We start from the raw sequence: 115343 nt of genomic DNA, 5'->3' as shown, positions 1-115343 counted from the left end.
CAGCATCCGGAGTCAGTGGTCGACGAAGTCGCCGAGCGCCTCGGCGTGGGCGTGGCGGAGGTTGCGAGGAGCGACTTCGAGCGCATCTTCGAGACACCCTATGGGATTGCCGCGGGTCACACGCTGCGACGGCAATATCGTATGCTCCCCCCGATCGGTGAGATTGTCTCGCGGTCATTCTATGGCAAGCGCCTTGAGCATGGTCGCGTGACGCCGATCATCGACGCAGAAGCGCTACCTGCCGACCTCAGCGCGCCTGTCACGTGGTTCGACACGGCGCCGTTTGGCGAGCGCGCCAAGCAAGCCGATCCCAATCATCGCAAGAGCCTGACCAATACGGTTGAGGCAGACGTGATCGTAAGCCTTCTTAAGCGATGGAGCGAATGCCAGCTGTTCCTCGACTGGCTTGCCCAACAAGCAACGCATGCCCATGGCATCGGGATCATTTGCGCCTATTCGGCCCAACGTGACCTCGTGAGGCGCAAAATCGCCTTGGCACCGATCCATCCCTCGCTGCGAGCCGCGATGAAGGTGGACACGATCGACAGCTACCAGGGCAAGGAAAACCCCATCGTGATCGTGTCGCTTGTTCGCAATAATTGGGACGGGCCCGTGCAGGGCGGCTTCAAGACAATTCGGCCTGGATTCCTCGCTAGGCCCAACCGCATCAACGTCGCGATCAGCCGGGCGATGGACCGCCTCGTTATCGTGGGTAGCTTGAAGCGATGGGAGGAGGCCGGGCCGATGGACCGGATCGCGCGGGCCTTTGCCAGTAACGTTGAATACGGGCACGCAAGGGAAGTAGATGCAATGGCTTTACTGGAGAATCGGCTCAACGCCGCGCCCATCGATGGCGCCTTGGAGAAGGCACAATGACCGTCCAGCCCCGCAGTAAGGTGACGCTTGGCCCCGTGCGCGAGGGGCTCGTCGAAGAATCGGAGGACGGCCCGCTCCAGTTGGCGACGATCGACCTAACGCTGCCCTGTCGTCGGTTCGTCGTCGAGCACAAAGTCGCTGATGTTGGCAAGGTCTCCGTGACAGCCGAGTTTCTAATTCGCTTCGTCCGCGCAATGGGAAGCTGCACAGAGGAAGCGGTCCAGTCCTTCTTCGGATATAGCCGGCGCGAGATGGCCTACGTTTTCCACGAGGTCGAGGACGCCGACTACATCCGTCGGAGCGAGGGACGCATCACGCTGACACAGACGGGGCTTTCGCTCTTCCGCCCTGGTGTCGAAGAACCACTTATCTACGAGGTCGAGCGCAAGATCGCACGCGTCGGCTTCGACCTCATCTCGCTGGCGCCCGCCGAAAAGAAATTTCTGAGCTACTTCGAGCGGAACCTTCCCGAGCTGCCGCTGGCCGACGTTGAGCAAGTCAGCTCGGCAACGGAAAGGGTGCCGTCGTCGTTCCGTCGTTTCTTTCGCGAGTTCGCGCTGAAGATCGATCCAATCTCGACCCCGCGACGCACGCTCTATTCCATCGACGGGGTGGCGGCTGAGGAGCGCTTTTCGACGCTCGTGCGCGTCCGGTTGGTGTCATCGGGGCTCAAGCCAACCTTACCCGACATCGACCTTTCCGAGTGGAAGTCAGACTACGAGTTGTCAGATCGTGAGGCAGTGGGGCTTGCGGTCGCCGAGATGGTCGAGCGCATGGCTGTTGCGCGGCGGGAAGACGATGGCGAGGCATACCAGCTCCTGATCCAACTTGCCCAAGACTATCTTAAGGAATGGACGCGCCGCGATGGGTTAAGCGTGCAGCGGTTCTATCGACACGCCTTCACGAGCCACGGCGACGTCCGTGCTGACCGCCCGACCGTGCCGATCATCGGCAGCCTATTCACCAAGGAAAATGCGCGTAGGCTGTTCGATGTCGCAAGCTACGGCCTGCGCAAAACGCGCCACGCCGCAGCTGCGATCTATTGGGTGGTGCCCCAGGCCCCACTTTGGGGAAGCACCTCGATCATGGCCGAAATCCTCGAACAGTTCCGCGAACGGATCAATCGCTTGAACGAGGATCTCGGTGTGCGGCAGAACGTAGAGTCGATTTCGTTGACCGCACAGCGCGCCGAGCGCTGGGTGAAGGAAGCCTTCACCCGCGGGTACGAGTCGAACGCCCGTGTATTTCCCGGCGGGTTCGAAATGCTGCTCGTCCCGGGTGCCTTCGTCGCCGCGACGGTCCACGCGCCGATCGGCCAACAATCGGGCTTGCCGGTCCCTTTGGGCTTTGCGAGTTTCGACTCGCACGTGTTGGCGCGTGCGGGCGAGTTGCTCGACGCGAACGCCGAAGCGTTCAAACTCGGTGACGTGCTCAGACGAAACCTTATCGCGCCGCCCGCAACGGAAAAGACGGAGGACAGTGCAGGACGGGCCGTGCCCGCCTCAAAATAGCCGCCGCACCCCTCGAACGGCGAACATGATCCAGAAAAGTTGCGGTTCGCGACCTCGGAGACAGCAGCAGCTTCGCGTCGCACGTTGTTGACAACTCGCGGCGTCGAAAGGGGTCAATGCGCAAGGTGATCGAACCAAGCATAATTTTGAGCGTCGTCGAAACGGCATCTATCCCCAAAAATTCTATTAGAAGCGGTCATACCGCATGCGGCCCCAAGGCTGCCGGACCGCAATGCGCCTCATGTCCGCCGTTGATGTCTACTTGGTCGTTCCCCGAAAGCAGACGCTCGGGTCAGGCGGCATGATGTCCGGGTTTGACCCGTAACTGCCGTTCCCTGTTCCCGAGGGTATGACGACTCCCCTTCCAATTTGCGATATGGTTCCAGACAGCACCCTTAGGGGAGAAGGACGTGGACATCCCGGGATGGCTAAGTAGCCTTGGACTGGAGCGATACGCTCCGGCCTTTCGCGACAATGACATTGAACCCGAGATGCTTCCTCAGCTAACGGCGGAGGATCTGATAGCACTCGGGGTCACATCGGTCGGTCATCGGCGCCGGTTGCTTACCGCTGTGGCTTCCTTCGGAGACACGTCCAGCCCTTTGCCGATCAAAGCATCCTCGCGTGACCGCGGAAGCTCGCCGGCAAGGCCGCCCGAGCAGGGTGACGCACGGCCACCGCACGCCGAACGGCGCCAGTTAACAGTCATGTTCGTGGACCTCGTCGGCTCGACCGAGTTGTCGCAGCGCCTCGACCCTGAGGACATGCGGGAGGTCATTCGCGCTTATCAGATCGCAGTGTCAGGAGAGATCACCCACTACGAAGGGCGAGTCGCCAAGCTCATGGGTGATGGGGTGCTGGCTTATTTCGGTTGGCCGCAGGCGCACGAAGACGATGCCGAACGAGCGGTTCGCTCGGGCATGGCCGCCGCTGCAGCAACAGCCCGACTTACAGCGCCGGGAGGCCAACCGCTGGCTGCCCGCATTGGCATCGCGACGGGACTGGTCGTTGTCGGTGATCTCGTTGGCGAAGGATCAGCACAGGAAGAGGCCGTTGTAGGCGACACGCCTAACCTGGCTGCGAGGCTGCAAGCGCTCGCCGAGCAGGGCAGCGTTGTTGTAGCTGACGGCACGCAACGACTGGTGGCCGGTCTATTCGATATGGTCGATCTCGGCCACCGGGAGCTCAAGGGTTTCGCAAAGCCGTTCCGCAGCTGGCGCATTGTCGGCGAGACGGCGGCAGAGAGTCGTTTCGAGGCGCGGCAGGACATTGTGACGCCGATTGTTGGGCGGGACCAGGAACTCGAGTTTTTGGTTGACCAGTGGCACCGGGCCTGTGCCGGGGATGGCCGAGTGGTGCTGCTGTCTGGAGAGCCGGGTATTGGCAAGTCCCGGATTATCGCGGCGATGGTCGATCGATTGAGCGCCGGGCCCCCTGCGCGACTACGCTATTTTTGCTCGCCCTATCATATCAACAGCGCGCTTCACCCCGTGGCCGCGCAGGTCGAGCGGGCGGCTGGACTGGATCGCAACGACAGCACCGACACCAAGCTCGACAAGCTGGAGGCCCTGCTCCGCGGGATCGTTCCGGACGTGGTGGAAGCAATTCCGCTGTTGGCGACACTGCTGTCGATCGACACGACCGGCCGATACTCGTCGACCAGGCTGCCACCGTCAGCCCAAAAGGCCCGTACTTTGGCCGCCCTCGTCCAACAAATTGAATCGCTGGCCGCGCGCGAGCCCATCATCGTCCTTGTCGAGGATGCGCACTGGATCGATCCGACAACCGGCGAGTGGCTGGATATGCTGATTGAACGCCTGCGGAACATGCGGGCACTCCTGATTGTAACCTTTCGACCTGAGTTTCAGCCGCGTTGGATTCAGTTTTCGCATGTAACCGCGCTCTCGCTCGATCGCCTCGGACTCGGTCAAGGAGCAGCGATCATGGATCGCGTGGCGGGTGGAAAGACGTTGCCGCCGGAGGTAGCCAGCCAGATCTTGGCCAAAACCGAAGGCGTTCCGTTGTTCGTTGAAGAGCTGACCAAGACCGTGCTCGAATCCGGTCTCCTTATCGACGCGGGCGACCACTACGTGCTCTCAGGTCCTCTGCTTCCTTTTGCCATTCCGTCGACCCTTCAGGATTCTTTGATGTCTCGCCTCGACCGACTGGGTGCGGTCAAGGAGGTAGCTCAAATCGGCGCTTGCATTGGCCGCGTCTTCCATCATCGGTTGCTGGCAGCCGTGATGGGTGCCAACGAAGTCCATTTACAAGAGGTGATGCCGCAGTTGGAAGAATCCGAGCTCGTTTTTCGGCGAGGCGTTCCTCCAGAGTCGACCTATACGTTCAAGCATGCGCTCGTGCGGGATGCAGCCTATCAGAGCCTGCTGAAAAGCCGTCGGCAACAAATCCATGCCAAGATCGCCTCGACGCTGGAGGCGCAATTCCAGAATATTGTCGGGGCAGAGCCCGAGACACTGGCCCACCATTATACGGTGGCCGGCGTAAATGATCTGGCTGTCGCCTATTGGCTGAAGGCAGGGCAACTCGCGCTGAAGCGATCTGCCAATCTCGAGGCAGCGTCCCACCTCCGGAAAGGGCTAGAGCTGGTTGGATCATTGCCCGGATCTGAGGAGCGCCTTAGGCGGGAGCTTTCCCTGGAGAGCGCGACCGGCACCGCAATGATTGCGGCCAAGGGCTGGGGGGCTCCAGAAGTCCTTCAAGCCTTTTCGAATGCGCGAAGGCTCGCCGACACGCTGAACGACAAGCCTCAAATATTCGCTGCGATGCGCGGGGAGAGCTCGTATCAGACCATTTCAGGCAACCTACGAGCGGCCGAGGCCCTGGGCCACCAATGCCAAACTCTAGGTTTGGAGCTTGCGCAAGCTTCCGATGATTCAGGGTACATCCTCGAAGCACATCACCAACTTTGGGGGATCTACTATTACCTCGGCGACTACGGCGCGAGCGAACGTCATGCAAGCCATGGCCTGGCCACTTATGATTATGAGGACATCATCACCTTGCCTGGGGCTATGCCGGACACGACCCGGGCGTATGCTGTAGGGCGTTTTCTGCACAGATGCTCTTCATGCGCGGCCATTCGGTCCAGGCTCTCGCACGCTCACGCGATGCAATAGCGCTAGCCGAGCGAGACTTGCATCCGGTCAGCACAGCACAAGCGCAGCTAAGTTTCTGCTTGGTCCACCTGATGCGGCGCGAGCCTGCCGAAGCCCTTCAATGGGCGAAGAAAGCTGTCACTTTATGTGATGAATTCGTCATGCCATTGCTGCTTGGCCAGTCTCGTGTGTATTTCGGCTGGGCGCTCGCCGGTCTGGGGCAGTTGGAGGAAGGCATTCGCCAAATGCGCCTGGGAATTGCGGGTATCGCCGCAACTGGCGCGGATATGGGCATGGCCTACTACCTTTGCATTCTCGCGCGCAACTGCGGCGAGCGCGGCGATGCAAGCGAAGGCCTTGCCCTCCTGGCGCAGGCTTTCGACACTCTGGGCAAATCGACCTCGAAGTATCAGCTACCAGAGTTATTGTGCACAAGGGGTGAGTTGGTTTCAGCGCTGGACCCGACCGATGAAGCCGCCGAAAGCTGGTTCCAGCAATCGCTCTCGGCGGCCCGCGATCAAGGCGCGAAATCCTCTGAACTGAGGGCCGCGCTTCGGCTCACCCGCCTCTATGCCGGCCAAGGCCGCAACGATAAGGCGCGGCATATTCTTGCGCCAGTCCACGCCAGCTTCACCGAGGGGTTTGACACACCTGATCTCCTAGAGGCCAAAGGGCTGCTCCAAATGCTTTCGCATTAGACGGAACGTGGGTGAAGCACTGCATCCAATACGCAAATTCCTAGTTGGACGACGCTGCTGTGGAAGGAGAAGCGATATGCAAACGTGGGCTGGTCTGTTGCTAGGCGCCGCCATGACATTTGCGAGTGGACCTGTTTCGGCCAAGGAACTCACTATCCTTTGGGCGGAGTGGGATCCGGCGAATTACCTTCAGGAACTCGGCAACGAGTACGAGAAGGAAACCGGCGTCAAGGTAACTGTTGAAACGACTGCCTGGCCGGGATTCGAAACCAAGGCCTTCGCCGAGTTCAACGCCAGCGGCGACGCCTATGATATGGTCGTCGGCGACTCGCAGTGGCTCGGCGCGGGCTCGACCGGCGGCCACTATGTCGACCTGACCGACTTCTTCGCCAAGAACGACGTGGCCAAGCTCATGGCCCCTGCCACGGTAAAATTCTACGCCGAATATCCTGGCAACAGCGGCAAATACTGGGCGATCCCGCTCGAAGGCGACGCCGTCGGCTGGTCCTATCGCAAGGACTGGTTCGAAGACCCCAAGGAGATGGAAGCCTTCAAGGCGAAGTATGGCTACGACCTCGGCGTGCCGAAGGATTTGAAGGCGCTGCGCGACATCGCCGAGTTCTTCTACCGTCCGGACCAGAAGAAGTACGGCGTCGCGATCTATACCGACAATACCCACGACGGGCTGGCAGCGGGCTTCGAAAGCATGCTGTTCTCGTACGGCGGCGAGCTTGGCGACTACTCGACCTACAAGGTCGACGGCTTCATCAACTCCGACAAGGCGATTGCCGCGCTCGATGCCTACAAGGAGCTGTACGAATTCACGCCTCCGGGGTGGGCCAACGCCATTTTCACCGAGGACAACCAGGCGATCACTGAAAACCTGGCGGCGATGAGCATGAACTTCTTCGCGTTCTTCCCGTCGCTGATCAACGAGGCGAGCAATCCCAACGCCAAGAACACCGGCTTCTTCGCCAACCCTGCAGGACCGAACGGCGACCAGTTCGCCGCGCTTGGCGGTCAGGGCATCTCGATCGTCTCCTACTCCTCGAAGCAGGCCGAATCCCTGAAGTTCCTGGAATGGTTCATCAAGGACGAGACCCAGAAGAAGTGGGCGGCGCTCGGCGGCTACACCTGCAGCGCAGCCATACTGAAGTCGGACGAGTTCCAGAACGCCACGCCCTACAACAAGGCCTTCCACGAGACCATGTTCAAGGTGAAGGATTTCTGGGCGGTTCCGGAGAATGCCGAACTGCTGCTACAATTCAACCAGCGCGTATATCCTTATGTAACCGGCGATTCCGGCACGGCCAAGGAAACGCTTGACGCGCTGGCAGCCGACTGGAATGCGACTTTCAAGAAATACGGCCGCCGCCAGTAGGCCGTCTATTCTGGTGACCTCAATCGCCGCTTCTGGCGCAAGGCGGTAGCCACTTTGCCGGACGCAAGCGTCGGTTTTCTCGATCAATTGTCGCGAAGGGGACGGTCCGCTCCCGGCCAAAGGCTGCCGGTCCACATTACGCCTCGTTGTCGTCGTTCTGGCGTGGCTTTGCCTAGCCCGAAGCGGTCGTACGCTCATGTCGAGGGTCGATCGCTCCTTACGAAGGAGGACACTGCGCTTCCGCCGCGGCAACGATCGAATTGCAGCGCCCGGCCCGCGAGGCCGCGCTGGCACTGGAAGAGATGCTAAAGGACCTACTGCCTACCCCCGCTGAGGCGCCTGAGCCCACCAACGCGCACCAGCCGCTTCCCAGTGCCCGATACACTCGCGACGCACCTGACGAGGCCGCCCGCCGCCGGGCCCGCGCCGAGCTGCTCGTGGCCAGATGTCTGAACCCGAAGAGCCGCAAGAGTGGCCGGTCGTGACGGACGGCGAGCCGATCCCCTTCGACGACCCCCTCGCCGATTGGTGACTTTGTGTCCGAAGCCCAGTGATACGCCCCTACAAGGCGCAAATCACACGGCGTCCCAGCATAAAAAATCTAACAAAAACAGCAATTCCATACCTGGTGCGTGATACGCTGTCCAATGGTTGTACCATCGGAGGGTCCAACCTGCCGCAACTAACCCCGGCAACTAGCACCAACCGACAGTTTACCGAACCCGGCGCTCAATCTCGCGTCACCAAGCGCTCGGCGCTTCCTTGGACGGGTCGGTGGGGGAGCGAGTCTCCGCCATTGCGGCTTAGCTTACCTGCGCAAACCAAGGGCTGTCACTTGCTACGTACAAATCAGCCTACATAGTGGAATCGAATTCTGGAGCTAGAACATGCCCGCCCGCTCGACAATTCGCACGGCCGCACCATCCAAGGGTACCTGTAAGGCACCATGCGTGGCGTCGAAACTTGGTGGTGCCTGCTAGTGCACCATAGCGGTCGAGGTCGGGTTGTGACTCGATTTCAATAAAAACAAGGAGATCTTAAATCGGCGGACGGGTGACAGGGATCGGGGGAGACCTCCAGCGTTCGGCCGCAACGAGGTCGAAGACTGGCGCTCGAACAATGTAAGCGTTGGCCTAGGTCGTGCTCCTACACGAGGGCAAGGTTATCATGGCGTGGGAAAGTTGATATGCTGCAGCAACGCCATCGGAGCACTTAACATGAAACTGCCGCTCGACGTGAACAAGATTCGGGACGACGGACCTCGTGAAGCCTTAGGCAACTCATTTGGTTTGGTCAGAAAGGACAAAAAGAACAAGGCGAAATGGCATAGAGGATGGGATTTGTCTGCCCGACCTGGCTCGGCGGTCTACGCGATAGCAGACGGACGAATAATACACAGATTTCATAACGTTAAGGGGTACGGAGAGGCCATTGTCCTAGAATTCGATAATCCCAAGTTCGATCCGTGGAGCAGAACGTGTGGAGGGCTGCAGACCTATCGCAAGCTTTATGCCGTTTACGCTCATCTCAGCAAGATGTTGAACTTGAACTCAGTACACAAAGGCCAAGTGATTGGATACACGGGCACCGGAGGTAATGCCGTAGGCGAACCTCCCCATCTGCATTTTGAAATCATGCTCGAAGAACCGCTTAACCCTCACTCGCCGCGGATCGATCCTGGCGAGTTGTTTGGCTACTCGTTCTATGTCTGCGAAGGCCGGATAGGGCGATAGCGCTCGTGACAGGAAACATGGGGTGAGGCCGCCAACGGCACTAAGGGAAACAAAGTCGATCCGTGTTCGGCAGTACAATTTACCTCTTGTCTGGAGGGAACGCTAACGGGCATCTACGAACCAGCGATGCGTGATAGACTGTCGCCCAGCTCGAACTGTGGAGAAGTGAACTCACTTTCCCATTTGGAGCCAACAACACGGGCGATAAACTGTTGTCAATCTCCGGTATAGTTGGCGAGCCGCCGGTCGACTGACAGAAGATTTTGGAACTGCCCCTGATCGTGGCGGGCGCTTTCAAATTCTCCGATGACCTTGGCGTCGTAAGCGCTACGTTTGGGGGGTGCGGCGGCTCCAAGCTTCTCCCTCGTCAACGCAAGTTCGAGTGTCGAGTACACCGTGTCGAAGAGACTGTCCCGATCGTGAGCGTCGATCCAAATCATCCATCTTCTGCACCAATCCGCCCTGACTTGTTGCGGAAGGAATTCGACCGCCATATAGCGGTTGATGTCGCGCGGCACCATCAACTTGGCTGTTACGTGTATTTTGCGCTTGAGAGCGAATTGCAACAAATCACCCAGATGAAGCAGGCCGACTGATGTTAAAGTCAAATCGAGCGCCGCACTTATGCACGCATGCCTACGCGTCATATCAAGGAGAATATCCAAATTTCGGGCAAATATGTCAGTCTTGAAGCCGGTCCTTATATACTCGCCAGCCTGCCCCACGCCGTCGATAGATGCTTGCACATACACACTATTGAAGCAGGGCCACAAATCTTCGACGCTTCGGCCCCGATACGAAAACACTGTGAGATTGGTGTTATATGCCACATCGACATTTGCGGCTTCGCCGGACGATGCGAGTTCGCTCATGACATCCCAATGGGTGGAATCCATCAGGGGCTCTCCGCCAGCCCAATACAGATGTCCTACACGGCGCTGTTTGGCCGCCGTCATCAGTTCTTCACGAGCTCTGCCCAAGGCGGCAGCCCTGAGATCGACATACGCGGGGTCCCAATTGTGAACGTGCTCGCCGAGTTCTTGAAGGCCGATGTTACGGCGCGCCTCGACCTCCGCTGAGGATGAGGAATGCGGACCGCAAGTCCGACAGCGCAAATTGCAGGTCGACGTTCGATAGTCGAATGTTACAGGTTGCAGGGTTGTGGAACCATCGTCGGCGGTCGATGCTATCGCTTTGTCGATCATCTCGGGCCAGCGGCTTAACACTTCGTCCTTGTAAGAAAGAGTCCGATTGCCCGTATTCGAGCAATGGCCGCACCGCTTCGGCAATGTGCCGCTCAGCATTTGTCGACGAACGCCTTTGACTTCTTCCGAATTCCAATAATCCTCCAGTGAAGCCGAGGGGCCGCCTTCGGGATACTTTTCCAAAGAGACATCGATGCAGCAAAGCTTTCTACGGCCCTGCGCGCTTACGTGCGCGTGGATCCAGGGGAGCAGGCAAAAGCTGTCAATGGGTGACGCGGCCACGGACAATCCAATATGGCTTGTTCCTAAAATCTAATCAAAATCGATCGGATACGCAAAGATTTTCCATTCCTACGTCTCGCAAGCGCGAACAATGCCGGATTATGCAGGAATGAGCCCAAGTTGCAGCCCGCGAATTTGAAGAAGGCAAGCGCGAGCGGCCATAGTGGCTAAATTCCCGCAGTTACTTTGTCGACCGCCCTTCTTTTGAGGTGTTCCGACTTGTGATCCAAGCCAATGTCGCCGTATGCTCATGATGATTTTTGTTCGAGTTGGCTTCTAGGGGTCGGCTAATGGTCAATCGCCGCCTGGTACTTAGCGCCTGCCTTTTTGTCCCACTGGCGTTGTGGGACACCGTAAAGCCGGCGGCGGCCGAAACTCGGCTCGCACTTGTTATCGGAAACTCAGACTATTCGAACGTTACGAAGCTTCCCAATCCGACGAATGACGCTCGGCTGATCGCATCTTCGTTGGAGTTGGTCGGCTTCACCACGATAACGGCAGTAAATGCCAAACGCCGTGACTTCCTCGAGGCGATTAAAAGTTTCGTCGGGAAAATCGATTCAGACACCGTCGTGGTCTTTTACTATGCCGGGCACGGCATCCAATACCACGATGAGAATTTCCTTCTGCCGATCGACACCGAAGTCAGGCAACCTGGGGATCTGCCTTTCGAAGGTGTCAGCCTGAAAGCAATCACTGACGAACTGATGGAGGCCAAGCCGCATGTAGCCATCCTTATTCTGGATGCGTGTCGTGACAATCCACTGAAAGGTGGCGCCAAGAACTCGAAGGCGGATTTCGATGACGGTCTCGCGAAAATGCCAGGTGCTGTCGGTACGTTTATCGCATTCGCGACAGCTCCGGGTGCGGCTGCAATGGATGGTGCGGACGCTGACAGTCCTTTTAGCAAGGCACTCGCGTCCTACATCTCGAAGCCTGGTCTGCCGATTGAACAGGTATTTAAGCGTGTTCGCGAAACCGTAGTCGACAAGACAGACGGATTGCAGGTGCCTTGGGACAACACTTCGTTGATCACCGATTTTTTCTTCGTTAGCGCCATGGGCGACGAGCCCGAAGTGGTGCGAATGTCCGAGGCAGATGCAACCGCTTGGCGGGATGCTTCGACGGCCGACACGCTCAAGGCGTACAAGGGTTACATTTCCAAATATCCGGATGGCTTGTTCTCCGACCTCGCTACCGCACATGTCCGTGCTATCGAAGAGCCTCCCAAGTCCGAAACGCCGAAGAGCGGAAATGAAAAGCGAGGGCTCTCCTCAGTGGCGGATCTTTCAGACTGGAACAAGGCGAACAAAGTCGGGAGTTCAGCTGCATACAAAGACTATCTCGTAGCGCATCCGGATGGATTCTTCGCCAAACTCGCCCGTCTGCGCATAGAAGATACGTCGACCGCCGACCTAGCAAACATGACTCCCATTACCACAGTGCAGACACCGAATTTTCAGGAGTTCGTTGAAAACCCGCTTTACCCGGAAGTCACTGATTGCGATCGGTTGGCCGGGCACGTCCAAGAGGCCGCCGATCCGGCGGTAGGGGTCTTTTTTGGCCAGATCGAGCCTGCCAAGGCGGTTCCAGTCTGCCAGCACGCGCTTGAACAATATCCCGACAGCTTGAGGATTCTGACCAATTATGCGCGAGCCATCGACGCGGCCGGACGTCACGAGGAGGCCCGCGCGCTCTATCAAGCCGGCGCCGAAGCCGGCTTCCCAATTGCGTACCGTTCGTTGGGTGACGTTTACCGTGACGGTCGCGGCGTCGAGAAGGACTTGAAGGAGGCCCGGTACTGGTATGCGCTCGGTGCCGAAAAGTACAATGTCTTTGCGGAGCTCAATCTCGCGCTGATTTACGAGGGCGGGCTCGGTGTGCCGGTTAACAAGAGCAAAGCTGTTCAATGGCTATGGCGCTCGGCAAGCCAGGGATTTGCTCCTTCCATGGAAAAGCTGGCCGGCTATTACCTCAACGGCGACGTCGTGCCGAAAGATGAGCGACAAGCGGCGATCCTTTTGCAAGGCGCAGCCGAAATGGGGCATATTTGGGCAGAGCAACGTCTCGGTGAACTTTACATTTCCGGTACCGGCGTAAAAGCCGACCCATTGTTGGGAAGGGAATGGATCGAACGGTCGGCAACGCAAGGAAACGCTTACGCGCAAGTCGAAGTCGCAAAATTGTACCGTGATGGGGTCGGAGGGAAATCCGATGCCGTCGTCGCTTTGAAATGGCTTTATCTTGCAAAGAAGGGCGGTGCCGTTTCGGCTGATGAAGCCCTGTCTGAGCTGGAGGCAAAAGTTTCGAAGAAACAGTTGAAGCAGGCTAAGCTGCTTGCCAGCCGTTTCGCGGCGAAGCCCATTAAATGACTTTGCTAGCGATTGGCGATAAAAAGAGCGGGGCCTAACAAAGCCGGAATTGCTGGCGAAACATTTTTGACGCGTAGTTTCGCGATATTGGTTGGAAGAGGCTTGTGCTCACAGTGCCCTTTCAGCTACCCTATGTCCTGCTGAAGGTTGTGTTGGGGAAACATAGCAACCCATGACCAAGTTTTTGCTGGCAAAGATTTCGTCATTGGCGTTTGCAATCTCCTCGGCAGCGCTTCTGAGCGGGTGTGAGACCAGCGGCGGAAAGCCCGAACTCTGCGACCCCGGCGTTCAAGGCGCCAGGTGCGCGAAGATACCCAAGGCAAATGCGGTAAGGAGCGCCAGCCCGCGCCAATCGTCCCACTACTAACCTTTGAGTGATCTTCCGCGAGATGGCGCCTCCCAAACCCGTCGATCGGGAACGCAATTTTCGACCTTCGAACCACTGAGGTTGTTTGCTTCGAATTGAGGCAAAATGAATGCGCCGCTTTTTGTCACACGACATGGTGTTGCAAGGATTAGAAGATCAGTCGATTCGGACCCCTTCGCGCGGAGGGTTGCGGATAGTGTCCTTTCTGATGCCGACTGCTTGATGGACTTGCCGCCCCTTCTGTTGGAACGCGAGCCGGGGCGGAGCGTAATTCTGCCGACGGCGCGTAGGTTGTACGATCGGGTCGCCGTCTTGGGAATGGCGTCGATATTGACGGGAAACAATCGCTATCGCCGTCGAGGCGTTTCTGAACTTGAGAACGCTACAGCTTTCGATAGCTGGAATCCGTCCCATTTTCTCGACGTTGCCGAAATGGCATGCGGATTTGCCCTTGGCTTGGAATGGTTCGGTCCGGCGACGTCACATACGGAACGCGTGTTTTTAGAAGACTCTCTCGCCGAGAGAGCTTTGCGGCCGGGCCTCGATCAGTTGCGCGCCGCAGCGCACTGGACGACAGCGGCACACAATTGGAATGTCGTTTGCTGTAGCGGCCTTATCGTTGCAGCATTGGCAGTTGGTGCGCGTCATGCAGAACTAGCGGGGGAAGTCATTGCGCGCGCGACAGCCGCACTCGCCCATGGCCTGTCCTCTTTTGAGTTCGATGGTGGTTATGCCGAAGGCCCGGGTTACTGGGAGCATTCTGCACGATACGCCGTCGTGGCACTGGCCGCGCTTAGTGAAAGGGGCTTTATAATCCCCGACCCTGCGGGCCTTGCTGCGAGTTGGCTCTTCAACCGGGAAACCACTGCCCCCTCAGGTGCATGCTTCGATTTCGGCGATACGGTCCCGCATCCCGGCCGTTCGCCGATCCTTGGTTGGCTTGCCAGTCATAGCGGCCAGCCGGAGGCGGCTCTATGGCAACGGACTTCGCCTGGCAATCTTCATCCGTTCGACCTCTTGTGGCTCTCCGAAGAACAGGAGTCGAGTTTATTCGTTCAGAAACCGGTCACCGCCTTTCAGGGGGCGGGAATCTGTATCTTGCGGAAGTCCATCGGAACCTCTGAGGCCTATATCGGGTTCAAAGGCGGGCGCAACGATATCAACCACGCACATCTTGATTTGGGATCGTTCGTCTTTGAGGTTGGCAAAATCCGTTTCATAAGCGAACTTGGACGTGACGACTACGCGCTTCCCGGGTATTTCGACCTTGACGCCCGGTTCAGTTATTTTCGACTTGGGACGGCTGGCCATAGCACGATCACGTTCAATGGTAGATCTCAGTCGCTGGGGGCGCATGCGCGATGGTTGGGGACCTCCGATCAAGTGGACTTCGTTGCGGCCGCCTTTGAGATTGAAGACGAAAGTTCCCCAGTGCGTCACCGTCGCGGCATTGTGATCGATGGCGAATACGTCTGGATAGTTGATGAGATCACGCGCAAGCACGACACGCTGGAACCCATCCGGATCAACTGGCGCGCCTTCACCCAAGCAGAAATTTTCTGGCGGCAAAGGGCGGCAACGCTCACCATCGGAGGGCAAACTCTTGCTGCAGAGATCGTCGATAGCGGCGACGTTGCCTGGATTGTCGATCCGGTGGCATCGCCGCCGGGGGAGGGTGACAATTCGGGATTTACATGCCTGCGACTCGAGACCGAGATGACAGGGTCAGCGCAACGTTTGTGTGTAGCGGTCTCGGCTCCGACAACCCAAGGCAGCATTGCAGACAGAATGCCACCGCCCAGTATTGATTTGTGGCCATTGACCTTGCCGAGGAACGCCGGCTGAATAAAAGTCCATGAATCGGCCTTTTCACTGAAACGCGTAGAGAGGCAGGTGAAATATGAGGCTTCGATCGCTTATACCGTTCGCTAAGCGCCGCAACGATAAGCAGATTCCTTCCGACGAAGACGATATGCACATCTACCGGAGCGTAGCTGCCAAACCACTCGTAATGGTGACGGTTCTTGGAGTGAAATCGGATCTTCTCGATGAGATTATCCAGACTACCTCGCGCAAGTTCGAACCCAAGCATCGCCTGGTCTTTCTTACCGACTCGTCGGAATTCGGCATCTTTCGAAGCAATGGGGCAATCTTCGAATATTTTCCGCCGCTGCTGGAGCAGCGTCTCCATGCTGCGGTAATGCCTTGGCCGGAGTACCTCACCGAACGCTGGGCGCTGCTGGTAGCCAAATGGCGACCTATCCACATTATCGCCTACGGACAGAACATCGACGGATTTTTGGCCGCGGCATTGTCATCCGTTGATCAAACGCCGGTGCGGGGGACGTGACACACTTCGACATTGTTTTCGTTGCTGACGTTCGTTTCGAGGGAGGAACCTCGACGGCAATCGCGCTTGAAATGAAGTGTGCGGCACGCATGGGCCTTCGTATTGGGCTTTTGATGGTGAAGGGGCCGCTTCTGGGGCTTCCCTTTCCTGTTCACCCGCATATCCGCGCCATCCTCGACAGCGGGCTTGCCGAAAGGCTCGACCCCGACGTGAGAATCTCAGCAACCCTTGTTATAATTCATCACCCCACGATCATGGAGAATAGGCCGACACGCCCCATCCGAATCCGGTCGGACCGTGTCGTGGTGGTATTGCACCATCCTTGCTATGATCGGAAATATGCCGTCCAGTACGATCTTCCCCGGATTGTCAGGAATTGCTTCGATGCATTTGGGTCGGAAATCCACCTGGCGCCGGTCAGTTCCGTCGTCCGGAACAGCCTGCCACGAACTCTGCCGCCGCACGCCAACGCTACCGAAGCCGATTGGGAGAATCTCCTCGACCTGGACGACTGGCAACAACGCCCCCCTCGGAACGTTTCGACCCCGGTCGTGATCGGTCGGCATTCGCGCCCCGATGCGCTCAAATGGCCTAACACAAGGCAGACCGCCTTGTTGGCCTATCCGTCTGACGGGTCGAAGTACCGTGTCCGGGTATTGGGCGCGGGCGACTATTTGCAGAAGCTATATGGCGACCTACCTTCGAATTGGGAGCTCTTGCCATTTTCGTGGGATGGCACCTCAGATTTCCTTCGCTCACTCGATTTTTATGTCTACTACCATAGTGACGACTGGTCAGAGGCATTCGGGCGCACCGTTCTGGAAGCAATGGCGATCGGTCTTGTTGTTATACTGCCTCCCCATTTCGAAGATCTATTCGCCGGTGCGGCGGTTTACTCCGCGCCGGCACAAGTGGAACGCGTGATCAAGCGTTTCGTCGACGACCCTGTCGCCTATGCAGAGCAGGGAGCCCGTGCTCGCGCGCATGTAGAAATGCGCCACATGGCCGAGCGCTACGTCGAGCGACTGCGGTCGTTTAGGGTGACGCCTAGCGTTGCTGCTGCGTGCTCGGTATTCTCGTCGTTGCAACCCTTGCCTGATCGCAATGTGCTGTTTATGTCCTCAAATGGCATTGGCATCGGGCATCTGGCACAGCAACTCGCTATAGCGCGCCACTTACCACCTACCCTGCAGGCGCACTTCGCGACAATGTCCTATTCCATAAGGGCGGTGATTGAGGAAGGTTATCCTGCACACTTCTTCCCATATCATCGGCATATCGGTGCCGACGTCGGTGACTGGAACCGCGTTCTTTCGGAAGAGCTATTCGACCTAATCTCTCATTTAAAGCCTGCCATATTCGCTTACGACGCGACCGCGGTGTTCGACGGAGTGGTGCGCGCCGTAGCCACTCATCGAAATATGTTTTCGATCTGGGTCAGGCGCCCGATGTGGCGGGAAGTCCATCGGCCGTTTCTTGAGCTGGCATCGAAATTCGATGCCGTTATCGAGCCCGGTGAACTAGCCGAGGACTTTGACACCGGCCCGACCGCAGCGTGTCGTGGAGAAGTGTTCCTAGTTCCGCCGGTTCTGCACGTCGCGCCTTCGGAACGCCTGCCGCGCGAGGTGGCCCGAAAAGCGCTCGATCTGGCCGACAGCCTAAAGGTGGTTGCCATCCAACTTGGCTCTGGTGCCAATTACGACATGTCCAGTGTGCATAGGACCGTCGTCGACGCGCTGCTCCGGCGGACAGACACCATGGTGCTCGACATCCGCTCTCCACTAGACATTGTCGATCCTCGGGGCGTGCCTGACCATCCACGGTTGAAGCGCCTGTCGCTGTTTCCAAGCTTTCGATACAGTTTGGCTTTCGACGCAGCCGTGAGTGCTGCGGGCTACAACGCGTTTCATGAGCAAGTGCTGGGAGCGATACCAACACTGTTCGTGCCGAACGAAGCGGAGGAGATGGACCGCCAACTCGCTCGCGCCCGTTGGGCCGAACTGACTGGACGAGGGTTGGTTTTGAGACGGAATTTCGACTTGGCTCACAGCAAGGCGCTTGTCGACCGCCTGCTCGATCCCGCCGAGCAAGCAAACATCATTGACCGCTGCACGGCGATCGAATGGACGAATGGCTCCGAGGACATCGCGAGTTATATCGAAGACCACGCCAGGCTGGTTCGCACCGACTGGGATATTACGAAAGAGGATTGAGTATCGATGTCACCGCGACCCGATGCTGGAAGCTGGAGGGGCGGGCGGGTACCGACTTGCAACATTTGCGGATGCTCCCGATTTGTCGACATGGCACCGAACCCGGCGAGCATTTTCGTGCGACCGAGAGCCCAATGCGACGGTTGCCATTCCCTTGAACGCCACCGGCTCCTCTATGAGTTGCTCCGATCCCGGTCGTATCTGAACGGAGCCCGCCGTGTTCTCCATATCGCGCCAGAGCTTGGGCTGGCGCGCGCTCTGTGCGCGCGCTTTGGCGATGGCTACTTCGCCTGCGATATTGATCCGGCCAAATATCCCGGCCTTTCCGTAGCGCGAGTTGATCTATGCGACGGGCTTGCTGAGTTTTCGGAGCAATCGTTCGACATCGTGATACATAATCATGTGTTGGAGCACATTGCATGTGACTACAAGACCATATTGCGGCAACTCGACCTGCTCGTGGCGCAGGGGGGTGTGCACGCCTTCACTGTCCCGTTTATGAGCGGCGGCTTCAGAGAATCGTTCTCCGACAGTGAGAGCGACCGTCTGAAGAACTTCGGCCAGACCGATCACTACCGCGTTTTCGGAACCGAGGACCTGAGTTCAACGATTGCGGCAGTCGTGAAAGTGCCGGAAGCGTATGATGCCAGTTTGATGGTTCCGCCAGAACGACTACGCGAAATAGCAGTGCCGGAAAACCAATGGCGCGGCTACAACAACAATGCGGTCTTCTTCATAGAGAAGAGCGGAGTGAGAGCGCCAAGGACTGTTGCCCCGGTTGGCGGCATTTCAGAACGGCCGCAGCTTCCGTCACGTGATCGTCGACCCGCTGCACTCTTTGTCTCTGCGAACGGCGTTGGCCGCGGCCATATTAGCCGCCAATTGGCCATCGCCTCCCGCCTCTCTCAGCGTAGCGCCTTCTTCCTGACTATGTCCTATGCGGCACGGATGATTGCTGCAAACGGCTTTCCGTTCCAGTTTGTCCCGCATCATGACGCCACCGGTGAGCCGGAGCCGGAATGGCACGCAAATCTAGCGCGCGAGATCGAGCTTGCTTTGAACATGAGTGGTGCCGACACCCTTGTCTATGACGTCAACTTCGTCTTCGACGGGGTTATCGATGTATTGCGCGCACGAAAGCCATTGAAATCCTTATGGATTCGGCGTGCAATGTGGCCTGAGATACATCGCTCCTATATTGGCGCCGGCATTCATTTCAGCACCATCATCGAGCCGGGCGATCTGGCCGAAGCGCTCGATGAGGGACCGACCGTGAGCGACCGGGCCTCCGTTGAGCGGGTGCCGCCCGTATTAGTGATCAACCCTAATGAGAGACTCTCGCGAGAACAAGCCCGCGATGCGCTTGCCTTGCCTCGTGACCGGACGCTCATCATGGTCGATCTAGTGTCGACCAGAATCGATACCTACGTCAGGATGCGCGAGCGCGTTCTGCAAGATCTGCTGGGCAGGCCAAACACTTGTGTGGTCGAGTTGGAGCCGATGCAGAAGACCATCGGCACCGTAACGTCTAGTGACCGTCATCGGATAATCCGCGTCGACGGCGCCTTCCGCTACAGCGCCGCTTGGGACGCAGCCGTGACGCGTTGCGGTTATAACATCTTCCACGAACATATCCTTGGCACGGTTCCGAGCATCTTTGTTCCCAATGATGCTCCGGATATGGACCGGCAGTCGGTTCGTAGCAGATGGGCTGAGGAAAACGGTTGCGGAGCAAGCCTCGCAGTCGAGCCCGACGCCTCGCAGTTGCGGAGCAAACTCAATCTGATCTTCGATAAGGCATGGCGCGAGCGTGTTGTCAGCGCGTGCGCCCGGCTACGATCGGATGGGTGGCAGAACGGCGCCGAAGCGATCGCTCGGATAATCGATGCGGCATGATGGCCACGGCGGTGCGCTTTTACAGCCCGAGATAAAATCGACGGGGAGGTTCTCATTAAGAATCGAGAAGGCGTGGCTAAGGATGCTCTGCGGATCCGACCGCGAAATATTGGCGCGTCATCGAGCCAAAAAGACGTTTGTGATGGGACGTTTGTTAGCGTTCGGCACCTTCACACTATTGGACGTCGTTGTCTCCGTCGCTTTCCGTCGTCATCTCCGGGAGTGCTCATCCTCGCTCCGGGATTATACTGAACATGAATATGTGGAAACATAGGCCCTAGGTCGTTCACCAGAACTAAATACTTTGCGCTTCCAAAGTTAGAGTCAAGTTCCTTCTGCAAAAAGTATCCCATGAGAGTTGAAAACATGCCGACCCCAAGATCAGACAGTTTTTTCGTCCTGATATCAACTGCGTTACCGGAATGATGCAGGGACCAACGAGAGTGATTATACCACTCTTGTCCTGCAGTGAATTCAAGCTCGACGCGCCTCGGCGCATATTGCTTGAAAACGCGTCGAATTATCGGAATAGCCTGCCGCATTGGCGGACTGAGGCGGCTTTCGATCTGTCTCATCGGAATCTCCGTGAAAAAGAAAGTGTCATTCCTATACCACAAGTACCAGGTGCAGCGTAGAGGGCTCCGCACAAACCCGACACGGTATTCTGTTTGTGCCGCGGCATTGACGCAGCAGGACTGCTCAGGGGCGTGGCGAGTTGCGTTATCCGCACAATAGAAATCCTCACAGCTTTCCGAACAGAACAGGCATCCTGACCTGGCTGGCCCCGGATCTGTATGGCGGATGTGGACATGTGGATGTCATGGACCAGAAATCGAAAGTTCGCTTTTGGGAGTGCTAGCGGCAGCAGTGCGCCCATTGTCGGCCATTCAGCATTCCGCGGTCACTGCCTGAAAGCAGACATCGTCTACACCGCTGTGCGGCGGTCCGGCCATGGCTGGAGGCCGGTCCGGGCAGGAATTGGCAGAGCGCCCCCACGTCGGCAGAGGCTGCCTCATCGAGCCATTTCGCCGGACCACCAACTGTTGCGGAAATAGCCGAGATGGACGACTGGTGCCCGCCTGGTCTTTGGACATCATATTGATCGCGGCACTCGTCGGAGATCAGTGCCGATGTTGATGATGAAGGTCTGGATAGTGCACATGAGAATGCCTCATAGGCTTATGGCGGTGCCAATGCGAATGCGGCTCCGTCACCGGCCCGTCATGGGTATGTTGATGATGTTCGTCATGAACATGGCTGTGCTCGTGCTCCAGCGCTTCGTGGTCATGCTCGTGCGCGTGTCTTTCAGCGAGATGAAGATAAAGGCCGTAAGCCATCAGGGCACCCGCTACAAGCAGCCGCAAGGTTAGGGGCTCACCGACCAGCACAATGGCCAGGAAGGCCCCTATAAAGGGCGCCAGCGAGTAGTACGCCCCCGTGCGTGCCGTACCGAGATGGCGCAAGGCCAGGATGAACATCACCAGGCTGATGCCGACGCCAAGAAAGCCCACGACGGCCGCCGCTCCCAAGGACGCGGCATGCGGAAACACGGCGCCGGACACCACTGCCAAGCCAATGTTGACAGTGCCGGCCACCAAGCCCTTGAGCATGGCGATGGTCACCGGGTCGGCCGCCGAGATTTTGCGGGTCAGGTTGTTGTCTATACCCCAAGCGAGGCAGGCGCCGACGACCAGGAGTGCACCCGCATTGACCGCAATCCCTTGCCCCGCCCACGACAGCACAATGGCACCGGCGAGGATGGCGCCCGCGCCGAGCAGCAGCCGACGATCGACATTCTCATGAAAGACTAGCCAAGCAATCGCCATGGTGGCCAAGCCTTCAACATTCAGCAGCAATGCTGCGCTCGACGCCGTGGTCAGAGCTAACCCGGACATAAGCAGGACCGGTCCAACGATGCCGCCCATGGCTATCGCTGCTGCCAGCCACGAAATATCGGCCCTGTGCAGCGAAGCTTCTGTTTGATCCCCGCCGGTCGAACGGCGGTACAGCCAGAACAACGCCAGCCCTAGTCCGGCGCCGAGGTAGAGCAAGCCCGCGAGCATCAGCGGGCTCACTGAGTCAAGGATAAGCTTGGAGAATGGCGAAACCGCTCCGAACAGGGCGGCGGAGCCTAGCGCCAGGGGGACACCGGGCCAGAGATGCGAATGGGAGTGCGATTCAGCCATGCTTCAAGTCTAGCACAAAGGACCGCTTGTTCGTCACGCCGCCCCTTTCCAGCGCAGGAGGTGCATGGCATTGGCGGTCACCAGAACGGTCGCGCCGGTATCGGCCATGATCGCCGGCCACAAGGCCGATAACTGTGGTGACCAGGAACACCGCCTTCCAAGGGCCATGGTGATGTTCTGTTTGATGTTGGCCGTGGTGGCCTTCGACAGCGCAATCATGGCGGCGACGTCGCGGACACGGCCATGCAGCACAGCCGCATCAGCGGTTTCGAGAGCCACGTCAGTGCCGCCGCCCATAGCAATACCCACGTCGGCCGCCGCAAAGCGCTGGCGCGTCGTTGATGCCATCTCCGACCTTTGTCACGATGAGCCCCTGTCCCTTCAGCTCTCCAAGAATACGCTGCTTGTCTTCTGGCAGCAGCTCGGCGCGGAACTCGATGCCGAGCTGTTTGCCGATCGCGGCAGCCGTGCGCTTGTTGTCGCCGGTCAGCATGACGGTCTTGATGCCGGAGTTCATCAGCGCCTTGAGACCAGCCAAGGCGTCCGGGCGCGGTTCATCACGCATCGAAATGGCGCCCGTCACCTTGTTGTCGACGAGGACGACCGAAATGGTTTTGCCTTCGTCATTGAGCGCGGCGATTTGAGACTTTTGCTATGCCTAACGCGTCAACGGATGAGCTACGAGAATATTGAGCGAGAGGTTCAATCTTCGACCCTGCCCTCGCTCTTTAGCCGTTGGCTGGCTGCGAGACTACCGCATCGATCGACACCTGCGATCGATCCTCTGACAGCATAAATGTTTTTGGACTGTGCAATCTCTGTTACAAAACCACACTTTTGGTGGAACATTGCAGATACAAATGTGGCGCATTTAACAGACCGTCGAGCGGGTGCATTGGCATAGCGGGACACCGAAAGCTCTACAGGAGAAGAAAATGTCAGTGTTTGAAACGATCGCGCGCTACGGGGCGGCCATCAAAAACGCCCGTGAAGCACGAAAGTCCGAACGCGTTCTGAACAGGCTGCCGATGGAAATTCAAAAGGACATTGGCTGGCCCGTTACGCCGCGCCTGAAAAGGCTCTCATCCAACAACTGAGGCCAGGTTCTCTGAGCGAAGCCAGACGATCCCACGCCCACTCCCATGCTGCGTACAACACGTCCGTGGAAAGACAATGCGTCCGCTGAAAAGTTGGACCCTCAATCATCAACAGGAGTAAGACCTATGACCAAACATACCGAAATCGCCACCAATGGTGTCAACGTCGCGGCCTTGCTTGGCGCCCGTGACGCGCTGAAGGATGCCCCCGAAGCCGCCCGCTTCAAATGGCGCGCGACGAGTGAGTGGGTCAAGGGGACCCACAACCGAGCTACAGTCGACGGCTTCTTCGGCCTGGGCGCAGAACAGAAGCATCGCCAGACCTACAAGTTCGAGTCCGATCACCCGGAAATCTTCGCATCCGAGGACAAGGGTGCGACACCGGTCGAGTTTGTGCTGGTCGGGCTGGCAGGCTGCCTGACCGCAGGCATCGCGGCTGTCGCGCAAAACCGCAACATCCAGCTCCACTCCGTCAAGGCAACGCTCGAAGCCGGCATGAATATCCAGGGCATCCTCGGCATCGATCCGGACGTGCGCAACGGCTTCGACGGCATCAAGGTGCACTACGACATCGACGCGGACGCCAGCGCGGACGATATAGCCGCCCTTGTCGCGCAGTCGCAGAAGCGCTCAGCCGTCTTTGACGTGATCGCCAACCCGACCGATGTAACGGTCACCTCGAGCAAGTCCTGATGAGCGAAAGCGCATCACGCGGGATCGCCGGCGCCGTTGACGTCGTCGTCATCGGCGCCGGTCACTCGGGCCTCGCGATGAGCTATCTGCTGGGCCAGCACTCGCTCACGCATGTGGTTCTCGAGCGAGGCGAGGTGGCGAATAGCTGGCGCACGGAGCGCTGGGATTCGCTGCGCCTGTTCACGCCCAACTGGATGGCGCGGCTCCCTGACTACCCATACCGGGGCGACGACTCGGATGGCTATATGAGCGCCGACCAGATCGCCGATTTCATTTCCGATTACGCCACATACACCTCAGCACCGGTTCTGACGCACACCACAGTCAACAGAGTTGCGCAGATTAGCCACGGCTTTCGGGTGGAAACCCAAAATGGGGACTGGCTGTGCCGAGCCGTGGTGCTCGCCACTGGTGCCTTCAACAAGCCGGTCATACCGCGACTGGCCGATTCCATGCCGGCAACCGTGGAACAGATATCGGCTCACTCCTATCGCAATCCGGGGCAACTTGCCCCTGGCGGCGTGCTGGTTGTAGGAGCATCCGCGACAGGCCTGCAATTGGCGCAGGAGATCCAGCTCAGTGGCCGGCCCGTCACACTCGCTGTGGGCGAACACGTTCGGCTGCCGCGCGTATATCGAGGTCGCGATATCCAATGGTGGATGCTTGCGACGGGCGTGCTCGACCAGCGCATCGAAGACGCTGACGACCCCGACCGCGCCCGACGAGTCCCGTCGCCGCAGCTTGTCGGCACGTCAGACCGCGCCACGCTCGACCTCAATGTCCTGCGGGGGCAAGGCGTTAAGATCGTCGGACGCCTGATGGGCATTCGCGACGCAACAGCCCAGTTTTCCGGATCGCTTCGCAACGTCTGCGCGCTTGCCGACCTGAAGATGAACCGGCTGCTCGCATCGATTGACGAATGGGCAGAGGCGAATGCACCGTCCGGCGTCGGTCCCGCCGAACGCTTCGTTCCTACCCGAGTCGGCGAGACATCACAGCTGGAACTCAAGCTCGGGGAAGACATTCGCACGGTGCTATGGGCTACCGGTTTTCGGCCGGATTTTTCATGGCTGGACTTACCGATCTTAGATCGCAAGGGCGACCTCAAGCATAGTCGCGGTGTTGCTGACGTTCCCGGTGTGTATGTGTTGGGGCTGCCTTACTTGCGTCGCCGGAAATCGAGCTTCATCCACGGCGCTGAAGACGATGTGCGCGAGCTCAGCACCCATATCGCTGATTACCTCGACAGGCCAACGAGCCAAATAAAGTCGCGTCTCCGCTCAGTGGCGATCTAGAGCAGCGACGGAGGATGCCTCAAACATTCCTTAGCCGAATGCCGTGCTGCGCGGACGTCATCCCATCACATCGGCGGCGTCGCGGACGAGCGAGCGATAGGCACCGAAACTCTCACCGCGTAAGGACATCAAATGCGCACCAAACCAGGCTGTTCCCATTACGACGCCATCATCGTCGGCGCTCGCTGTGCGGGTGCCTCGACTGCCATGCTGCTTGCGCGAGCCGGGATGCGAGTCCTTGCAGTCGACAGGAGGGCCTATGGATCGGACACGCTTTCGACGCATGCGCTGATGCGCCCGGCGGTTCTCCAGCTGTCGCGCTGGGGCCTGCTGAAGAGGCTGCTCGACGCCGGCACGCCCCTCATAACGGCGACCGCGTTCCACTATGGCGATCAGGAAATCACCATACCTCTGCGCGCCAGCCCGCAACTGCCCGGCCTGATTGCCCCCAGGCGCACGCTGTTGGACAGGACGCTGGTCGATGCAGCCCGCGAGGCCGGCGCCGAGGTGTTGCATGACACGGTCGTTGGAGATCTTGTCAGTGGAGCCGATGCCAGGGTGCGTGGCGTCAAGATGCTCACTTCGGACGGAACGCATCTTACCGTCACAGCCGACATAGTCATTGGGGCGGATGGGATTGGATCGCTTGTGGCGAAACGCTGTGGAGCGCAGACACTGCGGCGTGGCCAAGTTTCGGCCGCCCACCTCTACGCCTACGTCCCTATCGAGCCGGAGAGCAGCTACCGCTGGTATTTTCGCGAGGGCGTAAGCGGCTCGTTCATCCCGACAAATGACGGCCTTGCCTGTATTGTGGCCTCCGTACCGACAGAACATTTCGACGAACGCTTCCGGGGCAGCCACGAAGACGCGCGCCTGGCTGTCCTGCGCTCGCTTTCTCCTGACTTGGGCGCGCAGGCCGAGAGGGCTCATGTCGACGGTGCGATCGACGGCGGTATACGTGTGTTCCGCGGTGTGCCGGGATTTCTACGCCAAGCGTATGGTCCGGGCTGGGCACTTGTCGGTGATGCCGGGTTCTTCCGAGACCCAATCACCTCGCATGGCATTTCCGATGCCCTGCGTGACAGCGAAAGTCTGGCGCGGACGATCCTCGATGGATCGGCTCAAGCTTTCGCATCCTATCAACGCGAACGGGATTTCATCGCTGAGCAAATACTCGACGCCACCGACACGATAGCCTCGTTCGACTGGACGCTCGGCGACATCGAGACCAGGCACCGGCAGTTCAGCAGCGTCATGAAAGCCGAATTTGAGGGCATCGTAGAACGGGACATGCAAGCCCGCCGTTTCCCACGGCCTTGGTGGCAGCAGCGCGCCGAAGCCCTTCGTTCTGCTTAGGTGAACCATGCCTGGATGTCTGACGCAGCCGGGCTGATCCACGAAAATCAATCGGATTGGAGATACATCGATGAGTGCACAGACGAAGGACGGATGGATTGGCATCGTCAAGGGTCGGCCACAAGTGGGCGATTTTGCCGAACGCTCGCGACGCACACGCCTGGAAGACATCCATGCTTTCACCGAAATGACGGGCGACCGTAACCCGCTGCACTACGACAAGGCGCTCGCCGAGGCATCTGTCTTCGGCAAGCTGATCGTCCAGGGCGGCGTCACCTCCGGCATCCTCAATGCAGTTGTGGCCGAGGACCTTCCTGGCCCTGGTACCGTCTTCCTCGAGGTCGCCTGGAAATTCGTGAAGGCGGTCGGCATCGACGAGATGATCACCGGCCGCGTCGAGATCAAGGAGGTGCGTCCCGACAAGCCGATCTGCAAGATCGAGACCTCAGTACGCAATGAGGCTGGTGAAGTCTGCCTGACGGGCACTGCGACGGTGTTCACCGTGCCGCTGGCACGCGGCTGAGTGGTTGCCATGGTGTGCCAGCTGGGTCCAGATAGCGCGCCCAAGGCCATCATTGTCGAGGATATCCATCGCTGGAGGGTTCTTGGCCTACTTTGCCTCGCAGTGGTCCTGTCGCTGACCACCTGGTTTTCAGCGGCCGCGATTACGCCCGAGCTGAGGGCGGCGTGGCATCTCTCGGGCGCCATCGAAGCCTGGCTGACCAATGGCGTGCAGATCGGTTTCGTTGCAGGCGCGCTTATCTCGAGCCTCGTCAATCTGCCTGATGTCGTCAGACTGAACCGCCTGATGGCGGTTTCTTCACTGCTTGCCGCTGCCGCCAATGCTTGTCTGCTTCTGCAGCCCGGCCCTGTAGGCATCGTCGCTGCCCGGATCGTCACTGGCGTTGCGTTGGCCGGTGTCTATCCTCCGGCGCTGAAGCTGGTCTCGACCTGGTTCATACGAGAAAGGGGCATCGCACTCGGCGCCACGATCGGTGCGCTGACACTGGGCTCGGCACTGCCACATCTGTTTCGGGCACTCACCGGTTCGTTCGACTGGCGATCAGTGGTGCTTGCCGCAAGCGCCGCGACACTCATCGGATCTGCGCTTTTCTGGTTCTTCGCCAGCGAAGGACCGCATGCATTCGGCAAGGCGATGTTCGATCCGCGCCAGATCGGCGCAATCTTCAGGGACAGGCCCTTGCTCCTGGTCAATATCGGCTATCTCGGCCACATGTGGGAACTCTATGCCATGTGGACATGGCTGCTCACCTATGCCAGGGCCGCGCTCGAAGAGCAGGGTCAACCGTCGCCGGCTTTTGCGTCACTGCTGACGTTCTGCGCGATCGCTGCGGGAGTCGCCGGCTGCCTGCTTGGCGGCGTGTTGTCTGACCGCTTCGATCGCAGCCTGACCACGGCAGGAATGATGATTGTGTCTGCTCTCTGCGCGCTGGCTATCGGCTTTGTCTTCCACGGTCCGCTCTGGCTGTTCGTCTTGATCGCCGTCGTCTGGGGCATCTCAGTCATCGGTGATTCTGCGCAGTTCTCCGCGGCGGTGACGGAGCTTGGCGACAGGCGCTTTGTCGGCACAGCGCTGTCAGTCCAACTCGGGCTCGGCTTTGCGCTTACAGTGCTGGTCATCGGATTGATCCCTCACGTGGCGGCCTTGCTTGGCGGCTGGCGTTGGGCATTCCTGCTTTCGGTTCCGGGACCGTTGATCGGTGCCGCGGCGATGCTCAGCCTGCGGCGATTAACTTCCTCCACGAAGATGGCCGGCGGAAAGCGGTAAACTTCAACCCCAAATCCGTAAGGAGAGGATGCTGCATGAGGCATTTTCCGCGCGGCGAGATGAGACCGGTCGTTTCGCTTCGTCGATTGATGGCTCTGCTATGACGCGTTGGTGGGGAGGACTGCTTATTTGCGATTTCGCCCCATAAGCAGACAGTCCCCTTCCGGCCTAAGAGCTGACGACGAGATGAGATATGCCTGGCGGCGCGATCAGTCTCTAAATTCGCGATCTCTTGCCCATCGTTGCATCTCTCGTACTGTAAGCCTTCGGGTGAAGTGGCATCGGGCCGTTGGTTGGGACCCGCGTTGACAAGTCGGTCCGTGTTGCCAACTGCCGAAACGCTGACCTACGTAGAAATTGCTGCACAGTACTCTCAAATTCGCAAGCCGCAGCGCAGAACGAAACGCCACTGGTTGCGCCTACCTTATCTCCCTGCTGCTCGGATGAGTTGCGCCCTACTTCAATCACTATCTTCGATCGCAAGCCCGAGCATGTGAAAAGGGCGCCTTCAGTGCCCCTTTCCGTTTCGTAAATCGTCGGAAGCTTGCGCTCGGCTCAGAGTAGACAGTATCAGGTTTTTAATTCACCGCTTAGCCTCTCTAGGGAACCGTTGCGGCGGATTGCTCTATTCCTATATTCAGTTATATTTACATCTACATTTGACTTTGCCGTTTGTTCATGTTATGTTCTATCGTGACTAAATAAACAGCAATGGAGATTGAGATGGAGAAATTTGCCGTTATTCTTGACGGTAGCGTTGAAGGCAGACCGCGTGCGTGCACGTTCGCGGGGGATGCGATTGGCGCAGCTCTTACTGTCGCACACGCGCAGCGTGTCGCCGTAGTGGTCCCGTCGACCGACGAGCTTGCCGTCCTGGCAAAAGAGATACCGGTCGGTCGAGTGTCGCCGGCCGGCAAGGTCGTCTGTGCGTTTGTAAAACACGATGTCTACGAAAAGTTCGCGGCTTTGATCGGCACCGAGCACGAGCTGCGACCAGCCGATGCCGGCAGCGTCGCCGACCAGCCTCCCGTCACGGCACCGGCGCAACAGCTGGATCTTTGGTCTAGTATTGTCGTTGGCTCGACTGTGCTTGCCACGGTCGGCCGCGAGGACGGCTGGTGGGAGGCCGTTGTCCTTGCCGCCGATCCCTCCAGCGACCGCTTAACGTTGTCGTGGCGTGATTGGCCGAACCTGCCGTCGTTTAGTACATCGCGGCGCCGCGTAGCGCTTGCTGCACCGAGCGCTTGAACCTCGGTTGCCTTCGGCGGGAACGCGCCCGCCGAAGGCACATTTATTCCGCCAAAAGGTGATTGTGCAATCTCAAGTTGCATTTAACTCGTAAATGTGTCATTGTGATTGTGTCAACTGGTTGAGCTTTGTCGAAGATAGCCGGCCGTTTTAACCGCCACCAAACACACAAGGAATTCAACATGCGAGGTCAGCCAGCAAAGTTGCTGCGGCCGTCGGAACTGCGCGCGCTTCTGACTTGGAGCAAGCGAAGCCGACTGCCGCTGAGAAATCGTGTAATCGTACTTTTGAGTTTTCGTGCTGGCCTTCGAGCCTGCGAAATCGCTGCCCTCGATTGGTCGATGGTATCGACAGCGAATGGCAAAATCGCGCCATTGATCGAGTTGCCTGGGTGGGCGGCGAAGAAAGGAAGCGGTCGACGCATTCCGATGCATCCTGAGATCAGCCAGGCGCTCAAGCAACTCGTTCGCGGTGCCGACCTGACCGGGCCAGTCATCGTGTCGGAACGCAGAGACCGAATGAGCGCAAAAACCATCGTCAACTGGTTTGCTCGCGTCTACGGCAACTTGAACCTCGAAGGCTGCTCATCACATTCGGGCCGCCGAACCTTCATCACCCACGCCGCTCGCATGATCCACAAAGCCGGTGGTTCGCTGCGCGACGTTCAGCAGCTGGCCGGGCACAAGTCGCTGAATACCACCCAATCCTACATCGACGGCGACGCTACCGCCCAACGCAAGCTGATGCGTCTCCTCTAACCCCCACTGACCATCCAATCACCTTCGCCTCGGCAGCAATCGCTGCCGTGCCGCCTTCGCTCGTGCTCAAGAAAGGAAAAACTCATGACCAAGAAAGACAACGGAATGTCACCGGCTGATATCGAAATGATCCGGGGAATGCTCGATGAAAACCTAGTCAAAATCCGTCAACTCAACGACGACCTTAGGATCCGACGCCTTGGTGGAACAATTGTCATTACCGCTGGTATCGCCGGCCTTGGCGCATCGGCCGTAACGAAGACCATCGCCGCAATCGCCGCCTTCGATGCTTTCACACCGGAGAACGACCCCAACGGCGAGCATGACTGTGCTGTCATGACCGTCGACGGCGTCAAAATCATTTGGAAAATCGACTATTATGACCTCAAACGGCAGTTTCTTTCACCCGATGCCTCCGACCGAAACGTCACCTCTCGCGTCATGACCGTCATGCGCGCCGATGAATATTGAGAGGCACATGACGATGGTGAAAACAATTGATGACGCCCGAGCGATGATGGCAGCGCTGGTCACTCTGCCAGCCCAGTCAGAACATCATGGCATTGATCCATTGGCGCTCGGCCAATCCTCAGATGCGTCAGAGGCAATTGCCAATTCCGATACTTCCTGGCTGTACCGATCACTGATTGACGGTTTTAGCTACCAGGGGATTCGTGACTCACACGCCCGCGCTTATATCGAAAAGCACGGCAACGCCGAATGGTACGGCGTCACCAATGCGCTCAGCAGAGAATGGCTTTCCAGCGAGCAGGAACTCTGCCCGAAACTGGCTGACTTTGATAGCTATCGCGGTTGCCGTTATCGCAAGGCAATTCAGACCTGCGCTAATCCCGACAGCCTGGCCACGTGCCCTGTGCCGAAGCTTGCATTGAGGAAGGGTGTTCTTAACGAGCAAGCTTTCTCACTCTATCTGTTCATCCGCGACGTCTGCCGTGGCGATCTGGTTGCCTTCATCGACCGATTGCTTGATGTGACCAGCACCAGCGAAGACCCGGTCTCCGCCGGACGCGAAGAGCTTCTGGCGGCTTTCACGCAAGTCGTTGGCGTCTCACGCAAGCTTGCCGGCATGATGCTCTCGCAAATCCTCCTCAACGCTGGTCCCGATCGCCAACGATGGCACGCCGTCGGCGCATCAGTCGTCGTCGTCGACTCGCTGGTGCATAACTTTCTTCACCGGACTGGCATCCATGCTGCCTATCAAGCTGACCATCTCTATGGGCAACTCTGCTACAGCGCTGTCGGCTGTGAGTTTATCTTGCGCGACCTCGCAGCAAAAATGGCTGGCAAGCCGACCCTCTCCATCTCGCCACGAGCGCTGCAGCATGCGGTCTGGCGTTTCTGCGCCGCGGACGAACTGTCCGTCTGCAATGGGAACAACATTCGTGACACTCTCCCCTGCGAAATCCATTGGTGCCCGCTCGGACACCACTGTAGTCGACTTCCCCTCCGACCCGCGAAGCCTGGGAGGGAGGAGGCCTGATGTCACATCACGCACCGCTGCCCTTTCGCCAGGGCGAGCTCGATGGCCTCTGTGGGGTTTACGCTGTCGTAAACGCGGTTCGACTGGCGCTTGGCGTTCAAGCGAATCTTCTGCGCCAACGCGACTGGCAAGATCTTTTTGTCGCACTGCTGGAATCGGTTGATCGGTCTGTAGGGGCGGCTCACGCCGCTTCGAACGGTATCGATACACGGCCTCTAAAATATTTGCTGAAGGTCGCGATCTCGCATATGGCGACCGAACACGACTTGACCATCCGAGCAAAACCTATGCTGGCTCGAGACGAACGGCCATGTTTTGAAAAGCTCTTGCGTCGTATCGGCGATTGGGTTGGACAACCGGGTCAGGCCGTAGTGTTGTCAGTCTTCGGCTCGCTCAACCACTGGACGGTCGTCCGCCGTGTCAGCCATCGCTCTCTCATCCTCTTCGATAGTAGCGGCTATGCGCGGATCTCGCTCGATGCCTGCCGCATGGCCCACGAGCGGCCAAGGCCCAAAGGACGACAGCACATCGTCCCGCACGACGCCATTTTTTGCGTGGGCCGCCATGAATCAAAACGACGCGCAGCACTCAGTGGCTAGGACATCATTTCTTTGTCTTCGGTCGTTTCAAAAGGTCCGAAGCGTCCACGTTTAACGCATTGGCCAGTCGATCAACCACGTCGATTGAAGCGCTGTAGACGTTCCTCTCCAACGAGCTCACATAGGTTCTGTCGAGTTCCGCCCTATGAGCAAGCTCCTCCTGCGAAAGCCCTAGCTCGCCTCTCAGTGCCTTCAAGTTGAAGGCCAGCACCTCTCGTATTGTCATGAACGAGAGAGCAGCGCCTTGTCGAGTATTCCACCACGGAGTATACTCGACATTCCCGCTCTACGGAACCGACCGTCCGCCGGCAATTCCAAGTCTCGGCGCGCTCCATCACGGCACAGCTGCGCAACATCCTTGATTTCACGGAGAACTAACATGTCGCTTTGGTTTTACGAGCGGGACGGAAAATCCATCGGGCCGGTAGACGAGTCCGAGTTGGCAAGCATCATCGCTGCTGGCGAAGTGGATCCGGAAACTCGCGTCTGGACGGCGGAGTTTGGTACGGAATGGAAAGTCGCCAATCAAACGCGCCTTTTCAGGGATGATCTGTCGGCGCCACCTCTGCCGCAGCTTGTAGAACCTCCGCAGCTAGCTCCGATGATCGGGCGCCAGACTGCTAAGTTTGTGCATCCGGAGTCTTCGGAAATTTACGCATATCTGCTTGCTGGCTCCCCTCTGCTCATCACGGTGCTCGTACTAGCGGCTTGGTTCGCAACCCGCAATCTCGCTGATGGGGCCTTGGCAGCCGTCTATGTCGGAGCGACTCTGGCCACTCTCGTCCTTGCCCTTCGCGACCGTGGTGAACTGGTCAAGACCGGGTTGGCTAAGTCTGACACAATGATGGTTGGCTTCGTTCTCCTGACGCCTCTCATCTACTTCCTCAGGCGCGCAGCGGTGACAAACAGGTCGGCGCAAAAATACATCTGGATCTGGCTTATCTCGCTGGGCGTCTCCTTCATGGCTTCGCCAGAAACCATCCCTCCTCAGCTTGCCTTTCTAACAAGTGCGCAGCCCCCGTCTGCGTCTGCGGCAAGGGTTGGTAACCAGCCATCCAAACCCAAAGCCGAGATCGATAGACAGGTCTTGGACGACCTCGGTTCCAGCATCGTTAATTGCTGGGCTTTTCCGGCGAATGCGAAACGACAGGCATCCGTCCGCATGCGCTTGCTGCCGACGGGAGAGCTTGATGGAAAGCCAACTGAAATCACCGCGGGATCGGCGTCAACCAGGGCGGACGAGGCTTTGCCTGCCTCAGCCGTACGTGCGGTATTAAATTGCGCGCCGTATGCCAATTTCGTCGCAAAGTCGCCAGAGCTTGCGGGCAATGATTTGATTGTCACGCTCGATCCGGTGAGCATTTCATCTCGTGTGCAAGTGGCAGAAGCCGAAAAAAGCGAAGCCATAGGCGCCGTATCACAAGCCGACGCAAGTTCGTCGAACGCGGACGGAGGGTCGGCTGCTCAAAAGTTGCCGCCGTATAACGATATGCGGGAGCTCTTTGCAGAACACCTAGTGCTCCTATCCAACCCATTGAATGCTGGAGAAGCCGAAGCGAAGCTGCGGCAGCGAGGGGTCGCTCAAATGACGGCCTTTGTTGCTGATTACACGGAGGAGCCATCATCTTGGCTCATCCAACTCGCTGCCGAGGTTGGACCTGCTCTTACGCCAGGAAAGGGATTCTTCTGTCGTGTGTCCAAAGATGACGCAGAGAGCATCGCGCGGCTGCGGCTGGTCTCGGCTATTCGACCGGGAATTGTCATCTCTGGTGAGCTGGGAGAATATAACTTGGATCTCCCGAATCGCGTGATGTCTATCGTGCTCGACCCGTGCCAGATTGTTGATATCCCTCCCCAGTAAACCAGGTGGGCGCTGTACCTCTAATAAACAGCGCCAATGAACGCATCACTTCCGTGACTATGTAAGTTTTGATCGAAATGGCCAGCTGCATGGTAGTTGGTAGCTTTTGCCACGAATCGCTTGAGGCGTGCATCCCGAAGTACTCGGGCTTCTCGTGAGAAACCGAGGACGAAATCCGCGGCGCTGTCATGCCGTGTTGGCGATCGAGTGTATCGCACCTGATGGCACGAAAAACATGTCACCAGCTATGTGCTTCCGACCGGAGCCGAAGGTGACGATTCGTTTGAGCGACGCATGAGGAAACAATCGGATTGAGGTCCACGTTGACATCTTCTCAGGATTGGAACAAATGTAGAACGTGCCAATTTTCTCGACGCTATTAACTGCTTCCGTGAAGAGCGATCGCTCAAGCCTTCTCAGGAATGGCATGCGTCGAACTGCGTAGCGGATATGAACCTGAATGAAGCTGCCTGTGTTGCCGGTCTATTATTATCATGATCATTTCACCGAAATGCTCGACATCGTCAGCGATACCTATGGTGCGGTGCTGACGGATCGACACCGCGCGTTTATCGCGACTTTTGCGACAATTTCGAAGGATGCGCAGTGCCTTCTGATCCGCATGATAAATCGGCGCGGAAGCATCTTTCGACAGTCGGCTTTTCGTTACGCCGAGATATCGAACCCTGGCCGCGCCGTGGCAGTGCTCCGGGCCCTTGGATATGTGCGGTCACTCGCGCACAGCGACTATGCATCCTTCATCGTCTGCCATGCGAAAGAAGCGCTCACGAAGGCTGGGAAGGACGCCGGCCTCACCGATCTGCGAACGTCCTGGGCGAAGGGAAAGGTGGTCGAATATTATCTGGCGAACGTCTCATTTGAGACAGCCTATCACCATTGCGGAGGCGATGATTTCATCGCGCTCGGCGACACGGCCCCGGTCGAATTCCTGCTGTACCTGTATTTCGGGAAGACCGAGCGAGATTTGAAGAACTTCGCCCTGCGCGACCTCGGCATCCTGCGCACCAACAAAAATGCAAACCTGAGTGCCCGCTTCACCGACGCTGAAGAGGCTCATGCAAGCTTCCACTACAGCCGGCTACTTGATCGATTTGAGATCAAATCCGAGGTTACCTTTCGCGCCTCTATTTCTGAAATTCTCGATGGTCCCGAATGCACAACCGACTACGCCGAGGAATTGAAAAGCCGAGCGGCGCACAAGGCAGGACAGTTTTTTGAAAAAGACGGCGAGAAGGGAATTGCGATACAACTGTATCGTGCCGGTTCATCCTTTGTTTGTAATGAGCGCCTGACGCGTTTGCTCTACTCAACGGGAGATAAAAAAGGGTCGGAAGAGCTTCTTCGCAGGATGATTGACGATCCGGCGAGCGATGATGAATTCGTCTTTGCAAATGATTTTTATGCCCGCAAGTTCAACGGTCGGAGAACAGGGCTTTGCACCGAACTGCTGCGGGCCGGCCATACCGTCACAGTCGACGACAGCTGGCGCGGAAATCCTGAGGCTGGCGTAGCGGGCGTCATGCGAAGGCAGGGCCGCACGGTCTTCTATGCAGAGAATAAGCTCTGGCACTGCCTGTTCGCTTTGCTGTTCTGGGAAGAGCTGTTCGAGTCTGGCCAGCTCCATTCGAGCTTCGACTGGGTGCCGCATTGCTTGAAAGACAAGAGCTTCGCGCGTCTGTTCGCGCGCGATATTGACGCGAAGCTGTCTGCCGTGTCGTCGCAGTCCGTGCTCGCCCTAATTTTGCGCACCATCGCAGGAAAGTGGGGGACACCGAACGGGCTCTTTGCCTGGGATCATATCGACATGGATGCGATACGACCCTTGCTTGCCGCTCATCCCGGCGGGGTGAGCACCATCCTTCGGCTCATGAGCGAAGACTTTCGCGCTATGCGCGACGGATTTCCAGACTTGATGATCGAGTTCAATGGCGAGGTCGCTTTTCTTGAAGTCAAGGCGGAAGGAGACGCTGTACGCCGCAATCAACTCACGCGCCTGCGTCAGTTGTCCAGCGCAGGTATCAAGGCTGAAATCGTACGTGTCGATTTTCGCTTCGATCCTGATCAAGAATATGTCGTTGTCGACATCGAAACGACTGGAAGCTGGTCGAATGGCGACCGTGTTACCGAGATCGGTGCCGTAAAAATCCGCAATCATGAAATTGTCGATGAATGGACGTCGCTGATCAACCCGCAGCGGTCGATCCCGGCGGCCATCACACGGCTCACCGGCATTACAAACGCTATGGTAAGAGACGCTCCACTTTTCGCGGAGATCGCGGACAGCTTCATGCAATTCATGGGCGACGGCATCTTCGTCGCCCACAATGTCAACTTCGATTACGGCTTTCTCTCCGGCGAATATGAACGGCTCGAGCGTCGCTTCCGGTTTCCCAAACTCTGCACGTGCGCGACCATGCGCAAGCAATTCCCAGGTCATAAATCCTACAGTCTTGCCAATCTCTGCGACGTGTACGACATCGACCTCAAAGGACATCACAGGGCACTCTGTGACGCACGCGCCGCAGCTCATCTTCTCAACCTGATCAATGGGAAACGCGATACCGGTCCTGCAACGCTTGCGGAGCAAGCTGCATAGGCTGGCCCGGCGGTGAGTTTCGATTTGCACACGCGTCCATTGCCACTAATCGCCGCAGTTGCGATCTCGGCATCGCCCTAATTATGTCTTTGACACTTGCCGCACTCGCCCCGCGCTGATGGGCGACCAAATTCCGGCTAGCGGACTATTCCGGCGATCCGGCCAGTGACGCGCATGGACGTCCCGCGAGGGGACGCTCGACGATTTTGGGCTGTTTCCGAATGACCCTGATCTTACCTTGCTTGTGCAATCCTTGGAGCAGCTGGTAGCGCGGCCCCGCAAGCGCGTACTTGACGATTTCCGCGAGACAAAAAATTGCCGGTGTCGCAGCCGCCCGGGCGGCAGCAGCCCGACGCACCGATTATTGCCGTCGACGTCAGCGTCTCAGAATGGGGCACTATTGTTGGCTCCGTAATTGCAAGACACATATCGGGGTAGGGCACGGGAAGGTCCGCCGTCTCGCGAATGGGACGGCGGCTTTCGTGTTAGGTAGTCAGGCGCGTTCCTTCGCTTTGTGCTTAACCGGTGCCTTTGCTGGCGTAGTCTTTCGACCTAGACCAATTGACTTTGCCATTGCGGACCGATCGGCAGCGTAGTTCGGCGCCACCATAGGGTAGTCGCGCGGCAAACCCCATTTGGTGCGATACTCGTCAGGCGTAAGATTGTGTGACGTCGCCAAGTGTCGCTTCAGGGATTTGAATTTCTTCCCGTCTTCTAGGCTTACGAGGTAGTCGGGGAATATCGACCGATTTGGATTGACCGCAGGGATCAGCTCTGCTCGATCGGCTGCGACTGGCTGGCGGATGCCAGACAATGACGCGTGCACAGAGGCTATGAGGTCAGGTAGGGCGCCCACGGGAACCGGGTTATTGGCCACGTAAGCAGAGACTACATCAGCGGTTAGCTCGGCCAGGTGAACGTCGTGGTTGTGTTCGTCCATCATAAGTCCCCGTTTGTGGGGTCTGTCTATTAGAACGCCCTCATCCGTGCAACCTCCTCCATGCGAGCCACAACGACATCGCTTCATCCCTTGGCCATTAAGGGGCACCGGCAGATAGGCGTTGGCAATTAGCCAGTCACCGATGATGGTTTTGACAAGGTCAAACTTCGACATGTCCATCTCGACCGCAATGACGGACAGCGAATCCTCCACTCTCGGAACGAGTTCGATACCGTCGGTTTTTCTAATTACGAGCGCCGCGTCGGAGCATGAATTGTAGATCGGCGCGCGTAATTATTTGCCGCGTTGCGCCCGTGGGGCTATGACTGGCTATGAGTGAAAAAACTGATGATCTAAAGATCGAAATTCAGAAAGCTGTCGCCATGCTCAATGAATGCGAGGCGGCTATGCGTCTTGGCGAAAGCAACCTTGCCCACGATTTGATTCGCCAGACGATTGTTAGGTTTGAGCGATTGCTTCACGAGGCTGAAACTGTTCCTCAGACTTGATGGACATGCGACTTCAGCTTCGATGAGCGGCCGAGTTTGGTGCTTCCGTTGTAATTGTAGTCCGTGCAAAGCGATATGACATGATTACCAATCTTTCAGCAGAATATCTCTGAGGACAACGGCATCGTTGTGGGCTTCATCATGAGCCGAGTAGACGAGCGTGATAGCTCCCTGCCGTATCATATCGCGCAGTCGGTCGAGCTCACCGCGATGCTCGTTGATCTCCGCAACATATCGCATGCGGAATTCCTCCCAGCGTGCTGGGTCGTGTCCAAACCATTTCCGAAGCTGGGTGCTCGGCGCGATTTCTTTCATCCAAAAATCAATGCCCGCGTCCGTCTTCTTCACCCCTCTCGGCCAAAGCCTATCCACCAACACCCGCGTACCGTCGCTGACGTCACGGCTCTCATATGCCCTTTTTAATTTTACTGGGTGGAGAAGTTTTTCGCTCATCGATGCCCTTTCCTGTTCTGCCCGTCTTGGTGTCGTCAGCTGCACTCTCAGAAGCAAGCAGAATTCACTTCCGAGGCTGGGTTACTATTCTTTGCGCCGACCAGCCACACGTTCACACATAGTGGTGTTCCTTCGCGAAATTCGGAGACATTGAGCATTATCAGCCTGCCATGACCGCCATCTCTCAGCAATTTTGCAGGCTCTCAGCACGCTACCCCCGTCGCGGTGCGGATCCAATATGGTTTCGGGGACCATGGCCATTCAAAGATATCCCTACGCTCGCCGAAACCGGTGTAGCGGGCAACGCGACCGGAGAGTATCCATCATTGGTATCGGTGCAATAAAAGACGGCGGCATGGCTGTCCCACCGCCGGCAGATCGCTGACACCTATGATCACTTCAAGCAGCTGACGTTGAACGGCAGACACGTATAGGCAAAGCGTTGAAACCGAATTGCGGCGAAGGCTAAGCCCGGTCGCCAGTTGCACGTTCAGTGTCACCTGCCTTGCTCCTGCTTCTTTCGGTGGCGACAGGAATTGTTGATCGGCCACGTGCTGGGCCTGCGGCGCGCATTCACCGCGAGCACAAAGGGCAGTATCGTTTTGGCTGCTTTTGCTGCGGTCGGTGTTCCAGATTGTCTCTAACGCCACAACTTGGCTTGCTGCTGGCTTCGCTTGATACGCCCGTCTTGCCGGCAGATCGGGCAATGCGCTCGGCCGCCTGAGCCTGACAAGTTCGTCAAAGCACAAATCATTGAGGTCGTAATCCAATCGCGCGGATGTCCGCCCATTGACATCCTGTGTCTACGTCGAGCCACCCATTGCTCAATGGTATTGCCGATACGTTCGTTCAATAGATGTGTCCTCATCTCGGCTCAATTCTGTAGCGAAGCGGAGCCTTTTGTTGAAACGCCGGGAAACGGGAGTACGCGCGATGCCGCATGAACGATTGGATGTGACCCAGAGAGCGGTTGTCGCCGCGACGATGCTAGCGTTGTGTATCGGCGGTATCGAGCCCGCGTGGAGCTCTGATCACTTCGATTCCCCCGCCATGACCGCGAATCCCCAAGCGGATATTGCTGACGTGTACGCATGGACAGCGCCTGATGGTCGCCGGTTGAATCTCGTCATGACAGTGGTCGGACACAGCCTTTCCGACCGTTTGCAATATGTGCTGCATATCGATAGCGGGAAGACCTTTGGTCATACGACAGCTTCCACGACCATCACCTGCCGTTTCCCAACGCCTAAATTAGCGAGTTGCAAGCTTGGCAACTCGGATCGGGTGGACGGGGATGCCAGCAACATAGGTGGTCTACGGAGCCGCAATGGCAGGTTCCAGCTGTTCGCGGGACTGCGCGACGATCCCTTTTACAACAATGTCAAAGGTTCAATTAGCGCCTACGGCGTGGGGCTTGCTGCCATGAAAGGTGGAAGCGCCCCCCCCGATGCTGCCGGATGTCCTCAACTAGACGCTAAAGCCACGAAGGCGGTTGCCGATCAATGGCGGCACACGGATGGCGGTCCTGCAACCAATCTCCTTGGCAATTGGACGGCGTCCGCGATCGTTGTCTCCGTGGACCTGGACGCCATCTCGGCAGGGGGGTCGATATTGGCGGTCTGGGGTTCCGCCGCCACCTCGAAGCGACTACTCGATCGGATGGGCCGGCCGTTTGTTGGAAATACTTTGCTGGGCGTTTCTCCGTTTTCGACTGACGATGCGAGTGGTGATGAACGTGAGAAGTTCAACGAGGTCGGCGTGAAAGGAGGTGGTACCTTTGAGACGCGGATCGAAGGTTCGTTGGCATTCCAGGACAGTCTTGACGGAGAATGCGGCAATCAGCTGCTTGCGGAAAAGATGCCTGCTTCTCCGGCACGCTATCGCGCGCTTGCTAAAATGTTCGCTGACGACCGGCTCTGGGTCAACAGCGCGGTCCGTGAGTGCAAGCAGTTCCTGGCGGTTGAACTGGCAGCATTGGCCGGCCGGACTGCCTACCGCGCCGATTGCGGGGGCCGCAGCCCAGTTTACGACACACCGAATATGTGGCGATCTCTGTTAGTCCAAGGAACCACAAACGAAATCGCTTGGGACGGTCTGCTTGGCGATGAGCATCGACCTTCTGCAACAGACTTTCCGTTCCTTGCGCCGCCCGATCCGAAAGGGGTGGATCATTAAAATGCGCCGCGGTGCTCCGTGTCGCAGATCGACCATGAAGATCTTGGTTGGAATCGTGCTGATCTTCGCATCGAGTTCGGCGCAGGCCCACATGGGAACCGGTCTTCCTGGCGGGTTCGCGTCAGGGTTCTTGCATCCGCTCAGCGGCGCAGATCACATGTTGGCCATGGTTTCGGTGGGTCTATGGGGAGCCTATTTGGGACGCCCGCTCATCTATTTGCTTCCGGTAATTTTTCCGACGGTCATGGCAGGCGGCGCTCTGCTGGGAATGGTCGGCTTGCGCCTGCCGGCCGTCGAGGTTGGCATCGCGCTTTCAGTTCTGGTGCTGGGCGGCTGCATCGCCTTCGCTGCGGCCGCTCCAATCTGGTGTGCCGCCCTTATCGTCGGTGTTTTCGCAATCTTCCATGGCTATGCCCATGGGGAGGAACTGCCCTCGGCGGCCGACCCCGTGGCATATAGCACAGGCTTCGTGCTCTCCACCGGCTTGTTACACGTATTCGGTATCGGGATTGGCGCCCTCAACGGCTATCGTTGGGGCGCAGTGGCGACCCGCCTGACCGGTGGCTTCATCACAGCAAGCGGACTCTGGTTCCTATATGCGGCGACACGGCCGTGAGGGGAGGGGTACTTCCACCGGCGCTGTTGTTTGCGGCATTAGGTCTCGCGCTCGCTTTTGCTCCGCTTCGCGCGCGATTGTGGAGCTTGGTCGCACTCGTCGGCATACTTGCCTCAGTTTTGCGGGTGAATTTGCCGCCTGACTGGCTCGAGATGGCATTTCTCGGATGCTGGATAAGCACCGCTATCACCGCCGCGGCTGTTCACCTGCCTCGCGGGCTCGGCCTATCAGGCAGCGTTGCACTTGCAGTCAATGCAGGCGTTTGGGCTCACATGGTGGTAGCGTTCTCCGGCGTGCCCTCCGACGCCTTCTGGGCGCTGCTTGCGGTTACAGTGATCGTCCCAGCAGCCGGGTTGATCGCGTTAAATGCATCGATCGCTATCAAGGTGGCATCGAGTTGGCTCATCGCGATCGCTGTGCTTGCCGGAACACTGCCATTCCTTCATGTCACCCCCGGATATCTTCCTGACCACCTCGAATAGGAACTGTCATGACAAGAGATGGGCGAAGCCAATTTAGTCGGATTTTGCGCTCGCGCGGATGGCTCGCACTTTCTGTTCTGTTTGCTTGCAGTGCGTTTCCCGCAGGCGCCCATGATTTCTGGATTGCGCCAAGTTCATACTGGATTTCACCCGCCGTCGTCGTTGGGATGACTCTTCAGGTAGGGCATGGGCCATCTCGCCAGCGATCGCCAATCCCGCTGCGCCGCATAGTCCGTTTCGAAGCGGTGGGACCCGACGGTGCGAGAACAGATTTGAAGGCAGGGCTAAATTTGGGAGGCAGTGCGGAAGATGGCAGTTTCGCCCTTCAGAAACCCGGGTTGAACGTGATTGTTCTTCAGACGGACAGCCTCGCTCAAACACATTTGCCGTCAATCCGATTCAACGACTATCTCGAGGCCGAAGGACTGACCCCGGCGCTCGATTTGCGGACCCGTCTTGGTCGCATGGACCGCGATGGATCAGAAAATTACAGCCGATGTGCGAAATCGATAATGCAGGTCGGCCCCGTTGGCACAGGTCCTCAAGGGCAGATAACTCGCCCCCTGGGTTTACCACTGGAGATCGTACCGGACCGCAGCCCTTATGCACTCCCACGATCCGCGGAGTTTCCCGTGCGGGTTTTATATTTGGGCCGGCCGTTGGCCGGAGCGTTGGTCAAGTTGACCCATTTGGAGGACGACGCCGCGCCCTTGGAATCTCGCCTTACCGATCAGGCGGGCAGAGCGACCTTCACATTGCCGATTGACGGTTCATGGCTGCTGAATGTGATTTGGACGCGGTCTCAGCCGAGTTGGGCCGAAACGGACTTCGAAACCACTTTCTCCAGTCTCAGCTTCGGCTTCCTGCGGAGCGCGTCAACTCCAAGCCGTTAGGTTCCGCTCGAAAGATGGTCCATCGGACGTGAGGTGAACGCCGCACGGTCCATCCTGGACTTTCTCGTGGCGCTGCATAGGAAGGGTCAAGCCATGATCACGGCCTGCCATAGCGCCACCTTCGCATCCTATAAGCTGGCGTAATTTGGTTGTGTGCCACTGCCTTCGAAGCCGCTCTTGGTCACAAACCTGAACCGTATCTACGCTCAGCAGCAGATTGCGATTGATCGGCTCGACATGCTAACCATATCCATTGCGCCAGCGGCGACTTTTCCGATGGCTGCTGAGGCAATGAGACAGGATCCGCCGTCCCTGTTCAGATTCTCGTCCACGTATCTTTAACCGGTAGTAGAAAGTTCGGGACGACAGGGCGGCAGACGGAGCACTACGGGATTGCTAACCAGCCGCCTGCGAGAGGTCATGGTTTTGGTCACTCAAGGCTTGCGAGTCGAACCGGTGCGAGACGCGGCATAGGCGGATTGAGATGGAAGCACCTCATGGGAGAGTGATGCAAGAATGAAAGTTCGTTCGGTTACGGACATGGTGAGCACGGCCGCGAGCGTCAGTCTGGTGGCGGGAATGTCAGCAGAGCGTAACTGTCTTCGGAGGTGGTAGATGGCCACACCGCATGAGACGGACACAGGTCGGGCCACTGGCCAAAAGGTCCTAATCTCGATCATTGATGATGACGAGTCGATCCGCGAGTCCGTTGCGGGCCTAATTCTTTGGATGGGTTTCCGGGTCGCGACATTCGCATCTGGCCCCGAGTTTCTAGCCTCCCCTGAGGTCCTGGATAGCGCTTGCATCGTGTCCGACGTGCAAATGCCGGATATGAATGGCTTCGAGCTGCACCGTCGATTACGGGATCTAGGTCATAGTATTCCGACGATTCTGATTTCGGCATACCCCAATGACGAGGTCGATGTGCGCGCTTCGGCCGAGGGTATCATTGGTTACCTTTGTAAGCCCTTCAGCATCGAAGAATTGGTAATGTGTGTCCGTTCGGCTTCTCTAGCTCCCAAGGGATGATGCCGTAGCTTGGGGTCTCAGCAACAGTGAGGGATGCTATCTTGTGCTTAGAAGGCTTCGTCGGCAAAAATGACTTTGGAAGGTAGCCTGATGACTGCGATCGCTGGGTCTTCAACCAGCGTTCCGCTCCAATGCGCCGTTTGCTTCATCAATTTTGCCCGCCATCAGCCTCATCAGCTGGTTTTCCGTAAGGTCAGACCTCTTGAACGTTCCGAGTTGGCGCCCGAGAAACAGCACTACGAACGTATCTCCGATCGAGTACGCGTGCTGAGCGTTATGCGTAACCAAGATCACGCCGATTCCCGCCTCCTTCGCCTTCTGTATGTAGCCTAGGACGATCTCGGCCTGATTCACTCCAAGAGCCGACGTCGGTTCATCGAGAATGAGAATGCGAGCGCCAAAATGTACGGCTCGAGCGATCGCGACGCACTGACGTTGACCGCCCGAGAGGGTGTTGATCGACCTACGCACGGCGGCCGAGCTGACGCCTAGATCACGCAGCGCTTCCTCGGTCATCGCGATAGCGCTGCGGGAATCAAATCGCTGGAACGGTCCCCAGCCAATCCGTGGCTCTCGCCCGAGAAAGAAATTGCGATACACGGACATGATCGACACCAAGGCAAGGTCTTGGAAGACTGTTGCAATGCCCATGTCTAGAGCGTCGCTCGGCGACCCCAGACGCACTCCAACCCCTGATACGCGTACAGTCCCGTTGTCGGGCTTTGCCACGCCACATAGGATTTCAATCAGCGTAGACTTGCCGGCTCCGTTGTCACCTAGCAGGCAAACCACTTCCCCCGGCCGGACGGAGAGGCTCACGTCAACCAACGCTGCAACATTCTGGTACGATTTCGAGACGCAGACAGCCTCAAGGTAAGGGTCATCTTTTATGAGCCGCACCCTCCGGTTTCATCGCCTTTAATCGAGTGTAGTTATTGATAAGCACCGCTATCAGAAGCATGAGACCAAGAAATGTCATGAACCAGACATCGGGAAGCGGCGTGAAGAAGAAGCCTTGGTCGACCATGCCAAAGAGCAGGGCTCCGAAAAGGGATCCGATTGGCGACCCGTAGCCGCCGGTCAGGAGCGCACCGCCGATGACCGCAGCCGTGACCACCTCGAATTCGCGCCCGACCGCTGCGTTGGCATTGCTTTGGTTTATGGCAAAGATATCCAGTGCGGCAACTAACGATGCTGAAACCGCCACCGTCACATAGAGTAGGATTTTGACCTTTTTGACCGGGATACCCAGCCGCACAGCGGTCCGCGAATCTCCGCCGGTGGCATAGATCCAATTGCCGAAAGCGGTCTTTTCCAGGACCCACGCCGCTAAGATTGTTATGAGAACCCACCAGCACAGCGAAATGGAAAACGGACCGATCGAGGATGCAAACAATGCCGCCGACGCGTCCCCGGCCGTCACGTCTCGAACGCCATCCACCGTGCTTGTGCCAATCAACATCCGTAAGCCGCCTTGTGCAGCACCGCGCAGAATGAACAGCATCGCCAACGTTATTATGAAAGAGGGCAACCTGGTTGTCACGACAAGGAGGCCGTTGATTATTCCGACAACTGCTGCCGCCGAGATGGTGACGGCCAAAGCTGCTGAAAGTGGCCACCCACATTCAACTAAAAGGTAGCCTAAAATCGACTCGGCTGCCGCCACCATAGATCCAACAGAGAGGTCGAACTCGCCCGCTACCATCAGGAGCGTGACCGGTGCGGCAATAATGCCGATTTCCGCCGCGACCTCCAGATAGTTGCGTGTCATCGGCAGTGTCAGAAACCCTGCCTCGCCTGTGAAAACGGCAAAGAAGACAAAAACGATTACCGTCCCGGCGACGGCGGTCAATTCTGGACGGGCCAACACTGAAGCAATGCGCTTGGCGCTCAGGATTCCCATGGTGGCGCCTTAGTATCAAACGACATGCAGCGCCTCCAGCCCTGGATTCTGGTTACTCCTAGCGAGCGGAAGCCTCAAGTCTGTTGACGTTGTTCGGAGTGATAACGACGGGCCCGGTCACGAGCACTGGCTCGGCTGGTTGAATGGCTTGGCGAATATACAGCGCCAGCATTATCACCGGATAGTAGCCTTGAGCGTACTGTTGCGCATCAAGGGCGAAATCTAGTTGGTGCGCCTTGAGGGACGAAACGGCGCCTGCTGTTAGATCGATCGTGCCCCAATGCATCGCCTTTCCGCGCTCACCTATGTCGGTGCGGACCTGGGTCATTGCCGCGATGCAACATCCACCGATAGAGAATACGGCGTCTATCGAGGGGTCTTTTTGCAGTTGCGATTCGGTAATCGTCTTGATCCGGTTTGAATTGTTGAAATCGGTGAGCGGGATCTCGGCCAAAGCTGAAGTTCCAGCAAATGCCGCCTTGAACCCGTTGGTACGCGCATCAAGGAAGGGCAATGCGCCAATAGGGGCGGTGATAATCAGCGCGTGTTTCGAGCCGAGAGCATTGAACTGCGCTGCGCCCACCGCGCCCTGTCTACCCGGGTCATCGCCAACGAACGCAAGCGCGCCGACATCGGCCACCTGGTCGCCTCCCTGATTAACGATAATTACTGGAATGCCGGCTTCCGACGCTTTCTTGATACTCTCGTTTAATGAAGCGGGCGTTGGATCGGACACGATAATACCGTCAGGTTTTGCGGCTATGGCGGCTTCAAGATTCCGGCGCTGCTGGTTCGGGTCGTTTAGATTGTTTTCGATGCCGCGATACTGCACATTCACGCCAAGGTCGTTGCCTGCCTGCTCTAGGCCTTTGATAACGCCCGACCAATACGTATCGGACGGCGGGGAATGGGTCACCATTATGAAGTTTGGCTTGGCGATGGCGACGCCTTCGACGCTGGAGACGCACGCAAGTGCGATGGCTATCATTGCAACCTTGTTGAACATGATCTTTCCCTCTGGTGCATCCCTTACGCTCTTCTGGCGCGCCGACCCGCTCATCGCGGCGAGCCGCGTATTTTCGGCATTCGTAGTAAATGTACCAAACCCCATTTTTTTGCAAATCAGAGGGCACTGTCTAGCGACGGAGAAGGGAGCCAGGTGAGGATCAACCGCTCGCGCAATGACATTGGCATATTGTTCGCCAGAACTCGCTGAAGTTCCCTTGCCGTGTACCAAGAAGCGGCCACGGGGATTGGTGTCCTTTTTTCATTTTACCGCATTTGGACAAACTAGGCTCGCCTGCCAGTCGCCGAACAGTCGCCCGGTGGCGAGTGGAGCCTAGTCAGCACGGTTTCTTTGTGAAACGCTCCTCCGCAATATCCAATTGGAAAAACCGTGGAGCGTGATGGATGGAGCCGCAGATCTCGCTTTTTGCGCGCGAAAGTGGTCCTGAAGTTCTGTGGAAGGACGGCGAGCGCGCGCTCCATCGAGAGCTAATGGCTTATGGTGATCAGCCGCCGCGCAATGTGCTTGCGCTCAGGTTGACCACAGTGCACCCACGTCCGACGAGCATCGCTCAGATCGCGCATGAGTTCGAACTCAAGGACCATCTCGACAGTGCTTGGTCTGCCCGTCCCATAGAGCTCGTTCCAGACCGCGATAGAACGATACTGATATTGGAAGATCCCGGTGGCGAAACACTTGACCGCCATATCGGTAAACCGATGTCGATACCTCAGTTCCTTCGACTGGGTATAAGCACTGCAGCGGCCCTAAGCCATGCACATCAACGAGGCTTGGTCCATAAGGATCTGAAGCCGATACATATTCTGGTGAACCAGATATCTGAGCGAGTGTGTCTGACGGGGTTTGGCCATGCCTCCCGACTGCCGCGTGAGCGTCAGGCACTTAGCCCACCAGAGTTCATCGCAGGAACGCTTGCGTACATGGCACCTGAGCAAACCGGACGAATGAACCGCTCGATCGACTCGCGTAGCGATCTCTACTCGCTCGGAGTGGTGTTCTACGAAATGTTGGCGGGCGTGTTGCCATTCACCACGTCCGACCCCCTCGAACTGATTCATTGCCACATTGCCAGGACTCCGGCGCCGCTGTGTGAAAGAGTGGCGAATATACCAGGCCCGATCTCCGATATAGTCACAAAACTGCTCGCGAAGACAGCCGACGAACGCTACCAGACCGCCACTGGCGTCGAGCATGATCTCCAACGTTGCCTGTCGCAGTGGCAAGCGGCAGGGAAGATCGTCCCATTTACCATAGGCGCCCGTGACACGCCTGATCGACTAATGATGCCAGAGAAGCTCTACGGAAGAGATATCCAAATTGCGTCCCTGCTAAATGCCTATGGTCGCGTCGCGACGACTGGGGCAACGGAACTGGTGATTATCTCTGGGTATTCCGGGATCGGAAAATCCTCCGTCGTGAACGAGATGAATAAGGCCATATTATCGTCTCGCGGCCTCTTTGCTTCCGGCAAGTTCGAACAGGAAAAGCGCGATATTCCGTACGCAACGGTCGCTCAGGCATTTCAGCGATTGATCCGCAGCTTCTTAGGCAAGGGCGACTCGGAACTGGCAGGCTGGCGCAGGGCATTGCGCGAGGCCGTAGGGTCACAAGGACAGCATCTAGTCGAACTCATGCCCGAACTGAAGCTGGTTATCGGGGAGCAACCGCCTGCTCCGGATCTTCCGCTGCAGCAGGCGCAGCAGGCTTTCCAAATAGCCTTCCGAGGCTTTGTCGGCGTGTTCGCAACGGAAGAGCATCCGCTGGTACTGTTCCTAGATGATTTGCATTGGGTCGATGCGGCATCGCTCGACCTCCTCGAAGATCTGATGACCCGTTCTGAGCTTCGCTACCTGCTGGTGATCGGCGCTTACCGGGACAACGAAGTCGATTTGGATCACCCGCTCCCCCGCAAGTTGGAGGCCATTCAAAGCACGGGCCTGAAAGTCGAAAAGACTAAGCTGACGCCTCTCAGCCGAAAACATCTTGAAGAGCTGGTGATGGACGCGTTTCATTGCGTTCGGGCTCGCGCTGTCGCTCTAGCTAGAATTCTTTTTGAAAAGACCGCTGGTAATCCTTTTTTTGTAATGCAGTTCCTGTCTGCCCTTGTCGATGAAGGCGTAGTTGAATTCGATCGGACAATAGGAGCTTGGACTTGGGATCCTGAAGGCATTCGAAGCAAATTATACACCGAAAATGTGGTTGAACTGATGGTGGGCAAGCTTGCCCAGCTGTCAACAGTTACGCAATCTGCACTGCTCCAATTGGCTTGTCTTGGGACCGCCGCTTCCACCGCGATGCTTGCGACGGTCCTCTCGAGGTCGGAGGATCACGTCCATGCAGCGCTTTGGGATGCCGTTCGGCGGAATTTCATCGAGAAGAGTGACGATAGCTACAGATTTATTCATGACCGAATACACGAAGCTGCCTATTCGCTGATCCCGCACGACAAACGGATCGAGATGCATCTCCACATCGGTAGAGTGCTGGTCTTGAACACGCCCTCTTCAATGCGAGATGAGTTGATTTTCGATATCGTCAATCAGCTCAACCGCGGCACTGCACTTATCTTCTTGAAGGAAGAGCAGGAACAACTCGCCGAGTTCAACCTGATTGCAGGCAGGCGAGCTAGGGCGTCGGCCGCCTTTCTTCCAGCACTCAATTATTTCGCTACCGGCGCATCACTTTTGGGAGCCCAAGCTTGGGTAGATCGCCATGAACTCGCGTTTGCCCTTGAGTTCTATCAGGCTGAATGCGATTTTCTTATCGGTCAGAAATGGGCTGCCGAAGAACGCCTCACTACGCTCTCTGTCCGAGCAGGAAGTACGCTTGAGAGAGCGACTGTCGCTTGCCTGCGCATTGATTTGTATACGACCCTCGATCAATGCGACAAAGCCGTTGACATCTGCATCGAGTATCTGGGTCACTTGGGAGTGAACTGGTCACCGCATCCGACGCGAACTCAGGTGAAGCGCGAATACGGCAAGATTTGGAAGCGGATCGGCGATCGGACGGTTCAAGAACTGGTCGATTTGCCGTTGATGAAAGACGCTGTTTCCCTCGGCACACTAGACGTGCTCACGAGGATCTTTCCGTCGGCGCTTTTCACCGATGCAAATCTGCTTTCGCTTGCCATCTGCCGCGCAATTAATCTGAGCCTGGACGAAGGGCACGGCGACGGCTCCTGTGTTGCCTACGTCTTTTTCGGCAAAATAGCCGGGCCCCAGTTCGGCGATTACAAAGCTGGGTTCGCGTTCGGTCATCTCGGTTATGAATTGGTGGACAGGCCGGGCCTGGAGCGATTTCGCGCCCGTGCCTATCTCTGGTTTGCGCAGTTTTCATTAACGTGGACCCGACATGTCAGCGTTAGTCGAGCGCTTATTTGGCGGGCATTTGAAACGGCGAAGGAGGCTGGCGACCTCACGTTCACCGTGTATAGTTTCGATAACCTTAACACGAATTTCTTAGCGGCGGGTGATCCGCTTGAAGAGACACAGCGTCAGGCGGAGCGAGGTTTGGAGCTCGCCGTGCGAGCGAAATACGACCACATAATCGATCTCATGAAGGCGCAAATGGGTGTTATACGATGTTTGCGGGGACTGACTTACAAATTTGGCAGTTTCGATGATGGGCAGGTGAGCGAGTTTGAGCTCGAACGGCGCTACGCGGCCAACTCTGCAACTAAACAACCCGAATGTTGGTATTGGATTAGGAAGCTTCAGGTCCGCTTCTTTGCCGGGGAATATTCTACTGCATTAGCCTGCGCGGCAAGAGCCCGTGAGTTGCTTTGGACATCCGCTGCGATGTTTGAGACAGCGGAATATCATTTCTACGCGGCGCTTTCTCTTGCTGCTTTCTGCAATCCAGTCCTGGCGAAATCCGCCGATCCAACATCGCACTTCTCCAAGAGGCCAGGTGCGCTCGAGGACCACTGTCGGACACTCGTGGCGCATCACAGACAGCTCGAGCTGTGGGCTGAGAATTGTCCAGAGAATTTTGAAAACAGAGCTGCGCTGGTTGGTGCAGAGTTAGCGCGGCTCGAAGGCCGCTATCTAGAGGCGGAGCAGCTGTATGAACAGGCAATTCGCTCCGCCCGTGTCAATGGGTTTTTCCACAATGAAGCGATCGCCTATGAGACAGCCGCGCGGTTTTACTCCGCCAGGGGGTTTGAAGACATCGCAGAAATGTATCTTTCAAAAGCCCGCGACGGCTATTTGAGATGGGGCGCACTGGGCAAGGTAAGACAGTTAGAGGCTGACCATCTCAGATTAAATATCGTCAACCGATACGTCGGAAGCAGCGACGGGGCGACGCCTGCCAAACACCTCGATCTCGCCGCCGTTCTGAAGGCTTCTCAGGCTCTATCAAGCGAAATTCTGTTGCCACGACTCGTCGAGCAGTTGATGACGATCGCCTTGCAGAGTGCGGGCGCTGACCGAGGACTGCTTATCCTACCGCGTCAGGACGATTACGTGGTCGAAGCTGAAGCTCGAATAGTCGGCGACGGCATCGTCCTGCAATATGGCCACTCCACAGAACTGGTGGCTCCCGAAACCATCCTTCGCTACGTCATGAGGACGCAAGAAGCGGTAATTCTCGATGACGCAACCAAGCAGCATCTCTTTTCAGTCGACCCATATATGACTTTTCGCAACCCGCGATCGGTTCTCTGCCTTCCGCTGGTTCGTCAGGGGGTTCTGGGCGGAATGCTTTACCTTGAGAACACCTTGGCATCGCACGCCTTCACGTCCGATCGCATAACACTCCTGGAACTCTTGGGAACCCAGGCGGCGATTTCTTTGGAGAACACGCGTCTCTACAGCGATCTGCAAGAACGCGAGGCGCGTGTTCAGCGGCTGTTCAACGCCAACATCATCGGGATATTCACTTGGGATCTTAATGGTAGAATCACCGATGCGAATGATGCGTTCTTGCGGATCATCGGATATCGACGTGAGGATCTCGAGTCTGGCTCACTGCGCTGGAAGAGCCTGATGCCCGATGAATGGGATCCGCAAGATGATCGCATTATGGACGAAATGCGCGCTACTGGCGCCGCGACGTCATTCGAGGGAGCCTACGTCAAAAAAGATGGCACCCGCGTTCCTGTCTTGATCGGTGCGGCACTCTTCGACATGCGGTCAACCGAGGGCGTTGCATTCGTCGTCGATCTGACGGATCGGCAACTAGCCGAGGAAAAAGCGCGCGAAAGTGAACGTCGATATCACGAAACCAAGCTGGCGCTCGCACACGTAAACCGTGTAACCACAATGGGACATCTGGCGGCCTCGATCGCCCACGAACTGAGCCAACCTATCTCAGGTGTGGTTGTCAGCGCGGAGACGGCGTTACTATGGCTGGGCGAAGCGCCAAACGTTCCTGAAGCTCAAAAAGCGATCGCACGAGTTGTCCGCGATGGCACCCGCGCTGGGCAGGTGTTCAGTCGGATCCGTACACTTGTTAAAAAGGCACCCTCGCTAAAATCGATTTTGGATATAAACGAAGTCATCCTTGAGACCATCAGCCTTACACATGGCGAAGCCATCAAAAGTGGCGTTTCAATCGAAATGCGGCTCAACGAGAGGCTGCCGCTGATCTTGGGCGATCGAGTCCAGCTGCAGCAGGTCGTTCTCAACCTCATTATGAACGCTCTTGATGCCATCAAGGGGACCGGCGACACTGCAGGAGAAATCCGAGTGAGCTCTGCGGTCACGGGCTCCGGTGAAGTCCATGTATCGGTGCAAGACTCGGGACCAGGCATCGATCCCGCAAACCTCGAACGCATTTTTGGAGCGTTCTATACGACCAAGGCTGACGGGCTCGGCATGGGGCTCTCGATTTGCCGCTCAATTATTGAGGCGCATGGTGGAAAACTATGGGCAACTATGGTCCAAACTCGAGGAGTAATCTTCCATTTTGTCGTGCCTGTTGAGGAGAGAAGTCATGCCAGGCAGTAACCAAAAATACGATTCCCGATCTTCCATGAGGACGCACTCACGATGCTAGATGCGTCGTGCGTGCGGGGAAAGGACGCATTTCATAATGATGTCACCAACAACCTGGCGGATTTTGCTTCTTCTAGCAGTTTGGCCCATAGACTCCTGCCGAGCGTTCGATATGACGGCAACAAATGCGCTACGGCGATTTTTCAATTGGCAGCATAACGTTAAACACGGCGCCATGAGGTTTGTTCGGAGTTGCCCATAGCCTGCCGCCATGCGCTTCCACGATCGTGCGGCAGATCGGCAATCCCATCCCCAACCCACTGGACTTGGTCGTGTAAAACGCCTCGAAAATACTCTCAGGATTGGCCTGAGATAGACCCGGACCCGTATCGCTGACCGCGACAAGGACGCCGTCTGAGTCAACCTTGCTGGTGCTGATCGACAATTCGCGCAGTACCTGCCCAACCTCGCTCATGGCTTCGATGGCGTTCATGATCAAATTCAGGATCACCTGTTGTAATTGGACTCTGTCCCCCAAAATGCGCGGCAACCCCTCTGCCAGTTGCATCTTCGCCACGACGCCTCTCTCTGACATTGGGATACGGGCTAGTGCCGAAATTTCCAAAATTGTTTCGTTGATTTCCAAATTTTCCTTCCGGGCAGGGGCATTTTTGGAGAAGTCACGAATACGGCTTACAATATCAGCGGTCCTCTTACCGTCTCTCATAATGCGATCGATGGCGTGCTTGGCCCCATCCAAATCTGGCGGCTGACGAGCGAGAAAGCGCATCGCGGTTCCAGCATTCGTCAGCGTGGCAGCTATAGGTTGATTGACTTCGTGAACAATGGAGGCTGCGAGTTGGCCCATTGTCGCTACGCGGTTCGCGTGCACCAGCTCGGCCTCGGCGCGTTTTCGCTCCGTCAGATCTACAACGAATGCGACGCCCTGATGTCCGAGTTCGTCGAAGGTCGCCCCACCCACAAGCACGGGCACGAGATTGTCGTCTTTCCGAAGAAGATCCTTCTCGTACGGTCTGCAGGTTCCAGTAGAAGCCATGTCCGCGAATGCTCGTTCGTCCGCCCAGCTCCATTCGGCGGGTGTCAAGGAGGTCCAACGCAACGAGCCCGAAGCAACATCGCCGCGGCTATATCCCACGATTTGGAGAAAGGCCTCGTTGGCTTCCATGATGCGACCGTCGAGATCGAAAATACATATTCCGATGATATTGGAGTCGACAAGACGCCGAACCTTTGCCTCCCGCTCTTGGAGATCGCTATACAAGCGTGTGTTTTCAAGCGAGATCGCTGCTTGCGCCGCAAGCAGTTCCAGGACCCCGATTCGTCCCGGCGTGAACGCGTGTGAGGTCAGCGCGTTTTCCAGGAGGACAATTCCTGTCAACTCTCCCTGTTTGATCAGCGGTACGCACAGGATTGACTTTGATAGTTGATGGTGCAGATACCCGTCCACGGAGAACAGGTTAGGTTTGGAGGCATCATCGAGAATGACGCTTTCCCGTGTGCGGATGACGTAGCGCACAAGGGATTCTGGACACGTGATTGACGTGATCGGCTCTTGATTTAATGTGACTTCGATCTGATTTCCGGCCGCCCGCGCTTCCGCATGGATCAGATATTCACCCCCTGACGGCAGGATCAAAAGGCCGCGATCCGCGCCCGCGTTCTCGATCAAGGTCCTCATCAGCCGCTTGATTAACTTGGGCAGCTCGATCTCTCCAGACAAAGCCTGAGAGGCTGCTATGACACTCTCTGCGTCGAGATGTTGAACCCGGGAGCCAATGCCCGCGTCACGACCTTGCACTTCCGGAGCGGTCAGGTGCGGATAAAGCCGGTCTAGCTGCCGCGCCTTGCCGTCGGCGCCCCAGCGGACATAACATCGCCGAGCATGACCTAAATGGGCAATGGCGGAAATCTTTGAGCCGCGCGCATTGTAAAACCTCGCGGCCAACTCATAGGCAAGGCCTTCGTTCTGCACGAACCCTTGATCGCGAGCAGAGGAAATTGCCTCCTCGTAGAGCCGCATGGCTTCAGCATCCCGTCCTTCGATACGGGCGAGCTCCGCGGAAACAAGTGCGTGCTTGTCGCCGAAGGTCGGTGGGTAATTTGCAGCCCACTCTCTGAGTTGCTCCAGGTGCAGCGCCAGGAGATCATGCCAAGCTCCCTTCTCGCCGACCGAAGCGCTCTCATAGAGAGCAGTCACGGTCAGCGCGGTATAGTAAACATAGTCGAGCTTCTGGAAATGAACCGGTGCAGCCCAAAGCAATTCTTTCGCTGTCTCGGCCGATGCGAGCGCCTCGACGTAGTCGCCCGACAAGAACCGGGCTTGTAACTTCAAGATCCAGTACAGGCAGGTCGCCGTGGCCGTCCCGTCAGCCATGATCTGCGCCTCGAAATCCGCTTCGTCAAATTGCGCATCGCTGAAGGTAGAGAAAGTTAAGGACCGGCCCTGCATGGTCGCTACGAAGCGTTGCTGGGCCTCGATCACGGTAGCGACGTCATGGAACCGAGCTTTCCGGACAAAATCCAGGGCCCTTTCCGACTCCCGCCACACTGCGTCGAGCGGGTCGTTCCGCGTCAGAAAATTCGTTATCGACTTGTCCATGCAGTAGCAGGCGACAGTCAGATCACCGGTGTCGTTTGCTATACGAAAGGCCGTCTCAAGAAAATTTATCGAGGTTGCGATCGGTTGTGTCCAGACGGCGACAACGCCTTTCGCATGGTAGGCCTTCCCCCGGTAGGCGACGAAACCTTGCTTATTGACAAGCTCGCAGGCGAGCTCAGCGAATCGATAGCCGTCGCCGTAACGGCCAAATACTGGTCCCAGGATTTGGCCGAGATCGGCATAGCCATGGGCCGATGCGCCGCAGGTTCCGTGCTGCATTGTCATCTTCGCTATCCGGCACGCGAGCAACGACCACAAATTGAAGTCGGTATGGTTAGCAGGGGAGAGGAGCACTGACAGCACATCCATCGCGGCCAGCATTTCTGGATCCGTCATCATTGGCAGATCAATCAAGTTTTCGATCGGCTGTCCGCCAAGAGTTTGCCAGACCGTTTCGTATTCCGCCTGGACTTGCGCCTCAGTCGGGTGCGCCGAGATGTCAATGCCGAACAGGCGCAGGCACGAGAGTGCGCTGTCGACGGCTTGGGCATTTTCCGATTTCAGAGTGTGGAGCAGGACTTTCAGACGATAGGTGGTCGCCAGGTCGACTTTCGACGCCGCGCGTTGCAGCAAATCAATTATCAATTGCTCAGCTTCTTCGAAGTTGCCGCTCAAGAATTCGCATTCCGCACGTTCTAACCAGAGGCCGAATGTCAGTTCGTATTGTTTGTTCCAGCTTGTTTTGTCGAGCATGGTCATGCCGGCCGCTAGATACACGGATGCGGACACATAGGCAGCGGACGCTTTGGCCTTTCTCCCTGCGCGCAGGTTGAGCGTCGCTAACTGGGATTTCTCCTGCGGTTTAATCAGTTGTCCAGCGCCCCGATTGAGCTGGCCGGCGACATCGAATAGGTGCTCGGCGAGCTGGTCATCCGTCATGTTCGCCAGAAGCGTGCGGCCGACGAGCAGGTGGGCGTCAACTCGATGTCCGTCGGGGATAAGCGAATAAACCGCCTGTTGAATTCGATCATGCAGAAACCTGTACGCGCCATCCTGCTGATCGATGAGACCTGCATAAACAGCTTCCCGGAGCGTCTCGTGCATTGCTTCCTCTGTCTCTTTCTGAACCAGAGTCAGGATGGCGACGTCGGTGGCGTGGCCAAGACAGGCGAGCTGTTTCAACACGTCTTGGGTCAGGGGAGAAAGTCGCTTCAGCTTCTCCACCATGAGATCCACCACATTATCGGTATAGCCCTTGGCGTGTATGAGATCGATTTCCCAATGCCAAGCTCGCGCAACAGGATCAAATGTGAGCAATCCCTCGTCGGCCAATTCCGTCAAAAACTGGATTGCAAAGAATGGATTTCCCCCGGTTTTCTCCTGAACCAGCTCCGACAAAGGCCGCGCACGCTCGATATCACAGCGGATTGCACTCGCGGTAAACTGGCTGATCTCGTCGGACCCGAGGGGACCCAGCTTTATCTCACCCACCCTCGCATCAGTTTTTTTGATCGTATCCAGCATATGCAAAAGCAGGTGAGCGGGCCCGACCTCGTCGTCTCGATAGGCGCCAACCAGCAGAAGGTTGCGCACCTCCGAATGCGTGATCAGGTGCCCGATAAGGTCGAGTGTGGCTGCGTCCAGCCATTGCAGATCATCCAGGAACAGCGCGAGCGGGTGCTCCGGCGTCGCAAACGCGCCAAGGAAGCGACGGAACACAGCCTTAAATCGGTTTTGCGCCTCTTGGGACGGCAGGTCGGAAACGGACGGTTGTTTCCCGATGATGAACTCCAGTTCGGGAACGAGGTTGACGATCAGCTGTCCGTCCACACCGACCGCCTCTGACAAGATACGCCGCCAGCGATCCACTTCCCCTTCGCTCTCAACGAGAATCTGACGGACCAGGGTCTGGAAGGCCTGTGCCAGAGTTGCGTATGGGCTATCGCGCTTGTACTGGTCGAACTTGCCTGCAGCGAAAAGTCCCCGCGACGGGACGATGACCTTATGTAACTCGTTCACCACTGAGGATTTGCCGACACCGGAATAGCCGGATATCAATACGAGTTCGGAGGTGCCTTCGACCACTACCCGATCGAACGACGCGAGCAGAGATTCGATCTCGCTTTCGCGCCCATAGAGCTGCTCCGGGATCATCAACTGGCCCGATGTGTCGTGGGCGGCTAGTGGGAATGGTTCGATGCGACCATGTAGCTGCCATTCCATTAGGCACCGACGCAGGTCGGCCTCGACCCCCCCCGCGGTCTGATAGCGTTCCTCGGCCGTCTTCAGGAGAAGCTTCATCACGATTGACGAGAGTACCTGAGGAATTTCGCTTATACTTTCAGTGGGCGAGACAGCACGCCTCGCAATATGGCAGTGCACCCATTCCATCGGATCAGAAGCGGTGAATGGGAGCCGGCTGGTCAAGATTTCGTACAGCGTGACCCCGAGAGAATAGAGATCGCTCCGGGAATCGATAGAACGGTTCATACGCCCCGTCTGTTCAGGAGCCATGTACGGAAGCGATCCGGCGATGAATTGGGGCGCTTCAGGCTGCTGACGCTCCCGCGGAAGCCGAGACGCAACCCCAAAGCCTGTAAGCCAAACGCGACCGCGGTCGTCTACAAGTGCGTTCGCCGGCTTGATGTCCTTATGGATGAGCCCTTGCTTGTGGACTTGACCAAGCGCCACTGCCAAACCAATGGCAATACGCAGCAAGTGGGATAAATCGATGGGGAGTCCTTTGTGCTCCTCTATTGCTTGGTCCAGGGGTTCACCGCCTGAATCCTCAAGGATGAGGAGCATTCGTCCTTGGTGGCGAGCAATGGCGAGGGGCCGGGCGGCCCATGCTGCATCAAGTCCGCTCGCCAGCGCGTATTCGTGTTCGAGCCGCCGAATACTCTGAAGTGACGGCTGCTCACCAGCGACCGACACCGCTAGAATCGGTGTCTGGTTGCCGACCTCTTTGCCGCGGTAGAGCGTGAACTCCGCCCCTTCGCGAAGCACCTCCAAGGCGTACTCGGAATCCTCGGCCATCAAGCTTCTTATTGCTAGGAGAATGAGCCCTTGTCACAGAAAGAGATTGGCCCGCGAAACCCGGAGTCGAGCACGACCCTACTGTCAATCTGCCGGAGCGTCCATCTTTATTGGTTTGCTGCGAATGAGCCGCAGCCCGATCCCAGCCTTGCAGGACAAACGCCACTTTACATAGACAGCCTTTCGTCCTGGAGTTCCACCTGTCAGGAGTCCGTCGCATTGATCAAGCTGACCGCTCTGATCCCGCAGCTCGGTATCGAGCAACTCGCTCTCGAGCTGTCGCTTGACGATGAGGCTTCGACAGGAAGGACGGCGCCACACAACTGGCCAAAGCGGCACATGGCGAAATGGCTAACTCGAAACTCAAGGCGCGGCTTTGAAGGAAGACGCCCAGAATTTTCGACACTCTGAGAGGCTCGCCGTATATCTGGCACATGTCGAGCCAGCAGAAATGCAGACGTCTACAAAACTGCGTGATGTGAGGCCGATCAATCGCGACACGCTCTTTCGATTCGAGACAATGCATCCGGCCAGGCGAGACCCCGTTATCGTCGATGCAAAGCTTGACTGGTCTCGGCGTCGAACAGGCTCACCTTGGCGATGTCAGGCTCTACAAAGAGAATCTCGCCGGGGCGGGCACTGATTCTCTCACGAAACACGGCGACCGCCGGCGTGCCGGCGATCCTCAAATGAACCTGTGTTTCGGAGCCTGTTGGCTCGACCACGTCAATCGATGCGGCAATACCCTTGCCCGAGAGAGGGATCCTGAGATGTTCGGGCCTTAAGCCGTAACGCACCTGCTTCCCCTCCGCCGCGCTGAAGCCCGGCGCGACCGGCAAAAGCGTGCCGTCGTTGGTTCGCACCGCCGGCGCGCCGTTGTTTCGCGTCACGACGCCATCTATGATGTTCATCGACGGCGAGCCGATGAAGGTCGCGACGAACAGATTGGCCGGATGATCGTAAAGCTCGAGCGGGCTGCCGATCTGCTCCACCCTCCCGTCATTCAACACGACGATCTGGTCGGCCATGGTCATAGCTTCGACCTGGTCGTGCGTGACGTAGACCGTGGTGGTGCGCAGGCGTTGATGCAGCGCCTTGATCTCGGCGCGCATGGCCACGCGCAATTTGGCATCCAGGTTCGATAGCGGCTCGTCGAACAGGAACACCTGCGGGTTGCGCACGATGGAGCGGCCCATGGCGACGCGCTGGCGCTGGCCGCCTGACAGCTGGCGCGGATAGCGATCGAGCAGCTGGGTCAGGCCAAGGATTTCCGCCGCCTTGGCCACCCGCTCGTTTTTTTCCGCCTTCGGCGCTTTGGCCAGCGTCATCGAGAACGCCATGTTCTCGGCGACCGTCATATGCGGGTAGAGCGCATAGTTCTGGAACACCATGGAGATGTCGCGCTTCTTTGGCGGCAGGTCGTTGACGACCTTGTCGCCGATGCTGATCGTGCCGCCCGAAATATCCTCCAGTCCGGCGATCATGCGCAGCAGCGTGGACTTGCCGCAGCCCGAGGGTCCGACCAGTACGACGAACTGACCGTCCGGGATCTTGACCGAGACGCCGTGCAGCACGGCGTGCCCGGCGTAGGATTTCAGCACGTTGTTGATTTCGACTGAAGCCATTCAGATCTTCCCTATGATCGTAGGTGCAGCACGTTCAGGCGCCGCTCACATGTAGTTCGTCGGTGGAGAGCGCACCTTCGGCGATGAGCAGTCCGATGCCGCCATCGGGCAATGCCTCGGCGCTGGTGTCGACCGCCTCGATCGCCACACCATCGAACAGCGCTTTGATGTGGCTGCCCTTTACGGTCAGCGTCACCGGGATCGCCTTTTCGAAAACGAGATCGTATGCCGTCTCCGCCAGAACGGCGGTGTCGGCGTCCCGTGTGCGCACGATTTGCAGCTTTCCGTCGCGAGTGGCGCGCACGGCGTAGTAACGCCGCAGGCCCTGAACGCGCGCGCAGACGCCACCATAATTGCCGAGGTGAATGACGATGTCGCCGAAGACTGTATAGTCGGTCCATTGCCGCGTCCCGTGAATCACGATGCCTTCGTCGCGGCTTTGCGAAATGCGGAAGCTCGGAGGATAGCGTTTGGAAAAGAAGCTGACGCCATTCACCCAGGCCATGCGCCAGAAATCGCATTCGCCGGCGGGACGGTGCAGCGTGAGTTCCGGCGCCCCGTCCCAGCGGAGATAGTCAAGCAGCACACGGCCATCCGCACGCTTGCCCCCGCTGGTGAGTACGATGCCGATCTCGGCGATCGGCTGGCCGTCCAGATCCGGCAGGCGCCATGACAGGACACGGTCTTCGCCCGCCTTCAAGATGACCGCATCGCCATCGAAATCGCGCAGACGATCCTCGCCATCATAGGCACGGATGCGCAGCCGCACCGACACCGCGCCCTGGTTGTGGCGATCGGCGACGACGCGCGCCTTGACCACTTGCCCGGGATAGACTAGCGGCGTCGCCATCAGATCGTAGGTGCGCATCGACAGCACCTCGCGCGGCGAGAAGGTCGGCGTCGTCACCGCGGCGCTCAGCCCTGGCGCCAGCGCCCCATAGTTTATGGTCAGTGCACGCGCGTTCTCGAATTCGACATTGCCGACGCGAACGCCGATCGCTGCGCCATGGCCTTCAACCGGGCGGAACCCTTGCTGGCTGCCGGACAGCGAGAAATGGAACTGCGCGCCGCCCTTGGGCGCATCGAGCGGATTGCCGCCGGCAAGCGTCATGCCGAGATTGGCGATGTAGTATGCCGTCCGCACCGCGTCGTTGATCGAATTGCCGCCATCGGCCGACGAGATCAGCAGCCGGTCGGCGATCGGCCCGCGCCAGTCCGGACCTGCCTCGACGCCATCGAGGCCCAGCATCAGCGCGAGCAGGCAGCCGACATTGCCGGCGTTGCAGTCGGTGTCCCAGCCGGACGTGTTGACGATCATCTGCGCCTTCTGGAAATCGTCAGGCGCATAAAGTACAGCCATCACCATCAGCGCGTGGTTAGGCACGACATGGCAATTGCCGGGATATTTGTCGTAGCCGTATTTGTCCTCGATCTTCTGACGCGTGTCGTGCCAGTCGGGATGCTGTTTCACCCAGCCTCTGATATCGGCGATGAGCTTGGCGATCAGGCTGTCGCGCGGGATCACCGACAGGCCGGTGTCGATGAGATGGTCGATGTCGCTGGACACGAAGGCTTCCGCCTCCATCGCTGCCCACAGCATCGCCGCATAGACGGATTCACCGTCATGCGAGACCTTGCCGGCCTGTTCGGCAAGTTTTGCCGCCAGAAGCGGCTGCCCCGGCGCCACCATCGCCCAGCCATCGATGAAGATCTGCGCGCCGATCTGCTCGGCCACGGTCGCACCATTGGTCGCGATCGACCCGGAATGTGGGGCAGGAATCCCCTTCTTGAGGTTGAGCCAGGCGGTATGCTCGGTCGAATTGCCCGAGCCGCCCCACCACAGGATCGAGCGTTCCTCGACGATGTAGTTCAGCCACGCCTTGCCGATGGCCTCGGCCGGCAAATCCGGCGAAATGCCGTAATCCTCAAGCGCGCGGATGAAGGTGAAGGTGCCGGCGACATCGTCATCCGTCACCACCAGCGGCTGGTTCAGCCGCTCATGCACGTAATAGTCGATCGGCCCGAGCTCTTTCATGATCTTCTGGTAAGTCCAGCCCTCGAACGGCCGGCCGAGATAAACCCCCACCAGCTTACCAAGCACGCCGGCATAGACCCGTTCCAGATAGTCATTGGGTAACTGCATGTTCTGCTCCAGATACTCGAAATATTTCAGCCCGGGTTTCAGCCCTTGACCGAGCCGCCCGCCATGCCTTCGATGAACCGCTTCTGCATGGCGACAAACAGCACCACCACCGGCACCACGATGATCAGCGCGGCGGCCATGATCTCACCCCAGTCGGAACTGTATTGCCCGCTGAGCAGGTAGAAGCCGATGACGGCAGTGACCTTGTCGGCCTTCTGCAGGAAGGTCGTCGCGATCACGAATTCGTTCCAGGAATTGAGCCCGATGATCAGCGCGACTGTCAGAATCCCGGGTGACACGATCGGCAGCATGACCTTGGAAAACACCTGCCAATGGGTGGCGCCGTCGATCAGCGCGGCTTCCTCGAGCTCCTTCGGCACGGCGATGAAATAGGTCCTCAGCAGCATCACCGCGAACGGGCTGTAGAGCGCGGTGTAGATCAACGCGACGCCGAAGACATTGTTGACCAGGCCGAGCTTGGCGAAGCCGAAATAGAGCGGGAAAATGTAGAGCTGGATCGGCGCCGTGGTGGTCGCCAGCAGGTAGAACGTCCAGATCTTCCACGAGGCGACTTTCTTGCGCGCCAGCACATAGGCCGACAGCGAGCATGTCGTGCAGACGAGAATGATCGTGGTGCCCGACAACAGCAGCGAATTGATGAAGGTTTTCGAGAACTTGGCGTGCGCCCAGGCGTTGGTGAAATTCTCCCAGCGGATCGGGTTGGGCAGTGACAGCGGGTTCTGCACGATCTGCGCCGCCGGCTTCAGCGCGTTGAGCACCAGAAGCGCGATCGGAAACAGCGCGATGAAGGCGCCGATGCCCAGCACGATGTAGGAGATGGTGAGCGTCGTCCGGCTTTCGACCATTCTCATTGCTCGCCCTCCTGCGTCTGCAGCCGGACATAGAAGAAGGTGCCTACGAGGCCGAACAGGCTGATCACCAGGGCCGCCGCCGCTGCCTGGCCGACATTGAGGTCGTAGAAAGCGTGGCGATAGGCGAGCGTCGACAGCACCTCGCTTGAAAACGCCGGGCCGCCCTGGGTCAGGATGTAGACGAAGTCGAAGGCGAGAAAGCTCCAGATCACCGTCATGATCAGCATCAGCATGATGGTCGGCCGGATCCCCGGCAAAAGCACATAGCGCATCATTTGGCCGTAGCTGGCGCCCTCGATGCGCGCCGCTTCGATCTGCTCCTGAGGCACCTGCCGAAGGGCGGCGAAGAAGATGACGCACAGAAAGCCCCACCAGTGCCATAGGTCGACGGTCGCCACGCCGAACAGCGCGGTCGATGGCTGCGCCAGCGGATTGGCGACCGGCAGGCCCATGCGCTGCAGCATGCCGAACACGCCGGTGACCGGGCTGTAGATCATGCCTTGCCAGACGCGCGCGGTGATGACCGTGGCGATGACGACCGGCAGGAAGTAGACGACCTGGAAGAAATTGCTGCCGCGCCGCACGATCAAGAGCATCGACGCCGCCAGCAGCCCCATGGCGATCGGCACCACGAGGAAGATGCCGGTCCAGATGATGTTGTTGGTCAGCGCCGACCAGAACACGCCATCGGCGAGCAGCGCCCGGAAATTGTCCAGCCCGGAGAAAGTCGGCGTCGAAATACCGTCCCAGTTGCAGAATGCCAGGACAACCGTCAGCAGTGCCGGAACCAGCACGATGACGAAATTGATGATCAGCGTCGGGACGAGATAGAGCCGGTGCATGGACAATTGCCCTGGGTTTTGGAGCATGATGCCGAAAAGTGTGAAGCGGTTTTCGGACGACATCATGCTCTATTGATTTAGCGCCGGTCAGGCGCCGCTCCGTCGCTGGTTCGGTTGGGTTTTGCGGTGCCTCAAGCCCGCTTCGGTGCCGCCGGCACCTTGCCGGCCGTCTTTTCCTGCTGAAACGTTTCGTCGAGCTTCTTGAGGTAGTCCTTCGACGAGATCTTCTTCAGCCAGACTTCCTCCATGCCGCTGACCAGATAGGTGTCGGTGGCGGGCGGCAGGAAGGTCCATGTCGTGTAGCCATATTGGCCGGCGCCGACGGCGGTCGACAGGTTCTTCATCGACTCGGTGTAGAGCGGCAGCACCTTGTCGGAGAGTTTTACCCCTGACAGATCCTTCAAAGGCAGGTTCCACTCGCCCTGCCAGGCCGAGTTCATGGCGCCGTAGAATGTGTCGCTGAAGATATAGTCGAGCACCGCCGCCGCGCCGTCCGGATTTTCGGATTTCGCGTTGACCGAGAGCGTCGAGCCGATGCCGAGCGCATAGACCGGCGGGCCGCTCGTGCTCGGGAAACCGACGAAAGCCGGTTCGGCATTGTTGGGCGGGAAATAGGTCGGGACGTTGGTAAAGCTCCAGGTTCCGCTCGGCGCCATGCCGGCCTGGCCGGTTGCCACCTGGGCAAAGGCCTGCTCCAGCGTCAGCGAGAAATAGTTGGGGCCGAAATAGCCCTTCTGCCACCACTCATCGAGCTTATCGATGGCCGCCTGGATGGACGGATCGGTCCATGGAATGGCGCCCGTCAGCGCCTTGTAGACATTGTCGGGACCAGCCACCGAATTGAGCACGATCGAGACATGGTGCTCGTTGGCCGGCCGCCAGTCGGCATTGCCGGCGCCGAACGGCACCAGGCCCTTGGCCTTCATCTCGTCGGCCAGCGCCTCGAGCTCGGCGATGGTGGTCGGCGCCTTCCAGCTGCTCTTGTCGAACAGTGTCTTGTTGTAGAACAGACCGAGCGTCTCGTAGGTCTTGGCCAGCGCATAGAGCTTGCCCTCGTACTTGCCGAGTTCCGTGAACAGCGGCAGCAGCCGGTCGTTCCAGCCGAGCTTTGCCGCGTAGTCGTCGAGCGGCAGCAACTGCCCGGCCTGCGCCATCGACGCGACATAGCTCGGGCCGGCGGTGAAGACGACGTCCGGGCCATTGCCCGACAGCATGGCGATGCGCAATTGCTTGTCGAGGTCGGAGCCGCGGAAGTCGATCGACAGATCATCCTCCGGATGCGCCGCATTGAACGGGTCGATCAGAATGGTCTTGAGGTTGTCCTGGTTTTCCGGTGAGGCGGATTCGTACCAGAAGCCGACCGGCTTCTTGTCGTCGGCAAAGGAAAGGCGCGGCAGCAGCGGCAGGGCGACAAGCCCGAGGCCGGTCTTGACCAATGTACGGCGTTGCATGATGTTCTCCTCCGATATCGTTTCTTATGGCAGTCAGGTCGAACCGCGTTCGATCAGGCTGTAGGGCATTTCGAGCGCGGTCCCCGCGCCCGGTGAGGCGCCGCGCAGGCGCTCCATCAGGATCTGTGCAGCCTTGACCCCCATGTCGCCCTGGAATTGCGCGACCGTGGTCAGCGATGGTGTGACCAGCCGCGCCGCCGAAATGTCGTCGAAGCCGGCAACCGCAATGTCGCCGGGAATGGCGATGCCGCGATCGCGCAGCGCCTGCATGACGCCGATGGCCATCAAATCGTTGGCGGCAAAGATCGCCGTCGGCGCATAGCCGCTGGCCAGCACCGCCTCGGCGGCACGGGCGCCGCCGGTCTCGCTGAATTCCTCGTCGACGAGGATGTAGGGCGTGCCGCCGGCCTCGGTCAGCGCGGTGCGATAGCCTTCGACCCGCACGCCCTGGGGGCCACCGCGGCCGGCGACCATGGCGATGCGCCTGTGGCCGCGGCCGATGAGAAACTGCGTTACCGAGAAGGCGGCGGCGTAGCTGTCGACAAAAATGTCGTCGATGGCGATGTCGCCGCCGCGCTTCTTGCTGGACTCGATACGCACCACCGGCACGCCGGCATCGAGCAGCGGTTTGAAGTCGCCGGCGCGCAAGGTGAAGAACACGCCGATCACACCGTCGACCCGCCCCTGACGGGACCAGTCGAGAAAATGCCGCTCGCGCTCGGCCGAGCCGTCGGTGCTGACCGCGATCACGTCATAGCTGAGGTTTTCGGCCACCGACTGGATGCCGCGCATCAGCGCCGGATAGAAAGGGTTGGTGATGTCGGGCACGACGCAGGCGATGGTCATGGTGCGGTTGGTCTTGAGCGCCTGCGCGAACCGGTTCGGCGTATAGCCAAGCTCCGCCGCCGCCTTGGTGATCCGCTCCCAGGTCTCCGACGAAATCGCCGGAGACCCGCCACCGCTCATCACCATCGACACGCTCGCCTGCGATACGCCCGCCAGCCGCGCAACGTCTTTCTGTGTGGCCCGACCAGTGCGCAATCAAAATCGTCCCTTATACGTAACAACAACCTATTAATACGTATTAAAGTACTGCGAATGGGGCGTCAAGAGGCGGAGTCTCGGGTCTAATCGCCGAAGGTACGCAGATGCATTTAGCCGGCGTCTTCGGGCCGATATTTCGCTCAAGACACCCGACCTGAGGGGCTTCATGATCGTCGTGGGGCAACGAGAAAGGCATTCGTTGCCCAGCGTGAGCATCGGTTGGTTCTTGGCCGATCGGATCGCACTGCGAAGCGAACTCATGACGGTACGGAGAAGCGTCAGGACCGCGTCCACCGGACGAATTGACGGCTCCCATATCAACCAGGGTCGCGACTCTATTCAGTGTTGCAAATGCTGCAATGTAGGTTCATCGGACTTGGATCTGCGCTTGTGACGCATTATCATTTTGCGTTCGCCGCATCCTCGATCAGAGCAGCCACCTCCCGAGGGTGGGAGACCATAACCAAATGGGAAGCGCCTGGGACGACCACTGTCTTCCGCGCATGGGCACGTTCAGCCATGAAAGCCATAGCGGCCGGCGGGATGTTGCGGTCTGAACCGCCGTAAATCGACCAGGACGGAATGGTTTTCCAGGCCGCACGAACTGCCCGTTCGGCCAGGGCGGCCTGATTCACTGGACGCTGCGCCGCACTCATCAGCCGCGCGTCCGCCTCGGGGAGGTCTGCGGCGAACTGGGCATGGAATTTGTCTTGCTGTATGTACAGGTCCTGGTCACCGTTCGGCAGATTGACTGGAGGCGCAAGCGTGGACCCGAGTGTGCTTCCCGGAAATTTACCAGTTAGTTCGAGGCTGCTCTCACCAATCTCGGGCTCGAAGGCAGCAACATAGACGAGCGCCCGCACATTAGATAACTGGCCCGCCATGGCGGAGATCACCGCCCCAGCGTAAGAATGGCCGACAAGAACGACCGGTCCCTTTACTGAACCAATGACGCTTGCGACATAAGCCGCGTCACCAGAGACGCTTCGCAAAGGGTTGGCCGCCGCGATCACAGTGAATCCGTCATGGATCAGATCCGCGATCACGCCGTTCCAGCTGGCAGACTCCGCGAATGCGCCGTGGACCAGGACGATTGTGGGCTTTGGCTCGTCGCCGAGGGCGACGGTGGCGCCGGCCAGACTAAATGCCCCGACTATCGCACCGATATTGACGAAACTGCGCATGATTCAACCTTTCTGTTAACTACTCCGCCACCAGAGCCGCTCAGTGTCGCCAAATCTATCGCACTAAGGTGTCGTCGACACCTTGGTGTAGGTGTGTTCAGCTTGAATAGGGCGAATCAGATCGGACTCGAACCGCCATCGCCCTTCCGTGGCTGGTCTCAATATTGAAATACGTGACCTGCCTTGCATTCAAATGTGCAACTGCCGGCTCGGGACTGACGGTATTGAGGAGATATGCAGAACCGGAGCTATCTGCCCTCCAAAGAAATCCTTGCGTGCGGATCAGCGAAAAAACGCTTCACCGTCGGACTACGTGGGTAAGTCAACAGACTACCGTCCTTCATGGATTTGTACCGCCAACGCTCGGCCCCTCATCTCTGATCTTTTTGGCCACCGGGAGCGCTGTGGCTCGTCCCCAAGCCCTACGACTTACCAACACTTGTTTGCCGCTCCATTTCCACCTCAGCTTCCAAGCTCTCGATGTCACGGAAGATCGAAGCAACGGCCAGCGTAAGCCCTGCGCGCTTGAAGCGCAGCAGGCAGTCTTTTGCACCAATGTCTCCATCAACCTTGATCTCGTCCCATCGCTCGGCATGACCAACGTAGTTGATCGGTATGTTGTAATGCTGGCTCCAAAAGAACGGCAGTGCGACGAATTTCTCGCTGTGGCCGAGCATATTGAGTGCTGCAGTTTGCCCTTGTCTCTCTGCAACCACCCAATGCTCGACACGAATCTTTTCGCCACTATTTGGATCGGGCCACCGCGCAATGTCGCCTGCCGCGAAGATCCCAGGCGCGCTCGTCTCCAGAAGGGCATTGACTGCGACACCGCGATCTATGTTGAGTCCAGCCTTTTCGGCCAGCCTAACCCGCGGTCGCACCCCGATACCGGCGACAACGAAATCCGCCTCAAGCATATTTCCGCTCCTGAGAGTCAGCTTCTTGCCATCGATGCTGCTCGCGATGTCCTCGAGATGGAATACGACACCGTTCTCCTCGTGGAGGGCGCGGATGAAGTCGCCCATTTGCGAACCAAGAACCCGCTCCATAGGACGTTTATCCGGCGCCACGACGTGAATTTCGATACCACGCGAGCGCAGGGCCGCGGCCACTTCCAGTCCAATGAAACTGGCGCCGAGCACGATGGCGCGGCGCGCGGTCGAGGCGTGCTCGATGATGGCCTTGCAATCCGCGAACGAGCGCAGCGTGTGAACGTGTGGCTGGTCGGCGCCGGGTATGTCCAAGCGAACTGGCTCGGCTCCGGTCGCAAGCAGTAGCCTGTCGTAGGGTGTCCGGGTCCCGTCCGCGAGTACAACCTCATGGGAACGTGCATCGATGCTGGCGACGTCCGCATTGAGACGCAGATCGATATCGTTCTTTGCGTAGAAGCTTTCCCGGCGAAGCGGAACCCAATCCTCCGGCGCATTGCCAGCCAAATAGTCTTTGGAAAGAATAGGCCGATCAACCGGCGGCGCGTCGTCGTTGCTGAGCATGACGATGCTGCCTTGATAGTTTTCGCGCCGCAGTTTTTCGGCTGCTGCGAAGCCTGCCGCGCCGCCGCCGACAATGACGATCTTCCCGGGAGGATGGCTGGACCCTCCTACGCGCTGCTTTGGTTCCGTCCGTTTTCGCTTTTCTCTCACGAATATCCGATCATCGCGCAGCTCCACCGACCAGCAAGCGAGTGGTTTTAAGGCAGGCGCGCGCAATGCTTCGCCCGTGCGCAAATCGAAGCACGCGTGATGCCATGGGCACCGAACCGTGCTCTCAACCAAAAGACCATCAACGAGTGGCCCGCCGTAGTGGGTGCATGTCGCCCCGATGGCGAAAACTTCAGTCCCGCGGCGTACCAACAACACCTGTTCACCGCCAGAATGACCGACGAGCTTTCCGCCATCGGGAAGGTCAGATAAAGCGATGCCGTTGACCAGATCCGGTCCGTTCGGTTTGGTATGATATTCAGCCATCTTCTTCTCCCTTCCCGATGCATTTGAGATCGCCTCCGACATTCCTGCCTCCAGCCCTTGGCCAGGCGGGCGGAGCTGATAGCTAGGGTCGCCTGTTTCAATCCGCCCCGGCCAACATACTGTGGATCTTACGGCGGCCATTGGGCCGGCGGTCCATGGCTAACGGCTCTCTGGCGTTGCTGTGTCGGTGACATCTTGCGCCTCAGTCAATGCGGACGGCAGGACGAATCAGCGCCGCGGCTCTGATTTCGTTTTCTCATTCCGAATCCATTTCGGAAAATCGAAGTCGCTGGCCATTATCGATTCGCGGGTATGAGACCCGCGCTGCCCCGCTAAATCAATTGGACCCAAGTATCGCCGATACCTTTGTGCCGACGATGAAATGCCCAATCCTTCGCGCTGTCTGCCGCAAGCGCCTCCGCAACAGCCCTGAGCTCGAGTGGCGGAGCCTCGGCGTTGCCGCGAGATGCACTTGGAGCATACCAAGGTATCGGCGATACCAACGTTCAATAGAAGTGACCGGTACTTACTGGCCTCATTGATTCGTGCTGTCTCGAGGCGAGCAGCTTTAGTCAAGTTATGAGGAGGTACAGATGTCATCATTATCTTCAATGTCCACCCGCCGGGAAGTTCTCGCGGCATCCGCCGCAGGGGCTATTGCGATGATTACCTTGCCGGGTGTCGCGGGAGCAATGAAGAGTGGCGGGTCTGAGACCATTCGCCCGTTCCGCGTCCACGTTGAGGACGCTGATCTCGTCGACCTCAAGCACCGCCTCAAAGCTACGCGGTGGCCTGAGCGCGAGACGGTGAATGACACCGCCCAAGGTGTTAGGCTCGCGACGATGAAGGCGCTCGCGCATTATTGGCAGACCGAATACGACTGGCGCAAATGCGAGGCGTACCTGAACGGCTTGCCGCAGTTCGTTACCGAGATCGACGGGCTGGATATCCATTTCATCCACATTCGCTCGAAGCATGCGAACGCGCTACCGGCCATCGTCACCCATGGATGGCCGGGCTCGATCATCGAGCAGTTGAAGATCATCGGTCCCTTGACCGATCCGACGGCCCATGGGGGCGGCGCTGCAGACGCCTTTGACCTTGTCATCCCCTCGCTGCCGGGACACGGCTTCTCAGGGAAGCCGACGGCAGCTGGCTGGGATCCAATCCGGATCGCGCGAGCCTGGGGCGAACTGATGACGCGGTTAGGGTACACGCGATACGTGGCGCAGGGCGGCGATTGGGGAAATGCCGTCACCGAGCAGATGGCGCTGCAGAGTCCGCCGGGTCTGATCGGCATTCATACGAACATGCCGGCCACGTTGCCGGATGAGGTCTCGAGTGCGCTCGCGGCGGGCGGCCCTGCGCCCTCCGGTCTATCGACCGACGAACGTTATGCCTGGGATCAACTCGACTTCTTTTGGAAGCATGGGTTGGCCTACGCCCAAGAGATGGCAAACCGACCGCAGACGCTGTACGCGCTGGCGGATTCACCCATCGGGCTCGCGGCCTGGATGCTCGACCACGATGCACGCAGCTACGACCTGATCGCCCGAGTCTTCGACGGAAAGTCCGAGGGTCTGTCCAAGGAAGACGTCGTTGACAACATCGCGCTCTACTGGCTCACCAACACTGCGGTCTCTTCGGCGCGCCTCTACTGGGAAAGCAAGCTAGCTTTCTTTGCGCCGAAAGGTGTGCCGCTCCCCACTGCGGTGAGTGCATTCCCGGACGAGATCTACACAGCGCCGCGCAGCTGGACTGAGAAGGCTTATCCAAAGCTGATCTATTACAACCGTCTCCCGAAAGGCGGCCATTTCGCGGCCTGGGAACAGCCGCAGGTTTTCGCCAACGAGCTCCGGGCTGCGTTCAGGTCGATACGTAGCGCCTGATCCCCGCCAGTGCAGACCTGCACGCCTCCCAAGTGGGCGTGGTGAGCGCAGAGTCCGGCCGTCCCCGCAGGCGGAGCGGCCGGCTCTGCTTCAGGACGTCATCATCGATGATCGTCACGAGCGGACGGTTGGTCATCGGACTGGGCGCCGCGTTTTCCGTATGCACGGTTTCAGGCCCGCGATTTGTTCCGAGATGTAAGGGATGGCGAACGGAACGCTCGCTCCCGGGCCGGTATGCGCTCTCCCAGATCTGTCCTTTGTGGTGCTCATCGATCGAGCGGCCAATGGAGAGCCCGACGCCGCCCTACTTGCTGCGACAGCAGCTGATCGGTGCGTCGGAAAACCCCGGTTTTTGTGATCCGACAACGATAATCCCAATATCATCCCGGTAGCCCCATTGGCATTGTCACGGGCGACACTCGGCGTCGCCAGAGCCGTACGTCCGGCAGCCGGCCACTGCGAGACAAGCCTCCGAGCGCCCCGACAACGACGTACCAACCTCGCCCGGCTGAAGGGTCTCTCCGAGCGATTGTGCGAGGGTGGCCACGGCGCAAATGCGCCGCTGCCACCATTGAGAAGCACGTAGACGAAGTCGACAGGGAGCATGCCGAGCAATGCGTACAGCAAGGTTCCCGTGGCAGGCAGCCAGTCCCCGAGGGCGCTTGCTAGTACCAGCAGAAATGCTGCGTCTGAACGAAATCATCTCCCAGAAGAAGGGAGGAAGAGTGATCCAAGGGACCTGACTTTCGAATTACGATTTCCAAGATTGAACCATTTTCTAGTCTCGGAAGAAGAGCGTGCACGCGCGATATTCTGTATCCTTTTACGAGCGAATCTTTGCCCAGCGACCGGCGAGAAAGACTCAGACCGATACCAAGGTGCTATGGATTTTCGGAATGGGAGGGAGCAGCGTTACACGAAAGTCCTGCGCTGGGCAGTTAAGTGGCCACGTCAGGTCAGCCTGTGCTGGTTGAGGGCGCTCAGCTGGATCGAGCGCGTGCCGTTATGTATTCCTTCAATAGTGAGGACCAAGGATATCGCGTTTTATGTCATTAATAAAATGCTTCGACCGCGGCGATCGAGTAGTTCAGATGGCGGGTCGACGTCGCCATCGTCACAATGCTAACCAATGGGGTAGCGACGGGATCGATCACAGTGCAGCGCATTGACGAGTTGAAGTTTCGCAGAACTACCGGCTTGGACCCAGGCATCAGTCAGTTCGGTATCCTCGAGAAAAATTCTTTCGTACCCACCACGCAAGAGTTTCTTCAAAGACTGCTTCAACGCCGTGCCGACAAAGCGCTCTCGCAACGAACTGCAAGCTGATGATGCAAATCGACGTTCTCCTCGCCGAGAATAACCGACTTCAGCGCTGTCTCAGCGACCTGGGTAGCGTTATGGCGCTGCCCAGCACATGGGGTGGCCGCGAGCCATTGATGGCCGGTCAACTACTCGACTTGGTTCTCGGCATGCTGGACCTCGACTTCGCCCATTTGCACTTCAAGGATGCCAACGACAATACGCGACGGCAGGTAACGCGACTGTCACAATGGGCGCGAAGCGTGGCCACATCGGAGGATTTCGGGGCGATGCTGGGGCCCTTGACGACCGCCGAGGCGACAGAATGGGCGCAACGACTTACGGTTGGCGGCAGTGTTCTTACGATCCTGCCTGTGCGCCTAGGCGCGCTTGGAGAGTTCGGGCTGCTGGTGACAGGTTCGCGGCGGGAGGATTTCCCGCGCGAGACCGAAACAGTTCTCCTGAGTGTCGCGGCCGCTCAGGCGACGATCGGCTTGCAGGCGGCTTTGCAACTCGACGAAGAGAAACGCTCTGCCCATGCAGAGCAAGCGATCGCTGCAAACGAGCGTAATCTTGCGCAGTTCGTAAACACGATTCCGGGTCTAGCGTGGTCCGCCCGGATCGATGGCTCGGCCGAGTTCTTCAACCAGCACTACCTCGACTACGTCGGGCTTACGGTCGACGAGGCGCTTGGGGCCGGTTGGGTGAACGCAGTTCATCCGGAGGATCTAGAGGGATTGATTGCGAGTTGGCATGCGATGTTGGCTTCACGTCAGGCAGGCGAAGCGGAGGCTCGGCTCAAGCGCTTCGACGGCGAGTACCGCTGGTTTCTGTTTCGTACAAATCCTCTGCACGACGAGGCCGGCGGAGTCGTCAAATGGTTTGGTGTCAACATCGACATCGAAGATCGCAAAAAAGCCGAGGAGGCGCTGCGTACTGGTGAGTGGAATCTTCGTCAGTTAACTGAAACCATCCCTCAGATGCTGTGGAGCGCTACACCCGATGGATCCATTGACTACTGCAATGCGCGCTTGTTGGATTACACGGGGTTCTCGGTTGGTGAAATCATCGGCGGTGGTTGGATCAAAATGCTGCACGCGGACGATGTCGAGCGGGCCAGGAAAGTCTGGCTTGCTTCCATTGAGAATGGGACTCCCTATCAGGTCGAAGTGCGGACGTTCCATGCTGCCGACCGCAGTTATCGCTGGGTTTTGACCGATGCGTTGCCGCTCCATGACGACTTCGGTCAAATTCTGCGATGGTATGGTAGTTGTATCGATATCCATGATCGAAAGGAGGCCGAATCAGCTATTGCAGCAAGCGAGCGAACCCTCGCACAAATTATCGATACGATTCCGGTCTATGTTTGGTCGGCTGGCGCCGATGGTAGCACCGATTTTCTCAACAGTGGCTATCTTGAATATCTCGGAATTGGGCGAGACCAGATGCAGGATTGGCCCTGGTCAGCCGTGGTTCATCCGGACGATCGTCAGGCAAGCGCCGGTGTCTGGAAGGACTTGTTAGTTTCGGGACGTGCTGGTGAAGTACAAGCCCGCTTCCGTCGTTTCGACGGGGAATACCGTTGGTTTTTGTTTCGGGCAAATCCGCTTCGTGATGAGACTGGTGCCGTCAAATGGTTCGGAGTTACGATAGATATCGAGGAATTGAAGCGTGCGGAGGAGAGGTTGCGCGCCAGCGAATGGAATCTGCGTCATCTCACGGAGACCATTCCTCAGATGCTCTGGAGCGCCAAACCTGACGGGGCGATCGACTACTGCAACACGCGTTTGCTTGACTATGCCGGATTCACTGCCGGGAAAATCACGGGCGACGGTTGGAAAAGTCTCGTTCATCCGGATGATCTCGCTCAAGCTGCGCGCGCGTGGTCCACGAGTGTCGTGACCGGCAGGCCTTATCAGGTGGAAGCGCGCCTCATTCACGCTGCCGACCGTTCGTTTCGCTGGTGTCTAACCACAGGCCTACCGCTGCGTGATGAAGACGGGCGAATCCTCAAGTGGTACGGCGTATGTGTCGACATGCATGAATGGAAAGAGGCGCAAGACGAACTACGCGAGACCCAGGCGGCGCTCGCTTACATAACGCGCGTGATGACCATGAGTCAGCTTACAGCATCGATTGCCCACGAGCTAAATCAGCCTTTGGCCGGCATCATGACGAATGCCGGTACGGCCCTGCGCATGCTGACTGCCGAACCGCCGAACATCGACGGAGCTCGTGAAACTGCAAAGAGAACAATCAGAGATGCTCAGCGCGCATCGGAGGTAATTTCTCGGCTACGCGCCCTCTTCACCAAAAGAATCACCACCTCTGAGGTCGTGGACCTGAATGCCGCCGCACAAGAGGTAGTTGCATTGTCATCGAACGAATTACACAAACGCAATGTGAGCCTTCGAGTCAATTTTGCCCAAAATCTACCACACGTAATAGGTGACCGCGTTCAGCTGCAGCAGGTAATTCTCAACTTCATACTGAACGGCGCTGAAGCAATGGATGAAGTGATGGATCGGCCGAGAGAATTGTTCGTCTCGACTGAGCTAGAACGAACGGGCCATGTTAGGGTTTCGGTCAAGGACGCCGGCGGCGGTTTCGATCCTGCTCTGGTCGAGAAGCTCTTCGGCCCGTTCTATACGACCAAAAGCGACGGTATGGGCATCGGTTTGTCCGTTAGCAAAACTATAGTCGAGAATCATCAGGGCCGTGTTTGGGCTGAGCGTAACGACGGCCTTGGCGCTACGTTCAACTTCTCAGTTCCTTCTCTGATTGCGCAAACATCATTCAACAGGTCTAGGAATGTCCCGTCGAGTTTGGCGGAAAGTACTGGACATACATGATGATAACACGGGCATACATCGCAGTTGTTGACGACGATGAGTCTGTTCGCGAGTCTCTGCCGGATCTAATCGGTATCTTTGGCCATGAAGCCGAAGCATTCTCCTCGGCAGAGGAATTCCTGGCTTCCAAACGGGTCAATCAAGCCAAGTGCTTGGTCCTTGACATCGCAATGCCTGGTATGTCCGGCATCGAGCTCCAACGCCAGCTGGCTCTCCAAGGTCGGCAGATTCCGATCGTCTTTATTACAGCACATGGAGATGATCGGGTCTGTCAGCGTCTGCGTCAGAGCGGGACAATTGAATGTCTCTTAAAACCGTTCACTGATACTGCGCTGCTTGATGCGCTCAACGCTGTTCTCCACTAGCTACTAGTTCAGGATGGTGGGGGCGTCGCCCTCGGACCGTGCTCTACTCGTCGCACACACCCCTCCCGAAGTCCGTTGACGCAGAGAATGGCGGGGATCGTCCTGCGCTTCATTCGTGAGCTTCGCGATGACTGATCCTAGTCGGCGCGTGACACTGAAGTGTTGTATGGCGGCCAAAGCAGGAGGGGGCGGTCTCTTATTCCTGATGCTCTGCCCGATATCGCCGGATCCGTGGGTCATCGCGTACGAGCCATAGCGGCCGTTCGCTATAAAGATCGAGCCCGTCGAGCGAATGATTGATCGGCAACGCCTGGGCGAGCCTTCCCGGTCCTCATGCCAGGTCGCTGAACCGCTCGATACCGCGATTGAGCCGCATGATCGCAGTGCCTTCGAGCGGCTCGAGCTTTCGACTCGGCATGCCCGGTCCGATCTCAGGGATCTAGCTCGAGACATTCAGCATGTCGAGATGCGGTAGGCGAGATAGAAATAGGCGTGACCGCGCTCGAAAAACAGCGAGCGATCGCACCCCAGTGGGGATCCAGAGCCGCTCGTATCTCAAGTCTTCCATGCTAAATCTTCTTAACATCCTCAGGCCAAAACCCCACACGGCGACTAAAGCTCGTCACCTTGCCAGCACGGACAGCGCGCACCCACAAATTTTCGAATTCATTCCTGTTCGCGAAATGTTTGAACGCGCGTCTTTCCGTAAGGATAGAAAAGCTCCTTACGACCAGTCTGCCACGCAGCCCTGAGTTCCGGCCTGTTGATGTCCCAGTCCGGCCGGCATTTCATAGTCACCGCTCGCATGTCCTGCCGCAGTTCCTCCACCGTGGGTCGCCCGAAAAACCAATACCCATTGTAGACCTTGTAGACGACAAGACCCGGCTCCATGACGATAACGTGAGGGATCATGGGGTTGTGCGTCGGATCCGTGTACTCCGCGATGTCGAGGTCCTTCTGCACAACGCGCCGCGGGTCCGAGAGAAAAGGCCAATGGGCGCCCACGCCAGTACGATATTCGCTCGTCTCCAGAAGATTGTCCGTCGTAATGGTGACAAGCCGGCAATAACCCACGTCCATTTCTCGATGAAGCTGGACTAGCCCTTCAGCCTGCCGGCGGTCCTTGGGACAATACCCGCCCCTACCGAGAACGAGGACCAACGGATCCCGTCCCTGCAACTCGGAAAGCGTTCGCCGCGCGGCAGTGTGATCTGAGAGTTCATAATTCGGAAAAATAGAGCCGGGAACAATATCGGATCGCATAATAGCACCACTGATTCCGACTGATAAATGTCAAGTCGCTAACGCAAACAGCAAGTAGTATACAATAGCAGGAAAACCGCTAAATCCATCTATACGATAGTATTGACAATACCATTGGATGACAAGACCCCAGACCAGGTCTAGCCGATATCATCGCGACCGCCCGGAGCCGCCCCAAATCCTTGCGTTTTCACTGTGTCACCGCAGGAGGTTTGGATGAATACGAAAACGAAAATGCTGCACTTCGACTCACCCACTCGTCACTGCCTATTGCCGAGTGACGTTTGACAACCGCCGCTACACACGTCCGTCTAGGTCGATCCAGGATTAGCCGAGTTGGAGCAAAAAGGTGATGGCCTGACGGTGGTTTCGATCCCTGGCGCGCGAGCGTGCAGGAATGGAGGACGATAAAGTCGCGTTACTAGAGACATGGACGAACCGTCGATCGCAGATCATTGTCTTGCAGCGTTGCACTCCTTTTTCCCATCGCGCATTCGATCTCGTCCCAAAACCGACACCTACGCATAATAGACGTTAGTGTTGTCCCGGGGGCATGGTGTGTCAGGACGTAGGCCTGTTCTGGTAGGCGGCAACGGTCATGAAGAAACTGCCGCATCCGCTCCCTTCGCTGGATCTGAACTCGGCGACGTGGGTCATGGCTGTTCTTTCTTCAACGGCGATGAGGTTTTTGGCGTGAGCGCGGCAGAACAGAAGAAGCACTGTGCAAAAAGCGATGAATCCCTCGTGACAAGCCAGCACGATTTCAAACTCATCATCGATACCATTCCTGCGATGGCATGGTCAGCTCGCCCAGACGGCCTCACTGAGTTTCTAAGCCAGCATTATCTAGAGTACACCGGCCTCTCCGGCGAGCAGGCGAGGGGGTGGGGCTGGACGACTGTGGTCCATACTGACGACCAGGATGGGCTGCTCACCCTATGGCAGACAATCATAGTGTCGGGCGAAGCCGGAGAAACCGAAGCCAGATTGCGCCGATTTGATGGAACTTATCGATGGTTTCTTATCCGCGCTAACCCGTTGCGGGATGAGTCGGGCAACATCGTCAAATGGTATGGGTTGAACATTGACATCGATGATCTGAAGCAGGCTGAGGACAAGGCCCTCGAAGCTGAGGGCGAGCTACAACGAACGATCGACGGGATACCGGCGCTGGTTGCGGCTTATTACCCCGACGGCTCGCGAATTTCTATCAAAAAGCGGGGGCGCGAGTTCACTGGACTGTGTGCTGAGGATGTGACGAATGGTGGCTGTAGGGGCGCAATCCACCCAGATGACATCGAGCTCGAAGAGAGCAAATGGCGCGCATGTGTCGCGACCGGAGAAACGTTCGAGCATGAGTACCGCGTTCGTGCGAGTGACGGGACATATCGCTGGCACATTGCCCGTCGCGTGCCGGTCCACGACAAAGCGGGTCGGGTGATCCGATGGTACGGTATCAGTCACGATATTGAGGGTCGGAAACGGGCGGAAGCTTTTCTCGCCAGCGAGAAGCATTTGCTGAAGATGATCGCGTCGGGCAATTTGCTTCGGGATGTTCTCAGCGCGTTGTGCGTTTTTGTCGAAGACGCCGCCCCCGACTGCTTCTGCGACGTCCACCTGATAAATTGGAGCAGCTCGACATTCGAATATGCCGTGGCTCCTTCCTTGCCTCCCGACTACAGCGCGCCGATTGCCGGCATGCCCGTCGACGGCGACCTGTTGCCATGTGGCATAGCGGCCTATCAAAAAACGCAGGTGGTCGCAGTGGACATGGAATCTGATCCCCGTTGGTATACGTCGCCTGTGCGGCTACATGTTCTGAAGCACGGATATAGGTCGGTGTGGAGCACTCCGATTTGTTCCAGAGAGGGGCGGGTGCTTGCCACCTTTTGCATCGTCCAACGGAAGCCTGCGAGCCCTTCGCCGCACCATCAGGATCTCATCGCGCACGCCACACAAATCGCCAGCATTGCAATCGAACGTTCCCTTATCGAGGCAGCGCTCAGGCGGAGCGAAACGTTGCTTTCGGAAGCACAACGCTTAAGTTCCACGGGCGCGTTCTCCTGGCGCTTGGACACTGACGAGATCGCCTTTTCCGAGGAACTCTATCATATCTTCGAACTCGATCCGAACTCCCCCGTGACGCTTGAACGGCTCCGTGAGCGAATCCACGCGGATGACCTCCAGTCGCTGTCCGCCCAGATGACTCGGGTTCGAGCCGGGCAGAGTTATCTCGGCTATGAGATCCGGCTGCGGATGCCGGATAGCAGGGTCAAATTTCTACGCACGTTTGGCAAGGTCATTCGCCATCAGGATGATCGCATGGAATGCCTCACCGCAGTGCAGGACGTGACGGGGCGGCGACAGGCTGAACAAGCACTTGGCAGAGCCCGGTCTGAACTCGCACATGTAACCAGGGTTTCGAGCCTCGGAGTATTAACAGCCTCGATTGCCCATGAAGTCAGTCAACCTTTATCGGGGATCATTACGAACGCGAGCACCTGCCTGCGCATGTTGGCGGCCGATCCTCCAAACATTGACGGCGCACGCGAAACCGCCCGCCGAACCATCCGCGACGGCAATCTAGCCGCAGATGTGATAACGCGATTACGCGCCCTCTTCAGCAAGCGAGCACCTACCCTTCAGTCGGTGGATTTGAACGAGGCGGCAAGGGAGGTGATCGCTTTGTCGTCGGGCGACGTTCAGAGCAGTCGCGTGGTTCTTCAGCCCCAATTGGCTGAGGGTCTGCCGCTCGTTGCGGGCGACCGTGTCCAGCTTCAGCAGGTGATCATGAACCTGATGCGAAACGCGGTGGACGCCATGAGCGGGGTAGATGATCGCCCAAGGCAGTTGATAGTAAAGACCGAGGCGGATGGAAATGACCATGTGCGCCTGTCTGTACGGGATTCCGGCACAGGTTTCGGCCCAGATGGTGCGGAGCGGCTCTTTGAACCCTTCTACACCACCAAGAATGAAGGCATGGGGATGGGATTGTCCGTTAGCCGTTCCATCATCGAGAGTCACTGCGGGCGTCTATGGGCAGCAGCAAATGATGGCCCGGGAGTGACGTTCACGTTCTCCGTGCCCGAATACTCCAGGGAGCGATTGTCTTTGCAGGATGTGAGTGTTGGTACGGCGTCCGCGGTCGGTGGTGTTCGAAGATCGGCGGGAGCGAGATGAAGCCTGCGGATGCACTGGTGTCAGTGGTTGACGACGACACGTCTGTGCGCGAGTCCTTACCAGATTTGCTCAAGGAGTTGGGCTTCAGGGTGGACACATTCGCTTCGGCAACGGAGTTTCTGGCGTCTGACAGCATTCATGAAGCCAAGTGCCTGGTTCTCGATGTCACCATGCCCGTCATGACAGGCCCCGAACTGCAACAGGAACTAGCGCGTCGCGGGCAAGAGATTCCGATCGTCTACATTACCGCGCAGCGGACCAGTGCCATGCGGCTTCGTCTCATCGAACAGGGTGCGGTCGAGTGCTTGTTTAAGCCGTTCAGCGATAGGGCCCTTCAGGAGGCTCTCCATCTGGCGGTTTGTAAGCCTTGAAAGTGATGGATTGTTAATGCCGGCTTAGGAGGATAATTGCCATGTACACGGGTGTAGCGGCTGAACTAGGCAGTGTCGCGATGTCGGACGAAGCATCCGTGGTGTTCATTGTAGACGACGACATTTCGGTGCGTGAATCATTAGAGTTGCTAATCTGCTCGTCAGGTTGGCAGCCGGAGGCGTTCGGTTCAGCAAAAGAATTCCTCGATCGACCCCAGGTTGCCCTGGTTTCGAGCTGCCTCATCTTGGACGTCAATCTACCGGATCTGAGTGGGCTCGACCTGCAGAGTCTGATGGCTAACGAGCGTACCCCTATGCCCATCATCTTCATAACCGGCTACGGGGACGTACCGATGACAGTCAAGGCGATGAAGGCCGGGGCTGTCGAGTTTCTAACCAAACCATTCGACGAAGAGGAACTATTGGGTGCAATCAAGCTGGCACTCCAAAGGAGCAAGACCGCTCTCGCTCTGGACGCCGATTTGCAAGCTCTCAGGCATCGCCACGGATCGCTCAGCCGTCGCGAGCAAGAGGTTATGACGCTGGTCGTCTCTGGTCTCTTGAACAAGCAGGTCGGCTTTGAGCTTGGCATCAGCGAAATCACAGTCAAGGCACATCGTGGCCAGGCTATGCGAAAAATGCAGGCCCGCTCGCTGGCCGAGCTGGTGAACATGGCAGCCCGACTCGCCACCGCTGAGTAGTCGCTTTTCTCCGCGACTGGGTACCGATTCAAACGCCATCGCGCGGTGGGAGGCTCCATCAATCCCAAGGTATTGACGATACCATGGTGCTATCGTCTCAGCCCCGACATTCGTACATTATTGTGGTGTCTGAAGTAGATTTTATATATAAAAGGGACAGTAGAGCTTCTGTTGCTGATAAGAGGCAGTGATGGGTGAGTTGTGCGCGTGAAGTGGCTTAACTGAACCCTTGGTGCCGCGATGTGATCATGTTGTATGTGGCGGATTTTGACATTTAGCGAGGTAAATTGGCTATGATGTATTCCAAGGTCAAAAAGTCAGTATTGTTGGCCGTTGTCGCATTCCTGCAGGGGCCTCCGAACGTTTTCGGACAGGAAACAACGTTGCCCAGTGTTGCTAGCGCGCCGCTTGCAGCGACACTGAGCAAAACGACCGAAAAGATCCGCCTGACACGCAAGAGCGAGGCCTACTGGGAAGTCACTTTCAATAATCCTCCACTCAATATCATTGGCCCGTCCGAGGTCCGCGAGCTTGCAAAAATTGTTGGGCAGATCGAAGCTGATGGGAGGGTCAAGGTAGTAGTGTTTGACAGCGCGGTCCCTGGTTATTTCATCGCCCACTACGACCTGTTAGGTCCCCTCAAGGATTCCACAGGCATGGAGCCGGGGCCAACAGGTATGCATCCCGTGCCTGATGTCATGGTACGCATCAGTCGGCTGAAGGCTGCGACGATCGTTTCAATTCGTGGGCGGGCGAGTGGTATAGGCAGTGAGCTTGCGCTCGCCGCGGATATGCGGTTTGCCAGTCGAGAGAAAGCGGTTGTGTCGCAGTTTGAAGTTGGCGCCGGCTTCGTCCCTGGGGGCGGCCCTATGGCGCGGCTGCCTCGGCTGGTCGGCCGCGGCCGCGCTATCGAGATGTTGATCGGTGCCGAGGGCTTTGATGGCGAATTAGCCGAGCGCTACGGTTATGTGAATCGGGCGCTGCCCGATTCACAATTGGACAGTTTTGTCGACGCCTTGGCGACGCGAATTGCGTCGTTCGACGGGCAGGCGATCGCTGACGCTAAGACCTTGATCAACCAAGCTAGCCTGCCACCGGACTCTGAGATGCAGCCGGGGTGGGATGCGTTCATCACTTCCGTACAACGGCCTGCGGCCCAGGCGCGTCTAAAGGTACTCGTCAACGAAGGACTACAGCGGCCCGGAAAGGTAGAGAGAAACCTAAACGAATATACAGCCAAGTATCGGTAGCGGTCTACGGAGACTCGAATCAACGAGCAATATCAAGGGTTGTGAAGAGGACGGACCGTGACTCGCATGCGCAAGGAGACCGACAGTCTGGGTGTGGTGAACGTCCCAGCCCGCAAGCTGTGGGGGGCTCAGACGCAGAGGTCTCTCGATCATTTTTCCATCGGGAGAGATTTGATTCCGCGGGAAATGATCACAGCTTATGCGGTGCTCAAGAAAGGCGCTGCCAACGCCAATCAGGCAGGCGGACGGCTCGATGCTCAAGTCCATCGACTGATTGTGCAGGCATGTGACGAGATATTGGCGGGGCAGCATCAGGACATGTTTCCGCTCCACGTGTGGATGACGGGCAGCGGTACTCAGTTCAACATGAACGTTAATGAGGTGATTTCCAACCGGTGCTGTCAGCTGACCGGGACCGTCCTTGGGAGTAAGACGCCAGTTCATCCAAACGACCATGTTAATATGGCGCAATCGTCAAACGATTCATTTCCTTCCGCGATGAACATCGCGACGTCAACCAACGCTAAACGGCGCCTGATTCCGGCGGTCAAGCAGCTCGAGGAAGCCATCCGGTCCAAGTCCGAGGAGTGGAACGACATCATCAAGATCGGCCGTACTCATATGCAGGATGCAACGCCGCTGACTTTGGGCCAGGAATGGTCTGGATATGCTGAAATGCTGACCGACAACCTTGATCGGCTCGAGAGTTCATTAGGCGGCGTCTATCGTCTCGCCCTCGGCGGGACGGCGGTTGGCACCGGGATCAATTCCGCACCAGGTTTCGCAGAAGCAGCCGCGGCCGAAATCGCGAGGCTGACCCAGCTCCCATTTGTAACCGCGCCCAACAAGTTTGCCGTCCAGGGCGCACACGACGCCTTGGTACAGTTTTCTGGCACGATGCGCACTCTGGCAACTTCACTTTACAAGATTGGCAACGACATTCGTCTCATGTCGTGCGGACCCCGAACAGGCTTCGCCGAACTGATAATACCGGAGAACGAGCCGGGTTCCTCCATTATGCCCGGCAAGGTGAATCCCACCCAGGCCGAAGCGCTAACCATGGCTGCCGTGCAAGTGATGGCCAATGATGTTGCAGTGGGGTTCGGCGGGGCCGGCGGATATCTTGAGATGAACGTCTACAAGCCCCTGATCATCCACAACATCACCCACTCGATCACGATCATCACCGACAGCTGCACGAACTTTCGTCGGTTCCTGATCGAGGGTACGAAGCCCAACACGAAGAAGATTGCCCGGGATGTCCGCGATTCGCTGATGCTCGTCACCGCACTCTCGCCTGTCGTTGGTTATGATAAAGCTTCGAAGATTGCGCACTATGCGATGGACAACGATCTCACGCTGAAAGCAGCTGCTCTGAAGCTGGGCCTCGTTTCCGAAGCAGTGTTCGACCGCGTGGTTAAACCAGAAAAGATGGTGAGACCGTACGTCGCAACATCCGCCTAGGTGAGCGTTAGCTCGTCCAAGCCGGCGGCCGCTGCTGCCGTCCTGGGCAAGGCGGTCATCACCTTCAACTAGCTATTCCCAGGAGGATATCCATGAGCACCCATCCTGTTGGCTTCGGCGAGGCCGCTCTCGCACTGCAGATCGGCGAGTCTCGTTTCAACGCAAACTGGAAAAGTCCCCGACATCGGTTCAGGCGCCTATTGTCAGAGTTTATCGGCACTGCAGGATTGACTTTCGTATTATCAGCCGGTGCAGCCATTCTGGTTTTGCACGGCGGGATAAAGGTTGAGCCCATCATCGCTGCGTTCATCCTGTCGGCGATTTCTGCATTGTGGCTGGTCGCGGCGATCTATTTTCTCGGCGACATTAGTTCGCACTTCAATCCTGCCATGACATTTGCGTTTGCCTTGCGCGGCGATATGGGTTGGCCGATGTGCATGGCCTACGTCATTGTGCAGTTGATTGCCGCGGCGGCGGGATCACTTCTTGCCCGTTCGTTCTTCGGTATCGAAGGCAATCTCGCGGCCACGATTCCGCAACCTGAGCAACTCATCCAAGCAGTGTTCTTCGAGGCCATCCTGACATTTGGCATGGTTTTGATGGTGATCTCGATGGCAAACGGCCCGAAGCTCAATGGCCAGTTTATCCCTATCGCCGTGGGTGCCTACGTGATGTCGCTGGGGACCCTGGGGGGCCCCTACGAAGGAGCAGCGATGAACCCTGCCCGTGCTTTCGGACCCGACCTGGCGCGAGGCGATCTGTCAACGTGGTGGGTCTACGTCGTGGGACCGGTCGTAGGCGCGATTATTGCCGCATTCGCTGCCAAGATTCTCCGAGGCCCAGCCAATGCTCAAGAGGCACAGGCGGCGATGGGAACGCCCCAGGACGAGTCCTGAGTTAGGTCGACTATGTTTCGTCATCTGTTGAGTACAGATGTTTCCCCCGGCGTTTCCGACAATAGCAGCCTAGATCCTCGGTAAACTTATTCGCCCGAGGATCGACGGCCAAGAACCCTCTTGCAGACGACTAGGCAAGGCCCCGCGATCAAGAACAACAGCACAAGCGCGAAGAAGGCCTCATTGAAGGAAATGGCGATCGCCTGCCTGTCGACAGCCTGCCGCAGAAGCGATAGCGCGGCCCTACCAGAGACAACACTGTCGAGGCCCCTGCCCGCAAGTTGGCCTGCCACCGCTTTCAGACGCTCCTCGAGCGAGACATCGCCAACGGCCAAGTGGGACGCCAGGATGGTCCTGTTATAAGTAAGTTGTCGATCGAGATAAGTTTGCAGCAGAGAAGTACCGGTCAGACCACCAATCTGTTTACCAAGACCGAAAAGACCGATCCCGAATGGCAAGGCCTTGACGGGAAGCCGCATGAAGGCAGACAGCGTCAGGCTGATGAACAGGAGACCCAGCCCAAAGCCGCGCAGGAGCAGTGGAAACTCCAGATCCACAGTTCCGCTGTCGCTTGTCGAACCCGACAGGAACCACATTGACGAGGCGAAACACACGACACCGACAGGAGCCAAAGCAAGCGGATTTATTCTGCTTTTCTGTACCCCGACCCCCGCCAGCAGCAGGGTGCACCCCAAGATTACTCCACTCGGCAAAAGGAGTGTTCCAGCATCCGTAGCCGTGAAACTGAGAACGTTTAGGGCAAAGGCCGGGATGAGAAAGGCGCTGCCGGACAACGCGAATCCGGCTACCAGACTGACGACAAATGCGAAGCGAAAGTCGGGATCACCCAAAGGCGACGTGGGGAGGATCGAACGGTCCGATGCAAATCCAAGTTCCCACAGCGGCAGGAGGATGACCGCCAGCAAGCCGCTCAGGGCGAAAAGAGTGATGGGCCCGTCATCGAACCAATTGAACCTGCTGCCTTGCTGCGACACATACGTCAAAGATGCAGCGGCGATTCCAACCAGCACGACCTGGGGATAGGGGAGGCGGATCTTGTCGCGGAACGCTTGCCTCCGGTCCGCCGCCAGCATGACCAGGGCGACAATGCCCACCGGCACGTTGCTCAGGAATATCCAGTCCCATGACCGGTGGTCGACAAGCCAGCCTTGCAGGGCTGGCGTCACGGTCGTCGGGGCCATCACCGAGCCCAGGGCTAAAACAGCTTGCACTACCGGTTGCTGAGGGCTTGAGAAACGCAAGAACAGCAGCGTCTGGCCTGCCACGAGCACAGTCGCGCCGGCAAGACCCTGAACGATGCGGCAGAAGTCAATCCAGGCAATATCGGCGGAAGTGATCATTGCAGCAGACGCCAGGAGAAGCGCGACCGCGCCGGCGCGCAAACAGGGTGTAGGCTTCAGCGCTGCAACAAACAGCGGCGCGACCAAGAAGCCGGTCATTTTGGCCGCGAGAAATGCGATGTCTAAAGTCGCGAATTCGTCGCTCGTGGCATGTATGTCGCCCAGCATATCCAGGCGCCCGATAGAGAGCGCCGTGCTGGCGATCGAATCCATGACGGCGGTCAGTACAACTCCGATCAAGACCAACACGTCGCCCAGCGCTTCGGGCTTCGCCACTGAGTGTCGCGGTCCGATCTGACGGCTCATTTCGCCGCACCAGGCCGATTTCCGGCAAGCTCGCCAACCGGGTTCGAAGAGGTGGTTGCGGGATCGGTCTCTCGGCTCACCCGGACAGCAATGCGGGCTGAAAGTCCGGGAAGCAGCCGGCCTGGCAACGGATTGTGTGTAAGTCTTATCTTGACTGGAACGCGCTGAACGACGCGGATGAAGTTACCAGTCGCATTGTCCGGTGGCAGCACGCTGAAGGCAGCCCCGCTACCCGGGGCAAAGCTGTCAACGACACCATCAATCTGAACACCAGGGTACTCGTCAATCATCACCCGAACTGATTGCCCGATTTCCATTCGATTTAGCTGGGTTTCCTTGAAATTGGCCACGACCCACACATCTTGTACCGGAACGATGTCCATACCCGGGGTGCCGGGAGTGACGTACCGCCCGACGCGAACTTGCCGGTTGCCTACGACACCGTCGATTGGCGACTGTATGAGGGTATTGGCAAGATCCATCCTGGCCAGGCTGACTGACGCTTTCGCCTGAGCCATCGCTGCTTGGGCGCCGGCGAGTTGGGCACTTAGCACGCCAAGCTTGAGCCTTTGCGCCAGAGTATTGGCCGCCGCGGCTTTATCCGCAGCCTCGGCTTTTGTGAACCCGGTCTGTGCATCCTGGAGTTTTTGTTCGCTGGCTGTTCCGCTCTTCTGGAGAGCGGTGTAGCGGTCAAGATTGGCTCTTGCAAACAGCAGATCCGCTGAGACCGACCGCTCCTGTGCCGCCGCTTGTTCTATCAAGGCATCTTGCAGATTCTGCGTTGCTCCAATGTTTGCGATATCGGCTTGTCGCGTGGACAGGGTGGCAATGGCTTGGTCGAGTTTCGCCCGGTAGTCACTATCGTCGATGCGAAACAGCAAACTCCCCTTGCGAACGTTGGCGTTGTCTCCAACCGGGACTTCCACCACATAGCCGGAGAGCTTGGGCGCGATGCTCGTTATATCGCCGCGCAGATAAGCGTTGTCCGTGGTCTCCTCGAAACGGCCGTGAAAATACCATTGCCAGGCCCAGGCTCCCGAGAGCGAAATCGTTACAGTCGCCACCACCACGATAGCTACCTTCCGAGCCTGACCTATTGGTGCTCGCGTTGATGCAGACGAAGCCACAGAACCGATTGCGGGAGATGCCGCTGGTTGCGATTGGTCATCACTCTCAAACGGCGGTTGCGCGGGTCCTTCAAAGCCTTCAGCTCGGAGCATTTCAACGATCCAATCTCCAACATGTGGCTAGTCAACTTGCGAGTTGGCTCGGTGTGGCCGGATCGCGGATCAGTCGCCGTATTGGCTGCTAGTCCGGCAAACCCATTGAACGCCCCCGCACCGCCCCTCGACGAGATCGCCCAGAGGGACAACCCAGTCTGAAACCCTCGGATTGTAGGCCTTCAATCGATACGAAGGCTCTGCTCCATCGCGTAGCACTGGTCCCAGATGAACACGTCATACCCGGCCAGTCGGGACTGCCACTTGGGCGTGACCGCATTGACGCATTGCACGACGACGCGGTCGATATAATTGTCATAGACAGCCCAGAGGTTGGCCGTGTCTTCTGCTTCCATTTCTTCGCCGGGCGGCGTTGACTTCAGCGCAGCAGCTGCGGCGGCCTTCAGGTCATTCATGAATTCGAGCTGAGTACGGACGTCGGAATGCGTGCCTACGCGATTGACATGACCCCCAACAAGCGTTTCGAACGGCAATGTATCGATATAGGCCACTTGGTCGAAGTAGCCGGGGATGTCCTTGGCAAGTGCGAAGCGACGCCAAGGCATCCAGCCAGGAAAGATCACGTCCACCACCATCAGGACCTTCTGTTCTGGAGCATAGATGAAGATGTTGCCCGGCTCATGTGGACTGCTGCCGGGATAGGTCAGTTCAAGAACCTGACTACCGACGTTCAAGGTGTAATGGTCCTTGAATGTGACGCTCGGTAGGGGGCGCCTGGGATCTTTGGCCCGATCGAGCAGCCTCAAGGTTTCTTCCTGGGCGATGATAATTGGACGGCCGCCGAGGTCGTTCGCGCCGCCAATATGATCCACGTGCGCATGGCTGTAGACGAGATATGTGATAGGCCGATCCGTCACCTCAGCGATTGCCTGGCGTATGTGAGCCGAGTACCCCGGAGGGGCGTCGATCACAACCACACCTTTTTCATACACCAGGAACATCGACTGGTACCCGTTGTCGGTGACCATGTAGAGGCCGCGACCCAGCTTTTGGCTCCGGTATCCCTTCTTCCAGTCGATGGCGGGGGTTACGTCCTCCTTGGGAATCGGAAGGTACTGATCGACGCGCGCGCCTATCGGCGCCAACGACGGCATACTCTGGTAAGGGGCACCAGCCTGTCCGGGCAACGTGTCCGCGCGGGCACCGCCGATTGGCGCCAAACCGAAGCCAATAGTGAGAATAAGACAACCGGCGCTTGCTGCTGCCCTCGAGATAGCGAAGCGGTATAGAAGCATAACAATCTCCTATCATCGAATAGTATTTAACATTAACGGTTTGTCGATAAGTCTGAACATCATTTGATGATCGTAGATAGCACCAATAACCTGGCGTTAAAGTAACGCCCTGACTGCGATTCTTAGAATGCACACCTCATGACCCGGCAATCACCCGAACCGATAGCGATAGACCGAATCACCTGGCACCTCGAACAATACTGACGGATAGGTGATCCCCTGTTCGATCGGAACAGCTTCAATGCCCCTGGCCAAGAGCATTCAGATCAGCACAGAATTCCGCGTAAGGTTTGGTCATCCCCGCGTCCTGACATTCTCTTATCATCGCCTTGCGCTTGCCCATTGGGAGGGTTCCAAGGGCTGCCCTAAACCTGCTCCTCATAACCGGATCCGTATGGGTCTGCCTCTTAATGGAACTGGTATGGCTAAACGACAGCTGGTTGATCGGGTCGATGACATCAAGTGCGCCGGCAAACGCGCTTCCCCCGATTACTGAGAGTGCAAATGCGGTGACGAGACATTTAGCTCTAACGTCCATGACGTATTCCTTTTCCTCACTGAGCAACCGCCGAGCTGACAATCGCCACGATAAACTACCAATACTTCTCCCGACCACGCTATAACGGGACGAATTGAAGTGTACCTGTAGACCGTCGCGAATCTATTGTTCGATGGTATCGCCGATACTTTGGCATTGATCGTCGAGAAATGCTGACCTGAAGTGCGTCTGTCGGACGCCAAGGAAGGAATTCGGTGCGATCGGGGCTTGTTGCTCAGCTCTCCGATGGCTTCCCGCCGTGTGCAGGTAGTCCTTGGCGCGATGCCAAATGCTCCACCTGATACCAAAGCGTCATGGATCCCATACTTTAAGCGGCCCACAATTTCGGTTTGCACGATAATTGCATTCAGTAGGTGGCGCACGTGTCCGGAGATAGGTCCTTGATTTTCCATCGGGAGCAAATGAGGCCGAAGCTTATGCCAAGGAGATCATTGTTGCCTGCAGAGCGCGAGTTCCTGGCGGCGTTGGCGACGGTGGGGATCGTCGGCGCCCCTCCCGGAACGCTGAAGGCGTGGATCCAAGACGATTCTCAGCGAGCGGGCGAGGGCCGTGGCGAGGTGGCTGCTCGATCCAGTCATTGTGTACAGTGGAACGCCAACCACCGATACCATCGGGTAATTGATGGGGTCGCGTTGCTCTGCTCTCGTGTTGGCACTGGGGGGAGTGTTGCCGCCGAACCGATGGAGCTTGATATGAGCGATGATGTAGAGCGCACCGATGCAGTCAAGAAGCGCCAGGAATTGCCGGCGGTCGATATGAAGCTTGAGGTCGTTGTCATTCCTGTTTCGGATGTCGACCGGGCTAAGCGGTTTTACGGCGACCTGGGTTGGAGGCTCGATGCCGACATTGCCGTCGGTGACGCATTTCGGGTTGTCCAGTTCACGCCTCCCGGCTCGCCAAGTTCGATCCACTTCGGTATCGGCCTCACGTCCGCCGTGCCCGGTTCCGTACAGGGGCTCTATCTCGTCGTCTCCGATATCGAAGCGGCGCACGCCGAACTCGCGGCTCGCGGGGTCGATGCGAGCGAAGTGTCATATCGTACAGGGCCTGGACAGCCGACGATCAAAGGGAGGGATCCTGAGCGGCGAACCTACAACTCCTTTACTTCGTTCAAGGATCCCGACGGCAATGGGTGGCTGTTACAGGAAATCACCACAAGACTCCCGGGACGCGTCGATGGCGACACGACGTTTGCCTCGCCAGCCAAGCTTGCAGCTGCGCTCCGACGCGCGGCAGAAGCCCATGGGGAGCATGAGAAGCGGAGGGGCGGACAGAGGGACGACAGCTGGCCCGATTGGTACGCCGAGTACATTGTAGCGGAGCAGACCGGCAAACCGCTGCCGGCCTGAGTGCTGCCATACTCGTACACGCCGGCGCAAGAAGGATAACGCCCACGGTGCATCGGACGAGTTTGTGTTGTGGGAATCGTCGAAGTTCGTGGGTATCAGGGTAGTAATTAGTGCGGTGCGCGGCGTTGTTCGAGCAGGTGAAGCACAACGCAAAATTCGTCGACAAGCACACCCAGCCCGAGGATTGTTCGACAACGGCTTGACGGCCATTGGAGGATTTCGGCCGATGTCCAGCAGGTGCGCTTTCTAACCACGCAGTACCTGACGATTCTGGATGACGTGACAGCGCGTATTTGGCGCTTGATCCAACCAGCGAAAGTATCGCCGATACCATCGTTCTATAGATTTTTGCACCTTGGATAAAGACCTTGTAATTATTGTGTGGATAGACGTGAACCAGGAGGATTTAATGTCAGCGACGTCGTTATCACCAACTCGTCGCGATGTCGTTGTTGCGGTCGCTGCGGTTGGAGCTGTCAATCTGGCGCCAAGAGTGTTGCGGGCAGCTGCTAGCGAAGAATCCATCCGTCCGTTCAATATCCACGTTCCGACATGGGCGCTTGCAGATCTTCGCAGGCGTATCAAAGCCGTAAGGTGGCCGGAACGGGAGACCGTCGATGATCGTTCGCAGGGCGTCCAACTGGCGAAGCTTCAGGCCCTCGTTGAGTATTGGGGCAGCCGTTATGACTGGCGCAGGGTGGAGGCAAAACTGAACAAGTTGCCGCAATTCATCACCAGCGTGGACGGAGTGGATATCCAATTTGCGCACATTCGCTCACAGCATGACGGGGCACTACCCCTGCTTATGACGCACGGCTGGCCTGGCTCGATTATAGAGCTCTTGAAGGTCATCGGTCCGCTGACTAATCCTACTGCGCACGGGGGGAGGATCGAAGATGCTTTTCACCTCGTTCTTCCAACCATGCCGGGGTACGGCTTCTCGGGTAAGCCAACTGCCACTGGTTGGGCTCCGGCGCGGACGGCTGCCGCGTTTCATGAGTTGATGCTCCGGCTGGAATACACCGAGTACGTGTCGCAGGGAGGCGATTGGGGTGCGATTGTCTCGCAGTTGTTGGCTGTTCAGGCTCCGAAAGGTCTTCTCGGTATTCACGTTAATATGCCAAGTACTGTACCGCCGGGCATTCTTCGGCATCTCCGCAATTTCGACCCGGCGCCGGCCGAATTATCGGATCGGGAGAAGAACGCCTACGATCGGCTGCTGCACTTCTATCGCGATGGCTTTGGCTACGCGGCGATAATGAATCAGAGCCCCCAAACCATCGGCTATGCCCTCTCCGATTCTCCCGTCGCAATGGCAGCTTACTTTTACGACAAGTTCTCTGAGTGGACGGATAGCGACGGAGAGCCAGAACGGATCTTCACCCACAACGAGATGCTGGATGCCATCTCTTTCTATTGGTTTACCAACTCGGGAGCTTCATCATCGCGAACGTATTGGGAAAGCTCGCAAGCAGGCGGTGGCCCGTTTGACGCGTTTGACATCCCAAAGGTCCCTGTGGCGGTCACCGTGTATCCGGCCGAGATCTACCGCGCACCACGGAGTTGGGGCGAGAGAAGCTTCCGCAACCTCATTTATTGGAATGAAGTGGACAGAGGGGGCCATTTCGCGGCGTGGGAGCAGCCTTACGTCTTCACTGCCGAGCTCAGAGAGGCGTTCAGATCGTTACGCCGATCAATCTGAGGCGAAAGAGGCGATCCTCCCCCCATCGCCTTCGCCCAGTAGCGCGGCCGGGTCGCCCCTCCACCCGGCCGCGCGTTTGAGTTGCAGGGGGCAAGAAGACACGGATCATTTCCCTGAAGGAGGCTAACAATGAATGACGTGCCCCAACAAATTGACCACAATCGCCGTCGCCTACTCGGGACGGCTGTTGCGGCTATGACTGCGTTAGAGCTCGGGACAGGTAGTCCCGCCGCGGCGAGATCCTCTGTCGATCACACAAGCAAGGGTCTCGCGACCAAAGCGACACAACAGTTGCTGGATTCTTTGAGGCAGATCGACGCCGGAATGCTTAACATGGGATACGCGGATATGGGATCGCGAACCGGCGCGCCGGTGGTCCTCCTCCATGGCTGGCCATACGACATCCAGACTTATGCCGGTGTGGCGCCTTTGTTGGCTGCCGAGGGGTATCGCGTGATCGTTCCGTATCTGCGCGGATACGGCACAACGCGGTTCCTTTCGGACAGTACGATGCGCAACGGTCAGCAGTCGGCAGTTGCCCTGGACGTCGTTGCACTGATGGATGCGCTCGGTATTGAACGGGCAACTATTGCCGGCTGTGACTGGGGCGCCCGAACGGCAAATATAATGGCAGCCCTATGGCCGGAACGGTGCAAGGCTATGGTCTCGGTGAGCGGCTATCTGATCGGCAGTCAACAGGCCGGGAGGCAGCCGTTGCCACCGAGCGCGGAATTGCAATGGTGGTATCAGTACTACTTTGCGACCGATCGCGGGCAGGCTGGCTATCGGAAATTCACCCGCGATTTCGCAAAGCTGATCTGGCGTCTCGCCTCGCCGCGATGGGATTTCGACGATGCGACTTTCGACCGTAGCGCGGTCGCCTTTGACAATCCCGATCATGTGGCGATTGTGATACATAATTACCGTTGGCGTCTAGGCCTCGCCGAGGGCGAACCTCAATATGATAACCTGGAGAAGCGGCTTGCGCAGGCGCCCGTCATCACCGTTCCTACAATCACGCTGGAGGGCGACGCTAATGGCGCGCCTCACCCTGAAGCCAGCGCCTACGCGAAGATGTTCTCAGGAAGGTACTCTCACCGCCTGATCACGGGCGGCGTAGGGCACAATTTACCGCAGGAAGCGCCGCGGGCTTTCGCCGATGCAGTAATCCAGGTCAGTGCGGGCACATGACGGTCCGACAAGTCCTGTCTGACTACCTTAGAGATCAAGGACGACGTCCCCAGTAGGCTGGGAACAGCAGATCAAGGTGGTGCTGCTTGTCGGCGGCTCAATTGGATCAGGCTGAAAAGCGACTGTTCCAGCCACGAGCCCGGTCTGACAAATGTGACAAACCCCCGTGCGGCACGACCATCGCGTGGGGACGTCGCACGCTTCAGCAAGTTCAAGCAGACTCTTGAATCCTGACCCCCAATGGACGCTCAAGCCACTGCGTGCGAACGAAACTAGAGGGCCCGTGCCGGCGGATTCCGCAGGTGGATGGGGCGGCCGCCCTGGGGATGTAGTAATACCTGGTGTACTCGAAGGACGCGGGCCGAACAGCTCCGTATGGATTGCATCTGCGGCGACACCCCAGTCTGCAAGCGCTGCGCCGAGGTCGCCCATAAACGCAGATGGCCCGCAGAGATAGAAGGTGCCATGGCGCGGAACATCGAGTTGTTGAAGCACCTCGATGTTCAAGTGTCCGGCGGAATCAAAATCCGAACCTTGCCTGTCCTCGCGATCAGGCGCGCTGTAGCTTACATGGCTGTGGCTGCGGGGCAGGTCTTTCAGCAAGTCTCGAACCTCTTGGGCAAAAGCATGTTCGTGGCCACATCGAGCTCCGTGGAGCCACCAGACTTCCCTTGTCGAACCCGTTGCCGCCAACGCATGGAGCATCGCAATCACGGGCGTCGAACCCACCCCGGCACTTAGAAGCACGATTGGACCGTTGCCTGGGCGTAGAGTGAAGCTGCCGCGTGGTGCGCTGATCTCCAGCACGTCTCCGACTTCAACCCGGTCATCAATGTAGGCACTCGCCACACCTTGTATTTCCCGCTTTACGCTTATTCGGTAGTAGGGCTCACCGGGTTCACCCGACAAAGAATAACTGCGCATAATGGCCGGGGCGTCGGGCGTCATTTGCAGGCGCAGTACGACAAACTGCCCAGGAAGCGCCGCTGCGAGGCGAGGTCCATCAACGGGCTCTAAGACCAGTGACATCACACTGATGCTCTCGCGGATCTTGTGCATCACGCGCAGCGGGCGAAATCCCGTCCACGCAGGAGGTGATTCCGACATGGGATCAAGCCCGGCATTGCGTCTCGTGGCATCACGGTCCTTGCTTTGTGCGAGCAATGCCCGGAAGGATCCCTGCCAGCCTTCGCTTAGCGCGGGGATGCGCAATGCTCGCTCGATTTGGCTGCGAGGGTGACTGGGCAAATATAGCAAGGCATTGACCTCCGACACGGTCATTTGCTCAGGGCCGCTCGCGACCTGGACGATCTCGTCTCCAGCCTCGACCTGGCCTTCTTCCAGGACGCGCAGATAGAAGCCGGGCCTGGCTCGCGCAACCAGCAGCGCAGCCATACGCGGCTCATTCATGCGAATACCGATCCGGTAGCAAGTGACGCGCGGTTGGGTCACTTCGAACAAGGCGCTCCCAATCCGGTAGCGATCGCCAATGCACACATCATGGTCCGGCAGGCCATCGACTGTGAAGTTCTCGCCAAACTGTCCGTAGGAAAAATTATTGCGGCCCAGCTCGCGTTGCCAATACTGATAGGATTCGGATTGGTAGACCAAAACGGCCCGCTGTTCGCCGCCGTGCCCCACCATGTCTCCCTGCTTGTCGCCATCGACGTTGAGCCGTCGTACCTGGCGTGGGCCCTGAACGGATGTTTTCCAGACTGCAGTATCAACTGTCCTTCCGCTCCAAGGAACGCCACGCGGCAAACCCACATTGACCGACAGCAAGCGAGCCATCCCTGCGTCCTTTCTGCCAGCCACCACCAGCCAGTTGCGCTCGGGTAAGCCCTGATCGGGGGATACTTAGCGTCAGCGCCCACCAATGCAAACTAGCACGTCGGGCCACCGAATCGATCGACACCAAAGTATCGGGAATACCATCGTTCAATATATCCGGACTTTGACCGCTGTCAGTAATCTATTAGTTGAACGCTTTTGATTGGCATATGTACAGGTATCGAGATCGGACGACGCAAGGGACTGTCATCTCGAGTTCTCAACCGGTTCCATCAATCCTCCACTGACGTAACGATGTCATCATCTGTCTGGCTGCTGGCGCGGGATTGTATGCGGGAGCTGTGTGAAACAAACGGCGAGGAGAGCGCTCCTGGGATTCAGTTGGTTTGTCCTCGATCACGATACGCAGTGATTATGCTTGGTTTCTGAACGTAAGCGAATGTTGAATCGAACAAGCGGAGAAGTCGGATGTCGAGCCTGCAAGTAGATAATAGTATATTTGAAGGGCATCGGAACATTCCGCAAGGGCGCCTGGCCCTGCAGATGTCCACCGCCGGCGTCGTCCATGACCTCGGTAATCTCATTCAAGTCGCGTCATCCGCGTTAAACCACCTGGGCAGAGACCCTAACATCGCAACGGCTCCAGGCGCAGGGATGGTGATTGCTGGCGCCAAGACCGCTCTCGAAAAGGCGGGTTGTCTCGTCAGGCAGACCATTAGGACAGCTAGAGAGATTGAAGAGGTAGTATCCCATGCGAATGTGGGCATCTGCTTGGCCGACGTCGAAGCTCTTGTACGTAGCGCGTGGGATGAAAACCTCCGTGTGGAGGTTTGCATCGACCCCGACCTTCCTTTGGTAAGGTGCGATCGAGCCGGGCTGCAAAATGCCGTCCTGAATCTTCTGCTCAATGCGCGCGATGCGATGCCCGACGGCGGCTTGATATCAGTTCACGCCATGGTGTCGGGAAATCCCAGGGAGGTGAATGTTCGGGTTGAAGACCGAGGAATTGGGATGACGAGCGAGACGATGGTGCGAGCATTTGATCTCTTCTTCACGACCAAAGGCGAGGGGTTGGGTGGAGTTGGATTGCCGATGGTCAAACGTTTCGTTGAAGATTCGGGTGGAAGCATCGATCTAGCAAGCATCCTCGGGTCAGGCACAGTCGTGACGCTGAAATTGCCGGCGATGCGTTAGCGACCTAAGGCGTAGGGTGTGCATTCAGCTGCCCATGTCCTTTGATTGGATGGCTCTGCGATTTTGGGGCAGGCTCGTGAGGATGCAATATTAAAGAGTGGTTCGAATCGGAAGGCGTTGCGAAAGTGACTGGACCGCATTCCAAGGGAAAGGTGGCGCTAGAGCACCAGGCCTTGATTCATCTCCCGACGGAGCGATCTCCAATAGCTCGGTTTCCCGCCTCGTTTTTTTCTATCGGCCTCGGGACAAGTTCGTTCTCCATAATGTGGCAGGTCGCGCATCAAGTGTGGGCGGTCCCCAAAGGAATTGCTGTGGCGTCCGTGGTATTGGCCATGTGCATATGGACAGCTCTTTTGACGCTTTACGCTTTGAAGTTGTGGTTGGCCCCATTGGCCGTACGAGCTGAGCTCGCGGATCCTGTTCAGAGTTGCTTCCCTGGTCTGGTGGGTGTCGGGATGATGCTAACTGCGGTAAGCGTGTTGCCGTTCGACGCGACGGTAGCCACCATTCTGATATGCATCGGTGGAGTGCTCGCGATTGGATTTGGGTTTTGGCACTCGCAAAAGATCTGGAAACACGCAATTGCTCTATCGGACGCGACACCCGCCTTATATCTGCCTGTAGCCGCAGCGTCGTTCGTCCTTAGCATTGGCCTGTCGGCATTTGGGCAATTTGAGTGGGCCCAACTGGCTTTAGGCGCTGGGCTCTTCTCGTGGCTTACAATCGATTCCGTCTTGTTCCGTCGTCTCTATTTTGGCGAACCGCTCGGACATCACATTAGGCCGACCCTTGGCGTACAGCTCGCCCCTCCAGCGGTTTGTTCGCTAGCTTATGTCAACTCGTCGGCTACATCCGGAGATGTCTTTGTTCACTGTCTCATCGGTTACGCAATCCTGCAGGCCATTCTTCTTGCCGGCTTGCTTCCACGGATCATGGACCGCTTTTCCGCCGGTCTATGGAGCGTCAGCTTCGGCGCCACGGCGTTGGCGACAACGATTGAAAAATTGGCCGTTCGTGGCGACGCTGGTTTGGCTGGCATTTTGGCTGTTCCCATTTTTACGGCCGCAAACCTGCTGATTATATGGCTGGTTGTTAGGACAATAATTTTAGCCATGACAGGCTCATTATTGCCGTCACTTCCGGACGGGCAAGTACAGCATCCTGCATCTCGCTGAAGGGAGGCTACTTCCAGCGAAAAGCAGTTCCAGCAGGATGTGCAGCCTTGATCGCCGTGATCTTCCGGGAGCCAAGGACCAGGGGCACCCGGCTGCCAACCTTCGCCGAGAGATGGTCGCGCTGCACGATCCGGTCGGCCGCCGCGAGGCGCGCAAGCGGGCGTCTGGTATGTTGCAACATGTACCAGACTTCCGACGCTGATCCCGCGTCGACAGCTATATGCACCAGATAGCAGGCGATATATGCGTCAGCGCGTTATGATACCCATTGCGCTTGTGAAGTTGTCTTTGCTTGTCCCTGATGAGCGAGCCGTTATGCTCGACGCACGATCCAGGCGCAAATCCTCGATCTGCTGAGCTACCGGAGCGATGGCGAGATGCTCGAGCCTCTGCCGATGCTAGTTCATTGAAACGAGCGGCGTCAGCCTGACCTGTTGAACTGAGGACAGTCCGGCGTTGCCGCCGTCCGAGCTAATTCTCCGTAGAACTTCGAAGGCGACTTGGTGAACTCGGCAACGAAAATGCTTTTTGGTTGCAGCAGAATGCCTGCGCCGAGCAACAAGCTCAACAAAACCGCTATTTATCGCCGCAGCCTGAGCCAGCGTCGTGATTGCCTCGACTTATAGCAACTCGGTCTGCTAGCCACCCAACGGCGGAGCGGAAAAGGCGTCCGCAGCCCGCCTTGTTCTACGCCTTTGTAAGCTGGGCCGCGTCGTCGAAAACGCCATGTTCCCGGCAATCATCATATTCAAAAAGGCATATGTAGTGGACGGCCCGCCGGTCGATAACAATCGTGCCCCGGGGATGTTTCTCAAAGCAAGGTTCAGCAAATCTTCCGCAGCAGACTGCTGGCGAGCAACCCATGAACTCGCCGTCGTACGTGTCCGAGAGACGCTGTGTACCTCGGTCAAAGTGCATGGCCTGGTGCGCTTGTCGATCATGACGTTAGCCACAAGACCGCTCCGACCAATATTTTGTGACAGGACGCAGGACCGCTATGGAAATCTCGGCTACTGCTCTCCCCCCACACCGATGTTCGGTTGGGCTCCAAGGTGATCCCGTCGCCCCTAGCCGAGGGTTCTGGCGAATTTGGCCGAAGCGCAGTTAGCGGACACTAGCTTCCACAATCCAAACATCCTCTTCTGCAGTGCCGCCGCTAACGCCGACACCTGCATACACATTTCCATGCTCGTCGAGCAGCGGAACACCTCCACCCATAGGGCAAAAGCGCCCCCCGCCGACTGTGGGCAACGCGTATAGCGATTGGCCCGGCTGTACGAGCGGCAGGATGTCCGCCGTGCGAAGGCGTACCAGTGCCGAAGTATACGCCTTGCGCTCGGAAATCTCGAGCGCGAAGACAGGCGCGCCGTTCATCCGGTGTTGGAGAACCAGATTGCCGTGAACATCGATAATACATACGGCGACAGGGACGTTGACCTTTGTCGCTTCTGCCTCCACACGTTCGGCAACCGACTTCGCTTTCGTGAGCAGATCCATGGAATGATCCTTATCGTTGAGGGGACGCCGTCGCATCGACTGCGGTCTATCGCTGAGGCAGCTCGCCCAGGTGAAAAGCCAGCCGATTCTCGACATCTCCCGGCGACTGGAAGCCCTTGGCGGTCAGCGACTTGATGCCTTCCTGAGCGGCGGGTCGGCTTAGCGAAGCTATGCAGGCTTCCCATCCTGCGCCCAGCTCTACATCCGACGGAAGACTGGTATTGACCAAACGCTTGGTTTGCCCGATGGCCCATTTGTCGAACCTCGAAATCCGAGTGGCGAGCGCATCAACGTACGCGTCGAGCTCTGCGTCCGGCAGGGCTTTGTTCACGTAGCCATACGCCTCAGCCTGTTCTCCACGGATGTCCTCGGAGGTCAACAGAACCTCCATGGCGCGATTGCGACCGATCAGGTGAGGCAGGCGAGCCATCGGTCCGCCGCCGGCGACCATACCCACGCCAACCTCCCACTGTGAAATGATGGCCTTTTCCTTACTGGCGAAAGCCATATCGCAGGAAAGGGTGATTTCGCTCCCGTTGCCCGTAGCGCGGCCCCGGATGAGGGCGATCGAGGCCACCGGCGCGCGCGTCAGCCGCACAAGAAAATCCGGCCAGGGCGGCAGGCCCGTCGGTCCCGGCGGCAGCGCGAGCATATCCTCGATCCGCGCCTTGAAGTCTGAATGGTTGAGGAAGTATCCCTCGACGCTACTGTCGAACACCACCACCCGAAGATCTTCGTCAGCCTCAATGGCGTCAATCAGATGGGTGAACTCTTTCACCATCTGTGGACCCATGACGTTGAGCGGGGCATTGTCGAATGTGACTCGCCAATAGGTGGGCGTCCGGCGTGTCAGGCGAATCTGCGGGGTGGTTGTCGTGGTGTCCACTGGAAGCTCCTTGGATGTTTACCTGCTCGGTGCCTCGAAGATGATGCATTGGGTGCTGGCCCGCGATTGGACGAACGTGTCGCCAAGACCATGGTGTCGGTCTGGCAGGGCGGGCCCATCGCTCGGTGATCAAACGGGCACGACCCTCAATCGCGCTGCGAACCTCTGATCTGCAGGTCCCCTGCAGGATAAGCGCTGCATCAAGTGAACTGCGTAGTCATCGCGCAAAATATGGACGTGAGGGACGCTGTCCAACCGGACAGGCGATGGTACCACCCGATGCGATCTGAATATCGATCTATTGCTCGCGGCGGACGGCAGCCGGCTCCGGATCAATGGCGCCGGCCCTGACACGAACAGGTTTCAGCGGCTTGGCACCGGTGTCGTTGACGATTGTCAGGCCACGCGGAAAGAACCGGTTGTGATGCTGGCCGCGCCCGATATTGATGATCGCGGCTCCCTTCAGATGCTTTTCCAGCATCGTCAGCACGCGCCTCAGCGAGGGTCCGTCGAACGCATCCATCGCTTCGTCGATGATCACCCACTTCGGCTGCCGCAACGCGAGCCTGGTCACGCCCAGCAGGCGCTGTTCGTCATCGGCCAACTCATGGTCCCAGCGTCCCACGCGGTCGAGTGACGATGACAGCCGTTCAAGACCAACCTCGGTCAGCACGGCCGAAATGTCGGCATCGCTGGCGGGCGCATGCCCATTCGCGTGATTGAGCACCTCTCGCAACGTGCCGGCCGGCAAATACGGAACACGCGGCACGAAGATGAGAGTTTCTCCAGCCGGCAGGCCGATTTTCCCGCTGCCCCAGGGCCAAAGGCCGGCAATGGCGCGGAAGAACAATGTCTTGCCGGCGCCTGGGTCGCCGGTGATCATGACGCGCTCACCGGGATGGATCTCGACATGGCTGTCTGAAAGTTTGGTGCAGCCCTCCGGCGAGGCCACTTGGAGCTTCTCGAAGGTCAGGCTGCCATTGGCGTTATCGCCGAATTCGATGCGCTTTTCCTTGTCGTGCAGCACATCGGTTTCATCGAGCGCAATGCGGAAGTCGGCAACGCGCATCAGCGTGGCGCGCCAGTCGGCGATGCCGCCGATATTGTTGATGAACCAGCGCAGCGACGAGTGCACCTGGTTGAAGGCGCCGACCGCCATCATCAACCCGCCAAAGCTGATATCGCCTGAAAAATAGACCGGCGATGCCACAAGGATCGGCGCCACCACGGTGATCCAGCCATAGGTATCGGTCACCCAGGAAAGGTTGATCTGCGCTTTGTAGATGTTTCGCATCGCGCCCAGCACCGTGCCAAGGTCGATTTCGAGCCGTCTCTTGGCATCGGCTTCGCCGTGATAGAGCGCGATGGCGTCGACATTCTCGTTGACGCGCACCATCGAGGAGCGCAGTTCGGCCTCGCGGGTGTAGCGGTCGCTGTTGAGGCGGATCAGCGGCCGCCCGACCAGCCAGCTCAGCCAGGAGGCGATGCCGGCATAGAGGAACGCGGCCCAGACCATGTAGCCCGGTATCGCCAGCGACCAGCCGTTGATGTGGAAGACGAAGCCCGACGAGAGTTGCCAAAGCACGCCGACGAACGACACCAGCAGGATGAAGGATTGCAGCAGGCCGACGCCGAGGTCCGTCGACAGATCGGACAGATGCGCGGCATCCTGCTGCATGCGCTGGTCGGGATTGACGCCGATGGCGCCGGCATTGGCGAGCCGGAAGGCCCGCGCCGGCCGCATCCATTGGTCGATCAGGTCGAGCGTCAGCGCCTCGCGCAGCTTCAGCCGGATCATCTGGTTGAGCCAGGTCTGAGCGATGTTGAGCAGGAGCAGCGTGCCGGCAATCACGGCAAAGATCATCAGCTGATGCAGGAAGGCCGCCATGTCGCGACGCGCCAGCGCATCGTAGAAAGGCTGGTTCCAGCGGTTGAGCAGAACCTGGCCGATCGACGTGGCGACGATGACCGCCATGATGCCGACCGACGTCCAGACCAGCCACTTGAACACCGGTGAGCCTATCAGCGCCCGTTTGATCGTCGCCACCTGATCGCGCAGGCTGCTGGCATCGACGGTTACCGGCTGAGCGGTGGCGGACTTGTCCGGTTGATCAGCCATGCACGAGGTCCTTGCGTTCAGAAGCGTTGCTGAAACCAGATGGAGATACCTGAAGGCATCCGCCGCTCAAACGGACCGCGAATACACTCGCCGCAGAGAGGCCGGGAACGGGCCCAACCCCAGTTTCCATCATGACGACGAGGACTTCATCGAGCGACGCGATGCTACGACGCGTCGTGCTTGGCCCAAGCGGTATCGGCGACAGGTCTTCGTCATTTGGACATCGGTTTAACGACGCGTACACGATGCCGGTACTGTCCGACACCGTCCATAGCACCTAGGTGTCGGCAAGCAGCTTGAGCTTAACCAAATACGGTAGTTTTTTACGGGGTTTGACGGTGAAGGCGGCCAAATCCTCCTTGCGCCAATTCACGCTTGAAGCCCAAAGTACGATGCGTAGCGTCCCTACGATCGTCCGACACCTTCGTCTGATTGGATCAGAACACGGCATTTCCTATGTGGTTTGTCGAAACGGCGCCGGTGCGCGGCCTATAGAGGGAAGTTGAAAAATGACGCAACAGTTGAGCAAGACAGCCGGTTCGGATCGCTTCCTTCGCACTCCGACAGACCTTGGTTCCGAGGCAACCCGCGACATCGCTGCCGGCCTGGCCGGTCTGCTTGCTGACGTGTTCGCCTTGTATCTTAAGACCAAGAATTTCCACTGGCACATGAGTGGTCCGAATTTCCGGGACTATCATCTCTTGCTCGACGAGCATGGCGACCAGATTTTCGCGATGACCGACGCGATCGCGGAGCGTGCGCGTAAGATCGGCGGAACCACGATCCGTTCGATCTCCGATATCGCGGGACGCCAACGGATCCTCGACAACAACGCCGACTATGTTGATCCCCAGGACATGCTCTCAGAGCTTCATGGCGACAACAAGCAGTTGGTGGCGGAGCTGCGTCGTGTCCATGAGCTGTGCGATAGCTATTCGGACATTGCCACCGCGAGCCTGATCGAAGGATGGATCGACGAAAGCGAACGGCGCAGCTGGTTTCTCTACGAGGTTTGCCGCGCGTGAGCGGAACGTGGGCAAGGTGGCGGATGAGATCCTGCACGCCCGAAAAAAGCACCGGCAAGGATCGCGCACTCCGTTCCGCCGGTCGGGTAGCATGGATCCGTATCGACTCTGCCGCGTGAAACCGGCTCGCCCTCTGCTTGACTCCGATAGGGGACCCAGACCGCGCGATAGCAGTCTCGGGTGCAGAAGCTAGGGCGCTATCAGAGGGAAACGCACACCCACGATCGATCCACGCGGGGTGAATTTCCATTGCACCGAGCCCCCAATTTCCGCCGTCAGCGCGTGTATCAACCACCGCCCTCTTTCTTCTGGCCGATGATAGGCCGCGCATCCGTCGTCGCAGACAACACAACAGACACTGTTGCCACTCCTGTTCAGTGAGACACGGATTGAACCAGGGCTATCCCCTAGGCCGTGCCGTGCTGCGTTCCGGACCAACTCGGAGACGATCAGACCGACCGGCCAGCACCGCGCGGCGTCAAGCCGGATTTCGTCCGTTGCAACAGTCAGCTGAATGCTCCGCTCGCCAAGGGAGGCACGTGAAAGGCTGTGACACAGCTTCCCAACATGATCACCGAGGTCGATGTATCCCTCAGTGATGGGCACGAGAAGCGATTGATGCGCCTCTGCCATCGCCCGCAGACGATCCGCTGCGCGCCTTAACGCCAGCGTAGCCTCTCCGCTGGACGAGGCCAGCGACAGAATCGCTATCGCTTCGCCATATTCGTTGATTACCCGATGGCTAATCTCTTCGACAAGATGCCACGCCAGCGGCTGGCACGATGCCGATGATGGATTCGCACGTCCTGTTAGCATGACCAGATCCTCCGCTAACATCGCCGCACCTCGGAAGCACCGTTCGCGATGTTTCGGAAAATGACAGCAGACCGCGCCGAAACATTCTATTGGGCCAAGGTGTCGGCAATACTTAAGACGGACACACCCCCCTGTGGATGGGCATCGGAGTATTGGCGAGCAGTGCTCGTCCCAGTCAAAAATGCCCGGCGCTGTGGAGACGCCACCCGCCCGCAAAGCGGGTAGGTCGCTGTATAAACCCCGATACCTAAGTATATGCGATACCATTGGACGATGGTTGCCGGGCCATACTGCAGATACGTGTTACCTGGAAAATGACGGGACGCAGTCTGGTTGTTAGTGGTCAGTATCGCCGAGGTCTGTCATGGAAACTGGTCGTAAAGTCGTTGTCATCACCGGCGGGTCGCAGGGCATTGGCGCGGCGTTGGTTGAGGCGTATCTCGGCCGAAATTACCGCGTTGTCGCTACCTCTCGATCTATCAAATCTTCCGATAGCTCGGACTTGCTCACGATCTCGGGTGACATCGGCAACCCGGCGACGGGACCGAGGGTGATCGAGGAAACACTGCAGCGTTTCGGGCGGGTCGACACGCTGATAAACAACGCCGGAGTTTTCCTTGCCAGCAGTTTCACGCATTACACCGCGGAGGATTATGCCCGCGCCGTTGCTACCAATCTGACCGGTTTCTTTTTCGCCACCCAGGCCGCGATCGCCGCAATGGAACGTCAAGCGGGCGGCCATGTCGTCAACATCACAACCAGCTTGGTGAAGCAGGCCAGTTCGAAGGTGCCATCGGTGCTTGCTTCGCTGACCAAGGGCGGAGCTGACGCCGCGACCCGTAGTTTGGCGATCGAATATGCCCGCAGCGGAATCCGGGTGAACGCCGTGTCTCCGGGCGTCATCAGGACGCCGATGCATGCGCCAGAGACGTACGAGAGGCTGGCGGCCTTGCATCCACTGGGTCGGCTGGGTGAGATTTCCGATATCGTCGGAGCGGTCCTCTACCTGGAGGATGCCGCTTTCGTGACCGGAGAAACGCTTCATGTCGACGGCGGCCAGAGCGCTGGCCACTGAGCCATCAGTCAAGGGAGGTTCTTATGCCTATTGTCACCGTCCAGCTCACCCGCGAAGGCATCGAGCCTGGTGTGGATCATGTAACTGTGGAGCAGAAAGCAGCCATCTACAAGGGCGTGAGCGAGGTGCTGCTCGACGTCCTCGGGAAGCCGCTGGACTGGACCTGGGTAGTGTTTGAGGAAGTGGAGATGGAGAATTGGGGTTGGGGCGGGATGCCCGTCGCGGAATACCGCAAGTTGCTGGCCGCGAAGGGCGTTTGAGCCCTGATAGCCTTTCCTGAAAAACATGCTGGGGGTTCAGGTGGGATAGTTTCGTTTTCGACGTAAGCAGCCATGCTGTGTGACGCCGTGGAGGTGGAATGCCGTGTACGTCGCCGGCGTCGGCTAAGAGACGGATCATACAAAAGGCCAACTAAAACCCGTGTCGGCGGAGCGCTATTGAAATCTGTTCTCGCGGGCCATGGCGGATCGCGAAGACCTCGAAATAGGAGTCGCGGATGACGGAAGTACGAGTTGAGGATGAAATCTATGCAATGCCCCCGCAGCATGGCTTCACCGTCGCGCATTTTCTGACCGTCGCCGACATCGAACGCTCAGCTCGATTCTATGAGATGGTCTTCGGAGGACGCATTCTTAGCCTGGGCGATAGCAGCGGCGCGCCGGGATATATCCGCATCGCCAATACCTGGCTCATCGTCAACATCGGCGGCGGCCCCACACCTGACAAACCGTCGGTGACGCTCGGCGTTCCCCCAGATCCCGATTCACTCAGCAGCTTCATGAACATCCGCGTTGCTGATATTCATTACTGCTATCGACGTTGGCAAGGTCGGGGCGCTGAGTTCATCACGGAACCGATGGAAAAGTACGGCGAAACTCGCTGTTACATTCGCGATCCAGACGGCTACATCATCGAAGTGGGTCAGAGTAAGCCGCATGTCGTTTACGGTTAAGCCCTAGAAGGACGTATACCTTCTACTCGAGCCAGGCCTCGGTCTCCGCTAAGATGCTGAGCGGGTCATGCCGGAAATCTGGACGAGCGCCGTTCGGTAGATATTTTCGGGAGATCGCCTGGAAGGTTTCGGGCTATGCTCGCACAAGAAGTTCCATAGGTCGGCCGACATGATAGGTCGGAGACGCCGGGGATCGGTCTGCGCACAGCGAGCTTCCCGATGTCGGCCGTGCGCGTGAACAAAACCGACGTATCCCGGATGAATGGCTCGTCCGGAAAAGAGCAGAACCGCTGTCCTTCGGTGCGCAACGCGGCGAGCATTCCATCGCGCTCGCCGCGGACTAATTATCCAAGCGTGCCTAGTACGGGCTTTTGTCACTGATTTATGCTACAGGCGTGCTACTTTTTTAAAGAAATAGACCAATAAAATCAGCGCTTAGGCGAAGGCGCGCTGCGTCTCTTCGGGCGCGCCACTCTTCAAGCAAGTGCTTGAAATCGCTTAAAGCGTTGATTTTACTGCTACTGATCCGCACGCGTGCTACTTTCGCGTGCAAAAGGATTGAGGACAGCTGAACCCCAGCCCCGCCTGCATAGTCGACGCACCGACCATTGGCCGTCGTCTCCTCTGGGCAGCGGGAACATTAGCGCCAACTAAAAGTTGGGAGCAAACCCGAACAGGTTTTTGATGGCACATGGTCCGTCTTTCAACATCTTGATCCGCAAGCTCCAAGCCATCTCGGAACTCGCAGAATCAGACATTGCGATCTTGGGGAACATCTCGATTCAGGAGAAGAAATACCAGGCCAATGAAGACATTTTGCGGGAGGGCGAGAAGCCGAACCTTTCCTTCGTCGTTCTTGAGGGCTTGATAGGGTCGACCAAACTAACCGGGGAGGGCAAGCGTCAGATCTCCTCCTTTTTTGTTCCGGGCGACATTCCCGACCTGCATGGTTTGCATTTGTCGGTCATGGATTGCACTTTCACCCCTCTCATGCCCTCTCGAGTGGGCTTCATGCGGCACGACGATCTTCGCGCCATTTGCAAACAGCACTCTTCGATAACGAGAGTGTTTTGGCGCTCCACTGTGATCGATGCGGCGATCTATCGAGAGTGGGTCACCAACGTCGGAAGGCGCGACGCCTACTCTCGTATGGCTCACATTCTTTGCGAACTTATTGTCCGCCTTCGCTCGGTCGGTCGCATTGAAGATCATGTGGCCTATCTCCCCATAACGCAGGCTGCACTTGGCGACGCACTAGGCCTCTCCTCTGTGCACGTGAACCGAGTGCTTCAGGACCTTCGACGCGACGGTCTGATATCTACCCTTGGCTCGCGTTTTCATGCGCCCGACTGGGCAGGGCTCGTTCGCGCCGCAGATTTTGACTCTACCTATCTGCATCATAAGGCTGCGCAGACGGGTGCCGGTTTCTGAGAATGCTGGGTCGCTCATGATGCATTGAGCCAACCCCTCGCGATCCTTGAAACCGAATCTGCTGTAGAACCCGCATTCCAACAGGAATGTCGATCACTGCTTGAGAACTGGACCGCAGACTTACCTAGTGGACGGCATGGCTTCCCAAAGCTACGACCTGAGGAAGGAACCCGCCGAAAGCTGGACGGTGTTTGACGTCTTCACTGGGTACCCCCGCAGGCGCGTGAGCGTCTGGCTAACTATCTGGACGAGGAATATTCCCGTGATCTTCAGCCTTCTGACCATGTCGACCTGAAGCGAAGGTTCGCCGGGGGGTAACCTCTAAAGTATGACTGCCATGGAACACGTGTGGAGCGCCGGAGAATGTCCAAATTCCCGAGTCTGTGCATCCCGGGCATAGGCTTAGCCATAGTGGAGACGCGGCTTTGGCACGTTCCTATAAATTGAACCCCGATTAGGTCGTTCCTGCGCCACCGCAGAACTGCTTGGTAGGCAACGCCGTCGGTCGGCACGTAAAGCACGAACCGCTCGGGGACACGCGATTCCACCGGGACTTTGAGTTCAGCTCCGCCACTGTTTTGGTTCCGAATGGTGCAACTGATCTCGGAGTTTGTGATTCCGCCGATGATTGAGGCGCCTTTCAGCACCCCGCTGCCTTCGTTCGCGGCGATGCTCTTCATCAACCATGTGACCTCCATCGGTCGCCCCCGGCCCTATCCTACGCCCACGGGCGAACAGCTGTCCATCTAGGTCGTCGCTCGGTGGTGTCTCACTTTGAAATTTGACGGAGACGGACGGCAAAGATATCCGTTGCGCTGGTGAATTTGCGCACCGCCAACGCGAACAGACCCGAATGGTCTCGCCGTATAGCGATTTTAATCCGGCAGTAGCATCTCCTCTTCATCTGCTGCGGCTTCGAACAGCAGCCGGAAATCGTTACCCGGCATTTTGCCATCCATCGCAGATAGGCAAGCCTCGGCCGCCAGCCTCCACTTGGGGCCACGATTGGACCACTTTAGGAGCTCCTCGGCGGCGGCATCAACCCGGTTGACGCCAAGGCGAAGTCCCGGGCGCTCGGTCTTCACATAAACTGGAGGGTTGAACCAACGGTGGGGCATCACGCCTCTCGAACGTCAAAGGCGATGAACAGTCCCCAAGCTGAGGCTGCACGAACGATCATTTCGACCAACTGGCAGTCAGTCTCACGAAGATCATGGCCGCGCTCGCGCACCGCTGCAATGGTCGCCTTGACGGAAATTGTGTTGCCCGGTTGAGAACCCAACAGGACCTCGCGGACCAGCTCCTTGGCCGTTTGCTGCGTAGGCCGAACAGGTGCTTGAATGTCCATCCCATCCTCCCAGAGAGATAGAACCTCAATCAGCTATTCTGTGGGTCACTTTCCGAAAAAGGCAAGAGCCGGAAACGTACAAAGCAGGTTCCCGCAAACACCGCATTTCGGAACGGAATCCACCCTTGCCCATTTATTGGCGGAGCCAATTTGCACGAAGGATGTGAATGCAAACCCAAGGAGTTTACGCCGTGCTCGCCACGGCAAGGATGGAGAAAGCGGAGGAGTTCTATACCCGGCTTTTCGAGCGGAGGCCTGATGATCGTCCCATGGACGGGTTGATCCAATGGCGCAACGTCGCAGGCGCGAACTTGCAAATCTTCCATGATAAGGAAAATGCTGGGTCCGGCAGACTGACTATTGTGGTCCCCAAAATGGACAAAGCCCGGAGGTCGCTTGAAGAAAGTGGCGTAATGCTCACACGTGAATCGGAGGGTGATTACGGAAAGATTGCCCAGATCGCAGACCCTGACGGCAATCGTATCACTCTTGCAGAGCCCCCATCGCGGCCTTTCAACACGTGAAGGATTCGACCTCCTCTGTTTGGCAAACCAGCTCATCGGGTTACGATGGACGACCCCAATTCCTCGCCCGGCTACAATGACTACATCCCGCGAAAGGCGCTGTTTTGCACCTCACCGTGTCAGCTGCCGACGCGGCCATAAGGAGAGAGGACCCGCCTCCGCCCCAAATTCTCACGGACGAACGCGGACAACCGTCTTTCCTGCACGTCGGTCGGTTGAGTTGAAGGTGCCGATGGCATCATCCAAGCTCGAAACCTTGCCAATGTTCGTCCGCAGTCGTCCATCGCGGATCCGCTGCACTATCTCAGAAAGCTGGGGGCGATCAGCCTCGACGACGAAGTCAACGGTCAGGCCATCGGCAGGTCGAATGTCCGTTGGTCCAACGACTGTGACAAGGATACCTCCGGCCCGGACGAGCGTTGCGGATCGCTTCTGGAAATCGCCGCCGATGACATCGAACACCAGATCGACGCCGCCTACATCTTCAAGCGTGTCTTTTGCGAGGTCGAGGAATTCATTTGCACCGAAGTCGAGCGCTTTCTGGCGGTCGGCGGCCCGCCCGGTGCCGATCACATAGGCTCCAGCCTCCCTGGCAAGCTGCGCCACCATCGAACCGACGGCACCGGCAGCGCCATGCGCGAGAACGCTCTGCCCGGCCTTGATGCGGCCATGCTGAAACAGCCCCTGCCATGCGGTTAGGCCGGAGATCGGCAGGCTAGCGCCCACCGTAAAGTCGACATCGCCGGGCAGCGGCGCGAGGTTACGGGCCTCCATGGCAACATACTCGGCGAGGGTGCCGTCGCGATGCCAGTCCGCGAGGCCGAACACCCGCTGACCGATAGAAAGCCCTGTGGTGCCGTAGCCGAGCGCAGTGACCACACCAGCCAGTTCGTGGCCCAGGATCGAAGAGGTCCGGTCACGGAAGGCTCGATCGGCCCACGTCGAGGGCCACTCCAGTTCGGTGTTGACGAATCCTGCCGCATGAACCTGTACGACCACGTCGTTAATTGCCGCCTGAGGCTCGGGCAGCTCCACCAACTTCATCCCGGCCGTTCCTGCAGTCTGGTCCGTCGCTACGATTGCTTTCATGGGGATTGTCTCCTCACCGTTGGGGTAAATTGCGGGCGCGGAGGATCTTTCGATGTCTCGCGCAGAGTTGGCGTCGGGTTCATCGTTGGCGACCGCGAGCGGAAGCTAAGCAATCTCGTCGGATTCTTCCAGCACGGGTAACTTGCAGTCGTGAACACCTATGCCCTCGCAATTTCACACACTTCAAGCATGTGGAACAAAAGCAGATCAAATACGTTGTGCCGTTCCCAACACGGAGAGCGTCATGCAAACTTCACCCCGAGCCAAAAGCGAAACTATCAGCAAGGATCCTGACGAATGGACGACTGGTGACGAGCCAATGACTCCGTCGCAAGCTTCCTACTTGAAAACATTATGTGAGCAGGCGGGCGACGACAGAAGCTACGCTGAAGATCTAAGCAAAGCCGAGGCCTCGAAGCGAATCGACGCGCTAAGGAGTGAGCTCAAGCTCTAAAGGCGCTGGGAGACCTACGACAGGTTGAAGGTCGCCAGTTTGCGGTATTTGGCCTGTGATCTGGACGGTCCTAATGGTGAAGGTGGTAGAGTTTGCTAACGATCTTCCACTCTCCTGCGATCTTGAGCAGGGAAAGATAGTCGGTGAACCTTGTGGTTCCAAATTCGTCCTCAACCTTCACAGTGGCTGCATCGCCCGTAATGTCGAGCGATGCGACTGTCCAGTTGGGGCTGGTGTTCGGCGGCAAGCCCGCACCCATCACCTCGCCGACATAGGGCATCGACACTCAGCCATTCGACCGCGCCCTGGAAGTTACCGATGTTTGATGCGCGTGGGTGGAAGGCTGCCCCCAGCCCTTCTTCGGCACCGGTGGACATGGCCAAAACGTAACCTTCGATGGTAGCGGTAATAAGACTTTCATCGGTCTGTGACATCGAGGCTTCTCCACGCCAGTGTTTGCAGCGGTCAGAGCATGGAGGGACCGATCCTTGCTGACAACAGGCAAACGGTTTTTCGGACCAGTTGGGTCCGTTTCCTTTGTTGCTTTCGCGGTTACTTCTGACGACGCCTCGCGCCAAAGGCCGCCAGAAATCAAGTCGAGTTGAGGGTGTGTCGCAAGCTCCCTACTTCCGAAACGAGTCAGCGCCCTGTGGTTTTGAAGCGAGTTCACTGTTTCAACCGCCTCGTTCTGTTCAACAACGAGGGCCTTGCGTTGCGGCTGCTTTGATCGAATGCAAGCGTTCGGAGTACGAGTAACCAACTCCCTTGCCGGTCGAGTACAACTTTACCGGCACCGTGGCCTAGCGATGCGCGCAAGCCTTCATGTGGGGGAGAGGCCAGCAGTGCTGCAGTTATGCCTTCCCTTCTGCAGCGAAAGCCCCAGCAGGCAAATCAAAGTAGCCAGCTCGAAGCGCTGTCCGACCAGAAGAGGCAGTTTCACTACAACGCCCCGCTTCGACGTTTTCGCGAGCAGCAGAAGTGTCTCGGTCGTTGCTGACAGCCGGAATAGCGGTCGTATCGGTATCCATTCTGGAGCAGATAATAGCAGGCTACACTTATCAGCAAGTGCTTATGAGCAGGCTTTCCGCGTGTAGACAACGAGGCAGCTAGATTGTCTTTATCCACCGTGCCGCACGGTTGGGGAGGCGACCAGAGCCGATGTGAAGGGGACTAGGCAAGCTAATATTCGCTTGCGCTAATTTAAAAGTGCCGTAACGTCATGCTCAGCCTTTTGGGGAGGCGCAACGGTGGGGAGTATGATGAGAGTAGCTGTGTTTTGCGCGGCGATCGTGATCGCTGGGACTGGTGTCGCTGTTGCCAAGGAGAAGAAGGTGGTGGTGAGTGACGCCACGGACCTTTGCTCTACGAAGCACTCGGCCAAGAAGCAGGTGCTCGAGCTGGACTGCAGGCCGACCGGAACCGCCAAATTGCCGGCCGGTGGAACGCCGGAAAAGCCGCGCCTTGGATACGACACCGATCCGTGGCTGGTTAAAGGCCTTTAGACACTAGGCGACGGCAACACAGCGCGGCTAAGGGGATTGTGCGCTGGCGGTGAAGCCTTCATTGTTCTCTCATCGGCGGAACATTGTCGCCTGGAAACGCTTCGGACGGTGCACTGCCCCATCAGTGCAACGTTCCCTTCCTTGTTTGCACTGGCCGGCTGCCGAAAGGTGGCCGGCTTTTTTGTATATAAGCGCAACCTGATGTTTGGAGCTTGTTGATTGGACAGCAGCGAGTGGCCGCTGCTGCGTTAGCGTCCAGGATTGGAATTTGTAAAGGCGAGATCACCAAGGCAGGGATGAACCAGGCTAGCAACGGTTTCGTCTGTTAGCCGCGACGCCGACGAAATTGAATTCAGAAGGGCGTCGGCCGGGCTGCCCAACATCAGGGTGGGCCAAGGCTGGACGGAGTCCGCTCCCGCCCAGCCGTGCCCGGCATGATACGCATCGCACCTGGGCGCAAGCCGTACCAACGGCCCGTCTATTCCGCCGCGCCTTTCGGCAGGAAACCCTCGGCCTCATCACAATGGAGGGCGACATTCGCAGCGCCCTATGGAACCATCCAGAGTGACATAGGCTGTTTTGTGGGACTTACTGGTGACATTAGTAGGCCTGTTAGGCATGTTCGCGCTCGTAGCTCAGATCCAGGTTGGAGCCCTGCCTCGTGCACCAGTATGGGAAGCGAGAACTAGGAACCGGGAGTGCTACGAATAGATTGCCGCAGTGCAGCTTTTTTCAGAGCATGGCAAGGGCTGCCTTTCTCTCCACGTTGGCGGTCGTCCTGCTGCTCGCGCTATTGCCAGACCACTTGCTGCACGCCCTCGGATTGGCCTTTACGTCTCATCACGACAAGCTCAACCACGCCGCCGCGTTCGCCACCTTGTCGGCTTTGGGTAGCCTCGGCTGGCCCCAACAGGTGGTCCGGCTGGCGGTTTTACTTGCTTTAACGGGCGCAGCGATCGAAATCCTTCAATGCGTCACAGAGCGTGACATGAGTGTCTTCGACTGGTTTGCCGACTGCGCCGGCATGGCATACGGGCTGAGAACTATCAGCTGGGTGAAGGAGATTCTAGGCGAACCGGTTATTTGATCGCCACAGGCTCCGCCTTACCGCCGCCGTGTTGGCCCACTTGCCAGCCTCACGCCGGGGCCGCCTTCGATCACCCTCGCTATTGCCATTCAATTCCGACGCAAAGGCCGATCGCAAGGCCATAGTTTTCAGGGCCGCTCACCATTTAGACTTAGGTCCGATTATTTCGCGCAAATGGCCGACGCCGGAAACATTTCTCCTTCTACTTTGTTGCAGTGGCCGTGCCGCTGAGGAGAACATGCACAGTGCCTCTATCAAATGAACTGCGCGACGTACCTATAGAATTCAAATGCCCCTCCTGTTCGTGCCCTATGGTGAGAAGGGGATCCTGGCTGAAAACGATTGCCGGTTTCAACTGCGGTAGCTGCAGGTCCAGAGTGCGGATCGGCTACGAAGAGAAGCTGGCCATATTCGAGCGGCACCTTAAGCGACGTGCGCCAGATCTGGGCCGACGACCAATGGAGTGCGATCCCGGCAACGATTCCTGAGAGTGTCGGAAATTCAAGCTCCAACTGCTTGCGGCTGGTCTTCTGCCGCAAGTCCAACCTTCATCTGGTTGCAAGGTCAGGAGGCTCTTTCGTCCGTACGGAACCGATGATGGCGAGCGGTTTCGATGCGCTCGGAGCACCGAGCAGGTCGACACGTTTCTGGTAGCGACCACCAATCTCTAGCTGACCGCTTCCACGTTCTGACGAGGTGCGAGCAACTTGATCTTCAATAGTCTTTTTCGAGCCAGCATGCTCGCCGCCTCTGCGATACGGTCTCCGTATGCATCGGCGACGAACGATAGCGTCGACAGGTCGATAATGAGGTCGTCGATCGCGCCCGCCAAGACACTGGACCCGCGCCCAAATTGATGCACCAGCGCCCGCACTTCCTTAAGTGCCGTCGAGGCTTCACCCGCATCCAGCAGCGCCTCGATCTCATCGAAAACCTGCATCCCGACCCTCCCGCTTTAAAACGGTGGCAATTTCGCGCGAAAAGAAAGCGCCTGCCAAGGTGCTCACGCGCGAAGGCGGCTATTCAGACAACAAGAAAGACCCTGGTGGCCCAACGATGAAGGGCGTCCATGGAGGGCGTTCAGCGAGACGCAACCGAGATCCGGCGCGACATTAAACGACAGCGATGCTTGAGCCGCGCTCTCTTACGAG

Annotated in this window: 87 protein-coding genes and 5 pseudogenes (1 of these 92 only partly in view); 56 read left to right on the top strand and 36 right to left on the bottom strand. The window is 57.8% G+C overall.

All coding sequences use genetic code 11. From position 1 onward, the window contains the following. From NLY36_RS07440 to NLY36_RS07410, 7 genes and pseudogenes are all read left to right on the top strand, one after another. On the top strand, window positions 1-876 hold the 3' portion of the coding sequence (locus NLY36_RS07440) for an AAA domain-containing protein (protein WP_023734929.1). The gene continues 4056 nt to the left of window position 1, outside the view; only the last 876 of its 4932 coding nucleotides appear in the window; its start codon lies beyond the left edge, outside the window; the stop codon is at window positions 874-876. After that, window positions 873-2387 carry a hypothetical protein gene (locus NLY36_RS07435; RefSeq protein ID WP_023734928.1) on the top strand — a complete coding sequence of 505 codons (1515 nt, stop codon included), beginning with the start codon at window positions 873-875 and terminating at the stop codon, window positions 2385-2387. Before NLY36_RS07440 ends, NLY36_RS07435 begins: the two co-directional genes overlap by 4 nt. Window positions 2388-2797: 410 nt before the next feature. Beyond that, a pseudogene (locus tag NLY36_RS07430) lies at window positions 2798-2905 on the top strand (SAM domain-containing protein); the annotation flags it as partial. A 189-nt stretch (window positions 2906-3094) separates the two neighbouring features. Then, window positions 3095-5524, top strand: coding sequence for an AAA family ATPase (locus tag NLY36_RS07425; protein ID WP_245260144.1), 2430 nt, complete (start codon window positions 3095-3097; stop codon window positions 5522-5524). A gap of 17 nt (window positions 5525-5541) precedes the next feature. Continuing rightward, window positions 5542-6201 carry a hypothetical protein gene (locus NLY36_RS07420; RefSeq protein ID WP_155923339.1) on the top strand — a complete coding sequence of 220 codons (660 nt, stop codon included), beginning with the start codon at window positions 5542-5544 and terminating at the stop codon, window positions 6199-6201. A gap of 112 nt (window positions 6202-6313) precedes the next feature. Further along, window positions 6314-7582: an ABC transporter substrate-binding protein gene (locus tag NLY36_RS07415; RefSeq protein ID WP_023825066.1), complete on the top strand. Its 1269-nt coding sequence runs from the start codon at window positions 6314-6316 to the stop codon at window positions 7580-7582. A gap of 1217 nt (window positions 7583-8799) precedes the next feature. Further along, window positions 8800-9315, top strand: coding sequence for a M23 family metallopeptidase (locus NLY36_RS07410; protein WP_023734925.1), 516 nt, complete (start codon window positions 8800-8802; stop codon window positions 9313-9315). A gap of 215 nt (window positions 9316-9530) precedes the next feature. Here NLY36_RS07410 and NLY36_RS07405 read toward each other — a convergent pair whose 3' ends face one another. Then, the gene (locus NLY36_RS07405) at window positions 9531-10802 is read right to left on the bottom strand and encodes a twitch domain-containing radical SAM protein (RefSeq protein WP_196813638.1); all 1272 of its coding nucleotides are present in this window, start codon (window positions 10800-10802) and stop codon (window positions 9531-9533) included. 290 nt (window positions 10803-11092) lie between these two features. Here NLY36_RS07405 and NLY36_RS07400 point away from each other — a divergent pair, with 290 nt between their 5' ends. From NLY36_RS07400 to NLY36_RS07380, 5 genes are all read left to right on the top strand, one after another. Continuing rightward, on the top strand, window positions 11093-13174 hold the full coding sequence (locus tag NLY36_RS07400; protein ID WP_023734922.1) for a caspase family protein: 2082 nt from the start codon (window positions 11093-11095) through the stop codon (window positions 13172-13174). Window positions 13175-13859: 685 nt separating this feature from the next. Continuing rightward, window positions 13860-15386 (top strand): heparinase II/III domain-containing protein, encoded by a 1527-nt coding sequence (locus NLY36_RS07395; protein ID WP_196813637.1) that lies wholly within the window; start codon window positions 13860-13862, stop codon window positions 15384-15386. 127 nt (window positions 15387-15513) lie between these two features. Then, the gene (locus NLY36_RS07390) at window positions 15514-15891 is read left to right on the top strand and encodes a hypothetical protein (RefSeq protein ID WP_156933156.1); all 378 of its coding nucleotides are present in this window, start codon (window positions 15514-15516) and stop codon (window positions 15889-15891) included. Further along, the gene (locus NLY36_RS07385; RefSeq protein ID WP_023734919.1) at window positions 15888-18104 is read left to right on the top strand and encodes a glycosyltransferase family protein; all 2217 of its coding nucleotides are present in this window, start codon (window positions 15888-15890) and stop codon (window positions 18102-18104) included. The genes NLY36_RS07390 and NLY36_RS07385 overlap by 4 nt, the downstream gene beginning before the upstream one ends. 90 nt (window positions 18105-18194) lie before the next feature. After that, a complete protein-coding gene (locus tag NLY36_RS07380) occupies window positions 18195-20000 on the top strand; it encodes a class I SAM-dependent methyltransferase (RefSeq protein WP_023734918.1) in 1806 nt (601 codons plus the stop codon). A gap of 954 nt (window positions 20001-20954) precedes the next feature. Here the strand turns inward: NLY36_RS07380 and NLY36_RS07375 are convergent. From NLY36_RS07375 to NLY36_RS07365, 3 genes and pseudogenes are all read right to left on the bottom strand, one after another. Further along, window positions 20955-21072, bottom strand: a pseudogene (locus tag NLY36_RS07375) (chromate transporter); the annotation flags it as partial. A gap of 49 nt (window positions 21073-21121) precedes the next feature. Next, window positions 21122-22186 (bottom strand): DMT family transporter, encoded by a 1065-nt coding sequence (locus tag NLY36_RS07370; protein ID WP_023716284.1) that lies wholly within the window; start codon window positions 22184-22186, stop codon window positions 21122-21124. A gap of 33 nt (window positions 22187-22219) precedes the next feature. After that, a pseudogene (locus NLY36_RS07365) lies at window positions 22220-22829 on the bottom strand (HAD-IC family P-type ATPase); the annotation flags it as partial. A 292-nt stretch (window positions 22830-23121) separates the two neighbouring features. Between NLY36_RS07365 and NLY36_RS07360 the strand changes: the two are divergent. From NLY36_RS07360 to NLY36_RS07310, 11 genes are all read left to right on the top strand, one after another. After that, window positions 23122-23283, top strand: a complete 162-nt coding sequence (locus tag NLY36_RS07360; protein ID WP_023716281.1) for a hypothetical protein — start codon at window positions 23122-23124, stop codon at window positions 23281-23283. Window positions 23284-23409: 126 nt separating this feature from the next. Continuing rightward, window positions 23410-23976, top strand: coding sequence for an OsmC family protein (locus NLY36_RS07355; protein ID WP_023716280.1), 567 nt, complete (start codon window positions 23410-23412; stop codon window positions 23974-23976). After that, entirely contained in the window at window positions 23976-25271 is a 1296-nt protein-coding gene (locus NLY36_RS07350; protein ID WP_023716279.1) for an NAD(P)-binding domain-containing protein, read from the top strand. The genes NLY36_RS07355 and NLY36_RS07350 overlap by 1 nt, the downstream gene beginning before the upstream one ends. A 132-nt stretch (window positions 25272-25403) precedes the next feature. After that, window positions 25404-26627: an NAD(P)/FAD-dependent oxidoreductase gene (locus NLY36_RS07345; protein WP_023734916.1), complete on the top strand. Its 1224-nt coding sequence runs from the start codon at window positions 25404-25406 to the stop codon at window positions 26625-26627. Window positions 26628-26697: 70 nt separating this feature from the next. Further along, window positions 26698-27150: a MaoC family dehydratase gene (locus NLY36_RS07340; RefSeq protein WP_023734915.1), complete on the top strand. Its 453-nt coding sequence runs from the start codon at window positions 26698-26700 to the stop codon at window positions 27148-27150. 9 nt (window positions 27151-27159) lie between these two features. Further along, window positions 27160-28416, top strand: coding sequence for an MFS transporter (locus NLY36_RS07335; protein WP_050591480.1), 1257 nt, complete (start codon window positions 27160-27162; stop codon window positions 28414-28416). 723 nt (window positions 28417-29139) lie between these two features. Then, the gene (locus NLY36_RS07330) at window positions 29140-29664 is read left to right on the top strand and encodes a hypothetical protein (RefSeq protein WP_155923336.1); all 525 of its coding nucleotides are present in this window, start codon (window positions 29140-29142) and stop codon (window positions 29662-29664) included. 128 nt (window positions 29665-29792) lie between these two features. Next, window positions 29793-30422 carry a tyrosine-type recombinase/integrase gene (locus NLY36_RS07325; protein WP_023825052.1) on the top strand — a complete coding sequence of 210 codons (630 nt, stop codon included), beginning with the start codon at window positions 29793-29795 and terminating at the stop codon, window positions 30420-30422. 84 nt (window positions 30423-30506) lie between these two features. After that, window positions 30507-30893: a DUF3768 domain-containing protein gene (locus NLY36_RS07320; protein ID WP_245260138.1), complete on the top strand. Its 387-nt coding sequence runs from the start codon at window positions 30507-30509 to the stop codon at window positions 30891-30893. A 7-nt stretch (window positions 30894-30900) separates the two neighbouring features. Further along, a complete protein-coding gene (locus NLY36_RS07315) occupies window positions 30901-31923 on the top strand; it encodes a hypothetical protein (protein WP_050590569.1) in 1023 nt (340 codons plus the stop codon). Further along, window positions 31923-32522 carry a hypothetical protein gene (locus tag NLY36_RS07310; RefSeq protein WP_023734909.1) on the top strand — a complete coding sequence of 200 codons (600 nt, stop codon included), beginning with the start codon at window positions 31923-31925 and terminating at the stop codon, window positions 32520-32522. Before NLY36_RS07315 ends, NLY36_RS07310 begins: the two co-directional genes overlap by 1 nt. A 4-nt stretch (window positions 32523-32526) precedes the next feature. Here NLY36_RS07310 and NLY36_RS07305 read toward each other — a convergent pair whose 3' ends face one another. Beyond that, complete coding sequence (locus NLY36_RS07305; RefSeq protein WP_023734908.1) at window positions 32527-32748, bottom strand: helix-turn-helix domain-containing protein; 222 nt, start codon at window positions 32746-32748, stop codon at window positions 32527-32529. A gap of 153 nt (window positions 32749-32901) precedes the next feature. Between NLY36_RS07305 and tolA the strand changes: the two genes are divergently transcribed. After that, complete coding sequence (gene tolA, locus NLY36_RS07300; RefSeq protein WP_023734907.1) at window positions 32902-34383, top strand: cell envelope integrity protein TolA; 1482 nt, start codon at window positions 32902-32904, stop codon at window positions 34381-34383. A 460-nt stretch (window positions 34384-34843) separates the two neighbouring features. Further along, window positions 34844-37000: an exonuclease domain-containing protein gene (locus tag NLY36_RS07295; RefSeq protein WP_023734906.1), complete on the top strand. Its 2157-nt coding sequence runs from the start codon at window positions 34844-34846 to the stop codon at window positions 36998-37000. 493 nt (window positions 37001-37493) lie between these two features. Here NLY36_RS07295 and NLY36_RS07290 read toward each other — a convergent pair whose 3' ends face one another. Beyond that, window positions 37494-38114, bottom strand: coding sequence for a Ros/MucR family transcriptional regulator (locus tag NLY36_RS07290; protein WP_502882030.1), 621 nt, complete (start codon window positions 38112-38114; stop codon window positions 37494-37496). A gap of 158 nt (window positions 38115-38272) precedes the next feature. Between NLY36_RS07290 and NLY36_RS07285 the strand changes: the two genes are divergently transcribed. Continuing rightward, entirely contained in the window at window positions 38273-38449 is a 177-nt protein-coding gene (locus tag NLY36_RS07285; protein ID WP_155923335.1) for a hypothetical protein, read from the top strand. 84 nt (window positions 38450-38533) lie between these two features. On the opposite strand, the gene NLY36_RS07280 is transcribed toward NLY36_RS07285, so the two are convergent. Together NLY36_RS07280 and NLY36_RS07275 are read right to left on the bottom strand one after the other, a co-directional pair. Next, on the bottom strand, window positions 38534-38902 hold the full coding sequence (locus NLY36_RS07280; protein ID WP_023734903.1) for a DUF488 domain-containing protein: 369 nt from the start codon (window positions 38900-38902) through the stop codon (window positions 38534-38536). Window positions 38903-39225: 323 nt separating this feature from the next. Further along, window positions 39226-39672, bottom strand: coding sequence for a hypothetical protein (locus NLY36_RS07275; protein ID WP_155923334.1), 447 nt, complete (start codon window positions 39670-39672; stop codon window positions 39226-39228). 133 nt (window positions 39673-39805) lie between these two features. On the opposite strand from NLY36_RS07275, the gene NLY36_RS07270 reads away from it, so the two are divergent. From NLY36_RS07270 to NLY36_RS07255, 5 genes are all read left to right on the top strand, one after another. Continuing rightward, a complete protein-coding gene (locus tag NLY36_RS07270; RefSeq protein WP_156933155.1) occupies window positions 39806-41077 on the top strand; it encodes a hypothetical protein in 1272 nt (423 codons plus the stop codon). A 34-nt stretch (window positions 41078-41111) separates the two neighbouring features. Next, window positions 41112-41693 (top strand): HupE/UreJ family protein, encoded by a 582-nt coding sequence (locus NLY36_RS07265; protein ID WP_023734901.1) that lies wholly within the window; start codon window positions 41112-41114, stop codon window positions 41691-41693. Window positions 41694-41779: 86 nt separating this feature from the next. Continuing rightward, a complete protein-coding gene (locus NLY36_RS07260) occupies window positions 41780-42175 on the top strand; it encodes a hypothetical protein (protein ID WP_155923333.1) in 396 nt (131 codons plus the stop codon). A gap of 8 nt (window positions 42176-42183) precedes the next feature. After that, window positions 42184-43068 (top strand): DUF4198 domain-containing protein, encoded by an 885-nt coding sequence (locus tag NLY36_RS31525; protein WP_081726953.1) that lies wholly within the window; start codon window positions 42184-42186, stop codon window positions 43066-43068. Window positions 43069-43683: 615 nt separating this feature from the next. After that, the gene (locus NLY36_RS07255) at window positions 43684-44097 is read left to right on the top strand and encodes a response regulator transcription factor (protein WP_050590565.1); all 414 of its coding nucleotides are present in this window, start codon (window positions 43684-43686) and stop codon (window positions 44095-44097) included. Window positions 44098-44208: 111 nt separating this feature from the next. On the opposite strand, the gene NLY36_RS07250 is transcribed toward NLY36_RS07255, so the two are convergent. Genes NLY36_RS07250 through NLY36_RS07240 form a run of 3 tightly spaced genes read right to left on the bottom strand, consistent with a single transcriptional unit; the run spans window position 44209 to window position 47006 of the window. Next, window positions 44209-44988, bottom strand: coding sequence for an ATP-binding cassette domain-containing protein (locus NLY36_RS07250; protein ID WP_031247018.1), 780 nt, complete (start codon window positions 44986-44988; stop codon window positions 44209-44211). Beyond that, window positions 44978-46000 (bottom strand): ABC transporter permease, encoded by a 1023-nt coding sequence (locus NLY36_RS07245; protein ID WP_031199895.1) that lies wholly within the window; start codon window positions 45998-46000, stop codon window positions 44978-44980. Before NLY36_RS07245 ends, NLY36_RS07250 begins: the two co-directional genes overlap by 11 nt. Before the next feature lie 58 nt (window positions 46001-46058). Continuing rightward, window positions 46059-47006, bottom strand: coding sequence for a sugar ABC transporter substrate-binding protein (locus NLY36_RS07240; RefSeq protein ID WP_196813636.1), 948 nt, complete (start codon window positions 47004-47006; stop codon window positions 46059-46061). Between the two features lie 404 nt (window positions 47007-47410). On the opposite strand from NLY36_RS07240, the gene NLY36_RS07235 reads away from it, so the two are divergent. Next, complete coding sequence (locus NLY36_RS07235) at window positions 47411-52981, top strand: trifunctional serine/threonine-protein kinase/ATP-binding protein/sensor histidine kinase (protein ID WP_023734893.1); 5571 nt, start codon at window positions 47411-47413, stop codon at window positions 52979-52981. A 178-nt stretch (window positions 52982-53159) separates the two neighbouring features. Here NLY36_RS07235 and NLY36_RS07230 read toward each other — a convergent pair whose 3' ends face one another. The 9 genes from NLY36_RS07230 to NLY36_RS07190 form a co-directional block, all read right to left on the bottom strand. Then, window positions 53160-58625: an ATP-binding sensor histidine kinase gene (locus NLY36_RS07230; protein ID WP_023734892.1), complete on the bottom strand. Its 5466-nt coding sequence runs from the start codon at window positions 58623-58625 to the stop codon at window positions 53160-53162. Between the two features lie 545 nt (window positions 58626-59170). Then, on the bottom strand, window positions 59171-60250 hold the full coding sequence (locus NLY36_RS07225; protein WP_023734891.1) for an ABC transporter ATP-binding protein: 1080 nt from the start codon (window positions 60248-60250) through the stop codon (window positions 59171-59173). A gap of 34 nt (window positions 60251-60284) precedes the next feature. Continuing rightward, a complete protein-coding gene (locus NLY36_RS07220; RefSeq protein WP_023734890.1) occupies window positions 60285-62393 on the bottom strand; it encodes an ADP-ribosylglycohydrolase family protein in 2109 nt (702 codons plus the stop codon). A gap of 38 nt (window positions 62394-62431) precedes the next feature. After that, on the bottom strand, window positions 62432-63265 hold the full coding sequence (locus NLY36_RS07215; RefSeq protein ID WP_023734889.1) for a carbohydrate ABC transporter permease: 834 nt from the start codon (window positions 63263-63265) through the stop codon (window positions 62432-62434). Then, on the bottom strand, window positions 63262-64107 hold the full coding sequence (locus NLY36_RS07210) for a carbohydrate ABC transporter permease (protein ID WP_023734888.1): 846 nt from the start codon (window positions 64105-64107) through the stop codon (window positions 63262-63264). Before NLY36_RS07210 ends, NLY36_RS07215 begins: the two co-directional genes overlap by 4 nt. 131 nt (window positions 64108-64238) lie before the next feature. Continuing rightward, window positions 64239-65558 (bottom strand): ABC transporter substrate-binding protein, encoded by a 1320-nt coding sequence (locus NLY36_RS07205; protein WP_023734887.1) that lies wholly within the window; start codon window positions 65556-65558, stop codon window positions 64239-64241. Between the two features lie 33 nt (window positions 65559-65591). Beyond that, window positions 65592-66599 carry a LacI family DNA-binding transcriptional regulator gene (locus tag NLY36_RS07200; RefSeq protein ID WP_023734886.1) on the bottom strand — a complete coding sequence of 336 codons (1008 nt, stop codon included), beginning with the start codon at window positions 66597-66599 and terminating at the stop codon, window positions 65592-65594. Between the two features lie 404 nt (window positions 66600-67003). Next, the gene (locus NLY36_RS07195; protein WP_023734885.1) at window positions 67004-67786 is read right to left on the bottom strand and encodes an alpha/beta fold hydrolase; all 783 of its coding nucleotides are present in this window, start codon (window positions 67784-67786) and stop codon (window positions 67004-67006) included. Window positions 67787-68208: 422 nt separating this feature from the next. Continuing rightward, entirely contained in the window at window positions 68209-69753 is a 1545-nt protein-coding gene (locus NLY36_RS07190) for an FAD-dependent oxidoreductase (RefSeq protein ID WP_023734884.1), read from the bottom strand. Between the two features lie 593 nt (window positions 69754-70346). Here NLY36_RS07190 and NLY36_RS07185 point away from each other — a divergent pair. From NLY36_RS07185 to NLY36_RS07175, 3 genes are all read left to right on the top strand, one after another. Beyond that, window positions 70347-71642, top strand: coding sequence for an epoxide hydrolase family protein (locus tag NLY36_RS07185; RefSeq protein ID WP_023734883.1), 1296 nt, complete (start codon window positions 70347-70349; stop codon window positions 71640-71642). A gap of 1325 nt (window positions 71643-72967) precedes the next feature. Then, complete coding sequence (locus NLY36_RS07180; RefSeq protein WP_050590563.1) at window positions 72968-75793, top strand: PAS domain-containing protein; 2826 nt, start codon at window positions 72968-72970, stop codon at window positions 75791-75793. After that, a complete protein-coding gene (locus tag NLY36_RS07175; protein WP_031199892.1) occupies window positions 75790-76158 on the top strand; it encodes a response regulator transcription factor in 369 nt (122 codons plus the stop codon). Before NLY36_RS07180 ends, NLY36_RS07175 begins: the two co-directional genes overlap by 4 nt. A 666-nt stretch (window positions 76159-76824) precedes the next feature. Here NLY36_RS07175 and NLY36_RS07165 read toward each other — a convergent pair. Further along, complete coding sequence (locus NLY36_RS07165; RefSeq protein ID WP_023734878.1) at window positions 76825-77421, bottom strand: redoxin domain-containing protein; 597 nt, start codon at window positions 77419-77421, stop codon at window positions 76825-76827. Window positions 77422-77979: 558 nt separating this feature from the next. Here NLY36_RS07165 and NLY36_RS07160 point away from each other — a divergent pair. The 6 genes from NLY36_RS07160 to NLY36_RS07135 all read left to right on the top strand — a co-directional run bounded on the left by NLY36_RS07160 (window position 77980) and on the right by NLY36_RS07135 (window position 85283). Beyond that, a complete protein-coding gene (locus NLY36_RS07160) occupies window positions 77980-80601 on the top strand; it encodes a PAS domain-containing protein (RefSeq protein WP_155923331.1) in 2622 nt (873 codons plus the stop codon). Beyond that, a complete protein-coding gene (locus NLY36_RS07155; RefSeq protein ID WP_023734875.1) occupies window positions 80598-80972 on the top strand; it encodes a response regulator in 375 nt (124 codons plus the stop codon). The genes NLY36_RS07160 and NLY36_RS07155 overlap by 4 nt, the downstream gene beginning before the upstream one ends. Before the next feature lie 41 nt (window positions 80973-81013). Continuing rightward, window positions 81014-81673, top strand: a complete 660-nt coding sequence (locus NLY36_RS07150; protein ID WP_023734874.1) for a response regulator transcription factor — start codon at window positions 81014-81016, stop codon at window positions 81671-81673. A gap of 293 nt (window positions 81674-81966) precedes the next feature. Then, window positions 81967-82923, top strand: a complete 957-nt coding sequence (locus NLY36_RS07145; protein WP_023734873.1) for an enoyl-CoA hydratase/isomerase family protein — start codon at window positions 81967-81969, stop codon at window positions 82921-82923. Between the two features lie 66 nt (window positions 82924-82989). Continuing rightward, entirely contained in the window at window positions 82990-84387 is a 1398-nt protein-coding gene (gene fumC / locus NLY36_RS07140) for a class II fumarate hydratase (protein WP_031199887.1), read from the top strand. Window positions 84388-84479: 92 nt separating this feature from the next. Next, window positions 84480-85283 (top strand): MIP/aquaporin family protein, encoded by an 804-nt coding sequence (locus NLY36_RS07135; protein ID WP_023734871.1) that lies wholly within the window; start codon window positions 84480-84482, stop codon window positions 85281-85283. Window positions 85284-85369: 86 nt separating this feature from the next. On the opposite strand, the gene NLY36_RS07130 is transcribed toward NLY36_RS07135, so the two are convergent. The 4 genes from NLY36_RS07130 to NLY36_RS07115 all read right to left on the bottom strand — a co-directional run bounded on the left by NLY36_RS07130 (window position 85370) and on the right by NLY36_RS07115 (window position 89964). Continuing rightward, window positions 85370-86950, bottom strand: coding sequence for an MFS transporter (locus tag NLY36_RS07130; RefSeq protein ID WP_023734870.1), 1581 nt, complete (start codon window positions 86948-86950; stop codon window positions 85370-85372). Beyond that, window positions 86947-88023: an HlyD family secretion protein gene (locus NLY36_RS07125; RefSeq protein WP_460221877.1), complete on the bottom strand. Its 1077-nt coding sequence runs from the start codon at window positions 88021-88023 to the stop codon at window positions 86947-86949. Before NLY36_RS07125 ends, NLY36_RS07130 begins: the two co-directional genes overlap by 4 nt. A 329-nt stretch (window positions 88024-88352) precedes the next feature. Next, a complete protein-coding gene (locus NLY36_RS07120; RefSeq protein WP_023734868.1) occupies window positions 88353-89426 on the bottom strand; it encodes an MBL fold metallo-hydrolase in 1074 nt (357 codons plus the stop codon). Between the two features lie 238 nt (window positions 89427-89664). Further along, the gene (locus NLY36_RS07115; protein ID WP_023734867.1) at window positions 89665-89964 is read right to left on the bottom strand and encodes a hypothetical protein; all 300 of its coding nucleotides are present in this window, start codon (window positions 89962-89964) and stop codon (window positions 89665-89667) included. Window positions 89965-90677: 713 nt separating this feature from the next. Between NLY36_RS07115 and NLY36_RS07110 the strand changes: the two genes are divergently transcribed. The 3 genes from NLY36_RS07110 to NLY36_RS07100 all read left to right on the top strand — a co-directional run bounded on the left by NLY36_RS07110 (window position 90678) and on the right by NLY36_RS07100 (window position 94227). Next, window positions 90678-91334 carry a VOC family protein gene (locus NLY36_RS07110; RefSeq protein WP_050590574.1) on the top strand — a complete coding sequence of 219 codons (657 nt, stop codon included), beginning with the start codon at window positions 90678-90680 and terminating at the stop codon, window positions 91332-91334. A 409-nt stretch (window positions 91335-91743) separates the two neighbouring features. Continuing rightward, the gene (locus NLY36_RS07105) at window positions 91744-93036 is read left to right on the top strand and encodes an epoxide hydrolase family protein (RefSeq protein ID WP_023734865.1); all 1293 of its coding nucleotides are present in this window, start codon (window positions 91744-91746) and stop codon (window positions 93034-93036) included. Between the two features lie 138 nt (window positions 93037-93174). Then, the gene (locus NLY36_RS07100) at window positions 93175-94227 is read left to right on the top strand and encodes an alpha/beta fold hydrolase (protein ID WP_023734864.1); all 1053 of its coding nucleotides are present in this window, start codon (window positions 93175-93177) and stop codon (window positions 94225-94227) included. A gap of 27 nt (window positions 94228-94254) precedes the next feature. Here NLY36_RS07100 and NLY36_RS07095 read toward each other — a convergent pair whose 3' ends face one another. Next, window positions 94255-96018: an MOSC and FAD-binding oxidoreductase domain-containing protein gene (locus NLY36_RS07095; protein WP_023734863.1), complete on the bottom strand. Its 1764-nt coding sequence runs from the start codon at window positions 96016-96018 to the stop codon at window positions 94255-94257. Window positions 96019-96486: 468 nt separating this feature from the next. Between NLY36_RS07095 and NLY36_RS07090 the strand changes: the two genes are divergently transcribed. Continuing rightward, entirely contained in the window at window positions 96487-97212 is a 726-nt protein-coding gene (locus tag NLY36_RS07090) for a sensor histidine kinase (protein WP_023734862.1), read from the top strand. A gap of 263 nt (window positions 97213-97475) precedes the next feature. Beyond that, complete coding sequence (locus NLY36_RS07085; RefSeq protein ID WP_050591477.1) at window positions 97476-98387, top strand: SLAC1 family transporter; 912 nt, start codon at window positions 97476-97478, stop codon at window positions 98385-98387. A 1104-nt stretch (window positions 98388-99491) separates the two neighbouring features. On the opposite strand, the gene NLY36_RS07080 is transcribed toward NLY36_RS07085, so the two are convergent. The 3 genes from NLY36_RS07080 to NLY36_RS07070 form a co-directional block, all read right to left on the bottom strand. After that, a complete protein-coding gene (locus NLY36_RS07080) occupies window positions 99492-99884 on the bottom strand; it encodes a GlcG/HbpS family heme-binding protein (protein ID WP_023734859.1) in 393 nt (130 codons plus the stop codon). Window positions 99885-99930: 46 nt separating this feature from the next. Beyond that, the gene (locus NLY36_RS07075; protein WP_031199880.1) at window positions 99931-100770 is read right to left on the bottom strand and encodes an enoyl-CoA hydratase/isomerase family protein; all 840 of its coding nucleotides are present in this window, start codon (window positions 100768-100770) and stop codon (window positions 99931-99933) included. A gap of 298 nt (window positions 100771-101068) precedes the next feature. Continuing rightward, window positions 101069-102889: an ABC transporter ATP-binding protein/permease gene (locus NLY36_RS07070; protein WP_286461778.1), complete on the bottom strand. Its 1821-nt coding sequence runs from the start codon at window positions 102887-102889 to the stop codon at window positions 101069-101071. Between the two features lie 509 nt (window positions 102890-103398). On the opposite strand from NLY36_RS07070, the gene NLY36_RS07065 reads away from it, so the two are divergent. Beyond that, window positions 103399-103914: a Dps family protein gene (locus tag NLY36_RS07065; protein WP_023737320.1), complete on the top strand. Its 516-nt coding sequence runs from the start codon at window positions 103399-103401 to the stop codon at window positions 103912-103914. A gap of 189 nt (window positions 103915-104103) precedes the next feature. On the opposite strand, the gene NLY36_RS31520 is transcribed toward NLY36_RS07065, so the two are convergent. Continuing rightward, the gene (locus tag NLY36_RS31520; RefSeq protein ID WP_352806718.1) at window positions 104104-104730 is read right to left on the bottom strand and encodes a sensor histidine kinase; all 627 of its coding nucleotides are present in this window, start codon (window positions 104728-104730) and stop codon (window positions 104104-104106) included. Window positions 104731-105094: 364 nt separating this feature from the next. Here NLY36_RS31520 and NLY36_RS07060 point away from each other — a divergent pair, with 364 nt between their 5' ends. The 4 genes from NLY36_RS07060 (at window position 105095) to NLY36_RS07045 (ending at window position 108188) form a co-directional block, all read left to right on the top strand. Continuing rightward, window positions 105095-105805 carry an SDR family NAD(P)-dependent oxidoreductase gene (locus NLY36_RS07060; RefSeq protein WP_023824710.1) on the top strand — a complete coding sequence of 237 codons (711 nt, stop codon included), beginning with the start codon at window positions 105095-105097 and terminating at the stop codon, window positions 105803-105805. A gap of 23 nt (window positions 105806-105828) precedes the next feature. Then, the gene (locus NLY36_RS07055; protein ID WP_023737317.1) at window positions 105829-106065 is read left to right on the top strand and encodes a tautomerase family protein; all 237 of its coding nucleotides are present in this window, start codon (window positions 105829-105831) and stop codon (window positions 106063-106065) included. Window positions 106066-106301: 236 nt separating this feature from the next. Continuing rightward, on the top strand, window positions 106302-106757 hold the full coding sequence (locus NLY36_RS07050) for a VOC family protein (RefSeq protein WP_023744399.1): 456 nt from the start codon (window positions 106302-106304) through the stop codon (window positions 106755-106757). Window positions 106758-107441: 684 nt separating this feature from the next. Next, the gene (locus NLY36_RS07045) at window positions 107442-108188 is read left to right on the top strand and encodes a Crp/Fnr family transcriptional regulator (protein ID WP_023824711.1); all 747 of its coding nucleotides are present in this window, start codon (window positions 107442-107444) and stop codon (window positions 108186-108188) included. Between the two features lie 402 nt (window positions 108189-108590). Here NLY36_RS07045 and NLY36_RS07040 read toward each other — a convergent pair. The 3 genes and pseudogenes from NLY36_RS07040 to NLY36_RS07030 form a co-directional block, all read right to left on the bottom strand. Further along, window positions 108591-108875 (bottom strand): annotated as a pseudogene (locus NLY36_RS07040) (PilZ domain-containing protein). 188 nt (window positions 108876-109063) lie between these two features. Further along, a complete protein-coding gene (locus tag NLY36_RS07035) occupies window positions 109064-109306 on the bottom strand; it encodes a DUF982 domain-containing protein (RefSeq protein ID WP_023669677.1) in 243 nt (80 codons plus the stop codon). Then, complete coding sequence (locus tag NLY36_RS07030) at window positions 109306-109536, bottom strand: hypothetical protein (RefSeq protein ID WP_023737312.1); 231 nt, start codon at window positions 109534-109536, stop codon at window positions 109306-109308. The genes NLY36_RS07035 and NLY36_RS07030 overlap by 1 nt, the downstream gene beginning before the upstream one ends. Window positions 109537-109727: 191 nt before the next feature. On the opposite strand from NLY36_RS07030, the gene NLY36_RS07025 reads away from it, so the two are divergent. After that, window positions 109728-110060 (top strand): VOC family protein, encoded by a 333-nt coding sequence (locus NLY36_RS07025; RefSeq protein ID WP_245260103.1) that lies wholly within the window; start codon window positions 109728-109730, stop codon window positions 110058-110060. Window positions 110061-110231: 171 nt separating this feature from the next. Here the strand turns inward: NLY36_RS07025 and NLY36_RS07020 are convergent, their stop codons facing one another. Then, window positions 110232-111149 carry an NADP-dependent oxidoreductase gene (locus tag NLY36_RS07020; RefSeq protein ID WP_023824712.1) on the bottom strand — a complete coding sequence of 306 codons (918 nt, stop codon included), beginning with the start codon at window positions 111147-111149 and terminating at the stop codon, window positions 110232-110234. Window positions 111150-111393: 244 nt separating this feature from the next. Here NLY36_RS07020 and NLY36_RS07015 point away from each other — a divergent pair, with 244 nt between their 5' ends. Further along, a complete protein-coding gene (locus NLY36_RS07015) occupies window positions 111394-111603 on the top strand; it encodes a DUF3072 domain-containing protein (RefSeq protein WP_023737206.1) in 210 nt (69 codons plus the stop codon). Window positions 111604-111673: 70 nt separating this feature from the next. Here the strand turns inward: NLY36_RS07015 and NLY36_RS07010 are convergent. Then, window positions 111674-111980, bottom strand: a pseudogene (locus NLY36_RS07010) (nuclear transport factor 2 family protein). A gap of 879 nt (window positions 111981-112859) precedes the next feature. On the opposite strand from NLY36_RS07010, the gene NLY36_RS07005 reads away from it, so the two are divergent. Then, the gene (locus tag NLY36_RS07005) at window positions 112860-113105 is read left to right on the top strand and encodes a hypothetical protein (RefSeq protein ID WP_023737208.1); all 246 of its coding nucleotides are present in this window, start codon (window positions 112860-112862) and stop codon (window positions 113103-113105) included. A gap of 739 nt (window positions 113106-113844) precedes the next feature. Continuing rightward, a complete protein-coding gene (locus NLY36_RS07000) occupies window positions 113845-114192 on the top strand; it encodes a VanZ family protein (protein WP_023824713.1) in 348 nt (115 codons plus the stop codon). Window positions 114193-114859: 667 nt separating this feature from the next. Here the strand turns inward: NLY36_RS07000 and NLY36_RS06995 are convergent. Beyond that, window positions 114860-115132 (bottom strand): hypothetical protein, encoded by a 273-nt coding sequence (locus NLY36_RS06995; RefSeq protein WP_023737300.1) that lies wholly within the window; start codon window positions 115130-115132, stop codon window positions 114860-114862. Here NLY36_RS06995 and NLY36_RS31515 point away from each other — a divergent pair. After that, window positions 115075-115308, top strand: coding sequence for a glycosyl hydrolase 108 family protein (locus NLY36_RS31515; RefSeq protein ID WP_348524924.1), 234 nt, complete (start codon window positions 115075-115077; stop codon window positions 115306-115308). The two genes, NLY36_RS06995 and NLY36_RS31515, sit on opposite strands and share 58 nt — an antisense overlap. Window positions 115309-115343 lie beyond the last annotated feature (35 nt).

The organism is Mesorhizobium sp. C399B (assembly GCF_030323185.1).
In the GTDB taxonomy this organism is placed as follows: domain Bacteria; phylum Pseudomonadota; class Alphaproteobacteria; order Rhizobiales; family Rhizobiaceae; genus Mesorhizobium.
The sequence above is the reverse complement of the archived record's forward strand: the minus strand, read 5'-3'. Positions and strand labels throughout refer to the sequence as shown.

Excerpts from the sequence above, each read along its gene's own strand:
- NLY36_RS07065 (WP_023737320.1), top strand. The coding sequence starts at position 103,399 with ATGACGCAACAGTTGAGCAAGACAGCCGGTTCGGATCGCTTCCTTCGC.
- NLY36_RS07180 (WP_050590563.1), top strand. The coding sequence starts at position 72,968 with ATGATGCAAATCGACGTTCTCCTCGCCGAGAATAACCGACTTCAGCGC.
- NLY36_RS07120 (WP_023734868.1), bottom strand. The coding sequence starts at position 89,426 with ATGCTTCTATACCGCTTCGCTATCTCGAGGGCAGCAGCAAGCGCCGGT.
- NLY36_RS07390 (WP_156933156.1), top strand. The coding sequence starts at position 15,514 with ATGCACATCTACCGGAGCGTAGCTGCCAAACCACTCGTAATGGTGACG.
- NLY36_RS07020 (WP_023824712.1), bottom strand. The coding sequence starts at position 111,149 with ATGAAAGCAATCGTAGCGACGGACCAGACTGCAGGAACGGCCGGGATG.
- NLY36_RS07165 (WP_023734878.1), bottom strand. The coding sequence starts at position 77,421 with ATGCGATCCGATATTGTTCCCGGCTCTATTTTTCCGAATTATGAACTC.
- NLY36_RS07210 (WP_023734888.1), bottom strand. The coding sequence starts at position 64,107 with ATGCACCGGCTCTATCTCGTCCCGACGCTGATCATCAATTTCGTCATC.
- NLY36_RS07080 (WP_023734859.1), bottom strand. The coding sequence starts at position 99,884 with ATGGATCTGCTCACGAAAGCGAAGTCGGTTGCCGAACGTGTGGAGGCA.
- NLY36_RS07380 (WP_023734918.1), top strand. The coding sequence starts at position 18,195 with ATGGCACCGAACCCGGCGAGCATTTTCGTGCGACCGAGAGCCCAATGC.
- NLY36_RS07105 (WP_023734865.1), top strand. The coding sequence starts at position 91,744 with ATGTCAGCGACGTCGTTATCACCAACTCGTCGCGATGTCGTTGTTGCG.
- NLY36_RS07015 (WP_023737206.1), top strand. The coding sequence starts at position 111,394 with ATGCAAACTTCACCCCGAGCCAAAAGCGAAACTATCAGCAAGGATCCT.
- NLY36_RS07155 (WP_023734875.1), top strand. The coding sequence starts at position 80,598 with ATGAAGCCTGCGGATGCACTGGTGTCAGTGGTTGACGACGACACGTCT.
- NLY36_RS07360 (WP_023716281.1), top strand. The coding sequence starts at position 23,122 with ATGTCAGTGTTTGAAACGATCGCGCGCTACGGGGCGGCCATCAAAAAC.
- NLY36_RS07070 (WP_286461778.1), bottom strand. The coding sequence starts at position 102,889 with ATGGCTGATCAACCGGACAAGTCCGCCACCGCTCAGCCGGTAACCGTC.
- NLY36_RS07335 (WP_050591480.1), top strand. The coding sequence starts at position 27,160 with ATGGTGTGCCAGCTGGGTCCAGATAGCGCGCCCAAGGCCATCATTGTC.
- NLY36_RS07295 (WP_023734906.1), top strand. The coding sequence starts at position 34,844 with ATGAAGCTGCCTGTGTTGCCGGTCTATTATTATCATGATCATTTCACC.
- NLY36_RS07410 (WP_023734925.1), top strand. The coding sequence starts at position 8,800 with ATGAAACTGCCGCTCGACGTGAACAAGATTCGGGACGACGGACCTCGT.
- NLY36_RS07135 (WP_023734871.1), top strand. The coding sequence starts at position 84,480 with ATGAGCACCCATCCTGTTGGCTTCGGCGAGGCCGCTCTCGCACTGCAG.
- NLY36_RS07050 (WP_023744399.1), top strand. The coding sequence starts at position 106,302 with ATGACGGAAGTACGAGTTGAGGATGAAATCTATGCAATGCCCCCGCAG.
- NLY36_RS07185 (WP_023734883.1), top strand. The coding sequence starts at position 70,347 with ATGTCATCATTATCTTCAATGTCCACCCGCCGGGAAGTTCTCGCGGCA.
- NLY36_RS07005 (WP_023737208.1), top strand. The coding sequence starts at position 112,860 with ATGATGAGAGTAGCTGTGTTTTGCGCGGCGATCGTGATCGCTGGGACT.
- NLY36_RS07320 (WP_245260138.1), top strand. The coding sequence starts at position 30,507 with ATGACCAAGAAAGACAACGGAATGTCACCGGCTGATATCGAAATGATC.
- NLY36_RS07240 (WP_196813636.1), bottom strand. The coding sequence starts at position 47,006 with ATGTTCAACAAGGTTGCAATGATAGCCATCGCACTTGCGTGCGTCTCC.
- fumC (WP_031199887.1), top strand. The coding sequence starts at position 82,990 with ATGCGCAAGGAGACCGACAGTCTGGGTGTGGTGAACGTCCCAGCCCGC.
- NLY36_RS07145 (WP_023734873.1), top strand. The coding sequence starts at position 81,967 with ATGATGTATTCCAAGGTCAAAAAGTCAGTATTGTTGGCCGTTGTCGCA.
- NLY36_RS07085 (WP_050591477.1), top strand. The coding sequence starts at position 97,476 with ATGTGGCAGGTCGCGCATCAAGTGTGGGCGGTCCCCAAAGGAATTGCT.
- NLY36_RS07395 (WP_196813637.1), top strand. The coding sequence starts at position 13,860 with ATGGCGTCGATATTGACGGGAAACAATCGCTATCGCCGTCGAGGCGTT.
- NLY36_RS07205 (WP_023734887.1), bottom strand. The coding sequence starts at position 65,558 with ATGCAACGCCGTACATTGGTCAAGACCGGCCTCGGGCTTGTCGCCCTG.
- NLY36_RS07355 (WP_023716280.1), top strand. The coding sequence starts at position 23,410 with ATGACCAAACATACCGAAATCGCCACCAATGGTGTCAACGTCGCGGCC.
- NLY36_RS07350 (WP_023716279.1), top strand. The coding sequence starts at position 23,976 with ATGAGCGAAAGCGCATCACGCGGGATCGCCGGCGCCGTTGACGTCGTC.
- NLY36_RS07425 (WP_245260144.1), top strand. The coding sequence starts at position 3,095 with ATGTTCGTGGACCTCGTCGGCTCGACCGAGTTGTCGCAGCGCCTCGAC.
- NLY36_RS07195 (WP_023734885.1), bottom strand. The coding sequence starts at position 67,786 with ATGCGCAGTTTCGTCAATATCGGTGCGATAGTCGGGGCATTTAGTCTG.
- NLY36_RS07415 (WP_023825066.1), top strand. The coding sequence starts at position 6,314 with ATGACATTTGCGAGTGGACCTGTTTCGGCCAAGGAACTCACTATCCTT.
- NLY36_RS07315 (WP_050590569.1), top strand. The coding sequence starts at position 30,901 with ATGACGATGGTGAAAACAATTGATGACGCCCGAGCGATGATGGCAGCG.
- tolA (WP_023734907.1), top strand. The coding sequence starts at position 32,902 with ATGTCGCTTTGGTTTTACGAGCGGGACGGAAAATCCATCGGGCCGGTA.
- NLY36_RS07310 (WP_023734909.1), top strand. The coding sequence starts at position 31,923 with ATGTCACATCACGCACCGCTGCCCTTTCGCCAGGGCGAGCTCGATGGC.
- NLY36_RS07110 (WP_050590574.1), top strand. The coding sequence starts at position 90,678 with ATGAGCGATGATGTAGAGCGCACCGATGCAGTCAAGAAGCGCCAGGAA.
- NLY36_RS07190 (WP_023734884.1), bottom strand. The coding sequence starts at position 69,753 with ATGGCTGAATATCATACCAAACCGAACGGACCGGATCTGGTCAACGGC.
- NLY36_RS07370 (WP_023716284.1), bottom strand. The coding sequence starts at position 22,186 with ATGGCTGAATCGCACTCCCATTCGCATCTCTGGCCCGGTGTCCCCCTG.
- NLY36_RS06995 (WP_023737300.1), bottom strand. The coding sequence starts at position 115,132 with ATGCAGGTTTTCGATGAGATCGAGGCGCTGCTGGATGCGGGTGAAGCC.
- NLY36_RS07060 (WP_023824710.1), top strand. The coding sequence starts at position 105,095 with ATGGAAACTGGTCGTAAAGTCGTTGTCATCACCGGCGGGTCGCAGGGC.
- NLY36_RS07400 (WP_023734922.1), top strand. The coding sequence starts at position 11,093 with ATGGTCAATCGCCGCCTGGTACTTAGCGCCTGCCTTTTTGTCCCACTG.
- NLY36_RS07330 (WP_155923336.1), top strand. The coding sequence starts at position 29,140 with ATGGAGAAATTTGCCGTTATTCTTGACGGTAGCGTTGAAGGCAGACCG.
- NLY36_RS07255 (WP_050590565.1), top strand. The coding sequence starts at position 43,684 with ATGGCCACACCGCATGAGACGGACACAGGTCGGGCCACTGGCCAAAAG.
- NLY36_RS07290 (WP_502882030.1), bottom strand. The coding sequence starts at position 38,114 with ATGTCGAAGTTTGACCTTGTCAAAACCATCATCGGTGACTGGCTAATT.
- NLY36_RS07345 (WP_023734916.1), top strand. The coding sequence starts at position 25,404 with ATGCGCACCAAACCAGGCTGTTCCCATTACGACGCCATCATCGTCGGC.
- NLY36_RS07245 (WP_031199895.1), bottom strand. The coding sequence starts at position 46,000 with ATGGGAATCCTGAGCGCCAAGCGCATTGCTTCAGTGTTGGCCCGTCCA.
- NLY36_RS07115 (WP_023734867.1), bottom strand. The coding sequence starts at position 89,964 with ATGGACGTTAGAGCTAAATGTCTCGTCACCGCATTTGCACTCTCAGTA.
- NLY36_RS31525 (WP_081726953.1), top strand. The coding sequence starts at position 42,184 with ATGACAAGAGATGGGCGAAGCCAATTTAGTCGGATTTTGCGCTCGCGC.
- NLY36_RS07095 (WP_023734863.1), bottom strand. The coding sequence starts at position 96,018 with ATGGCTCGCTTGCTGTCGGTCAATGTGGGTTTGCCGCGTGGCGTTCCT.
- NLY36_RS07030 (WP_023737312.1), bottom strand. The coding sequence starts at position 109,536 with ATGGACATTCAAGCACCTGTTCGGCCTACGCAGCAAACGGCCAAGGAG.
- NLY36_RS07150 (WP_023734874.1), top strand. The coding sequence starts at position 81,014 with ATGTACACGGGTGTAGCGGCTGAACTAGGCAGTGTCGCGATGTCGGAC.
- NLY36_RS07305 (WP_023734908.1), bottom strand. The coding sequence starts at position 32,748 with ATGACAATACGAGAGGTGCTGGCCTTCAACTTGAAGGCACTGAGAGGC.
- NLY36_RS07175 (WP_031199892.1), top strand. The coding sequence starts at position 75,790 with ATGATGATAACACGGGCATACATCGCAGTTGTTGACGACGATGAGTCT.
- NLY36_RS07285 (WP_155923335.1), top strand. The coding sequence starts at position 38,273 with ATGAGTGAAAAAACTGATGATCTAAAGATCGAAATTCAGAAAGCTGTC.
- NLY36_RS07280 (WP_023734903.1), bottom strand. The coding sequence starts at position 38,902 with ATGAGCGAAAAACTTCTCCACCCAGTAAAATTAAAAAGGGCATATGAG.
- NLY36_RS07000 (WP_023824713.1), top strand. The coding sequence starts at position 113,845 with ATGGCAAGGGCTGCCTTTCTCTCCACGTTGGCGGTCGTCCTGCTGCTC.
- NLY36_RS07235 (WP_023734893.1), top strand. The coding sequence starts at position 47,411 with ATGGAGCCGCAGATCTCGCTTTTTGCGCGCGAAAGTGGTCCTGAAGTT.
- NLY36_RS31520 (WP_352806718.1), bottom strand. The coding sequence starts at position 104,730 with ATGCTAACAGGACGTGCGAATCCATCATCGGCATCGTGCCAGCCGCTG.
- NLY36_RS07230 (WP_023734892.1), bottom strand. The coding sequence starts at position 58,625 with ATGGCCGAGGATTCCGAGTACGCCTTGGAGGTGCTTCGCGAAGGGGCG.
- NLY36_RS07220 (WP_023734890.1), bottom strand. The coding sequence starts at position 62,393 with ATGCAGTTACCCAATGACTATCTGGAACGGGTCTATGCCGGCGTGCTT.
- NLY36_RS07130 (WP_023734870.1), bottom strand. The coding sequence starts at position 86,950 with ATGAGCCGTCAGATCGGACCGCGACACTCAGTGGCGAAGCCCGAAGCG.
- NLY36_RS07215 (WP_023734889.1), bottom strand. The coding sequence starts at position 63,265 with ATGAGAATGGTCGAAAGCCGGACGACGCTCACCATCTCCTACATCGTG.
- NLY36_RS07055 (WP_023737317.1), top strand. The coding sequence starts at position 105,829 with ATGCCTATTGTCACCGTCCAGCTCACCCGCGAAGGCATCGAGCCTGGT.
- NLY36_RS07340 (WP_023734915.1), top strand. The coding sequence starts at position 26,698 with ATGAGTGCACAGACGAAGGACGGATGGATTGGCATCGTCAAGGGTCGG.
- NLY36_RS07435 (WP_023734928.1), top strand. The coding sequence starts at position 873 with ATGACCGTCCAGCCCCGCAGTAAGGTGACGCTTGGCCCCGTGCGCGAG.
- NLY36_RS07045 (WP_023824711.1), top strand. The coding sequence starts at position 107,442 with ATGGCACATGGTCCGTCTTTCAACATCTTGATCCGCAAGCTCCAAGCC.
- NLY36_RS07265 (WP_023734901.1), top strand. The coding sequence starts at position 41,112 with ATGAAGATCTTGGTTGGAATCGTGCTGATCTTCGCATCGAGTTCGGCG.
- NLY36_RS07035 (WP_023669677.1), bottom strand. The coding sequence starts at position 109,306 with ATGCCCCACCGTTGGTTCAACCCTCCAGTTTATGTGAAGACCGAGCGC.
- NLY36_RS07090 (WP_023734862.1), top strand. The coding sequence starts at position 96,487 with ATGTCGAGCCTGCAAGTAGATAATAGTATATTTGAAGGGCATCGGAAC.
- NLY36_RS07225 (WP_023734891.1), bottom strand. The coding sequence starts at position 60,250 with ATGGCTTCAGTCGAAATCAACAACGTGCTGAAATCCTACGCCGGGCAC.